At 70.2% G+C, this 110,436-nt stretch carries 109 protein-coding genes and 1 riboswitch (2 of these 110 cut by a window edge); of the genes, 71 read left to right on the forward strand and 38 right to left on the reverse strand.

Annotated features, from left to right (window positions below; all coding sequences use genetic code 11):
* On the reverse strand, positions 1 to 1,074 hold the 5' portion of the coding sequence (locus ACIOTO_RS09390) for a glutamyl-tRNA reductase (RefSeq protein ID WP_400857576.1). The gene continues 228 nt to the left of window position 1, outside the view; only the first 1,074 of its 1,302 coding nucleotides appear in the window; it begins with the start codon at positions 1,072 to 1,074; its stop codon lies beyond the left edge, outside the window.
* An 87-nt stretch (positions 1,075 to 1,161) separates the two neighbouring features.
* Here ACIOTO_RS09390 and hemE point away from each other — a divergent pair, with 87 nt between their 5' ends.
* The 11 genes from hemE (at position 1,162) to ACIOTO_RS09445 (ending at position 10,508) form a co-directional block, all read left to right on the forward strand.
* Positions 1,162 to 2,184, forward strand: coding sequence for a uroporphyrinogen decarboxylase (hemE, locus tag ACIOTO_RS09395; protein WP_400857577.1), 1,023 nt, complete (start codon positions 1,162 to 1,164; stop codon positions 2,182 to 2,184).
* Between the two features lie 38 nt (positions 2,185 to 2,222).
* The gene (locus tag ACIOTO_RS09400) at positions 2,223 to 3,791 is read left to right on the forward strand and encodes a protoporphyrinogen/coproporphyrinogen oxidase (protein WP_400857578.1); all 1,569 of its coding nucleotides are present in this window, start codon (positions 2,223 to 2,225) and stop codon (positions 3,789 to 3,791) included.
* A 150-nt stretch (positions 3,792 to 3,941) separates the two neighbouring features.
* Positions 3,942 to 4,394, forward strand: a complete 453-nt coding sequence (locus ACIOTO_RS09405; protein ID WP_029261237.1) for a hypothetical protein — start codon at positions 3,942 to 3,944, stop codon at positions 4,392 to 4,394.
* A gap of 1 nt (position 4,395) precedes the next feature.
* On the forward strand, positions 4,396 to 4,803 hold the full coding sequence (locus ACIOTO_RS09410) for a phage holin family protein (RefSeq protein ID WP_029261236.1): 408 nt from the start codon (positions 4,396 to 4,398) through the stop codon (positions 4,801 to 4,803).
* On the forward strand, positions 4,790 to 5,062 hold the full coding sequence (locus ACIOTO_RS09415) for a hypothetical protein (RefSeq protein ID WP_029261235.1): 273 nt from the start codon (positions 4,790 to 4,792) through the stop codon (positions 5,060 to 5,062). Before ACIOTO_RS09410 ends, ACIOTO_RS09415 begins: the two co-directional genes overlap by 14 nt.
* Positions 5,063 to 5,142: 80 nt before the next feature.
* Positions 5,143 to 5,823: a hydrogen peroxide-dependent heme synthase gene (gene hemQ / locus ACIOTO_RS09420; protein ID WP_029261234.1), complete on the forward strand. Its 681-nt coding sequence runs from the start codon at positions 5,143 to 5,145 to the stop codon at positions 5,821 to 5,823.
* A gap of 5 nt (positions 5,824 to 5,828) precedes the next feature.
* Positions 5,829 to 6,818: a hydroxymethylbilane synthase gene (gene hemC / locus ACIOTO_RS09425; protein ID WP_400857579.1), complete on the forward strand. Its 990-nt coding sequence runs from the start codon at positions 5,829 to 5,831 to the stop codon at positions 6,816 to 6,818.
* 6 nt (positions 6,819 to 6,824) lie between these two features.
* Entirely contained in the window at positions 6,825 to 7,622 is a 798-nt protein-coding gene (locus tag ACIOTO_RS09430; RefSeq protein WP_029261232.1) for a uroporphyrinogen-III synthase, read from the forward strand.
* Complete coding sequence (gene hemB / locus ACIOTO_RS09435) at positions 7,619 to 8,596, forward strand: porphobilinogen synthase (protein ID WP_029261231.1); 978 nt, start codon at positions 7,619 to 7,621, stop codon at positions 8,594 to 8,596. Before ACIOTO_RS09430 ends, hemB begins: the two co-directional genes overlap by 4 nt.
* Before the next feature lie 18 nt (positions 8,597 to 8,614).
* Positions 8,615 to 9,937: a glutamate-1-semialdehyde 2,1-aminomutase gene (locus ACIOTO_RS09440; RefSeq protein WP_400857581.1), complete on the forward strand. Its 1,323-nt coding sequence runs from the start codon at positions 8,615 to 8,617 to the stop codon at positions 9,935 to 9,937.
* 121 nt (positions 9,938 to 10,058) lie between these two features.
* Positions 10,059 to 10,508, forward strand: a complete 450-nt coding sequence (locus tag ACIOTO_RS09445; RefSeq protein ID WP_400857582.1) for a hypothetical protein — start codon at positions 10,059 to 10,061, stop codon at positions 10,506 to 10,508.
* Between the two features lie 98 nt (positions 10,509 to 10,606).
* On the opposite strand, the gene ACIOTO_RS09450 is transcribed toward ACIOTO_RS09445, so the two are convergent.
* Positions 10,607 to 12,697 carry an ATP-binding cassette domain-containing protein gene (locus tag ACIOTO_RS09450; RefSeq protein ID WP_400857583.1) on the reverse strand — a complete coding sequence of 697 codons (2,091 nt, stop codon included), beginning with the start codon at positions 12,695 to 12,697 and terminating at the stop codon, positions 10,607 to 10,609.
* Between the two features lie 109 nt (positions 12,698 to 12,806).
* On the opposite strand from ACIOTO_RS09450, the gene ACIOTO_RS09455 reads away from it, so the two are divergent.
* Positions 12,807 to 13,868, forward strand: a complete 1,062-nt coding sequence (locus ACIOTO_RS09455) for an enoyl-CoA hydratase/isomerase family protein (RefSeq protein WP_400857585.1) — start codon at positions 12,807 to 12,809, stop codon at positions 13,866 to 13,868.
* 22 nt (positions 13,869 to 13,890) lie between these two features.
* Here ACIOTO_RS09455 and ACIOTO_RS09460 read toward each other — a convergent pair whose 3' ends face one another.
* Positions 13,891 to 14,289 (reverse strand): GntR family transcriptional regulator, encoded by a 399-nt coding sequence (locus ACIOTO_RS09460; RefSeq protein WP_262002100.1) that lies wholly within the window; start codon positions 14,287 to 14,289, stop codon positions 13,891 to 13,893.
* Entirely contained in the window at positions 14,286 to 15,335 is a 1,050-nt protein-coding gene (locus ACIOTO_RS09465; protein WP_400857586.1) for a hypothetical protein, read from the reverse strand. Before ACIOTO_RS09465 ends, ACIOTO_RS09460 begins: the two co-directional genes overlap by 4 nt.
* Before the next feature lie 267 nt (positions 15,336 to 15,602).
* Between ACIOTO_RS09465 and ACIOTO_RS09470 the strand changes: the two genes are divergently transcribed.
* Together ACIOTO_RS09470 and ACIOTO_RS09475 are read left to right on the forward strand one after the other, a co-directional pair.
* Positions 15,603 to 17,330, forward strand: a complete 1,728-nt coding sequence (locus ACIOTO_RS09470; RefSeq protein WP_029261224.1) for an ABC transporter ATP-binding protein — start codon at positions 15,603 to 15,605, stop codon at positions 17,328 to 17,330.
* Positions 17,327 to 19,591, forward strand: a complete 2,265-nt coding sequence (locus ACIOTO_RS09475) for an ABC transporter ATP-binding protein (protein WP_400857587.1) — start codon at positions 17,327 to 17,329, stop codon at positions 19,589 to 19,591. Before ACIOTO_RS09470 ends, ACIOTO_RS09475 begins: the two co-directional genes overlap by 4 nt.
* Before the next feature lie 286 nt (positions 19,592 to 19,877).
* Here the strand turns inward: ACIOTO_RS09475 and ACIOTO_RS09480 are convergent, their stop codons facing one another.
* The gene (locus ACIOTO_RS09480; protein ID WP_400857588.1) at positions 19,878 to 21,743 is read right to left on the reverse strand and encodes a D-alanyl-D-alanine carboxypeptidase; all 1,866 of its coding nucleotides are present in this window, start codon (positions 21,741 to 21,743) and stop codon (positions 19,878 to 19,880) included.
* 82 nt (positions 21,744 to 21,825) lie between these two features.
* A riboswitch (TPP riboswitch) is annotated at positions 21,826 to 21,937 on the forward strand.
* Between ACIOTO_RS09480 and ACIOTO_RS09485 the strand changes: the two genes are divergently transcribed.
* The 3 genes from ACIOTO_RS09485 to ACIOTO_RS09495 all read left to right on the forward strand — a co-directional run bounded on the left by ACIOTO_RS09485 (position 21,928) and on the right by ACIOTO_RS09495 (position 24,817).
* Positions 21,928 to 22,572: an ECF transporter S component gene (locus ACIOTO_RS09485; protein WP_400857589.1), complete on the forward strand. Its 645-nt coding sequence runs from the start codon at positions 21,928 to 21,930 to the stop codon at positions 22,570 to 22,572. Its footprint overlaps the riboswitch before it by 10 nt.
* Positions 22,572 to 24,029: an ABC transporter ATP-binding protein gene (locus ACIOTO_RS09490; RefSeq protein ID WP_400857590.1), complete on the forward strand. Its 1,458-nt coding sequence runs from the start codon at positions 22,572 to 22,574 to the stop codon at positions 24,027 to 24,029. Before ACIOTO_RS09485 ends, ACIOTO_RS09490 begins: the two co-directional genes overlap by 1 nt.
* On the forward strand, positions 24,026 to 24,817 hold the full coding sequence (locus ACIOTO_RS09495; protein ID WP_400857591.1) for an energy-coupling factor transporter transmembrane component T family protein: 792 nt from the start codon (positions 24,026 to 24,028) through the stop codon (positions 24,815 to 24,817). The genes ACIOTO_RS09490 and ACIOTO_RS09495 overlap by 4 nt, the downstream gene beginning before the upstream one ends.
* Before the next feature lie 19 nt (positions 24,818 to 24,836).
* Here ACIOTO_RS09495 and ACIOTO_RS09500 read toward each other — a convergent pair whose 3' ends face one another.
* Entirely contained in the window at positions 24,837 to 25,571 is a 735-nt protein-coding gene (locus tag ACIOTO_RS09500) for a phosphotransferase (RefSeq protein WP_400857592.1), read from the reverse strand.
* A 218-nt stretch (positions 25,572 to 25,789) separates the two neighbouring features.
* On the opposite strand from ACIOTO_RS09500, the gene ACIOTO_RS09505 reads away from it, so the two are divergent.
* Both ACIOTO_RS09505 and ACIOTO_RS09510 read left to right on the forward strand, forming a co-directional pair.
* Positions 25,790 to 26,548, forward strand: a complete 759-nt coding sequence (locus tag ACIOTO_RS09505) for an SDR family NAD(P)-dependent oxidoreductase (RefSeq protein WP_400857593.1) — start codon at positions 25,790 to 25,792, stop codon at positions 26,546 to 26,548.
* 44 nt (positions 26,549 to 26,592) lie between these two features.
* The gene (locus ACIOTO_RS09510) at positions 26,593 to 27,423 is read left to right on the forward strand and encodes an NAD(P)-dependent oxidoreductase (protein WP_029261216.1); all 831 of its coding nucleotides are present in this window, start codon (positions 26,593 to 26,595) and stop codon (positions 27,421 to 27,423) included.
* 381 nt (positions 27,424 to 27,804) lie between these two features.
* Here the strand turns inward: ACIOTO_RS09510 and ACIOTO_RS09515 are convergent, their stop codons facing one another.
* The 5 genes from ACIOTO_RS09515 to ACIOTO_RS09535 all read right to left on the reverse strand — a co-directional run bounded on the left by ACIOTO_RS09515 (position 27,805) and on the right by ACIOTO_RS09535 (position 31,377).
* Positions 27,805 to 28,554, reverse strand: a complete 750-nt coding sequence (locus tag ACIOTO_RS09515; RefSeq protein ID WP_400857594.1) for a sulfite exporter TauE/SafE family protein — start codon at positions 28,552 to 28,554, stop codon at positions 27,805 to 27,807.
* A complete protein-coding gene (locus ACIOTO_RS09520) occupies positions 28,551 to 29,246 on the reverse strand; it encodes an ankyrin repeat domain-containing protein (protein ID WP_400857595.1) in 696 nt (231 codons plus the stop codon). The genes ACIOTO_RS09515 and ACIOTO_RS09520 overlap by 4 nt, the downstream gene beginning before the upstream one ends.
* A gap of 41 nt (positions 29,247 to 29,287) precedes the next feature.
* Entirely contained in the window at positions 29,288 to 29,926 is a 639-nt protein-coding gene (locus ACIOTO_RS09525) for a bifunctional 4-hydroxy-2-oxoglutarate aldolase/2-dehydro-3-deoxy-phosphogluconate aldolase (RefSeq protein ID WP_400857596.1), read from the reverse strand.
* Positions 29,927 to 30,010: 84 nt separating this feature from the next.
* Positions 30,011 to 30,568, reverse strand: coding sequence for a hypothetical protein (locus ACIOTO_RS09530; protein ID WP_400857598.1), 558 nt, complete (start codon positions 30,566 to 30,568; stop codon positions 30,011 to 30,013).
* Between the two features lie 47 nt (positions 30,569 to 30,615).
* Positions 30,616 to 31,377, reverse strand: coding sequence for a GntR family transcriptional regulator (locus tag ACIOTO_RS09535; protein WP_029261211.1), 762 nt, complete (start codon positions 31,375 to 31,377; stop codon positions 30,616 to 30,618).
* A gap of 171 nt (positions 31,378 to 31,548) precedes the next feature.
* On the opposite strand from ACIOTO_RS09535, the gene ACIOTO_RS09540 reads away from it, so the two are divergent.
* From ACIOTO_RS09540 to rlmN, 15 genes are all read left to right on the forward strand, one after another.
* The gene (locus tag ACIOTO_RS09540; protein ID WP_051662376.1) at positions 31,549 to 32,250 is read left to right on the forward strand and encodes an MgtC/SapB family protein; all 702 of its coding nucleotides are present in this window, start codon (positions 31,549 to 31,551) and stop codon (positions 32,248 to 32,250) included.
* Between the two features lie 72 nt (positions 32,251 to 32,322).
* Entirely contained in the window at positions 32,323 to 33,231 is a 909-nt protein-coding gene (locus ACIOTO_RS09545) for a sugar phosphate isomerase/epimerase family protein (protein ID WP_400857599.1), read from the forward strand.
* On the forward strand, positions 33,228 to 34,391 hold the full coding sequence (locus tag ACIOTO_RS09550) for a Gfo/Idh/MocA family protein (protein WP_400857600.1): 1,164 nt from the start codon (positions 33,228 to 33,230) through the stop codon (positions 34,389 to 34,391). Before ACIOTO_RS09545 ends, ACIOTO_RS09550 begins: the two co-directional genes overlap by 4 nt.
* A gap of 62 nt (positions 34,392 to 34,453) precedes the next feature.
* Positions 34,454 to 35,863 (forward strand): extracellular solute-binding protein, encoded by a 1,410-nt coding sequence (locus ACIOTO_RS09555; protein ID WP_400857601.1) that lies wholly within the window; start codon positions 34,454 to 34,456, stop codon positions 35,861 to 35,863.
* 2 nt (positions 35,864 to 35,865) lie between these two features.
* Positions 35,866 to 36,813, forward strand: coding sequence for a carbohydrate ABC transporter permease (locus tag ACIOTO_RS09560; RefSeq protein ID WP_091031549.1), 948 nt, complete (start codon positions 35,866 to 35,868; stop codon positions 36,811 to 36,813).
* Positions 36,810 to 37,664 carry a carbohydrate ABC transporter permease gene (locus ACIOTO_RS09565; RefSeq protein WP_197021025.1) on the forward strand — a complete coding sequence of 285 codons (855 nt, stop codon included), beginning with the start codon at positions 36,810 to 36,812 and terminating at the stop codon, positions 37,662 to 37,664. The genes ACIOTO_RS09560 and ACIOTO_RS09565 overlap by 4 nt, the downstream gene beginning before the upstream one ends.
* Positions 37,664 to 38,737 carry an ABC transporter ATP-binding protein gene (locus tag ACIOTO_RS09570; RefSeq protein ID WP_400857603.1) on the forward strand — a complete coding sequence of 358 codons (1,074 nt, stop codon included), beginning with the start codon at positions 37,664 to 37,666 and terminating at the stop codon, positions 38,735 to 38,737. Before ACIOTO_RS09565 ends, ACIOTO_RS09570 begins: the two co-directional genes overlap by 1 nt.
* Positions 38,737 to 39,993, forward strand: coding sequence for a CehA/McbA family metallohydrolase (locus ACIOTO_RS09575; RefSeq protein ID WP_400857605.1), 1,257 nt, complete (start codon positions 38,737 to 38,739; stop codon positions 39,991 to 39,993). Before ACIOTO_RS09570 ends, ACIOTO_RS09575 begins: the two co-directional genes overlap by 1 nt.
* A gap of 49 nt (positions 39,994 to 40,042) precedes the next feature.
* Positions 40,043 to 42,751 (forward strand): hypothetical protein, encoded by a 2,709-nt coding sequence (locus tag ACIOTO_RS09580; RefSeq protein WP_400857607.1) that lies wholly within the window; start codon positions 40,043 to 40,045, stop codon positions 42,749 to 42,751.
* A 41-nt stretch (positions 42,752 to 42,792) separates the two neighbouring features.
* Entirely contained in the window at positions 42,793 to 43,749 is a 957-nt protein-coding gene (gene iolC, locus ACIOTO_RS09585) for a 5-dehydro-2-deoxygluconokinase (RefSeq protein WP_400857608.1), read from the forward strand.
* 1 nt (position 43,750) lies between these two features.
* On the forward strand, positions 43,751 to 44,650 hold the full coding sequence (locus tag ACIOTO_RS09590; protein ID WP_105711241.1) for a deoxyribose-phosphate aldolase: 900 nt from the start codon (positions 43,751 to 43,753) through the stop codon (positions 44,648 to 44,650).
* 25 nt (positions 44,651 to 44,675) lie between these two features.
* Positions 44,676 to 46,199: a CoA-acylating methylmalonate-semialdehyde dehydrogenase gene (locus ACIOTO_RS09595; RefSeq protein WP_400857609.1), complete on the forward strand. Its 1,524-nt coding sequence runs from the start codon at positions 44,676 to 44,678 to the stop codon at positions 46,197 to 46,199.
* Positions 46,200 to 46,224: 25 nt separating this feature from the next.
* The gene (iolB, locus tag ACIOTO_RS09600) at positions 46,225 to 47,136 is read left to right on the forward strand and encodes a 5-deoxy-glucuronate isomerase (RefSeq protein WP_400857610.1); all 912 of its coding nucleotides are present in this window, start codon (positions 46,225 to 46,227) and stop codon (positions 47,134 to 47,136) included.
* Positions 47,136 to 49,046 carry a 3D-(3,5/4)-trihydroxycyclohexane-1,2-dione acylhydrolase (decyclizing) gene (gene iolD / locus ACIOTO_RS09605; protein ID WP_400857611.1) on the forward strand — a complete coding sequence of 637 codons (1,911 nt, stop codon included), beginning with the start codon at positions 47,136 to 47,138 and terminating at the stop codon, positions 49,044 to 49,046. The genes iolB and iolD overlap by 1 nt, the downstream gene beginning before the upstream one ends.
* 61 nt (positions 49,047 to 49,107) lie before the next feature.
* A complete protein-coding gene (gene rlmN / locus ACIOTO_RS09610; protein WP_400857612.1) occupies positions 49,108 to 50,397 on the forward strand; it encodes a 23S rRNA (adenine(2503)-C(2))-methyltransferase RlmN in 1,290 nt (429 codons plus the stop codon).
* Here the strand turns inward: rlmN and ACIOTO_RS09615 are convergent.
* Positions 50,346 to 50,969, reverse strand: a complete 624-nt coding sequence (locus tag ACIOTO_RS09615; protein ID WP_400857613.1) for an NAD(P)H-dependent oxidoreductase — start codon at positions 50,967 to 50,969, stop codon at positions 50,346 to 50,348. The genes rlmN and ACIOTO_RS09615 overlap by 52 nt on opposite strands.
* A gap of 66 nt (positions 50,970 to 51,035) precedes the next feature.
* Here ACIOTO_RS09615 and ACIOTO_RS09620 point away from each other — a divergent pair, with 66 nt between their 5' ends.
* Both ACIOTO_RS09620 and ACIOTO_RS09625 read left to right on the forward strand, forming a co-directional pair.
* Entirely contained in the window at positions 51,036 to 51,608 is a 573-nt protein-coding gene (locus tag ACIOTO_RS09620; RefSeq protein WP_105711298.1) for a TetR/AcrR family transcriptional regulator, read from the forward strand.
* An 83-nt stretch (positions 51,609 to 51,691) separates the two neighbouring features.
* The gene (locus ACIOTO_RS09625) at positions 51,692 to 53,197 is read left to right on the forward strand and encodes a DUF4407 domain-containing protein (protein WP_400857614.1); all 1,506 of its coding nucleotides are present in this window, start codon (positions 51,692 to 51,694) and stop codon (positions 53,195 to 53,197) included.
* A gap of 31 nt (positions 53,198 to 53,228) precedes the next feature.
* Here ACIOTO_RS09625 and ACIOTO_RS09630 read toward each other — a convergent pair whose 3' ends face one another.
* Positions 53,229 to 53,513, reverse strand: a complete 285-nt coding sequence (locus tag ACIOTO_RS09630; protein ID WP_400857615.1) for a hypothetical protein — start codon at positions 53,511 to 53,513, stop codon at positions 53,229 to 53,231.
* Between the two features lie 19 nt (positions 53,514 to 53,532).
* Between ACIOTO_RS09630 and ACIOTO_RS09635 the strand changes: the two genes are divergently transcribed.
* Together ACIOTO_RS09635 and ACIOTO_RS09640 are read left to right on the forward strand one after the other, a co-directional pair.
* A complete protein-coding gene (locus tag ACIOTO_RS09635) occupies positions 53,533 to 55,065 on the forward strand; it encodes a PLP-dependent aminotransferase family protein (RefSeq protein WP_400857616.1) in 1,533 nt (510 codons plus the stop codon).
* 9 nt (positions 55,066 to 55,074) lie between these two features.
* On the forward strand, positions 55,075 to 56,088 hold the full coding sequence (locus ACIOTO_RS09640) for an aldo/keto reductase family protein (protein WP_400857617.1): 1,014 nt from the start codon (positions 55,075 to 55,077) through the stop codon (positions 56,086 to 56,088).
* Positions 56,089 to 56,166: 78 nt separating this feature from the next.
* On the opposite strand, the gene ACIOTO_RS09645 is transcribed toward ACIOTO_RS09640, so the two are convergent.
* The 4 genes from ACIOTO_RS09645 to ACIOTO_RS09660 all read right to left on the reverse strand — a co-directional run bounded on the left by ACIOTO_RS09645 (position 56,167) and on the right by ACIOTO_RS09660 (position 58,918).
* The gene (locus tag ACIOTO_RS09645) at positions 56,167 to 56,682 is read right to left on the reverse strand and encodes a glycine cleavage system protein R (protein WP_400857618.1); all 516 of its coding nucleotides are present in this window, start codon (positions 56,680 to 56,682) and stop codon (positions 56,167 to 56,169) included.
* Positions 56,683 to 56,705: 23 nt separating this feature from the next.
* Positions 56,706 to 57,764, reverse strand: a complete 1,059-nt coding sequence (locus ACIOTO_RS09650; RefSeq protein ID WP_091032260.1) for a PLP-dependent cysteine synthase family protein — start codon at positions 57,762 to 57,764, stop codon at positions 56,706 to 56,708.
* Between the two features lie 43 nt (positions 57,765 to 57,807).
* Positions 57,808 to 58,164 (reverse strand): cytoplasmic protein, encoded by a 357-nt coding sequence (locus ACIOTO_RS09655; protein ID WP_105711302.1) that lies wholly within the window; start codon positions 58,162 to 58,164, stop codon positions 57,808 to 57,810.
* 76 nt (positions 58,165 to 58,240) lie between these two features.
* Positions 58,241 to 58,918 (reverse strand): FadR/GntR family transcriptional regulator, encoded by a 678-nt coding sequence (locus ACIOTO_RS09660; RefSeq protein WP_400857619.1) that lies wholly within the window; start codon positions 58,916 to 58,918, stop codon positions 58,241 to 58,243.
* A 46-nt stretch (positions 58,919 to 58,964) separates the two neighbouring features.
* Between ACIOTO_RS09660 and ACIOTO_RS09665 the strand changes: the two genes are divergently transcribed.
* Positions 58,965 to 59,939 (forward strand): amidohydrolase, encoded by a 975-nt coding sequence (locus ACIOTO_RS09665; RefSeq protein ID WP_262001663.1) that lies wholly within the window; start codon positions 58,965 to 58,967, stop codon positions 59,937 to 59,939.
* Positions 59,940 to 59,952: 13 nt separating this feature from the next.
* Here ACIOTO_RS09665 and ACIOTO_RS09670 read toward each other — a convergent pair whose 3' ends face one another.
* Together ACIOTO_RS09670 and ACIOTO_RS09675 are read right to left on the reverse strand one after the other, a co-directional pair.
* Positions 59,953 to 60,702: an SDR family NAD(P)-dependent oxidoreductase gene (locus ACIOTO_RS09670; protein ID WP_400857621.1), complete on the reverse strand. Its 750-nt coding sequence runs from the start codon at positions 60,700 to 60,702 to the stop codon at positions 59,953 to 59,955.
* Positions 60,699 to 61,559 carry a fumarylacetoacetate hydrolase family protein gene (locus tag ACIOTO_RS09675; protein ID WP_400857622.1) on the reverse strand — a complete coding sequence of 287 codons (861 nt, stop codon included), beginning with the start codon at positions 61,557 to 61,559 and terminating at the stop codon, positions 60,699 to 60,701. The genes ACIOTO_RS09670 and ACIOTO_RS09675 overlap by 4 nt, the downstream gene beginning before the upstream one ends.
* Before the next feature lie 124 nt (positions 61,560 to 61,683).
* Between ACIOTO_RS09675 and ACIOTO_RS09680 the strand changes: the two genes are divergently transcribed.
* Positions 61,684 to 62,979, forward strand: a complete 1,296-nt coding sequence (locus tag ACIOTO_RS09680; protein WP_400857623.1) for an L-fuconate dehydratase — start codon at positions 61,684 to 61,686, stop codon at positions 62,977 to 62,979.
* 9 nt (positions 62,980 to 62,988) lie between these two features.
* Here ACIOTO_RS09680 and ACIOTO_RS09685 read toward each other — a convergent pair whose 3' ends face one another.
* Positions 62,989 to 63,525 carry a CGNR zinc finger domain-containing protein gene (locus ACIOTO_RS09685; protein WP_400857624.1) on the reverse strand — a complete coding sequence of 179 codons (537 nt, stop codon included), beginning with the start codon at positions 63,523 to 63,525 and terminating at the stop codon, positions 62,989 to 62,991.
* Positions 63,526 to 63,564: 39 nt separating this feature from the next.
* Here ACIOTO_RS09685 and ACIOTO_RS09690 point away from each other — a divergent pair, with 39 nt between their 5' ends.
* From ACIOTO_RS09690 to ACIOTO_RS09715, 6 genes are all read left to right on the forward strand, one after another.
* Positions 63,565 to 64,572 (forward strand): EamA family transporter, encoded by a 1,008-nt coding sequence (locus tag ACIOTO_RS09690; protein ID WP_400857625.1) that lies wholly within the window; start codon positions 63,565 to 63,567, stop codon positions 64,570 to 64,572.
* Positions 64,573 to 64,609: 37 nt separating this feature from the next.
* Positions 64,610 to 65,275 carry a GntR family transcriptional regulator gene (locus ACIOTO_RS09695; RefSeq protein ID WP_105711254.1) on the forward strand — a complete coding sequence of 222 codons (666 nt, stop codon included), beginning with the start codon at positions 64,610 to 64,612 and terminating at the stop codon, positions 65,273 to 65,275.
* 3 nt (positions 65,276 to 65,278) lie between these two features.
* Positions 65,279 to 66,805, forward strand: coding sequence for an MmgE/PrpD family protein (locus ACIOTO_RS09700; protein WP_400857626.1), 1,527 nt, complete (start codon positions 65,279 to 65,281; stop codon positions 66,803 to 66,805).
* Entirely contained in the window at positions 66,805 to 67,707 is a 903-nt protein-coding gene (gene prpB / locus ACIOTO_RS09705) for a methylisocitrate lyase (protein WP_267416117.1), read from the forward strand. Before ACIOTO_RS09700 ends, prpB begins: the two co-directional genes overlap by 1 nt.
* 2 nt (positions 67,708 to 67,709) lie before the next feature.
* A complete protein-coding gene (locus tag ACIOTO_RS09710; protein WP_400857627.1) occupies positions 67,710 to 68,843 on the forward strand; it encodes a bifunctional 2-methylcitrate synthase/citrate synthase in 1,134 nt (377 codons plus the stop codon).
* A 154-nt stretch (positions 68,844 to 68,997) separates the two neighbouring features.
* A complete protein-coding gene (locus tag ACIOTO_RS09715) occupies positions 68,998 to 70,473 on the forward strand; it encodes an MFS transporter (protein WP_372467477.1) in 1,476 nt (491 codons plus the stop codon).
* 13 nt (positions 70,474 to 70,486) lie between these two features.
* On the opposite strand, the gene ACIOTO_RS09720 is transcribed toward ACIOTO_RS09715, so the two are convergent.
* The 3 genes from ACIOTO_RS09720 to ACIOTO_RS09730 form a co-directional block, all read right to left on the reverse strand.
* The gene (locus ACIOTO_RS09720; protein WP_400857628.1) at positions 70,487 to 70,990 is read right to left on the reverse strand and encodes a ClbS/DfsB family four-helix bundle protein; all 504 of its coding nucleotides are present in this window, start codon (positions 70,988 to 70,990) and stop codon (positions 70,487 to 70,489) included.
* A complete protein-coding gene (locus tag ACIOTO_RS09725) occupies positions 70,990 to 71,418 on the reverse strand; it encodes a hypothetical protein (protein ID WP_400857629.1) in 429 nt (142 codons plus the stop codon). The genes ACIOTO_RS09720 and ACIOTO_RS09725 overlap by 1 nt, the downstream gene beginning before the upstream one ends.
* A gap of 96 nt (positions 71,419 to 71,514) precedes the next feature.
* On the reverse strand, positions 71,515 to 72,180 hold the full coding sequence (locus ACIOTO_RS09730) for a type 1 glutamine amidotransferase domain-containing protein (protein ID WP_372467475.1): 666 nt from the start codon (positions 72,178 to 72,180) through the stop codon (positions 71,515 to 71,517).
* A gap of 93 nt (positions 72,181 to 72,273) precedes the next feature.
* Here ACIOTO_RS09730 and ACIOTO_RS09735 point away from each other — a divergent pair, with 93 nt between their 5' ends.
* Positions 72,274 to 73,167, forward strand: coding sequence for a LysR family transcriptional regulator (locus ACIOTO_RS09735; protein WP_400857631.1), 894 nt, complete (start codon positions 72,274 to 72,276; stop codon positions 73,165 to 73,167).
* 22 nt (positions 73,168 to 73,189) lie between these two features.
* Here the strand turns inward: ACIOTO_RS09735 and ACIOTO_RS09740 are convergent, their stop codons facing one another.
* Positions 73,190 to 73,774, reverse strand: a complete 585-nt coding sequence (locus tag ACIOTO_RS09740) for an antibiotic biosynthesis monooxygenase (protein WP_400857632.1) — start codon at positions 73,772 to 73,774, stop codon at positions 73,190 to 73,192.
* A 417-nt stretch (positions 73,775 to 74,191) separates the two neighbouring features.
* Between ACIOTO_RS09740 and ACIOTO_RS09745 the strand changes: the two genes are divergently transcribed.
* The 4 genes from ACIOTO_RS09745 to ACIOTO_RS09760 all read left to right on the forward strand — a co-directional run bounded on the left by ACIOTO_RS09745 (position 74,192) and on the right by ACIOTO_RS09760 (position 78,775).
* Positions 74,192 to 75,694: a CoA-acylating methylmalonate-semialdehyde dehydrogenase gene (locus ACIOTO_RS09745; protein ID WP_400857633.1), complete on the forward strand. Its 1,503-nt coding sequence runs from the start codon at positions 74,192 to 74,194 to the stop codon at positions 75,692 to 75,694.
* A 38-nt stretch (positions 75,695 to 75,732) separates the two neighbouring features.
* The gene (locus ACIOTO_RS09750) at positions 75,733 to 76,914 is read left to right on the forward strand and encodes an acyl-CoA dehydrogenase family protein (RefSeq protein WP_400857634.1); all 1,182 of its coding nucleotides are present in this window, start codon (positions 75,733 to 75,735) and stop codon (positions 76,912 to 76,914) included.
* On the forward strand, positions 76,911 to 77,816 hold the full coding sequence (gene mmsB / locus ACIOTO_RS09755) for a 3-hydroxyisobutyrate dehydrogenase (RefSeq protein WP_029263923.1): 906 nt from the start codon (positions 76,911 to 76,913) through the stop codon (positions 77,814 to 77,816). The genes ACIOTO_RS09750 and mmsB overlap by 4 nt, the downstream gene beginning before the upstream one ends.
* Positions 77,817 to 77,998: 182 nt before the next feature.
* Positions 77,999 to 78,775, forward strand: a complete 777-nt coding sequence (locus tag ACIOTO_RS09760) for an enoyl-CoA hydratase-related protein (protein ID WP_400857635.1) — start codon at positions 77,999 to 78,001, stop codon at positions 78,773 to 78,775.
* Here ACIOTO_RS09760 and ACIOTO_RS09765 read toward each other — a convergent pair.
* Genes ACIOTO_RS09765 through ACIOTO_RS09775 form a run of 3 tightly spaced genes read right to left on the reverse strand, consistent with a single transcriptional unit; the run spans position 78,772 to position 80,220 of the window.
* Positions 78,772 to 79,215, reverse strand: coding sequence for a YdeI/OmpD-associated family protein (locus ACIOTO_RS09765; RefSeq protein WP_400857636.1), 444 nt, complete (start codon positions 79,213 to 79,215; stop codon positions 78,772 to 78,774). The genes ACIOTO_RS09760 and ACIOTO_RS09765 overlap by 4 nt on opposite strands.
* Positions 79,212 to 79,682, reverse strand: coding sequence for an SRPBCC family protein (locus tag ACIOTO_RS09770; RefSeq protein WP_400857637.1), 471 nt, complete (start codon positions 79,680 to 79,682; stop codon positions 79,212 to 79,214). Before ACIOTO_RS09770 ends, ACIOTO_RS09765 begins: the two co-directional genes overlap by 4 nt.
* Position 79,683: 1 nt before the next feature.
* The gene (locus ACIOTO_RS09775; protein ID WP_262001645.1) at positions 79,684 to 80,220 is read right to left on the reverse strand and encodes a MarR family winged helix-turn-helix transcriptional regulator; all 537 of its coding nucleotides are present in this window, start codon (positions 80,218 to 80,220) and stop codon (positions 79,684 to 79,686) included.
* A 173-nt stretch (positions 80,221 to 80,393) separates the two neighbouring features.
* On the opposite strand from ACIOTO_RS09775, the gene ACIOTO_RS09780 reads away from it, so the two are divergent.
* The 4 genes from ACIOTO_RS09780 to ACIOTO_RS09795 are packed head-to-tail and all read left to right on the forward strand — an operon-like array spanning position 80,394 to position 84,354.
* Complete coding sequence (locus ACIOTO_RS09780; protein ID WP_105711268.1) at positions 80,394 to 81,170, forward strand: electron transfer flavoprotein subunit beta/FixA family protein; 777 nt, start codon at positions 80,394 to 80,396, stop codon at positions 81,168 to 81,170.
* Between the two features lies 1 nt (position 81,171).
* Positions 81,172 to 82,143 carry an electron transfer flavoprotein subunit alpha/FixB family protein gene (locus ACIOTO_RS09785; RefSeq protein WP_400857638.1) on the forward strand — a complete coding sequence of 324 codons (972 nt, stop codon included), beginning with the start codon at positions 81,172 to 81,174 and terminating at the stop codon, positions 82,141 to 82,143.
* Positions 82,144 to 82,145: 2 nt separating this feature from the next.
* Positions 82,146 to 83,858: a cytochrome b/b6 domain-containing protein gene (locus ACIOTO_RS09790; protein WP_400857639.1), complete on the forward strand. Its 1,713-nt coding sequence runs from the start codon at positions 82,146 to 82,148 to the stop codon at positions 83,856 to 83,858.
* A gap of 1 nt (position 83,859) precedes the next feature.
* Entirely contained in the window at positions 83,860 to 84,354 is a 495-nt protein-coding gene (locus tag ACIOTO_RS09795; protein ID WP_400857640.1) for an ASCH domain-containing protein, read from the forward strand.
* Here ACIOTO_RS09795 and ACIOTO_RS09800 read toward each other — a convergent pair.
* Positions 84,329 to 84,763, reverse strand: a complete 435-nt coding sequence (locus ACIOTO_RS09800) for a hypothetical protein (protein ID WP_167632595.1) — start codon at positions 84,761 to 84,763, stop codon at positions 84,329 to 84,331. The genes ACIOTO_RS09795 and ACIOTO_RS09800 overlap by 26 nt on opposite strands.
* A gap of 130 nt (positions 84,764 to 84,893) precedes the next feature.
* Here ACIOTO_RS09800 and ACIOTO_RS09805 point away from each other — a divergent pair, with 130 nt between their 5' ends.
* Positions 84,894 to 86,045 (forward strand): acetyl-CoA C-acetyltransferase, encoded by a 1,152-nt coding sequence (locus ACIOTO_RS09805; protein WP_400857641.1) that lies wholly within the window; start codon positions 84,894 to 84,896, stop codon positions 86,043 to 86,045.
* Between the two features lie 75 nt (positions 86,046 to 86,120).
* Here ACIOTO_RS09805 and ACIOTO_RS09810 read toward each other — a convergent pair whose 3' ends face one another.
* A complete protein-coding gene (locus ACIOTO_RS09810; RefSeq protein ID WP_029262118.1) occupies positions 86,121 to 86,630 on the reverse strand; it encodes a GNAT family N-acetyltransferase in 510 nt (169 codons plus the stop codon).
* 131 nt (positions 86,631 to 86,761) lie between these two features.
* Between ACIOTO_RS09810 and ACIOTO_RS09815 the strand changes: the two genes are divergently transcribed.
* Together ACIOTO_RS09815 and ACIOTO_RS09820 are read left to right on the forward strand one after the other, a co-directional pair.
* Positions 86,762 to 87,322 carry an acyl-CoA thioesterase gene (locus ACIOTO_RS09815; protein ID WP_105711304.1) on the forward strand — a complete coding sequence of 187 codons (561 nt, stop codon included), beginning with the start codon at positions 86,762 to 86,764 and terminating at the stop codon, positions 87,320 to 87,322.
* 43 nt (positions 87,323 to 87,365) lie between these two features.
* Positions 87,366 to 88,766 carry a hypothetical protein gene (locus ACIOTO_RS09820; protein WP_400857642.1) on the forward strand — a complete coding sequence of 467 codons (1,401 nt, stop codon included), beginning with the start codon at positions 87,366 to 87,368 and terminating at the stop codon, positions 88,764 to 88,766.
* Here the strand turns inward: ACIOTO_RS09820 and ACIOTO_RS09825 are convergent.
* From ACIOTO_RS09825 to ACIOTO_RS09835, 3 genes are read right to left on the reverse strand one after another with little or no spacing between them, the layout of a single operon-like run.
* Positions 88,721 to 89,320, reverse strand: a complete 600-nt coding sequence (locus ACIOTO_RS09825; protein WP_400857644.1) for a hypothetical protein — start codon at positions 89,318 to 89,320, stop codon at positions 88,721 to 88,723. The genes ACIOTO_RS09820 and ACIOTO_RS09825 overlap by 46 nt on opposite strands.
* Positions 89,317 to 89,877, reverse strand: coding sequence for a hypothetical protein (locus ACIOTO_RS09830; RefSeq protein ID WP_400857646.1), 561 nt, complete (start codon positions 89,875 to 89,877; stop codon positions 89,317 to 89,319). Before ACIOTO_RS09830 ends, ACIOTO_RS09825 begins: the two co-directional genes overlap by 4 nt.
* On the reverse strand, positions 89,874 to 90,578 hold the full coding sequence (locus ACIOTO_RS09835) for a hypothetical protein (protein ID WP_400857647.1): 705 nt from the start codon (positions 90,576 to 90,578) through the stop codon (positions 89,874 to 89,876). The genes ACIOTO_RS09830 and ACIOTO_RS09835 overlap by 4 nt, the downstream gene beginning before the upstream one ends.
* A gap of 101 nt (positions 90,579 to 90,679) precedes the next feature.
* Here ACIOTO_RS09835 and ACIOTO_RS09840 point away from each other — a divergent pair, with 101 nt between their 5' ends.
* The 6 genes from ACIOTO_RS09840 (at position 90,680) to rocD (ending at position 98,362) form a co-directional block, all read left to right on the forward strand.
* Entirely contained in the window at positions 90,680 to 94,348 is a 3,669-nt protein-coding gene (locus ACIOTO_RS09840; RefSeq protein ID WP_400857648.1) for a proline dehydrogenase family protein, read from the forward strand.
* Between the two features lie 78 nt (positions 94,349 to 94,426).
* Entirely contained in the window at positions 94,427 to 94,861 is a 435-nt protein-coding gene (locus tag ACIOTO_RS09845; protein ID WP_400857650.1) for a hypothetical protein, read from the forward strand.
* On the forward strand, positions 94,861 to 95,097 hold the full coding sequence (locus ACIOTO_RS09850) for a helix-turn-helix transcriptional regulator (RefSeq protein ID WP_400857651.1): 237 nt from the start codon (positions 94,861 to 94,863) through the stop codon (positions 95,095 to 95,097). Before ACIOTO_RS09845 ends, ACIOTO_RS09850 begins: the two co-directional genes overlap by 1 nt.
* Positions 95,094 to 96,095: an NAD(P)-dependent alcohol dehydrogenase gene (locus tag ACIOTO_RS09855; protein ID WP_400857652.1), complete on the forward strand. Its 1,002-nt coding sequence runs from the start codon at positions 95,094 to 95,096 to the stop codon at positions 96,093 to 96,095. Before ACIOTO_RS09850 ends, ACIOTO_RS09855 begins: the two co-directional genes overlap by 4 nt.
* A gap of 171 nt (positions 96,096 to 96,266) precedes the next feature.
* Positions 96,267 to 97,145: a dimethylargininase gene (gene ddaH / locus ACIOTO_RS09860; protein ID WP_400857653.1), complete on the forward strand. Its 879-nt coding sequence runs from the start codon at positions 96,267 to 96,269 to the stop codon at positions 97,143 to 97,145.
* The gene (gene rocD / locus ACIOTO_RS09865; RefSeq protein ID WP_400857654.1) at positions 97,142 to 98,362 is read left to right on the forward strand and encodes an ornithine--oxo-acid transaminase; all 1,221 of its coding nucleotides are present in this window, start codon (positions 97,142 to 97,144) and stop codon (positions 98,360 to 98,362) included. Before ddaH ends, rocD begins: the two co-directional genes overlap by 4 nt.
* 96 nt (positions 98,363 to 98,458) lie before the next feature.
* On the opposite strand, the gene ACIOTO_RS09870 is transcribed toward rocD, so the two are convergent.
* The 3 genes from ACIOTO_RS09870 to ACIOTO_RS09880 form a co-directional block, all read right to left on the reverse strand.
* On the reverse strand, positions 98,459 to 98,746 hold the full coding sequence (locus ACIOTO_RS09870) for a hypothetical protein (RefSeq protein WP_029262133.1): 288 nt from the start codon (positions 98,744 to 98,746) through the stop codon (positions 98,459 to 98,461).
* Positions 98,747 to 98,809: 63 nt separating this feature from the next.
* On the reverse strand, positions 98,810 to 100,147 hold the full coding sequence (locus tag ACIOTO_RS09875) for an MFS transporter (protein WP_400857655.1): 1,338 nt from the start codon (positions 100,145 to 100,147) through the stop codon (positions 98,810 to 98,812).
* 5 nt (positions 100,148 to 100,152) lie between these two features.
* Positions 100,153 to 100,593, reverse strand: coding sequence for a MarR family winged helix-turn-helix transcriptional regulator (locus ACIOTO_RS09880; RefSeq protein WP_029262135.1), 441 nt, complete (start codon positions 100,591 to 100,593; stop codon positions 100,153 to 100,155).
* A gap of 59 nt (positions 100,594 to 100,652) precedes the next feature.
* Here ACIOTO_RS09880 and ACIOTO_RS09885 point away from each other — a divergent pair, with 59 nt between their 5' ends.
* The 6 genes from ACIOTO_RS09885 to ACIOTO_RS09910 all read left to right on the forward strand — a co-directional run bounded on the left by ACIOTO_RS09885 (position 100,653) and on the right by ACIOTO_RS09910 (position 106,862).
* Positions 100,653 to 101,390 carry a copper homeostasis protein CutC gene (locus ACIOTO_RS09885; RefSeq protein WP_400857656.1) on the forward strand — a complete coding sequence of 246 codons (738 nt, stop codon included), beginning with the start codon at positions 100,653 to 100,655 and terminating at the stop codon, positions 101,388 to 101,390.
* 33 nt (positions 101,391 to 101,423) lie between these two features.
* Positions 101,424 to 102,281, forward strand: coding sequence for an alpha/beta fold hydrolase (locus ACIOTO_RS09890; RefSeq protein ID WP_029262137.1), 858 nt, complete (start codon positions 101,424 to 101,426; stop codon positions 102,279 to 102,281).
* A gap of 176 nt (positions 102,282 to 102,457) precedes the next feature.
* The gene (locus ACIOTO_RS09895) at positions 102,458 to 103,195 is read left to right on the forward strand and encodes a DUF1684 domain-containing protein (RefSeq protein ID WP_029262138.1); all 738 of its coding nucleotides are present in this window, start codon (positions 102,458 to 102,460) and stop codon (positions 103,193 to 103,195) included.
* Between the two features lie 99 nt (positions 103,196 to 103,294).
* Positions 103,295 to 104,344, forward strand: a complete 1,050-nt coding sequence (locus ACIOTO_RS09900) for a biotin/lipoate A/B protein ligase family protein (protein WP_029262139.1) — start codon at positions 103,295 to 103,297, stop codon at positions 104,342 to 104,344.
* On the forward strand, positions 104,323 to 105,300 hold the full coding sequence (locus ACIOTO_RS09905; RefSeq protein WP_400857657.1) for a DNA-methyltransferase: 978 nt from the start codon (positions 104,323 to 104,325) through the stop codon (positions 105,298 to 105,300). Before ACIOTO_RS09900 ends, ACIOTO_RS09905 begins: the two co-directional genes overlap by 22 nt.
* A 50-nt stretch (positions 105,301 to 105,350) precedes the next feature.
* Positions 105,351 to 106,862, forward strand: coding sequence for a carboxylesterase/lipase family protein (locus ACIOTO_RS09910; protein WP_400857658.1), 1,512 nt, complete (start codon positions 105,351 to 105,353; stop codon positions 106,860 to 106,862).
* 20 nt (positions 106,863 to 106,882) lie between these two features.
* On the opposite strand, the gene ACIOTO_RS09915 is transcribed toward ACIOTO_RS09910, so the two are convergent.
* From ACIOTO_RS09915 to ACIOTO_RS09925, 3 genes are read right to left on the reverse strand one after another with little or no spacing between them, the layout of a single operon-like run.
* Complete coding sequence (locus ACIOTO_RS09915; protein WP_400857659.1) at positions 106,883 to 107,230, reverse strand: cupin domain-containing protein; 348 nt, start codon at positions 107,228 to 107,230, stop codon at positions 106,883 to 106,885.
* The gene (locus tag ACIOTO_RS09920; protein ID WP_400857660.1) at positions 107,227 to 108,630 is read right to left on the reverse strand and encodes an NAD(P)/FAD-dependent oxidoreductase; all 1,404 of its coding nucleotides are present in this window, start codon (positions 108,628 to 108,630) and stop codon (positions 107,227 to 107,229) included. Before ACIOTO_RS09920 ends, ACIOTO_RS09915 begins: the two co-directional genes overlap by 4 nt.
* Positions 108,631 to 108,658: 28 nt before the next feature.
* Positions 108,659 to 109,126 carry an Lrp/AsnC family transcriptional regulator gene (locus ACIOTO_RS09925; protein ID WP_029262144.1) on the reverse strand — a complete coding sequence of 156 codons (468 nt, stop codon included), beginning with the start codon at positions 109,124 to 109,126 and terminating at the stop codon, positions 108,659 to 108,661.
* 100 nt (positions 109,127 to 109,226) lie between these two features.
* On the opposite strand from ACIOTO_RS09925, the gene ACIOTO_RS09930 reads away from it, so the two are divergent.
* Positions 109,227 to 110,436, forward strand: the 5' portion of a protein-coding gene (locus tag ACIOTO_RS09930) for a gamma-aminobutyraldehyde dehydrogenase (RefSeq protein WP_400857661.1). The gene runs 242 nt beyond the window's last position; only the first 1,210 of its 1,452 coding nucleotides appear in the window; its start codon is at positions 109,227 to 109,229; its stop codon lies beyond the right edge, outside the window.

Consider the following 110,436-nt stretch of genomic DNA (forward strand, 5'->3'; position numbering starts at 1 on the left):
CTCGAAGATGTGCGAGCGCAGGGCCACGACCGACGGGGTCACGCTCTGGCGGGAACCCACCACATGGAAGGTCTCCGCGGCTTCACGGACGACGCTGCGTGCGGCATCCGTCGCCTGCAGCTCTTCGAGTGGCGCGTGCAGGCGGATGGTCTCGAGGTCGAGCAGGGCGACACCCTCGAGGGCGGCGACGGCGGGGTCGACGTTGCGCGGCATGCCGAGGTCGACCACGAGCCGACTGTGGGCGCCGACCGGGCAGCCCGCGGCGACGGCGGCGACCGGGAGCTGCAGGTGCTCCGGGCCGAGAACGGGCTCCGTCGCCGTGGTGCAGGTGATCAGCAGGCTCGAGTGCGCGGCGGTGCGGGCGTACTCGTCGGCGGCGACCGGACGGATGCCGTGCTTCGCGGCGAACACCGCGGCGCGGCCGGAGGGGGAGTACACCGAGATGTCGACGGCGCCGCGCTCACGCAGCGTGGCGAGGGTGACCGCCGCGTAGGCGCCGGTGCCGACCAGCAGCACCCGCTCGGCGGACCAATCCGCGATGCGGCTGTCGGCCAACTCCAGTGCGAGGCGCACGAGAGAGCGGCCGGCGCGGCCGAGGGCGGTGACGTTCTTGACCTTGCGCTGCGCCTGGCTGGCGCGCTGGAAGAGGCGCTCGAGCTCGGGCGAGGTGGTGCCGTCCTTGCGGGCGGACTTCAGAGCGCGGCGCACCTGACCGGCGATCTCGCCCTCGCCGGAGACGACGGATTCGAGACCGGAGGCGACCGAGAAGAGGTGCTCGGCGACGCGGCGGCCCGAGTGCACGGTGTAGGCGCCGTCGAGTTCTGCGGCGGGGATGCCGGTGGCGGATTCGACCGCTTCGATGACCGCTTCGACCCCGATGGCGCCGGCCGCGGTGAGCGGTTCGTCCATTTCCACGTACGCCTCGAACCGGTTGCACGTCGCGAGGACCACGGCACCCTGCACGCACGGCGTCATACCCACGATGGTGGGAGCGACGTCGTCGGGGGTGCGGCTCAGGCGTTCGAGCAATTCGAAGGAGGCGGTCTTGTGACTCGCCGTCACACACAGCAGCACAGATCGATTGTACCGGAGAGCGTGGCGACCGGGATTCGACCGGGCGAACTCGGCGGCCGCATAAGGGCGGAATGGGAGGATGGGGGCATGGCCCTCTCCGATGCTCCGCTCCTGCGCGCCCTCGCAGGCTCCCGCCCCGCCCACGCTCCGGTGTGGTTCATGCGGCAGGCCGGCAGGTCGCTCCCGGAGTACCGCGACCTGCGGGTCGGGACGCGGATGCTCGACGCCTGTCTCACCCCCGACCTCGCCGCTGAGATCACGCTGCAGCCGGTACGCCGCCACGGTGTCGACGCGGCCGTCTTCTTCAGTGACATCGTCATCCCGCTGCGCCTCGCCGGGGTCGACGTCGAGATCGAGCCGGGGCGTGGGCCGGTGTTCGCGAACCCGGTGCGCACCGCATCCGACGTCGATCGCATCACGGCCATCGATCCCGACGGCCTCGACGGCACGGCGATCGCGGAGGCCGTGCGCCTCGTCACGGCCGAACTCGGCGACACCCCGCTGATCGGCTTCGCGGGCGCTCCCTTCACTCTCGCGGCCTACCTCGTCGAGGGCGGCCCCTCCAAGGAGCACCTGCGTGCACGGGCGATGATGCACTCCGACCCTGACTCGTGGAACCGTCTCGCGGGATGGCTCGCGAAGGTCTCGCGCCGCTTCCTCGAGACCCAGCGCGATGCCGGGGCATCCGTCGTGCAGCTCTTCGACAGCTGGGCCGGCTCGCTGAGCACGGCGGACTACCGCGCGTTCGTCGCCCCGCACTCCCGCGCGGCACTCGACGGCATCGGCCTGCCGACCATCCACTTCGGCGTCGGCACGGGGCCGTTCCTCGCCGACATGCGCCTCGACGGCATCGCCGACGGCGTCGGGGTCGACTGGCGTCAGCCGCTGGATGAGGCCGCCGCGATCCTCGGCCCGGATGTCACGGTGCAGGGCAACATCGACCCCGCTCTTCTCTCCGCCCCCTGGTCGGTGCTGGAGGCGCACGTGCGCGACGTGATCGCGCGCGGCCGCGCGGCCCGGGCACATATCCTCAACCTCGGCCACGGCGTCCCGCCCGAGACCGACCCCGACCAGCTCACCCGCATCGTCGAGCTCGCGCACACCGTCTGACGCTCAGGCCGAGACGGCCCGATGGGAGAATTGACCGCATGACCTCTGAGCCGTCTTCCGCCGAGCCGTCCGACCTCGCCGCCCGCGCGGCGGAGAAGCACGTCGTCGTCATCGGCGGCGGCATCGGCGGACTCGTCGCCGCGCGCGAGTGCGCCAAGGTCGGCATGCAGGTGACGCTGCTCGAGGCCGGCGACGAACTGGGTGGCGCGATCCGCCGGATCGAGCTCGACGGAGTCGTCGTGGACGCCGGCGCCGAGAGCTACGCGACCAGGGGCGGCCTGGTGCGGGCACTGGTCGAGGAGCTGGGGCTGGCCGACCGTATCGTCGCCCCTCGGCCGGGCGGTGCATGGCTCGCCGGCATCCCGGGTGTGGGTGCGGCGCCGCTGCCGGTCGGCGGCATCCTCGGCATCCCCGCGAACCCCTTTCAGGACGACGTCCGTCGCATCCTCGGCTGGTCCGGTGTCTGGCGCGCCTACCTCGACCGGGTGCGTCCCCCGCTCACGATCGGCCACCAGCTGAGTCTGGGGAAGCTGGTCTCCTCGCGGATGGGGCCGAAGGTGCGGGACCGCCTCGTCGCTCCCGTGACGACCGGCGTCTACTCCGCATCTCCCGACGACGTCGACATCGACATCGCGGCTCCCGGTCTCAACGCCGCGCTCACCCGCGTCGGGTCGCTTTCCGGTGCGGTGCAATCTCTTCGGGACGATGCCGCAGCGAAGGCCGGCGTCGCCGCGGCGGCGAAGACCCCCGGCGGTGCGGTCGAGGGGCTGTCCGGCGGCATGAGCGGGCTCGTCGATGCGCTGGCCGACGACCTGATCCGTCTCGGCGCCGAGGTGAGCACCGGAGTGCGGGTGCGCGGCATCCGGAAGACGGCGAAGGGGTGGGACGTCGAGACCGAGGCCGTGCCGATGGTCGCCCCGGCGGCCGCAGAAGAGGCTGATGCAGTGGTCGCCGAACTGCACGCGGCCGAGGTGGTCGAGGCCGAGCCCGTGATCGAGGAGATCGCCGCCGACGCGGTCATCGTCGCCACGCCCGAGGCCGCCGCCCGCGCGCTCCTCTCCGCTGCGGTGCCGGCGCTGAAGAAGGCCGAGGCCGCCGCGTCGCCCGAGATCGAGATCGTCACGCTCCTGCTCGACGCCCCCGCGCTGGATGCCGCGCCGCGCGGCACCGGCGTGCTCACGGTGCCCGACAGCCACACGGCCAAGGCACTCACGCACTCGACTGCGAAGTGGGCCTGGGTGCGGGAAGCCGCAGGTCGGCGACACCTCGTCCGGGTGTCGTTCGGAGCGCAGGGGGAGCCCGCCGCGACGGCGGCGCTGAGCGACGAGGCCGCCGCCGATCTCGCGCGGACCGAAGCCGCCACGATGCTCGGGGTCGCGCTCGCCCCCGAAGCCGTGATCGCCGCCCACCGCGGTCGGTTCGTGCAGTCGCAGCCCGCGTCGATCATCGGCTCCGGCGAACGGCGCGCAGCGGCACGCGCGGCGGTCCAGGCCGTCCCCGGCATCGCCGCGGTGGGAGCCTGGCTCGCCGGCACGGGCCTCGCACAGGTGATCCCGGATGCGCGCGACGAGGCCGACCGCCTGCGCCGCGCCCTGTTGTGGGAGTGAGTGCGCGCTCTGTGTCAACCCTCTGACCCATAGATGCCGAAATCGGCATACGGGGCTACGCTGGGAGCCTGGTCGCGGGGAGCGGAAGCCTGCGGGCCATCCAAGCCGGGCGAAGCAGGCCGGACAACCGGAACTAGGTGAGGAGACCCCATGAAGGGGAAGATCGGACTCGTCGTCGGACTCGGCGTGGGCTACGTCCTCGGCACCCGTGCCGGACGTGAGCGCTATGAGCAGATCAAGACGCAGTGGCTGAAGGTGTGGGAACTCGATCCCGTGCAGGAGCAGGTCTCCAAGGTCAAGGGCTTCGTCGGTGACAAGGCTGCCGCCGTGCCGGGCGCCCTCTGGACCGGCGTGGTGAAGGTTGCCAAGTCGGTGACGGGCAACGGCACACCCGGACAGCGGCTCGACTCCGCCATCGCCACCGGCCGCGAGGCGGCGGAAGACCTGGCCGAGGCCACCGAGGAGGCCGTCGAGGCCGCGAAGGCGACCGCCAAGACGAGCAAGCCCGCGTCGAAGCCGGCCGCGTCGAAGTCCACTGCCTCCAAGTCCACGGCCTCCAAGTCCACTGCCTCGAAGTCCGCACCCAAGAAGACCGGCGCCTGACATGCCCCGCGGATACCGAGATCGTGCCGACGACAGTCTGCTGACCCTCCTCGGGGATCTTCCGGAACTCGTCACGAATCTGGTCAAGGCCGAGATCGACGCCGCCAAGGCGTGGGTCTCGCGCACCTCGAAGGATGCCGGCATCGGTTCCGTGTGGTTCGTCGTCGCGCTGTTCTTCCTGTTCTGGGCCGTGCCGGTGATCCTCGTGTTCGCGATCGCGGGGCTGTCGTCCTGGTGGCCGGTGTGGCTGTCGGCGATCGTCGTGTTCGGCATCCTGATCCTCGCCGTGCTGCTGTTCGCGCTGCTGGGCATCCTGAAGTTCCGCAAGGTTCTCCGCCGTCAGAACCCGGCGCAGGCCGTGGCCGAAGACATCCGACTCGTGAAGGAGGCCGGCGATGACGAATTCTGAGTCCCTGCCGCGCACCGTCGTCCCCGCAGGCATCGTCGACCCGGTGACCTCCGCTCGAGCCGAGCTGAAGGCGGCGCTGGCCGCCATCGAGGTGAAGGGGAACATCCCCCGCCGTGTCGAGAAGGCATCGACCCGCGCTGCGGCGAAGGCCCGGGTCTTCGCCGACCGCAATCCGCTCGGCGCGATCGCCGCGACCGTCGGCATCGCAGCCGTCGTGGGGGGCGCGGTCTGGGCTATCGCGCGCGCCATTTCACGCTGACGACCGCATTCCAGGATGCCGCTGATTCCCCCGGTCGGGGGGATTAGCGGCTCCTGCGCAAACGAGGCAGACTGGGGAGCATGATGTCCGAAGAGCGCGATGAGAACCCGTCCGGCTTCACCCTCTGGGCCGTCTGGCGACGAAACCCCGACGTTCCCGTGACGGAGACCGAGTCGACCGAGCTCGAGACGATCGTCTCCTACGTCGAGGACTCCGGCGTGACCGTCCGCGGCTTCTACGACGTCTCCGGCCTCAAGGCCGACGCCGATCTCATGGTCTGGCTGCACGGCGAGACCGCCGAGGAGCTGCAGAAGGCGCTGCGTCGCCTGCGCCGCACCGAACTGCTCCGCCCGCTCCTCCCGGTGTGGAACGTCATGGGCGTGCACCGCGACGCCGAGTTCAACCGCGCCCACGTGCCCGGCTTCCTCCGCGGGGTCGAGCCGAAGGACTGGCTGTGCCTCTACCCGTTCGTGCGCACGCCGGAGTGGTACCTGGCCCCCGAGGAGGAGCGTCGCAAGATGCTTGCCGACCATGGCCGCAAGGGCGCTGCGTTCACCGGCGTCCTCGCCAACACGGTCGCCTCGTTCGCGCTCGGCGACTACGAGTGGCTGCTGCCCCTGGAGGCCGACGAGCTCACCGACCTCGTCGACCTGATGCGCGACCTCCGCTACACCGACGCCCGCCTGTACGTGAAGGAGGAGGTGCCCTTCTACACGGGGCGCAGACTCCGGTTCGACGAGATCGCGGACGTTCTGCAGTAAGCGCCATGAGCACCCCCATCCGTCTGGGCACCCGTCGCAGCGCGCTCGCGCAGGCGCAGTCCGGTCATGTCGCCACGGCCCTCGAGAAGCTCTCGGGTCGCCGGGTCGAGCTCGTCCCGATCACCAGCGAGGGTGACACCAACCGCGCCTCGCTCTCCGAGATCGGCGGCCAGGGCATCTTCGCCACGCGACTTCGCGAGGCCCTGCTCGCCGGGGAGTGCGACTTCCTGGTGCACTCCCTGAAGGATCTGCCGACGGCGATCCCCGACGGCCTCGTGATCGCGGCGACCCCGAAGCGGGAGGATCCGCGTGACGTGGTGCTCACCCGTGACGGCATCCCGCTGCACGAGCTGCGCTCCGGGAGCACGGTCGGCACCGGCTCGCCGCGCCGCATCGCCCAGGTGCGCAGGCGGGCGCCGGGCGCCGAAGTCGTCGACATCCGCGGCAACGTCGACTCCCGGCTGGCGCGGGTCTCCACCGGGGAGCTCGACGCGGTGATCCTCGCCGCGGCAGGGCTCTCGAGGCTCGGGGCGGAGTCTCCGCTGCGTCGCGAGGAGCTCGGTCTCGCCGAGTGGCCGACCGCGCCGGGCCAGGGTTCTCTCGCCGTCGAAACACGGGAGGACGCGCCGGAGGAGTTGCGCGCGGCGCTCGCCGGTCTCGACGACCTCGACACCCGACTCGCCATCACGGTGGAGCGCGCGATCCTCGAAGGACTCGACGCGGGATGCCAGGCGCCGATGGCCGCTCACGCCGTGGTCGACGGGTCCTCGATCCGTGTCAGGACCGTCGTCTACGCCGTCGACGGCGGGCGCCGGATCGGCCTCGACGTCACCGAAGACCTGAACGGGGAGTATATTCGTCGGAACGGCAGTGGCAATGGAGCGGATGCTGCCGATGGTGCAGACCCGGTGCACGCAGCGCGCGAGCTCGGGTTCACTGTTGCCCGTCGGCTGCTCGATCAAGGGGCGGCCGGCCTCGTACCCCGAGAGCAATAAACCCTCATGACCACTTCCGAAATCAAGCAGGACCGACCGCTGGACGGCTGGCGCATTCTTGTGCCGCGTGGCGGGCCGTGGGGCGACAGCGTCGCCGCGAGCCTGCGCGCACTGGGCGCGGTGCCCGTCGTCGCGCCGCTCATCAACTTCGCGCCGACCACCGATCAGGCGACGCTCGACACCGCGCTGGCGCAGCTGGCCGCGGGCGAGTTCGACTGGCTGACCGTCACGAGCGCCACGACCGTCGATGTGCTCTTCGCGCATCGAGCGGTCATCCCTCGGTCGACGAAGATCGCTGCCGTGGGCGAGACCACCGCGGCCGCCCTGCAGGCGGTCGGCTACGAGGTCACGCTGGTGCCCGAGCAGGACAACTCGGCCGAGGGCATGGCGCAGCAGCTCATCGCTCTCGAACAGGAGCCGCGCCGCATCCTCGCTCTCCGCAGCGAGATCGCGAAGCCCGTGCTCAGCCTGCTCCTCTCGGAGGCGGGTCACGACGTGCACGGCGTGGTCGCCTACCGCACGGTGGGTGTCCCGGTGACCGAGCGCATCCGCCGCGACGTCGAGAACGGCCGGATCAACGCGATCCTCATCACGAGCGGCTCCGTCGCCGAGCAGGTGCGCGAGCAGTTCCCGGAGATCCCCGACGAGACGCTGCTCGCCGCCATCGGTCCACGGACCGCGAACGATGCGCAGCGTGCGGGCCTCCCGGTGTCGGTGGTCGCCGACCGGCAGACCATCGATGCGCTGATCGATGCGGTCTCGCACTTCACACTTCCGCACGCGGCCGACGAGTTCGCGCCGTGAGCTACCCCGATGTCCGACTGAGACGCCTGCGTCAGTCGCGGGCCGTGCGTGATCTCGTGCGCGAGACCTCGCTGCAGCCCCGACAGCTCGTCCTGCCCCTCTTCGTCCGCGAAGGCATCGCGGAGCCGGTGCAGATCGGTTCGATGCCCGGGGTCGCCCAGCACTCGATCGACTCGCTGCGTGCTGCCGCCGTCGAGGCGGCGGAGGCCGGCGTCGGCGGCGTGATGCTGTTCGGTGTGCCGTCGGTTCGCGACGCTCGCGGGTCCGGAGCAGACGATCCGCGCGGCATCCTGAACGTCGCGACCGAAGCGCTGGCCGCCGAGGTCGGCGACGCGCTCGTCGTGCAGACCGACCTGTGCCTCGACGAATTCACCGATCACGGCCACTGCGGCGTGCTCGCGGCCGACGGTTCCGTGGACAACGACGCGACGCTCGAGCGCTACGCCTCGATGGCTCTCGCCCAGGCCCGTGCCGGATCCCAGCTGCTCGGACTGTCGGGGATGATGGACGGCCAGGTCGCGGTGATCCGCGCGGCGCTCGACGCCGAGGGCTTCACCGACACGCTCCTCCTCGCCTACGCCGCCAAGTACGCGAGCGCCTTCTACGGCCCCTTCCGCGAGGCCGTGGATTCTCAGCTCCAGGGTGACCGTCGCACGTACCAGCTCGATCCGGGCAACCGGCGCGAGGGCGTCCGCGAGGCCGTCGTCGACGAGGCCGAGGGCGCGGACATCGTCATGGTGAAGCCGGCGATGGCCTTCCTCGACGTGCTGCGCGAGGTGCGCGACACCGTGAGCATCCCGGTCTGGGCGTACCAGGTGTCCGGCGAGTACGCGATGATCGAGGCCGCCGGCGCGAACGGCTGGATCGACCGCCGGGCCGCCGTGCTCGAATCCCTGCTCTCCATCCGCCGCGCGGGTGCCGATGCCGTGCTGACCTACTGGGCGACCGAGGCCGCCGGCTGGCTGCGCGACTGATACCTCCGAGGATCTCTCATGACCGACCGCAATGACGACCTGTTCTCCGCTGCCCGCGCGGTGATCCCGGGTGGGGTCAACTCGCCCGTGCGCGCCTACGGCTCGGTGGGAGGCACGCCGCGATTCCTCGCTTCGGCGAAGGGCGCCACCGTGACGGATGCCGCGGGGCGCGAGTATGTCGACCTCGTCGCCTCCTGGGGCCCCGCTCTCCTCGGGCACGCGCACCCGGAGATCGTCGCTGCGGTGCAGGAAGCCGCGGCTCGAGGACTCTCGTTCGGCGCCCCGACCGAGGGTGAGGTCGAGCTCGCGGCGCTCATCGCCGACCGTGTCCGCTTCGGGGAGACCCGTCCGATCGAACGTGTGCGTCTGGTGTCCACCGGCACCGAGGCGACCATGACGGCGATCCGTCTCGCCCGCGGTGCGACCGGTCGCGACCTGCTCGTGAAGTTCGCCGGGCACTACCACGGTCACTCCGACGGGCTTCTCGCGGAGGCGGGTTCCGGTGTCGCGACGCTGGCGCTCCCCGGTTCGGCCGGTGTCCCTGCGCCGATCGCCGCGCAGACCCTGGTGATCGGTTACAACGACCCCGAGGCGCTGGCCGCGGTGTTCGCCGAGCATGGCCCGCGCATCGCCGCGGTGATCGTCGAGGCGTCGGCAGCGAACATGGGAGTCGTCGCCCCCCTGCCCGGCTTCAACCGCCTGATCGCGGAGACCGCGCACGCACATGGTGCCCTCATGATCCTCGACGAGGTGCTCACGGGCTTCCGCGTGCACCCGGCGGGGTTCTGGGGTCTGCAGGCGGCGGCGGGCGAGGACTATCTGCCCGACATCTTCACGTTCGGCAAGGTCGTCGGCGGAGGCATGCCCCTGGCCGCGCTCGGCGGTCGCGCCGAGGTCATGGACCTGCTCGCACCTCTCGGCCCGGTCTACCAGGCGGGAACCCTGTCGGGGAACCCGCTGTCGGTCGCTGCGGGCCTGGCGACGTTGCGACTCGCGACCCCCGAGGTGTACGCCACGGTGGATGCGGCATCCGCCCGGGTGTCGGCCGCCCTCGATGCCGCCCTCACGTCGGCCGGCGTCACGCATGCCGTGGCCCGAGCCGGCAACCTGTTCAGCGCGTCGTTCCGTGCGTCCGAGCCGAGGAACTACGCCGAGGCGCAGGCGCAGGAGTCGTTCCGCTACGCCCCGTTCTTCCACTCCCTGCGGGAGCAGGGCGTCGCTCTACCGCCGAGTGTCTTCGAGGCCTGGTTCCTCACGGCCGCGCACGGCGAGCGGGAGCTCCAGCTCATCGAAGGGGCACTCCCGGCTGCCGCCGATGCCGCGGCTGCTGCGCGCCCCTGACCCGATTCCGGCGAACCGGCCGCGAGAAACCGCGACGGATGGTGGCAATCGACAAGGGATCGTTGCGTTCCTGTGAGCAACTTCCAGACAACTGGCAGGGCCGCGCTGGCAGACTGAGTGCATGGTGACGTTGCTGCTGGACCAGACGCAACTCGAAGTCGTGCTCTCGCCGCTCGAACGGGCCGCCACCTTCCACCGTGAGAACGTCCGCATCGCGCGCGACACCATCACCAAGGTCCAGCTCACGGATGACGCGTGGACGTGGCTGCGGGGCGTCCCGAACCCCGGCACGCACATCCCCGGCATCCTCGCCGCCGGCAGTTGGAAGGCGGCCGGCAGCCTGGACTTCGTGCTGATCCGCAAGCGTCGCCCGAGCGTCGTGATCGACCTCGAGGGCGACGAGCAGTACCGCCGCCTGATCCTGACCACGCGGCACGGGCTCGCGCTCACTCAGGCGTTGCGCCTCGATGTGTCCGCGGAGCCGGCAGACGTCGAGGAGATCGTCGCGACCTCGCCCACCGCCGTCCCGAAGGGCAGCCGTCGGCCGGTCATCCGCCCCCGACCTGCCTGACGGCGTCGACGGCTGCGGTCGCCCCTGACCGAACAGAGGAACGCCCTCCGCGACCATGTGGTCGGGAGGGCGTTCTCGGTTCTCATCGGCGACGAGAGTCAGCCGTGGTGGTTCTCGCCACCTTCGTGCTCATCACCGTCATGATGCTCGTCGCTGCCGGACTGGTCGTCGGCGTCGGCGTCGGCGTCGGACTCGCCATCTGCGGATGCGGCCTCCTCGGCGGGAGTCTCCTCCGGGGCGGACTCGTCGTCGGTCGCCTCATCGGACGCGGCCAGCGGCACCGTGTCGATGACGCCGGTGGACGCGATGCTCCAGTGCGCGCTCTCGGTCGAGGCGTCGTCCGCCGATTCCGGGCTGAGGGGGTAGTCCTTCGGCTCGTCCTCGTAATAGGCGCGAGCGGCTGCGGCCAGCATCGAGCTGACGGCAGCGGAGCGCGGATCCTCGTCGGCGTCCGAGCCATCCGAGTCGTCGTGGTCCGAGTCGTCGCGGTCCGCGGTGTCGTCATCTGCGCCGTCGTGGTCGGCATCGGAAGCGTCAGCGAGATCGGCGAAGATCTCGACACCCGTGTGCTCGACCTCGGACGCATCCTCGTCCAGCGGCGTGCCCTCGTCGTCTGACGGGCTGTCGCCGGTGCTCACGTCGTCGGTGGCTTCGGGTGCACCCGCCGCGCCGTCGGCGGTGGCTTCGACGTCGGCAGGCTGCTGCTCGGAAGCGTCATCAGCGGTGTGCTCGTCGTCGGATGTGTCGAAGATCTCGGCGACGCTGTGACGTGCCTCGTCGGTGGACGTCGGTGCGTCGGCCGCGACCGGAGCGGCCGCCCCGAACAGGATCTCGTCGAAGGACCGTGCCGGGGGCGCGGTGGTCTCGGATTCGGACTCGTCGCCGGTTGCCTCGTCGCCGGTCGCCTCGTCCGCACTCGCTCCGTCGTCGTCGGCGTCGTCGGCGTCGGGCGCGTCGGGCGCGGGCGCGGCGTTCTCCGCGTCGTCGGCGGGAACCTGTTCGGCGGGAGCCTCTTCGGAGAAGGCGGAATCGTCGGTGAGAGGCTCGTCGCCGGCCTCTTCCTCGGAGTCGTCGTCGGCGCGGGCGGTGCCCACCGCCGCGAGATCGTCTGCCACGGCCTCATCGGCGGGAGCGGCGGCGACCTCGGCCGCCCATGCTGCCGCTGCGGCGACGGGGATCGCGACCACGGACTCGTTCGGCGCGAGGGTGGCGTCGGCGGCCAGAGCCTCGGCGGCCACGGGCGGCGCGATCGGTGCCGGTGCCTGTACCTGGGCCGGGTAGGCGGGCGGCGCGTGCCTACCGCCGCGCATCAGGTCGATGAAGACGTCTTCCAGCGTCGGTCCGCGCTGCACGAGCGTGCTCAGCGCGATGCCCGCTTCGGCGGCCACTGCGCCGACCGTGCCGGCGTCGCCGCCGCGGACGGTCAGGCCCGAGCGCAGCACCTCGATGTCGAATCCGGCTGCGGAGAGCGCAGCGCTGAGCGCATCGCGGTCGGCGGCGTCGACGATGACGGAGCCGCCCTTCGGGTCGGCCAGGGTCTCGATGCCACTGGCCAGGACCAGCTCGCCCTTCGACAGCACGAGCACGTTGTCGGCGACCTGCTCCACCTCGCTGAGGACGTGCGACGACACGAGCACCGTGCGCCCTTCGTCCGCGAGGCGGCGCATCAGCAGCCGCATCCAGCGGATCCCCTCGGGATCGAGCCCGTTGGCCGGCTCGTCGAAGACCAGGGCGCCCGGGTCGCCGAGAAGCGCGTGCGCGACGCTGAGCCGCTGGCGCATGCCGAGCGAGAAACCGCCGATCCGCGAGTCGCCCTCGCCATCGAGCCCGACCAGCGAGAGGACCTCGCCCACGCGCGCCAGCGGCACGCCGTTCGCCTTCGCGGCGATCGTCAGCTGTCGCTCGGCGGTGCGGCGCGGGCGGTAGGCGGTCTCTTCCAGCACGGCACCGATCGTGCGCAGCGGCTGGCGGAGTTCGCCGTAAGCCGTGCCGCCGATCGTCGCGGTTCCGGAGGTGGCGCGCACCTGACCGAGCAGGATGCGCAGCGTGGTGGTCTTGCCGGCGCCGTTGGGGCCGAGGAAGGCGGTGACGGCACCCGGCTCGACGCGCGCGGAGAAGTCCGAGACGGCGGTCACCTCATTGAAGCGCTTCGTCACGTGCGTGAACTCCAGCACCTGTCCTTCGGGCATCGTGACCTCTCGTCGCGTGGAACAGTTCCTCCCTATCCTGCCGGAAAAGCCTGTCGGATCCCGCATTTCGCGCGGAATACCGCCCTTCGGGAAAGGTAGCCTGGCACGCGTGACCGATTCTCAGGCTGCCTCCCGTGTCCTCGTCCGTACCGAAGGGGCGCTCGGGCGGCTCACCCTCAACCGTCCGGAGGCGATCAACGCCCTCGACGTGGAGATGATCGGGATCCTCACCGAGACCCTCACCGCATGGCGCGACGACACCGATGTGCAGATCGTGCTGATCGACGGCGCGGGGGAGCGCGGCATGTGCGCCGGCGGCGACGTGCGCGCGCTGCACGCGCAGATCGTGGCAGGGCAGGCCGAGCGGACCGCGGAGTTCTTCCGCGCCGAGTACGCCCTGAACGCGATGATCGCCGAATACCCGAAGCCGGTCGTCGCCTTCGCGGACGGCATCACCATGGGCGGCGGCATCGGGCTCGCCGGCCACGCCGCCATCCGCATCGTCACCGAGCGATCGAAGCTCGCGATGCCCGAGACCCGTATCGGCTTCACCCCCGATGTGGGCGGCACCTGGCTGCTCGGGCGGGCGCCTGGGCGTTTCGGCGAGTACTTCGGGCTCACCGGATCGACGATGAACGGTGCGGATGCCGTGTACCTCGGCTTCGCCGACCACTTCGTGCCGTCGGAGCGGCTGGAGGCCCTGAGCGAGGCGCTCGCCTTCCGCGCGGACCCGACCGGGCCCAGCGAGATCGTGCTGCTCTTCGACGAGACGCCCGAGCCCACGCAGCTTCCGGCATCGCGGGAGTGGATCGACGAGGCGTTCTCCGCGCCGACCGTGACCGAGATCGTCGATCGACTGCGGGGTCAGGGGACCACGGATGCCGTCGCCACGGCCGACCTCCTGGAGGGCCTCGCGCCGACCGGGCTCACCGTGACCCTCGACGCCGTGCGCGAGGCGAGGGAGATGTCGGGTCTGCGCGCGGCGCTCGAGGGTGAGTACCGACGGGTGCTGTGGTTCGTGAACGAGCATCCTGACCTCGTCGAGGGCATCAGGGCACAACTGGTAGACAAGGACCGCAACCCGAAGTGGGATCCGCCGACCCTGGCGGAGCTCGCCCCGGATGCCGGTGCCCCCGCACGGGACTACGTGCCGCAGCCCGCCCTGTTCTGAGGTCGCGTCGCGGGATCCGGCCCTACGCGCCCTCGCCCGCCGCGGACGGATCCGGGGTGCGCGTCTGCCAGATCGTCCGGAGCACGTCGACCACGTCATCCGGATCGGCATCGACGGATGCGGCCTCCTCGACCAGTTCGCGGATGCGCCGGATGACGGATGCCGGAAGCACACCCGCCGTCTCCGCCACCCGTGTGCCCGCTGCGGTGCGCGAGATCACGAGCCCCTCGCTCTCGAGCATCTTGTATGCGCGTGCGGCCGTGCCGGGAGCCACGCCCAGATCGCTCGCGGTCTGGCGCACCGTCGGCAGCCGTTCGCCGGCGCCGAGCTGTCCCGACACGATCAGGCCGCGCAGCTGTCGGTAGATGTCGAGAGCCGGATTCGCCTCGTCGGCCGGCGACAGCTTCGGGCTCGGGCTCACTGTGCGGCCCTCGATTCGGCGGCCTGCTCGGCGGGGGCGGCGGGTCCTGAGCCGTGCGCCAGCTGTGCGGTCACGAGGAACAGGAGCACGAACGCGGTGATCTCGAGCGCCGGGGCCACCCAACCGCCGATGGCGGCGAGCTCGCCGTATCGCCAGAACGCGTCGTAGGAGTCGCTGCCGCTGTCGCCCTGGATGGTGAGCCCGGCGACCGATCCCGCCTCGGCGATGAACCGGAGCGCCCCCGCCAGGGCGAGCAGGGCCGCGGACGCCGCGAGCCGGGCGATCCCGCTCGCGATGTCGCGGCGCTCCCGCTGCTCGGCGACGACCGTCTCCGGACGGAGGAACGCGCGGGCCGCGTTCGCGTGCAGTGCCGCGACGACGACTGCCACGAGGGCGGCGGTGCAGATCAGAACGGGGACGCCGTACGCCCATCCGTAGAACCAGGGGCGGATCGGGTCGATGGTCTCGTTGGGGACGTCGATCTCGAGGTAGACGTACGGGCCGTCGTTGAGGTTCGACGACGCGAGCCCGGCGAGCAGCGTGGTCGTCGCGAGGGCGAGAAGGGCGAGCGCGGTGCCCACCGACCCCACGCGGGAGCTGAAGGTCAGCCAGGTCCGGCGCGCGGCGACGACGGGTCGCTCCGGAGGGGTGCTGCCGTGCGTGACGATCATCGCCAGCAGGATGGCCACGCCGAGGGATGCCGTGAAGACGGGCGTCGCGTACCGCCACCAGCCGACGACGCCGTTGAGGCTCACGCCGAACATCCCCAGGACGTACCCCGTGATCAGGTTCTCGGCGATGAAGATCACGATCACGACGATCGCCGCGATGCCGAGGGCGCGGTGCTCCCGCGTATAGCGGGCGGACACCGCGGTGGATGCCGAGGGCGTGAGCCGGACGCGACCGCGTCGTCGCGCAGCCCCTCGGGGCGAGACGGCGACCCCCACCGCGATGATCGCCGCGAGGATCAGGGAGACCAGCGGCAACGACAGGAGGCCGCCGAGCAGCTGGATCGGGTCGAGCAGGGATGCGATGTGCGGAAGCATGGGAGGTCCGTTCTCGATTGTGTCATATGTCTATCACAAGTTGTATCAACAGGAAAACACAAGAAGCGCTGCGGTCGGGCTCGTCACTTGTTCGCCCGCGTGCAGAAACGAATGATCCCCGGGTGGAGGGGTTCGCTGTCAGCGAAGGTCAGCCTCGAGGGGGATACGAATGTCCACGGTTCGTGGCACTCTGTCTTGTGGCCGGTTGTCGGTCGGCATCCGTCTGCCGAGAAACCCGCCGTTTCATCCTTCCTAGAAAGTCCGCCTGTGCTGGGAAAAATCCTCTTCCGCTATCTCTCTCGATACCGGTGGCTGCTGCTCGGCGTGCTGGTGTTCCAGCTCGCCAGCGCCGCGGCGACCCTCTACCTCCCGCGCCTGAACGCCGACATCATCGACAAGGGTGTCGCCCAGGGTGACACCGCCTACATCTGGGGCACGGGTCTGTTCATGCTCGCGGTGTCGCTGGGGCAGATCATCGCCTCGGTCACGGCGACCTTCTTCGCCGCGCGCGCCGCGATGGGCGCCGGCCGCGACATCCGCGCCGACGTCTTCGGCAAGGTCAGCGGCTTCTCCGAGCGCGAAGTGTCGCAGTTCGGCGCCGGCTCGCTCATCACGCGAAACACCAACGATGTGCAGCAGGTGCAGATGCTCGCGATGATGGGCGCCACCATGCTCGTCACCGCCCCGCTGCTCGCGATCGGCGGCATCTTCTTCGCCATCCAGACCAACGTCGGCCTCAGCTGGCTGATCGCCGTCTCGGTGCCCGCGCTGCTGATCCTGGCCGCGCTCGTGATCGGGCGCATGGTGCCGCTGTTCCGCAGCTACCAGGGCAAGCTCGACAACGTCAACCGCATCATGCGCGAGCAACTCACCGGTGTGCGCGTCGTGCGCGCCTTCGTGCGCGAGCGCATCGAGGAAGAGCGCTTCCGCGGAGCCAACACCGACATCATGGTGGTCGGCCGCAAGGTCGGCTCGCTCTTCGTGCTGCTGTTCCCGCTGTTCATGCTCATCCTGAACGTGACCGTGGTCTCGGTCATCTGGTTCGGCGGCATCGAGGTCAACAACGGCACGGTGCAGGTCGGCACGCTGTTCGCCTTCATGCAGTACATCGGCCAGATCATGGGCGGCGTCATCATGGCCAGCTTCATGGCGATGATGATCCCGCGCGCCGCGGTCTCCGCCGAGCGCATCGGCGAGGTGCTCGACTCGGAGTCCACGCTGGTGCGCCCCGAGAACGGCGTCACCGAGTTCCCGGTTCCCGGAGCCGTCGCGCTCGACGACGTCGAGTTCACCTACCCCGGTGCCGACTCCCCGGTGCTGCGCGGCATCAGCTTCGCGGCCGAGCCCGGAGAGACGGTCGCGATCGTCGGATCCACCGGTTCCGGCAAGACGACGCTCATCTCGCTCATCCCGCGGCTCTTCGACGTCTCGGGCGGATCCGTGCACGTCGGCGGCACGGACGTGCGCGAGGCCGACGTCGAGTCGCTGTGGGACAGCATCGGCCTCGTGCCGCAGCGTCCGTTCCTCTTCACCGGCACCGTCGCATCGAACCTGCGCTACGGACGCGAGGAGGCGACCGACGAGGAGCTCTGGCATGCGCTCGACATCGCGCAGGGACGTGACTTCGTCGAGGAGATGCCCGACGGGCTCGACTCGCGCATCGCCCAGGGCGGCACGAACGTCTCCGGCGGTCAGCGTCAGCGTCTCGCGATCGCGCGTGCGATCGTGCACCAGCCGAAGATCCTCGTGTTCGACGACTCGTTCTCGGCGCTCGACCTCACCACGGATGCCCGGCTGCGCCAGGCGCTGTGGCGGGAACTCCCGCACGTGACGAAGATCGTCGTCGCGCAGCGCGTCTCCACGATCACGGACGCCGACCGCATCGTCGTCCTCGACGGCGGCACCATGGTCGGCGTCGGCACGCATGAGCAGCTGCTCGAGACGAACGACACCTACCGGGAGATCGTCGAGTCGCAGCTGGGGGTGGACGCATGAGCGAACTGAACGACGAACAGGGCAAGGCCAAGCGCGGCCGCAGCCGCGGCAAGGCGACGACGGCCGTGGCCGAGGTCGAACTGTCGGCCGAAGAGCAGTACGAGGCCGAGCTCGCCGAGCAGGCTCGTCAGAACTCCGGCGACTGGGACAGCGTCGCACCGGGCAAGGCCGACAACTTCGGTCCGAGCTTCGCGCGCATGATCGGGCTGCTGAAGCCCTCCGCGATCTGGTTCGTCTTCGTGTCGATCCTCGGCGCCATCGGCGTCGTGCTCACGGTCGCGGCGCCCAAGGTGCTCGCCGAGGCGACGAACCTCGTCTACAAGGGCTTCATCTCCATCCAGCTCGGGCAGCCGAACGGCGACTTCCCCGGCTTCCCGGCCGGCACACCGCAAGACGTGGTGATCGATGCGCTGCGTGGTTCCGGTCAGGACGACTTCGCGAACCAGGTCGGGGCGCTGGGCGACTTCACCGTCGGCCAGGGTGTCGACTTCGAGGCGCTGCGTCTGGTGATCGCCGCGGTGCTCGCGATCTACGTGGCTGCGGCATTCCTCACCTGGATCCAGGGTTACGTCATCAACGTGATCATGGTGCGCACCATGTGGCGCCTGCGCGAGTCCGTCGAGGCGAAGATCAACCGTCTGCCGCTGGCGTACTTCGACAAGGTGCAGCGCGGTGAACTGATCTCGCGCGTCACGAACGACATCGACAACATCACGCAGACGATGCAGCAGTCGCTCTCCGGTGCACTCACCTCGGTGCTCACCGTGATCGGCGTGCTCGTCATGATGTTCTCGATCTCGTGGCAGCTCGCGCTCGTCGCACTCATCACACTGCCTCTCATGGGCGTGATCTTCGGCATCATCGGACCGCGTTCGCAGAAGGCCTTCGGCACGCAGTGGCGCAAGGTGGGTCGACTGAACGCCCGCGTCGAGGAGGCATTCTCCGGCCACGCGCTGGTGAAGGTCTTCGGACGCGAGAAGGATGCGCTCGACAAGTTCCAGGTCGAGAACGAAGAGCTGTTCCAGGCGAGCTTCAAGGCGCAGTTCCTCTCCGGCATCATCATGCCGGCGATGATGTTCGTCGGAAACCTCAGCTACGTGGGCATCGCGGTGCTCGGTGGCCTGATGGTCGCGAACGGCCAGCTGCGTCTCGGTGACGTGCAGGCGTTCATCCAGTACTCGCAGCAGTTCACGCAGCCGCTGTCCGAGTTGGGTGGCATGGCTGCGGTGGTCCAGTCGGGCACGGCATCCGCCGAGCGGGTGTTCGAGCTGCTCGACGCCGACGAGCAGGAGGCGGACGACGCCGATGCTCCCGAGCTCGTGGAGGGCAAGGGTGTCATCGAGTTCGAGAACGTCGCGTTCTCGTACACGCCCGAGCGTCCCCTCATCCGGGACCTGTCGTTCCGGGTGGAGCCGGGCCAGACGGTCGCGATCGTCGGCCCGACGGGCGCCGGCAAGACGACGTTGGTCAACCTGATCATGCGCTTCTACGAGCTCAGCGGCGGACGCATCACGCTCGACGGTCAGGACATCGCCGAGGTGACCCGCGACGAACTGCGCTCACGCACTGGCATGGTGCTGCAGGACCCGTGGCTGTTCGCCGGCAGCATCCGCGAGAACATCCGATACGGTCGCTCCACGGCGACCGACGAAGAGGTTCTCGCCGCTGCCAGGGCGACCTACGTCGACCGCTTCGTGCACGCCCTCCCCGAGGGTTATGACACGGTGCTCGACGAGGATGCCGCGAACGTCTCGGCGGGCGAGCGCCAGCTCATCACGATCGCCAGGGCATTCGTCGCACAGCCGTCGATCCTCATCCTCGATGAGGCCACGTCGGCGGTCGACACCCGCACCGAGCTGCTGCTGCAGCACGCGATGGCCGCGCTCCGCGAAGGGCGCACGTCGTTCGTGATCGCGCACCGTCTGTCGACCATCCGCGACGCCGACCTCATCCTCGTGATGGAGCACGGCGACATCGTGGAGAAGGGCACGCACGACGAGCTCATCTCCGCGCAGGGCGCCTACTGGCGGCTGTACCAGTCGCAGTTCGAGCAGGCGGCGACCGACATCGACGCCGAAGACGCCCTCACCGGCTCGACGCCCGTCGTCGTCACCGGAGAGGCCGGCGACGACGAGAGCGCGAAGGAAGAAGCCGCTGCCGTGGCCGGAGCCTCGGTCGGGGCCCAGGCGCCCGCGGCCGAGGTCGCCGCCGCGCAGGCTCTCCTCGAGGACGGGGCCGACGGCTCCGCCCCTCGCGGCTGATCCGCGTCCGGCGCAGCGACGCTCACAGAACAGCGCCCCATCCCGCACTCGCGGGGCGGGGCGCTGTTCTGCGTGCGCTGTTCTGCGTGCGCTGTTCTGCGTGCGCTGTTCTGTGTGCGCTGTTCTGCTCGACCGGCATCCTGCCGCGCAGAGCGACATACTCAGCAGGTGAGGAGCCAAAAAACGACGCCTCCGAAGGGCTGGAGGCGGCGTTTTTTGACTCCTCGGAGTGAGAGGGTCAGCCGGGGGCGGTTCGGCGACGATCGGCGCGATCTCGGCGCGACGGTCAGCGCGGGTCGGTGGTGATGCCCAGGAGCTCGAGCGGGTGGGTCAGACGCCACCAGGGGCTCGGTCCCTCGACATCTTCGGCCAGGACCAGGGGAACCGTCACACTGTCGAGCGGGCCGGCAGCGGTCATCGTCCCCACCGTGCCGTTCTCGTCGCGCTCGTCCGCGAGGTCGAAGGTCGGGGTGGCCGTGGCGAGGGCACCGTTCCACAGCACCACATCGGCGTCGGACTCGGTGACGACCTCGACGTCTTCGCCCCACAGGGTCGTGACGCGTCCCACGACCGTACCCGCAGCGACCGCCGGGCTCTGCGCGTTCAACGCGGCCTCCGTCTCGGCGAACAGCGAGCGGGTCAGGGCGAGCCGCTCGTCATCGCCCGCCTGGTTCAACGCGGCGGCGTACAACTTCACCGTCGTGTCGCCGACGGTCACATCCTTCGCGGTGAGCAGGTTCCAACCGACCAGCGTGCCGGTCTTGATGCCGACGACACCCGGATCGGCGAGCATCCCGTTCGTGTTGACGACCGTGCCCGCGCCGGGGAGGTCCACCGACTTCGTGCCCACGATCTCCGCGAACACCGGATTCTGCATCGCCAGCTCGCCCAGTGCGATGAGCGAGTCGGGCGTCGAGACGTTGCGTTCGTCGAAGCCCGACGGGGTCACGACCGTGATGCCGGTGAGGTTGCGCTCCCTCAGCCAGGTCTCCGCGGCGGACGCGAACTCCCGCTCGGAGCCCCAGATCTCGGACGCGAGCCGGTCGATGTAGTTGTTCGCCGACCCCAGGAGCGTGCCCTGCAGCAGCTGGTATTCGGTCAGCACACCGTCGACCGGCACATCCAGCGCGGACTGATCACTGCGCCGGTAGTCCCAGTACTCCACGCTGTCGCGGTAGCTGAAGCGGAACTCGGGGCCCTGCTCGCCGAGCGCCAGCGGCATCCGGTCGAGCACCATCAGGCTGCTCACGACCTTGGTGATGCTCGCGATGCTCACGGCACCGGGATTCGAGGCCACCGTGCTCAGCCCGCCGATGCCGACAGCCGCGCTGCCCTCGCCGGGCCAGGTGATCGCAGCCGCGGCGGCGGGAGTGGTCTCGAATTCGACGGACTGCACCGTCGGAGGGACTTCGTGCAGTGGCCACAGCATCGTCGTACCGGCGTAGGCGGCGACGATCGCGACGAGCGTCGCCAACGGCACCAGGACCCCCGGGCGGGCGATCGCCGGTCGCAGGTGGGCCCCGCGCATCAGCCCGCCTGACTGCTCGGCCTCGGCCGGCTCATCGAGGGTCGCGAGAGGCGGGTGCGCGGCGACCGTCGCGGCATCGACCCAGGTGAGGGCCGTCGCCCCGGTCGTGTCATCCGCCCACTGCGGTGCGCTCGCGTCGAGGAGAGCATTCGTGTCGTCCGCCGGCTCTTCACCGGCTGTCCGCTCGGCCGGGACGAACGGCGGTTTGGTCAGCGGGGGTGTCGGTGGCGTCGCATCGACAGGCTCGATGGGCTCGACGGGCTCGACGGGCTCGACGGGCTCGATGGGCTCTACGAGGCCGGCGGCCTCGACGGGCTCCGCTGCGGGTTCGGAGAGGGTGTCGGGTTCCTGATCGACGCCGCCGCCCGGGGAGCTCGGTGTCGTGAAGAGCGCGCCGATCGCCGCGGAGTCGACTGGGATGGCCGGCGATACGGCGGCAGCCGGGGGTCGCACATCGCCCGCGAACAGCCGGTCGGCGGCGAACGCGGAGGTGTCGGCGGAGTCTGCGGGGGCAGCATCCACCGCGACCGGCAGGTCGTCGACCGGTCCGGAGGGGACGGCGTCCGGCGAGCCGTCGCCATCGACGACGCCCGTCGCCTCGTCGGCGGGATCTGAAGCGGTCACTCGTTTACGGTACCCAATCCCGGGCGCGTTGCGCGGCGCGCAGCCTCGTCGCCCGCGGGGTGTCGCGAGCCGGTAGGCTCTTCAGCACAACCACGGGAGTCCGGCGAGCCGGGCTGAGAGGGAGCGAATCGCGCTTCGACCGTCGAACCTGATCTGGGTCATGCCAGCGCAGGGAGGAGTTCAGATGAGCACGTCCACGTCCACATCGGCGTCCACCAAGCCCCCGGCCACGCCCCCGGCCAGGAGCTTCCTGCGCTGGCGCATCGTCGACATCGTCGTCGCCAGCGTCATCGGCGTCGCCGCAGGCCTGATCTTCCTGGCGTGGAACGTCGGGTACCTCGGCCCGAAGGCCCTGCTCGAGCCGCTGCTCCCCGGCGTCCAGGGGCTTCTCGACGGCCCGTGGCTCTTCGCCGGCGTCCTCGGCGGGCTGATCATCCGCAAGGCGGGCGCGGCGATCTACGTCGAGCTGCTCGCGGCGGTCGTCTCGGCCCTCATCGGCAACCAGTGGGGCGGATTCCTCACTCTCGAAGCCGGACTCGTGCAGGGTCTCGGCGCCGAACTGGTCTTCCTCCTTTTCTTCTACCGCCGCTGGTCATTGCCGGTCGCGATCCTCGCGGGTGCCGGTGCTGCCCTCGCCGGCGGGATCAACAACCTCGTGCTCTGGTACGCCGGTTCCGGCCCCGCCTTCACGACGATCTACCTGATCAGCACCGTCATCTCCGGTGCCGTCATCGCGGGGGCGCTGTCGTGGGTGCTGGCGCGAGGCATCGCCGCGACCGGAGCGCTCGACCGATTCGGCTCCGGGCGCGAGGCACGCGTCCGCGTCTGATGGCGGCGGATCACACCGTCCCCGCCGCCGTCGAGGCGCGCGGCTGGGGGTGGCGCCACGCGAGTCGCCTCGCCTGGGCGCTGAGCGACGTCTCGTTCCGCATCGACCCCGGTGAGCGCGTTCTGGTGCTCGGGGCTTCCGGGGCGGGCAAGTCCACGCTGCTCCACGGTCTCGCGGGCGTGCTCGGCGGCGAGGAGGAGGGCGAGAGCACGGGCGAACTGCTCGTCGACGGCGCTCCCGCCGTCGCCACCCGGGGGCGCGCCGGCCTCGTGCTGCAGGACCCGGACTCGCAGGTGATCCTGGCGCGAGCCGGCGACGATGTCGCGTTCGGCTGCGAGAACCTCGGCGTGCCACGGGCGCAGATCTGGCCCCGGGTGGAAGCGGCGCTGGATGCCGTCGGCCTCGATGTGCCGCTGGACCACCCGACCAAGGCGCTCTCCGGCGGGCAGAAGCAGCGGCTCGCGCTCGCCGGCATGCTCGCGATGCGTCCGGGGCTCGTGCTGCTCGACGAGCCGACCGCGAACCTCGACCCGGCCGGTGTCGTCGAGGTGCGTGACGCGGTGGAGCGGATGCTGCAGTCGCAGCCGGCGACACTCATCGTCGTCGAGCACCGCCTCGAGGTGTGGCTGCCGCTCATCACACGGGTGATCGTGATCGGCGCCGGGGGAGTGGTGGCAGACGGAGCGCCCGCTGAGGTGCTCGGTGACCAGGGTGCACGACTCGCGGCCGACGGCGTGTGGGTGCCGGGGCACGCTCCCGCCGCCCCGCCGCCACCGCGCGGGACACCGGGCGAGACTCTGCTCTCGGCGCGCGGACTCGCCGTCGCCCGCGTCAAGGGACGCCCGGTCGCCACCGGCATCGACCTCGATGTGCGCGCCGGTCAGGTGCTGGCGATCACCGGCCCGAACGGCGCCGGCAAGTCCACGCTCGGACTGACCCTCGCAGGGCTCCTGCCGCCTGCTGCGGGTGACCTGACGGCATCCCCCGTGCTCGCCGCCGGGGCGGACCCCTCGCCGATCCGCTGGGCCTCGCGGGATCTGCTGACCCGCATCGGCATGGTGTTCCAGGAGCCCGAGCATCAGCTGCTCGCGAAGACCGTGCGCGACGAGCTGGCCGTCGGACCGCGCGCGCTCGGGATGGACGAAGACGAGATCGCCGTGCGCAGCGACGAGCTGCTCGCGCGACTGCGCCTGACGCACCTCGCCGCCGCCAACCCGTACACGCTCTCGGGCGGCGAGAAGCGTCGCCTCACGGTCGCCGCGGCCATCGCGACCCGGCCGCGGGTGCTCGTGCTCGACGAGCCCACCTTCGGGCAGGACGCCCGCACCTGGGCGGAACTCGTCGCCATGCTCGCGGCGCTCCGCGACGAGGGGTCGGCGATCGTCACGATCACCCACGACCTCGATGTCGCGCGCGCGCTGCACGCCGAGCGGTTCGAACTCGGGGGCGTGTCGTGACCCTGCTCGACACGCAGGCGCGCACCGGAGCCCTCGCCGCCGTCAACCCGGTGGCCAAGCTCGGCGTCAGCGCGCTGATCGCGGTGCCGCTGATCCTGACGCTCGATCCGGTGTCGGCATCCGTCGCGCTCGTGCTGGAGTTCGTGCTCTTCCTGTTCGCCGGAATCGGCTGGCGCGAGTTCTGGATGCGCACCTGGCCGGTCTGGCTCGCCGCACCCCTGACCGGCCTCACCATCGCGCTCTACGGCGAGACGAGCGGCACCGTCTACGTCGACTGGTTCGTGCTGCGGATCAGCGAGGGATCGCTCGCGCTCGCGCTCGCCACGATGCTGCGGGTGCTCGCGATCGCGCTGCCCTCGGTGGTCCTGTTCATCACGGTCGACCCGACCGACCTCGCCGACGGCCTCGGCCAGATCGTGCGACTTCCTGCCCGGTTCGTGCTCGGGGCGCTCGCCGGGCTGCGGATGGTGGGTCTGTTCCTCGACGACTGGCGCGCGCTCGAGCTCGCCCGCCGAGCGAGGGGCGTGGCCGATCGCGGTCGCATCCGCCGGTTCCTCGGGATGGCGTTCGCGCTGCTCGTGCTGTCGATCCGGCGCGGGGCGAAGCTCGCCACCGCCATGGAGGCGCGGGGATTCGGAGCGCCGGGGCGGCGCACCTGGGCGCGTGAGTCACGGTTCGGCGCGGCCGAGTGGATGCTGCTCGCCGTGGGGGCTGCGATCTCCGGCATCGCGATCGCCGCCGCCGTCGCCACCGGGGCGTGGAACTTCATCCTCGGCCCCGGCGCCTGAGCGCGGGGTCAGCGCGGGGTCAGGCGGCGTTCCAGAGCTCGCGGTAGTAGGCGAGGCGCGTGCGGTCGGGCTCGACTCCGTAGGCCTCGATGAGTGCGTCCTCCCAGCCGGGGCCGTAGTTCCACTCGGTGCTCATGGCGGCGACGGCGATGTCGGCCCAGCGGTCGGCCACGCCGAGCAGAGCCAGGTCGACGTGCGCGAGCCACCGGCCGTCGTCGCCGACCAGTGTGTTCGGGCAGCAGGCGTCGCCGTGGCTGACGACGAGGAGGTCGATCTCGGGCGCGGTCCGGAGCTCGTCCGGCACGACGATCCCGCGCCGTTCGGCGTTCTCGATGCGCGATGACACGCTCCAGTCCCAGGGGCAGTCCGCGACGGGAAGGGCGTCGTGCATGGCGCGGAGTGCCTCGCCGACGGCACGAACGGCGACCGCGGGTTCGGCGACCCACCGCGGGTCCACGGCGCTCAGCCCGTCGAGCGCGGCCGTGACCATCCACTCGTGCGTCTCGTCGCCGCCGCTCTCGAGCACGGTCGGCACCGTGATCCACTGCGACGCCCACTGCATCCGCTCCGCCTCGTCGCTCAGGGTGAACTCGAGGTTGCGCGGCCCCCATTTGATGAAGAACGGATCGCCCTGGCCGGTGGCACGGAACGTCAGCCCGCCGTAGTCGTTCCGCCATACGCACTCGAGGTCGGCGCCGCGGGCGAGGAGCCGGACGCGATCGGGCACGACGACGTCGTCGGTGGGGATGGTCATGCTCCCATCCTGCCCCAGGCTTCGGACGGGGGACCGATATCTGCGGGAGGCTTCGGACGACGGGACCGTTCTTCGTGGAGGCGGTGTCGTAGGCTCGCTCTGAACGCGCTTCCTGCGGGCGGGCGCCACCCGTTTCGTGGTGGAACCAAGAACCACGTAGGCTGAGACCGCGTTCCAGTGAAGCGTGTCGCGCAACGACGTTCGAAGGAGAACCTCAGATGCAGATCAGCGGTCAGGGTGCACTCATCACCGGAGGGGCCTCGGGCCTCGGGCTCGCCACCGCGCGCCGGCTCGTCGCCGCGGGAGCCCACGTCACGATCATCGACCTCCCCTCGTCGAAGGGGGCGGAGATCGCGGACGAGCTCGGCGGACTCTTCGTCGCGGCCGACGTCACGAGCGCCGATGAGGTGCAGGCAGCCGCGGCCGCCGCGCAGTCCGCGGCCCCCCTGCGCGTCGTCGTGAACTGCGCCGGCATCGCGCCGCCCGCCAAGGTGCTCGACCGTGAGGGCAATCCCGCGGTGCTCGCCGACTTCGAGCGCGTGATCCGCATCAACCTCGTCGGCACGTTCAACGTCATCTCCCAGGCATCGGCCGTGATGGCCCGGAACGAGCTGCACGACGAGGAGCGCGGCGTCATCGTCAACACCGCGAGCGTCGCGGCTTTCGACGGTCAGATCGGCCAGCCCGCCTACTCCGCGTCCAAGGGTGGGGTGCACGCGATGACCCTCCCCGTGGCACGCGAACTCGCCCGCCACGGCATCCGCGTGTGCACGATCGCCCCCGGCATCATGGAGACCCCGATGCTGATGGGCCTCCCGCAGGCAGCTCAGGACTCCCTCGGCCAGCAGGTCCCCTTCCCGTCGCGCCTCGGTCGCCCCGACGAGTACGCCGCCCTCGTGCAGCAGATCGTCGAGAACGGCTACCTCAACGGCGAGACCATCCGTCTCGACGGCGCCATCCGCATGGCCCCGAGATGACCGCAGCCCCCACTTCCCGTCGCGATCAGAACCCAGGAGAAACCATGTCCCTTGCCGGAAAGACCATCCTGATGTCGGGCGGCAGCCGCGGAATCGGACTCGCCATCGCGCTGCGGGCGGCCGCCGACGGGGCGAACATCGCCATGCTCGCGAAGACCGACACCCCGCATCCGAAGCTCGAAGGCACCATCCACACCGCCGCCGAGCAGATCCGGGCAGCCGGCGGCAACGCACTCCCGATCGTCGGCGACGTGCGCGACGACGACGACATCACCGAAGCAGTCATGAAGACGCAGGGCGAGTTCGGCGGCATCGACATCGTCATCAACAACGCCAGCGTCATCGACCTCTCCCGCTCGCTCGACCTGGGTGCCAAGAAGTACGACCTGATGCAGGACGTCAACGTGCGCGGCACCTTCATGCTGTCCCGCGCGGCCGTGCCGATCCTGAAGGATGCCGAGAATCCCCACATCCTCTCCCTCTCGCCGCCCCTGAACCCGAGCCCGAAGTGGCTCGGCGCGCACACGGGATACACCTTGGCGAAGTTCGGCATGACGCTGGCGACGCTCGGCCTCGCGGCGGAGTTCGCGCGCGACGGGATCGCCGCCAACACGCTGTGGCCCCGCACCACGATCGCGACCGCGGCGGTGCAGAACCTGCTCGGAGGCGACAAGGTCATGGCCGCGAGCCGCACACCCGAGATCTATGCCGATGCCGCGTACGCCGTGCTGCTCAAGCCCGCGGCGTCGTACACGGGGCAGTCGCTCATCGTGGAAGACGTGCTCGAGGCCGACGGCGTGACCGACTTCTCGGGCTACGCCGCGATCCCCGGTACACCCGACAGCGCGCTGTTCCCGGACATCTTCCTCGACTGAGACGCTCCCCTCCGCGACCTCGCGCGACCGGTCCCCGGTCGTGGCTCTCATTCGCTGAGGGGTCATATTCGCTGAGGGGTCACAACACGCCTTATCGCGTAAGCAGCGTGCGGCGTGTATTGACCCCTCAGCGCAGGGTGCGTGCGCGCGCTCGGCCCTGCGTCGTCCTCGCGCGGCCGCGTGCCCGCATCCGCGTCCGCACCCTTATCCGCACGCCCCCTTATCCGCACGCACCTTTATCCGCACGCCCCCTTATCCGCACGCACCCGGGTCTTCTTCACCCGCTGAGGGGTCACGACACGCCCTATCGCGTAAGTAGTTTGCGGCGTGTATTGACTCCTCGACGAAAGGTGCGGACAAAGGGAGAGGCGCGGGTGGGGGTCAGATCAGCAGGTACACCGCGCCGAGGACCGTCAGCACGATCACGATGCGGTCGAACACGCGCTGGTTCATGCGCCGCGCGACCCGCAGGCCGAGCAGGGCGCCGATCACCACGAGCGGGGCGAGCACGGCATCCATCAGCAGCACCGGCGCGTGGAAGAGCCCGAGGCCGGCGAGGAACGGCACCTTGATCACGTTGATGATCGCGAAGAACCACGCCGAGGTGCCGAGGAACACCTGCACGGGCGTGCGGGTGGCCAGGAAGTACATCGACATGACCGGTCCGCCCGCGTTGGCGACCATGGTCGTGAAACCACCGAGCGTGCCGTAGGCGCCCGCGAGCACGATGCCGCCCGACGGCGGGGCCGCCGCGTCGGCCTTGCTCTGCCGCCACCGGCGCCAGAGGGTCACCGCGATCATCAGGAGCAGGATCACGCCGATGGCCCGGCGGACCACCCCGTCACCGGCGAGGGCGAGGAACGCGAACCCGACGAGGAGCCCCGCGATGACAGCGGGGGCGAGGCGCAGCAGCGTCGGCCAGTGGGCGTGCCGGCGGTAGGCGAACAGCGCGAACAGGTCACCCACCATGAGCAGCAGCAGGGTCGCGGCTGTCGAAGTGCGGGCGGGCAGCACCGCGGCGAACAGGGCGATGGCCAGGATGCTGCCGCCGGGCAGCGCGGTCTTCGAGATGCCGATCGTGACCGCGGCCACGGCGAGGGCGACCCATGCCCACGGGTCGAGGGCGATCACCGTTCGAGCTCGGCGACGATCGCGTCGTAGCCGCGGCTCCTCGCGAGGTCGACCGGCAGCACGCCGTCGCCGTCGGGGATGCCGATGTCCGCCCCGCCGTCGAGGAGCGCGCGCACGACCTCGACGTAGCGGGAGGAGCCGTCGCCGAGCACGATCGCCTCGTGCAGCGCCGTCCAGTTCAGATTGTTGACGTGGTTCGGGTCGACGCCCGCCTCGAGCAGGATCTCGACCGTCGACAGCAGTCCGCGTTCGGAGGCCGGGATCAGGGCGGTGCCCCCGAAGCGGTTCGTGCTCGTCAGGTCGGCGCCGCTCTCGAGCGTCAGACGCAGGATCTCGTCGTGCCCGCGGGCGCCGGCGTACAGGTAGGCGGAATCCTGGATGTCGTCCTTCGCGTTCACGTCGGCGCCGGCCTCGATGAGCACTCGTGCCGTGTCGACCTGATTCCCCTTGGTCGCCGCGACCAGGGCGGTCATGCCGCCGTCGCCCCGCGCCTCGATCGCCGCTCCCGCATCGAGGGCCGCGCGCACGGCATCCGCGTCTCCGCTGGCGGCGGCGACGAGCAGGTCCTGAGTGGCGTCGGACATGGAGACCTCCGGTGTCGGTGCGGGCGGGGCGGGGTTCGCGGTGCAGGCCGTCGCGGTCAGCAGGACGGCGACGAGTGCACTGAGGAAGAGAGTCGGTCGCGCACGCATGCGTCTGGTATACCAAACGAGGCTGAACGCCGCCGGGTCGATCAGCCGCGAGTGGCGGTGAGCGCTGCCGTGAACCGGGCGGCGCGCTGCTCGATGTCCGCCCAGTCGGATGCCGCGATCGATGCGCCGTTGGCCAGGTCGCCGCCGGCGCCGACCGCGACGGCACCCGCCGCGAACCACGCAGCCAGGTTGTCGGGGCTCACGCCGCCGGTCGGCATGAGCGGGGCGTCGGGGAACGGTCCACGCAGCGCGCCGAGGTACGACGGACCGCCCAGTGACGCCGGGAAGATCTTCACCACGTCGACGCCGAGTTCGAGTGCGCTCATGACCTCGGTGGGCGTCATGGCCCCGGTCATCACGACGCGATCGGTGTCGAGCATCGTGCGGGTCAGGTGGGGGAGCGTGCCGGGGCTGACGAGGAACTCCGCCCCCGCATCCGCGGCCGCCGCTGCCTGCGCGGCGGTCGTCACGGTTCCGGCGCCGATGTACGCGGCGTCACCGTGGCGGGTGATGAGCTCGCGGATCACGGCGGGCGCGTCGGGCGTCGAGAAGGTCACCTCGATACCGGTGACCCCACCGCGGATGATCGCCTCGGACGCCTCCAGGGCCAGCTCGGGGGACGAGGCGCGGAGCACGGCGAGGATGCCTGTGCGGCGGGCGCGGTCGAGACGGTCGGTCATGAGGCTCCTTGCGGTCGGGGACCGTTCCATTCTCCCTCGCCGGGGAGACCGCTTCTGCGCGCCGCGGGTGCCGGGCCGTCGCGCTCAGCCGCGGTGCGGAACCCAGGCGTCGATCAGGAGCTTCGACTCCTTGAGCCCGAGGCCCGTCTGCTCCCGGAGCAGCTTGATCGCGCCGATCTGGGAATCGCGGGCGATGAGCGCATCGATCTCGGATGCCACGGATGCCGGCAGCGAGGCGCGCACGGTCGACGGCGTCAGCGCACTCGGGGTGATGGCGGAGTGCACGGCGCTGGCGTTCGACACGGCGGCGAGGTGCGGAGCGGTCGTGCTGGCCGACCAGTGCTCCACGCGATCCTTCGCCTCTTTCAGGCCCACGCCGGTGCGGTCGCGGTAGAGCTTGATGGCGTGGATCTTGTGCCCTGCTCCGACGAGCCGGTCGATCTCGGCGACGACGTCGGGCGTGAGTCCGGAGGTGGGTGCCGATGCCGAGGAGGCGGGCGCGGAGCGCGGCGTCGCGGCCGTCGGCGTGAAGACCTGCGGCTCCGGCAGCTTCGGCCGCATTCCGCGCAGCGCGACGGCCAGGATCGCGACGACGACGATCAGGCCGACGACGATCCCGATGATCCACAGCGCGTCATCCATGGGGTCAGTCTACGGAGGCGACATCCGCCGCCCCAGGGGCTTGCAGACTACTTGGCGACGAGCGTGGTCTCGAAGCGGTAGAGGTCGGGCCGGTAGCAGTGGTGTCCGAACTCGATCGCCGCGCCGGACTGGTCGAACGAGATGCGCTCCATCGTCAGCAGCGGCCCGCCGGCTTCGATCTCCAGCAGCTCGGGCTCGTCCGCCTCCGCCCGCCGCGCTCCGATCTTCTGCTTGGCGACGCGGATGGCGACGCCGCGCGCACGCAGCACCTGGTAGAGACCGCGCGATTCGAGCTGCTCCGACGAGATGTTCGCGAACTCGCCCGGCAGGTAGTTCTCCAGCACGGCGACGGGGACGCCGTCGGTGCTGCGTCGTCGGCGCAGGTGCAGCACCTCGGTGCCGGGGGCGAGTGCCAGCGCGGCCGCGACCTCGTCGGATGCCGCGATGACCTCGTGGGTGAGCACCTGCGTCCCCGGTTCGTGATGGGCGCTCTGCAGGTCTTCGAACAGGCTGGTGAGCTCGACCTGGCGCGTGACGGATCCCTGCACGACCTGGGTGCCGATGCCGCGGCGTCGCACGAGCAGACCCTTGTCGACGAGTTCCTGGATGGCGCGTCGGATGGTGGGTCGCGACAGGCCGAGCTGCTCGGCGATCGAGACCTCGTTCTCGAGGCGGGCGCCGGCGGGGATGGCGCCGGATTGGATCGCGCTCTGGAGGCGCGTCGACACCTGGAAGTAGAGCGGGACGGGTCCCGTGCGGTCGATGTCGGCGAACAGATCGTTCGGCCACGGAGTGACGAGATCGGCCATGGTGCTCCGCTTTCTGTGAGGGAGTCATATTGTAGCGACAATCATACGATCGCCTATGTCGCCTCTTTTTCGGCGGATCCGGGCGGTGAGGCGCGCGGAGACATCGGTTCCGAGGGTGACCTGGCCCGTGAAATGCATAAAGTGCTATTGTTCGGACATGGTGGAGTTCTCGTGAGCATAGTGGGGGATCCGCACCTGCTCGTGGAGCTCGGACTCCTCGCCCTGGCGTTCGTCCTCTCGCTCGCCGTCGGGGTCGAGAGGTCGCGCAAGCTCAAGAGCGCGGGCCTGCGGACGCATGTGCTGGTGGGGATCGGCTCGGCGATCTTCACGCTGATCTCGGCGTACGGATTCGAGGGAGTGCTCGGCCCGGACGTGGCCGTCGATCCCTCTCGCATCGCGGCGCAGGTGGTCTCCGGCATCGGCTTCCTCGGCGCCGGCGTCATCTTCGTGCGCAACAACGCCGTCTCCGGGCTGACCTCCGCCGCGACCATCTGGGTCGTGGCGGCGATCGGCATGGCGTGCGGGGCCAACATGCCGCTGCTGGCGATCGCCGGCACGGGGCTGCACCTGCTGACGGTCGGACCCCTGTCCCGCGTACGCGACCGCGTGCGCCCCGAGCCGGAGCGGCTGCGGGTCACGCTGCAGTACGAGTCCGAGCGCGGCGCCATCCGCGAGGTGCTCGCCGCCGCCGAGCGCCGCGGTCTTCCCGCCACCCTCCTCGGTGCCGCGCGGATCCACGGGGACTCCGACATGCGCGCGACGCTCGAGTTCGCGGAGGCTTCGCCCGAGATGCGGTCGGAGCTGATCGACGCGATCGCGCGACTCGACGGGGTGCGATCCGTCGTCGTCCAGGGCTTCTCGGACGACGATTGATGCATATGTAATTACCTGCTAACATTTTCACCGGGCCTCGGGTCCGACCGTTCAATGGAGAAAGGAAATCGAGTGATCCGTATCGCGAATGCGCCGGTGAGCTACGGAGTCTTCGAGCTGGCTCGGCCGGATCTCGTCGCTCTCCCCGAAGGGGAGGAACTCGCGCGCTGGATCAGCGAAGCCGGCTACCAGGGCATCGACCTCGGCCCGGTCGGCCTCCTCGGTCGCGGGGCGGATCTCACGGATCGCCTGCAGAGGTACGGCCTCGAGCTCGCCGGCGGATGGATCGATCTGCCCTTCGCGGGCACCGATGACGAATTCGAGCGCGCGCTCGCCGACCTCGACGGCATCCTCGACGTCTTCGTCGCCGCCGCCGAGACCGGCCCCGTCCTCGCCCCGCTCCCGACCCTCGCCGACTCCGGCAGTGCCGAGCGCAAGGCGCGCCCCGGTGGTGCTCCCGAGCTCACGCTCCGCGGCGACGACTGGGCCCGGTTCGCCGATCGCGTGAACATCACGACCGCCCGGGTGCGCGACCGCGGCCTCGAGCCCACGTTCCACCACCACGCCTGCACCTACGTGGAGACACCGGAAGAAGTCGACGCCCTGCTCGAGACGACCGATGTCGGACTCACCTTCGACTCCGGTCACCTCCTCATCGGCGGAGGCGACCCGCTGCCCGACTACCGTCGTTGGCGCGACCGCATCAACCACCTGCACCTGAAGGACGCGCGCACGCAGATCCTGCGTGAGGCGCTGCGGACCGACGACCCGATGCGGTCGGTGTGGGAGAAGCGCGTCTTCGTGCCCCTGGGCGAAGGCGACCTGGCCGTCACCGAGCTCGTCGACGAGATCATCGACAGCGGATACGACGGATGGCTGATCGTGGAGCAGGACGTGGTTCCCCGCTCCGCCGCCGAGGTCGAGCAGGCCAAGGCCGAGCAGATCGCCAATCGCGACGCCCTCCGGAAGTGGTTCGCATGAGCATCACGCGCGTCGCCGTCATCGGTCTGGGAGCGATCAGCCAGAGCGTCCACCTGCCGCTGCTGCGCCGGAACGCCGAGAGCTTCGAGATCGCCGCCCTCGTCGACCTCTCCGCCGAGCGCACCGCCGACATGGCCGCCCGCTACGGGGTCGCCGACGACCGTCGGTTCTCCTCCGTCGACGCACTGATCGCCGCGAAGGACGAGGGCGCGCTCGTGATCGACGCCGCCATCCTCGCCACCACGGGCTCTCACGCCGGCGACACGCTGCGCCTGGTGCGAGCCGGCATCCGGGTGCTCGCCGAGAAGCCCCTCGCCTACTCGCTCGCCGAGCTCGACGCGCTCGCCGCCCACGCCGCCGAGACGGGGATCGATCTGCGCGACTGGGTGCGCGTCGGCTACATGAAGGAGTACGACCTCGCATCGCTCCGAGCGAAGGAACTCCTCGCCGATGTCGACCTGCGGGCGGTGAGCGTGCAGGTGATGCACCCGCTGGACGGTTCCCAGCTCGCGTACGCCCGCCTCGCGGCGCCCACCGGCGACGTCTCCCGTGACACCCTCGCGCCGCTGATCGACGCCACGTCGGCGATCGTCGACTCGGCCGTCGGCTCCGACCTCCCCGTCGACCTGCGCACGCTCTACACGAACGTCGTGCTCGGCTCGATCGTCCACGACGTCGGACTGCTGCGCATGCTCGTCGGGGGTCTGGGCGACGTGGACTTCGCGCAGCACTGGGGGCGGAAGATGCCCGGTTCGGTCCACCTGCGCGGTGCGCTCGCCCGTGACGAGACACCGTGGACGCTCGACTGGCACTACATCGACGCCTACCCCGACTACCAGGAGACCGTCACCTTCCACCACGAGACCGGCTCGATCGAGCTCGTCTTCGGGGTGCCGTATGTGACCAACCTCCCCACGATCCTCCGTGTGACCGAGAACCACCCGGAGCTGGGTATCCGCGTGAGCGAATCGCGCTGGATGCAGCAAGAGGCTTTCGAGAACGAGCTGTTCGCGCTGGCGGCACTGGTCCGCGGCGAGCGCCCCGACGGGGCGAGCGTCGAGGAGTCGATCGCCGATGTGCGCGTCGGGCAGCGGATGATCCGCGCGCTCGCGCTCTCGAAGGGCTTCGCACTCGACCCGAGCGCCGAAGCCGCGCAGTAGTCACCCCCACCCGAGACCGAGCGGCATCCGCTCGGCGATCAGCGACACAGAAAGGTCCAGAAATGGTCACGAATGGAAAGCGCCGCCTTCTTGCGGCGTTCGCCCTCACCACTGTCGGTGCGGTCGTCCTCGCCGGCTGCTCCGGAGGATCAGAGCCGGAGGCCGAGGAGGAATCCGGACCGGTCACCCTCACCCTCACGACCAACTCCATCACCGGCGGCAAGAACGCCGCCGAGGCGGATTGGATCGCGGACTGGGTCATCCCCGAGTTCGAGAAGGCCATGAAGGCGGAGGACAAGGACGTCACCGTCGAGTTCCAGCCCCAGGGCGTCGACGACGAGGACTACAAGACCAAGATCGCCCTCGACCTGCAGTCGGGCAAGGGCGCCGACATCATCGGCATGGACGGCATCTGGGTCGGCGAGTTCGCCGAGGCCGGGTACATCAAGCCGCTCGCCGATGTCGGCGGAGACGCGGTCGACGACTGGGACGGCTGGGCGCAGATCCCGGATGCCGTGCAGAACGCCCTCTCGTTCGACGGCGACCGCTACGGGGTGCCGCAGGGCGCCGACGGCCGCGTGCTCTACTACAACAAGGATCTCTTCGCGCAGGCGGGGCTCGACGAGGACTGGGCTCCCGAGAGCTGGGACGACATCCTCGACGCGTCGCGCGACCTCAAGAAGCTCGACGGCGTCACCCCGATCCAGCTCAACGCCGGCACGGCGATGGGCGAGGCGACCACCATGCAGGGGCTGCTGCCCATGCTGGTCGGCACCGGCGAGCAGGTCTACGAGGACGGCAAGTGGATCGGCGCCACCGACGGCATGGAGAAGGCGCTCGACCTCTACGAGACCATCTACGTCGACGAGGGCCTCGGCGACCCGGTCCTCCAGCAGGAGGCCTCGGGACGCGACACCTCGTTCCAGCTCTTCGCCGAGGGCAAGATCGGCATCCTGCTCGAGGGCGACTACTTCTGGCGCTCCGTGATCAACCCCGAGGAGGGCGTGGGAACCGCCCCCATGGCCGACCGTGACAGCGCCGTCGGCTACGCCAAGATCCCGGCGGTCGAGCCCAGCGAGGGCATCGACGGTCAGGACTTCGTCTCGATGTCCGGGGGAACCGGTCGTGTGCTCAACCCCAACTCGAAGCACGCCGAACTCGCGTGGGAGTTGCTCGCCTTCATGAACTCTCCCGAGGCGTATGAGGCGCGTGCCGCCGGCACCCTGGCCATCTCGCCCCGCAACGACGTGAACGAGAAGCTGCTCTCCTCCGACCCGATGCTCACCTTCGTCAGCGAAGAGGTGCTGCCGATCACGGCCTACCGTCCGGGACTCGCGGCCTACCCGCAGGTGTCGGTGCTGCTGCAGCAGGCCACGCTCGACGTCGCCACCGGAACCTCGGTCGACGATGCACTGAAGACCTACGTCCGTGGTCTCGAAGGCGTCGTGGGTCCGGACGCGATCTCCGAGTGACCATGACGCAAGCAACGATGCCGGCGGGGAGCGTCACCACTCCCCGCCGGCGCCGCGCAGAGGATGTCGCGGGTCTCGGTCGGGCCAGGGCCACGCTCTTCGCGGCGCCCGGTCTGCTCCTGATCGGCCTGTTCCTCCTCTTCCCGGCGATCTGGACCGTCTACCTCGGCATGACCAACTACCGGTTGACCGGCTTCGCCGCCGCCAACCCGGAGTTCATCGGCCTGGACAACTTCTCCACGGCTCTCAACGATCCGCGCTTCTGGAACTCGCTGTGGCTCACGCTCGTCTTCGTGCTCGTCTCGGGCATCATCGGGCAGACGATCCTCGGCTTCGCGCTGGCCTGGATGCTGCGCAACGTGCGTGCGGGGGTGAAGACCTTCATCGAGACGCTCGTGCTCGCCGCCTGGGTCATCCCCGCCTCGGTCGCCTCGTTCCTCTGGCTCGCGCTCCTGGATCGGCGCACCGGCACCCTGAACTCCCTCCTCGGCACCGAGGGGGCGGCGTGGCTGATCGAGCACCCGATGGAGTGCATCATCATCTTCAACATCTGGGTCGGGACCGCGTTCTCGATGCAGCTGTTCTCCTCGGCGATCAGCGCCGTGCCGCCGTCGCAGCTCGAGAGCGCGCGCATGGTCGGTGCCAACACGTGGCAGCAGCTGCGCGACGTGATCCTGCCCAACATCAAGGGCCACCTGCTGACCAACACCCTGCTGATCACGCTGTGGACGTTCAACACCTTCACGCCCTACCTGCTCACCGCGGGCGGGCCGAACGGTCAGACCGACATCCTGTCGGTGTACATCTACCAGACCGCCATCCCCGGCGGGCAGCTGGGTCTCGGTGCAGCGATCTCGCTCATCATGCTCCTCATCAACCTCGTGATCGCGCTGATGTACACGCGCGTCTCGCGGGGTAAGAGCACCAAGAAGAAGAAGGTGACCTCATGATGACCACCATCAAGACGGTCGTGCGCGACCGCTCGGTGACCCACTTCGTCTCGCGGATCCTGTTCACGGTCGTGCTCGTCATCGTGTCGCTGTTCTTCGCGCTGCCGATGGTGTGGCTGATCCTGGCCCCGTTCGACGCGACCCCGTCGCTGACGGTGTCGTGGCCGGACTGGACGCTCGACAACTTCGCGCGGCTGGTCGAGAACCCGTACGCGATGAAGTCGATCCTCAACTCGCTGATCCTCGGCGTCGGCACCATGGCGCTCGTGATCGTCCTCGGCGCCCTGGCGTCATATGCGATGAGCCGGATCAGCATCCCCGGCCGCGACGGCATCCTCTACGGTCTGCTGCTGCTCTCGTCGATCGTGACGGGGACGGCGGCCATGGTGCCGACGTTCCAACTCATCAACCAGCTCCAGCTGATCAACACGCACGTCGGCGTCATCCTGGTGCTGGCGGGCGGGATCCTGCCGACGGTGATCTTCATCCTCAAGGACTTCATGGACTCGATCCCGAAGTCGTACGAGGAGTCGGCGCGGCTGTACGGCGCCGGCCCGTTCCGCATCCTCAAGGACATCGTGGTGCCGATCGCCCGCCCGGGTCTCGCGTTCATCGCGATCTGGACGATCGTGCAGGTCTGGGGCAACTTCCTCGTTCCGTTCCTGCTGCTGCGCACGCCCGACATGCAGCCGGCCGCCGTGCTCATGTACACCTTCTACACCGAGAGCGGCCAGGCCGACCTCCGTCTGATCTCGGCGTTCTCGCTGGTGTTCTCGGTGCCTGTCCTGCTCATCTACTTCTTTGTGAACCGTCGCTACGGTTTCCGCTTCCACGGAGGGATCAAGTCCTGATGGCCGCCATCATTACAACCGAACTCGTCAAGGAGTACCCCGGCGGGGTGCGCGGCGTCGACAGTGTCGACGTCGAGATCGCGGACGGCGAGTTCTTCGCGCTCCTCGGCCCCTCCGGCTGCGGGAAGACCACGCTGCTGCGGTCGATCGCGGGTCTGGAGAGCATCACCTCCGGAAAGCTCACGATCGGCGAGAAAGACGTCACGAATGCGGAGCCGGGCGAGCGCGGCGTCGCGATGGTCTTCCAGGACTACGCGCTGTTCCCGCACATGGACGTGGGCGACAACATCGCCTACCCGCTGCGGATCCGCCGCGTGGGGAAGACCGAGCGCCGCACCACGGCCGAGTCGGTCGCGAACGGACTGTCACTGAACGGACTCATCGAGCGCCGCCCCGGCCAGCTCTCCGGTGGTCAGCAGCAGCGCGTGGCTCTCGCCCGCGCCGTCGCGACCCGGCCCGACGTGCTGCTGCTCGACGAGCCGCTGTCGAACCTCGACGCCCGGCTGCGCCTCGAGGCGCGCACGTTCCTCAAGGAGCTGCAGCGCGACCTGGGCGTCACCACCGTGTTCGTGACGCACGACCAGGCCGAGGCGCTCGCGCTCGCCGACCGGATCGCGGTCATGAAGTCCGGCAAGCTCCAGCAGATCGGCTCGCCGCGCGAGATCTTCCACCGCCCGAACAACACCTTCGTCGCGGGGTTCATCGGCTCGGTGCCGATGAACCTGCTCGAGACCGCGGTCTCGGGCGCAACCGTGCGGATCGGTGAGTCCGACGTGGCGGTGCCCACCGAAGCCGCCGCCGCCGCGCGCGACGGCCAGACCGTGATCTGGGGCATCCGTCCCGAGTACCTGCGCTGGTCGACCGAGCCCGTCGAGGGCGGTATCGCCGCCGAGGTCGTCGTGACCGAGACCCTCGGTGCGACGAGCCTGGTGCTCGTGAGCGCGGGGGAGCACAAGCTGCAGGTCGTCGTGCCCGAGGAGCAGGAGCCGGCGCCGGGCGACCGTGGCTGGATCGTCCCGCAGCTCCACCGTGTCCTGCTGTTCGACGCCGAGAGCACCGAGCGGATCGGCTGATGAGCACCATCCGCACCACCCTCCACCTCACCCACGAGATCCAGAACGCCGACCGCTACGTGCGGGTGCCGTTCGACGTGCCCGCGGGCACCGACTCGCTCGAGGTGCGCATCTCCTACGACAGCGAGGCGGCGGTGATCGACCTCGGCTGCGAGGGCGCCGCAGGGTGGCGCGGATGGTCGGGCGGAGCGCGGACCGCGTACGTGATCCGCACCGACGACGCCACGCCCGGGTACCTGCCGGGGCGTCCCGAGGAGGGCGAGTGGAATGTGATCCTCGGCGTGCACCGGCTGAGTGCCGGCGGCGCCGACATCACCGTCGAGATCTCGCTCCCCGCGGAGTCGACGATCGATCACGGACCGGATGCGGCCCCCGTGACCGGGGTCCCGCGGGGGAGTTCGAGAAACCTCCCGGCGCCCGCCGGCCTGCGCTGGTTCGCCGGGGACTTCCACGCCCACACCCTCCACTCCGACGGCCGCGAGAGCATCTCGGGGCTCGCCGCACTGGGCGCGAGGGCCGGGCTCGACTTCCTCGCCGTCACCGACCACAACACCACGAGCCACCACGCTCACCTCCCGGGTGTCGGGATGCAGCACGCCATCACGCTGCTCCCCGGGCAGGAGGTGACCACGCACCGCGGTCACGCGAACGCCTTCGGGGACATCGGCTGGATCGACTTCCGCCGCCCCGCGCAGGAGTGGGTCGACGAGGTCGAGCGCCGCGGTGGCGTGCTCAGCGTGAACCACCCGATCTCGGGCGACTGCTCGTGGCTGCATCCGCTGGAGCGCACCCCGCGGGCGATCGAGCTGTGGCACTCGACCTGGTATCGGGAGCTCATCGCGACCTCGCCGCTCGCCTTCCACGAGCGGTGGGACAAGGATGCCGTGCTCCTCGGCGGCGCCGACTTCCACATGCAGAGCCAGGGCGTCGGCCCGGGCACCCCGACGACCTGGGTCGCGGCGGAGGATGCCTCGCCCGAGGCGATCCTCGCCGGAGTCGCCGCCGGGCGCACCGCCATCATGGGCGGGGTGACCGTGCGCGACGGGCTCACCGCGCCGGACCTCTTCACCGCCCCCGTGCTCCTGCGCATCGAGGACGAACTGCTCGCCATCGACGCCGACGGCCTGATCCTCGTCGACGGCGCCGGCGAGCGCCGCTCGGTGCACGGTGATCGCGTCGCGTTCCCGGCCGAGCGCTCCGCCGGCCCCCACTACCTGCTGCACCCCGACCGCAGCATCGCCGCCCTGTGCGCCTGACCGGCCGCACGCCCCACACCTTTCCCCAGAGAATCAGGAGTCCCCGCCCGTGACCAGTGAGATCGTCGTCGTCCCCCACACCCACTGGGACCGCGAGTGGTACGAGCCGCACGATGTGTTCCGTCTGCGCCTGGTGCACATGCTCGACCGGCTGATCGGCATCCTCGAGGCGGAGCCGGAGTACCGGTTCACGCTCGACGGACAGGCTGCGGCGATCGAGGACTACCTCGAGATGCGCCCGGACATGCGCGACCGGGTCGTGGCGCTGGTCGAGCGGGAGCAGCTCAGCGTCGGCCCGTTCCTCATCCTCCTCGACGAGTTCGGCTGCGACGGCGAGACGATCATCCGCAACCTCGAGCTCGGCCGCGCCGCGAGTGCGCGTCTCGGACGCACGATGCCCGTCGGCTACCTCCCCGACATGTTCGGCCACGCGGCCCAGATGCCGCAGATCCTGTCGGGCTTCGGCATCCGGCACAGCGCCCTCTGGCGCGGCGTCCCCGCCGACATCGCCGAGCACGCCTTCTCGTGGGTCGCCCCCAACGGCGACGCCGTGCGGTGCGAGTACCTCTTCGACGGCTACGGCAACGGACTCGACATGTTCGCCCTGCCGGGGCAGCTGCCCGAACTCGCCCCCGACTACGCCGCCCGCACCGCATCCTGGTACGGCGACGACCCGGTGCTCGCGATGCTGGGCACCGACCACTCGGCACCGCCCGAGGACCTCGCCGAGGTCATCCGCGACTACGACGCGGGCGGGCGCGAACCGCACCTGTCGATCGCGACGCTCGACGGCCACCTCGCCCGCTACGCGACGGATGCCGCCACCCTCGCCGCCCTCCCGCAGGTGCACGGTGAGATGCGCTCGCACGCCCGCGGCAACCTCCTGCCCGGCGTCTTCTCGATCCGCACGAACCTCAAGCGCGAGATGGCCCGCTCCGAGCAGGCGCTCACCGCCGCGGAGCGCCTCGACCTGATGTACGGCACCCGCGACCACCGCTCCTTCTTCGACACGGCCTGGTACCGGATCGTGGAGAGCACCGCGCACGACTCCGTGACCGGATGCGGCGTCGACGCGACGGCCGAGCAGGTGGGCACGCGCATCCACACCGCCGGCCACATCGCCCGCGGCGTGATCGACACCGTGCTCCGCGACGTCTCGACGGCCGTCTCGCCCGCGCTGCACCTCGTGTTCAACCCCTCGGGCTTCGCGCGGCGCGCGCAGGTCGAGGTCACGCTGCACGGGGTCGACGCGGGCTCGCTCTCCGCGGGCGTCCAGCTGCTCGACCCGCTGACCACCGTCCTCGGCGACGAGCGGATGCGCACGGCCGACCTGCCGAAGATCCTCCGCCGCATCCACGGCCGCGAGCTCTTCGGCCAGCAGATCAACGGCTACGAGTGGGGCGAGCGGTCGCTGCGCTTCCAGGTCGCCGAGAGCCCGCAGGGCGTATGGGACCTGGCGACGTTCACCGTGGAGCTCGAGGAGCGCGTCGCCGCGGATGCCGCGGGTGACGACGTCTGGCACGTCGAGACCATCGCCGACCCTCGGCACCGCGCACTCCTGGCCGTCGACGTCGACGGGCTCGCGCTCGCCGCGGTCGGCGAGACCACGGCGCCGGCATCGGCTGACGCGGTCACCGTGACGTCCGGATCGCTCTCGAACGGGGCCCTCACCGCGACCGTGAACCCCGACGGCACCGTCCGCATCGACGGCGCGGACGGCTCGTCGATCGACGGCGCGCTCGCTCTCGTCGACGACGGCGACTGCGGCGACTCGTACAACTACGGCCCGGTCGATGCGGCATCCGCCGTCTCGGCGCCCTCGTCGGTCGAGGTGACCGTGCTCGAGGAGGGTCCGCTGCGCGGCCGCATCCGCATCCGCCGGGTCTACGACCTGCCGGAGCGCCTGGACGCGGACCGCCGGCGCTCGACCTCGACGGTGCCGCTCGTGACCGAGACCACGATCGAACTGCGCGAGGGTGAGGGCTTCCTGCGCGTCGGCATCGACTACGTGAACACCGCCTCCGACCACCGGCTCCGGGTGCTGGTGCCCGTCGACGGCGCCGGGCTCGACTCCTCCCGCAGTGCCGGGCAGTACGGCACGACCGTGCGCGGACGCGAGGCCGAGGGGGGCTGGGGCGAGTTCCCGCTGCCGACCTATCCGGCGTACCGCTTCGCCGCGGCGGGCTCGACCGCGGTGCTGGTGCAGAAGCTGTCGGAGTACGAGCTGGTGTCGACGGCCGACGCGCCGGATGCTCTCGCGGTCACGCTGTCGCGCTCGGTCGGGATGATGAGCGTGAACGTGCATCCGCTGCGCGACGAGCCGGCCGGATCCGAGATCCCCGTGCCGGGCGCCCAGTACCTCGGAGTCGCCGTGCACACCGATCTGGCGATCCTGGTCGGCGCCGACGATGCCACCGCGGTGCGCGCCGCCGATCTCTTCCGGCACGACCCGCTCGTCGTCCGCGGTTCGGGTGCGGCCGACGGCCCGCTGCCCGAGGCGGCGTTCCCCGTGCGGCTGTCGGGTGATGTCGTGCTCGAGTCGGCGCGACGCGTCGGTACCGAGGCCGAGCTCCGGTTCGTGAACTACCTGACCGAGGAGCGCGAGGTGGCGTTCACGTCACCCGGCGACTGGGCGCGGGTCGACCTGGCCGGTGAGGTGCAGGACGGCGCCTTCGACGCGGCGGCTGCTCGTGCCGTCGGCGGCGGGATGCTCAGCATCCGCCGGGCGATCGACGGATCTCGGCAAGTGAGCGACTAAGTGCTAATGTTAAGACAAATGAGCGAGAGGGAGGAGGCGCGATGACCGAGCACTCACCGGCCCCGGAGATCCTGGCCATCGGGCGTCTGGGCGTCGACCTGTATCCGCTGCAGGACGGCGTCGGCCTCGGCGAGGTCACCAGCTTCGGCAAGTACCTCGGCGGCAGCGCCGCCAACGTCTCGGTCGCTGCTGCGCGGTACGGCCACGACACCGCCCTGCTCTCCCGCGTCGGGGACGACCCGTTCGGGCGATACCTGCGCACCGAGCTCGAGCGCCTCGGGGTGCACAGCCGGTACGTCGCGACCGACCCGACGTACAAGACCCCGATCACGTTCTGCGAGATCTTCCCGCCCGACGACTTCCCGCTGTACTTCTATCGCGAACCGACCGCCCCCGACCTGCAGATCCGGCCGGGAGACGTCGACGAGGCCGCGGTGCCGCAGGCCGCGCTCGTCTGGTTCACCGCGACCGGCCTGAGCGAGGAGCCGAGCCGGCAGACGCACCTCGACCTTCTCCGGGCGCGCGGGCGCCGAGCGCACACGGTGTTCGATCTGGACTACCGCCCCATGTTCTGGGAGACAGCCGACGACGCCCGCGTGCAGATCCAGCGGGCGCTGGAGTTCGCCACGGTCGCCGTGGGAAACCGCGAGGAGTGCGAGGTCGCGGTCGGCGAGACCGACCCGCAGCGTGCGGCGGATGCGCTCCTCGAGCGCGGCGTCGAGCTGGCGATCGTGAAGCAGGGACCCCGCGGCGTGCTCGCCAAGACGCGGTCGAGGCAGGTCGAGATCCCCGCGACCGCGGTCGAGGTCGTGAACGGACTCGGTGCCGGCGACGCGTTCGGCGGTGCGCTCTGCCACGGACTGCTCGCCGAGTGGGAGCTGGAGAAGACATTGACCTATGCGAATGCGGCGGGCGGCATCGTCGCCGGCCGCAGAGAATGCTCGACGGCGATGCCGACCGAACGCGAGGTCGCCGAGGTCGTGAACGGAGATGCGTGAGATGACAGCCCTGACCGAAGAGGACTTCCACCGGCTCCGGACGGTGCGCGCGGAGTCGCCGCACGCGATCCGCGAGACGTTGGCCGGACGTCGCCGCCGCGACATCATCCGTGGGGACGGACGGCTGTTCATCATCGCCGCCGATCACCCCGCACGCGGTGCGCTCGCGGTCGGCGGGTCGCCGTTCGCCATGGCCGACCGCTACGAGCTGCTCGATCGGCTCGCGATCGCCCTGCGGCATCCGGGGGTGGACGGTGTGCTCGGCACCCCCGACATCATCGACGACCTGGCGATGCTGGGCCTGCTCGACGACAAGATCGTCGTCGGGTCGATGAACCGCGGCGGGCTCCGCGGAGCGACCTTCGAGATGGACGACCGCTACACCGGGTACGACGTGCCGGCGATGGTGGACTCCGGCATCGACTTCGCCAAGGCCCTGCTGCGCGTGAACCTCGACGACGACGGGACGGCCCCCACGCTGGCCTCGACGGCCGACGCGGTGACCGCGGCCGCACGGGCCGACCTGCCGATCATGCTCGAGCCGTTCCTGAGCCGCCGGGTCGACGGCCGGGTCGTCAACGACCTGAGCCCGGATGCCGTGATGCTGTCGATCGCGATCGCCAGCGGTCTGGGTGCGAGCAGCGCCAGCACGTGGCTGAAGCTGCCGGTCGTCGACGACATGGAACGCGTGCTCGCGGCGACGACGCTGCCCGTGCTGCTGCTCGGCGGCGACGCGGGCGCAGACCCCGACGACACGTTCTCGTCCTGGGAGGACGCCCTGTCGCTCCCCGGCGTGCGCGGCCTGACCGTCGGCCGCACTCTCCTCTATTCGTCGGACATCGACGTGGCATCCGCCATCGACGTCGCGGCCTCCCTCGTCCACCCCGGGCTGACCGCCTGATCGCCCTCTCCGCAGAAGGACACGCATGACCTCCGCTTCCGACGTCCCCGTCATCGGCCACTGGATCGACGGCGCCGCCCGCGCCTCCGCGAGCGGTCGCACGGCTCCCGTCCACAACCCCGCGACGGGGGCGGTGACCGGGCAGGTCGCCCTGGCCGACGACTCCGAGATCGCGGACGCCATCGCGTCCGCGCAGCGCGGATTCCAGGTGTGGAGCGCCTACTCGATCGCGCGGCGCCAGGCGGTGATGTTCGCGTTCCGTGAGCTGCTGAACGCGCGCAAGGGGGAGCTGGCGGCGATCATCACGGCCGAGCACGGCAAGGTCCGCTCCGATGCGATGGGCGAGATCCTGCGCGGACAGGAGGTCGTGGAACTCGCGACCGGCTTCCCGCACCTGATCAAGGGCGCGTACTCGGAGAACGTCTCGACCGGCATCGACGTGTACTCCCTCAAGCAGCCGCTCGGCGTCGTCGGCATCATCTCCCCGTTCAACTTCCCCGCGATGGTGCCGATGTGGTTCTTCCCGGTCGCGATCGCCGCGGGCAACGCCGTGGTGCTCAAGCCCAGCGAGAAGGACCCGTCCGCCGCGCTCTGGCTCGCCGCCCTCTGGGCCGAGGCCGGGCTGCCCGATGGCGTGTTCACCGTGCTGCAGGGCGACAAGCAGGCGGTGGACGGGCTGCTGGAGAGCCCGGACGTCGCTTCGATCTCGTTCGTCGGCTCGACGCCCATCGCGCAGTACATCTACGAGACCGCGTCCCGCCACGGCAAGCGCGTGCAGGCGCTCGGCGGCGCGAAGAACCACATGCTCGTCCTGCCGGATGCCGACCTCGACCTCGTCGCCGACCAGGCCGTGAACGCGGGATTCGGCGCGGCGGGGGAGCGGTGCATGGCCGTCTCGGTCCTGCTCGCGGTCGAGCCGGTGGCGGACGAGCTGATCGAGCGCATCTCGCAGCGCATCGCGGGGCTGCGCATCGGCGACGGTGCGGGCGGTGCCGACGGCGAGCCCGACATGGGTCCGCTGATCACGGCGGAGCACCGCGCGAAGGTGTCGGGCTACGTCGACATCGCCGAGGCCGACGGGGCGCGCATCGTGGTCGACGGCAGAGGGTTGACGGTCGACGGGAACGAGGACGGCTTCTGGTTCGGGCCGACGCTCATCGACGAGATCCCGACCTCCTCGCGGGCGTACCAGGAGGAGATCTTCGGGCCGGTGCTGTCGGTGGTGCGGGTGCAGACCTTCCAAGAGGGGGTCGACCTGATCAACTCCGGCCGGTTCGGCAACGGGACCGCGATCTTCACCAACGACGGTGGGGCGGCCCGCCGCTTCCAGCACGAGGTCCAGGTCGGGATGATCGGCATCAACGTGCCCATCCCGGTTCCCGTCGCGTACCACTCGTTCGGCGGGTGGAAGGCATCGCTGTTCGGCGACGCGAAGGCGTACGGTGTCCATGGCTTCGACTTCTTCACCCGCGAGAAGGCGATCACCAGTCGCTGGCTCGACCCCGCCCTCCACGGCGGCATCGACCTCGGCTTCCCCCAGAACAGCTGAGCAGCGGATGCGGGCAGGAGAGGCCATGACCGAGGACGGGAACTGGTTCCACCGCCGGGGCGCGATCGGCCGCGACGGCTGGGAGAGCGTGGTCGACGACGCGACGCCCGGCTGGGCGCACACCGGCATCCGCATCGGCGAGCTCGGCGCGGGGGAGAGCCTCGCGCTCGGCGACACCGGGGTGGAGCGGATCGTCGTGCCGCTCTCCGGGTCGTTCTCCGTGGCGCACACCGAGGAGGGATCGACCGCCGAGACGCTGCTCGCCGGTCGCCGCTCCGTGTTCGACGGTCCGAGCGACGTGCTCTACCTCTCGGCGGCGGCCACGGCGGTCATCACGGGCTCCGGTCGGGTGGCCGTGGCTTCATCGCCCACCTCCGTCGTGCACCCCACTCGGCACATCCTCGCGGCCGAGACCCCGGTCGAGCTCCGTGGCGCCGGCGCCTCCAGCCGACAGGTGCACAACTTCGGCACGCCGGAGACGCTCGACGCCGAGCGCCTCATCGTGTGCGAGGTCATCACCCCCGCCGAGAACTGGTCGTCGTACCCGCCGCACAAGCACGACGAGCACGTGCCGGGGAGAGAATCCCGACTCGAGGAGATCTACTACTTCGAGGCGGCGCCCACGCGCTCCGGCGGAGACGCCGCCGCCGACGACGCGGCCTTCGGGATGTTCGCGACGTACTCCTCGGGTGCCGGCGAGATCGACATCGCCGAGCGGGTGCGCACCGGCGACATCGCGCTGGTGCCGTTCGGGTTCCACGGTCCCGCCGTGGCTGCCCCCGGCTACGACCTCTACTACCTGAACGTCATGGCCGGCCCGGACCGGGAGCGGTCCTGGCTCATCACCGACGACCCCGCGCACGCGTGGGTGCGCGACAGCTGGAGCGGGCAGGTCATCGATCCGCGGCTGCCCTACCGAGCAGAGGGAGAACTCTGATGCAGACCAGACGGATGACGGTCGGCCAGGCGCTGGTCGAGTTCCTCTCGCGGCAGTGGACGGTCGACGGCGACATCCGCGAGCGCACCGTGCCCGGCATGTTCGGCATCTTCGGCCACGGGAACGTCGCCGGTCTCGGGCAGGCGCTGCAGCAGTACAACCTCGAGCAGCCCGACCTGATGCCCTACCACCAGGCCCGCAACGAGCAGGCGATGGTGCATCAGGCGGTGGGGTTCGCCCGGATGCATCGGCGCAGGGCGACGTTCGCGAGCACGGCCTCGGTCGGTCCCGGCGCCACGAACATGCTCACCGGTGCGGCGCTCGCGACCACCAACCGGTTGCCGGCGCTGGTGCTGCCGAGCGACACCTTCGCCACCCGGGTCGCCGACCCCGTGCTGCAGCAGTTGGAGCGCCCGCACGACATCGGTCTCACCGTGAACGACGCGTTCCGCCCGCTCTCGGTCTTCTTCGACCGGGTGCAGCGCCCGGAGCAGCTGTTCTCTATCGCGCTCGCCGCGATGCGCGTCCTCACCGATCCCGCCGAGACCGGTGCGGTGACCATCGCCCTGCCCGAAGACGTGCAGGCCGAAGCGCTGGACGTGCCCCTCGAGTTCCTCCAGGACCGAGAGTGGCACATCCGCCGACCACTGCCGGAGCGCGGACCGCTGGCGCGGGCGGTCGCGGCGATCCGTGGCGCGAAGCAGCCGCTCCTCGTCGCGGGCGGTGGCGTCATCTACTCCGAGGCGGAGCAGGCGCTGCGGGCGTTGGTCGAGGCCACCGGCATTCCGGTCGGCACGACGCAGGCGGGTGGCGGCGCGCTGCCGTGGGACCACCCCCAGTACCTGGGCGGAATCGGCGCGACCGGCACCACCGCGGCGAACCGCATCGCGGCGGAGGCCGACGTCATCATCGGCGTCGGCACCCGGTACAGCGACTTCACGACGGCGTCCCGCACGGCCTTCCAGAACCCCGATGCGGTGTTCGTCAACATCAACGTCGCGGCCTTCGACGCCTACAAGCACGGCTCGCAGCTGCCCGTCGTCGCGGATGCCAGGGAGACCCTGGTCGCGCTGCGCGACGAGCTCGACGGATACCGCGTCGCACCGGGCCTGAGCGCGCGGATCGCCGACGAGAAGCGCGAGTGGGATGCGGTGGTCGACCGGGCCCTCGCTCCCACGGGCCGCGAGCTGCCGGGTCAGCCCGAGATCATCGGCGCCGTGCGCGGGGCCGTGGCCGACGAAGACGTGATCGTGCAGGCGGCCGGCTCGCTCCCGGGCGACCTGCACAAGCTGTGGCGCGTGAGCGACCCGCTGGGCTATCACGTCGAATACGCGTACTCCTGCATGGGCTACGAGATCGCGGGAGGCCTCGGCGTCAAGCGCGGGCTCACGGCAACCGGCGACGAGCGCGACGTCGTCGTCATGGTCGGCGACGGCTCGTACCTGATGCTGAGCTCCGAGCTCGCGACGGCCGTGGCCGAGGGGATCAAGATCATCGTCGTGCTCATTCAGAACCAGGGCTATGCCTCGATCGGGCACCTCTCGGAGACGGTCGGCTCGGAGCGCTTCGGTACCGAGTACCGCCGCTACGACGGCGAGGCGCGCAACTTCCAGCGCGGCGACGTGCTGCCGGTCGACCTCGCCATGAACGCGCGCAGCTACGGCGTCGACGTCATCGAGATCGCGAAGGGGTCCGCGGCGGTCGACGACCTGCGCGCCGCGGTCGCCGCTGCGAAGGCCTCCGAGCGGACGACGCTCATCCATGTCGAGAGCGATCCGACGGTCTACGGCCCCGACGGCGAGGGCTGGTGGGATGTGCCGGTGGCCGAGGTCTCGAGCACCGAGACCGCGCGACGGGCGCGCGCGGAGTACGAGGGTCAGCGCGCCGCACAGCGCCCGCTGCTGGGGTGAGTCGGGTCGGGCCGCCTGCGCTCCAGGCACTTCCCACCCGGTACCGCGTACCCTGGAAGGTATGACTGAGACTCCCCGCACGCGCGAGACGCGCCCACAGGCAGCGCCCGCGTCGTCCCGTTCGGGGGCGGTCCGCGAGACCAAGAAGCCACAGGTGCGCCCGGCGACCGAGGGGTGGACCCAGCAGAAGGATGCCGAGGGGCGTCCGCTCCTGCAGTTCGCGAGCCCCAAGCGCGGCAAGCCGCCGGTGCACCTGGCCGACCTCACACCGGCGGAACGCATCGAGAAGGTCAAGGAGCTCGGGCTGCCCGGCTTCCGCGCGAAGCAGCTGTCGACGCACTACTTCCGCCACTACACGTCCGACCCCGAGCAGATGACCGACCTCCCGGCCGACACCCGGGAGCAGCTGGTCGCCGGGATGCTGCCGCCGCTGCTCACCGAGGTGCGCCGCCTCGAGACCGACAAGGGCGACACGATCAAGTTCCTGTGGCGTCTGCACGACGGCGCCCTGGTCGAGTCGGTGCTCATGCGCTACCCCGGCCGCATCACGCTGTGCGTGTCGAGCCAGGCCGGCTGCGGCATGAACTGCCCGTTCTGTGCGACCGGCCAGGCGGGTCTGACCCGCAACATGTCGACCGCCGAGATCATCGAGCAGATCGTCCGCGCCAACCGGCTCATCGCCGAGGGCGGGCTCGGCGGCAAGAAGTCCGACGACCACAGCATGGAGCGCGTCTCGAACATCGTCTTCATGGGGATGGGCGAGCCGCTGGCCAACTACAAGCGCGTGATGGATGCCGTGCGGTCGATGGTCGCCCCACAGCCCGACGGCCTCGGCATGAGCGCCCGTGGCATCACCGTGTCGACCGTCGGCCTGGTGCCGGCGATCAAGAAGCTCGCCGACGAGGGCATCCCGGTCACGTTCGCGCTGTCGCTGCACGCACCGGACGACCACCTGCGCGACGAGCTCATCCCGGTCAACTCCCGCTGGAAGGTCGATGAGGCACTGGATGCCGCCTACGACTACTACGCCAAGACCGGCCGCCGTGTCTCGATCGAGTACGCGCTCATCAAGGACATGAACGACCACGGCTGGCGCGCCGACCTGCTGGCCGAGAAGCTCAACCAGCGCGGACGCGGGTGGGTGCACGTGAACCCGATCCCGCTGAACCCGACGCCCGGCTCGATCTGGACGGCATCCGAGAAAGACGTCACCAACGAGTTCGTGCGCCGCTTGAACGACGCCGGCATCCCGACCACCCTCCGCGACACCCGCGGCAAGGAGATCGACGGCGCCTGCGGTCAGCTCGTCGCCACCACCGAAGACGAGGCCGCCTCCGCCGCGATGGCCTGAGTCCCGCCCGCGCGGCGGGCGTCGATGGTGCCGAGCTGCTCGGCGCGGTCGAGCCAGCGGGTGATGGTCGCCGCCTTGGCGTCTTTCACACCGAGCATGCGGTGCGTGCGTACCGAGCGGATGCCGCAGAACTTCATGGTGTTGCGCACGATCTGCGTCTGTGCCGGGAGGCCGGTGAACGGCAGGAAGAACCAGGGCGTGTCGGCGAGCAGGAGCAGACGTCCACGGCGCGCGGGGATCAGGCCCTCGGGGAGGCCGAGCTTCGAGTAGCGGTACTCCTGCTGCGGCAGCAGCGCCCGATCGAAGAAGCCCTTGAGGAGGGCCGGCGGTGCGCCCCACCACACCGGTGTCGCGACGACGATCGTGTCGGCATCGTGCAGAGCCTGCTTCGCCTCGACGAGGTCGGGCTCGAGCGTCATGCGCTCGCGGTAGCCGAAGCGCAGGTTCGGGTCGAAGTCGAGGTCGCGCAGAGCGAGCACGCGGGCATCGCCGTGCCCCGCGGCGTACCGCTGGGCGAGCGAGGCGGTCAAGGAGCGGGCGTCGGGGTGGCCGTCGATCACGAGAGCGGTCATGGCGTGGTTCCTATCTGGACAGTGTCAAGCTGGTGGACAGTGTCAAGATAGGAGATGATGTTGCTCATGTCAAGTTCGAAGGACGGCTACCACCACGGCGATCTCGCCCGTGCCCTGGAAGACGCCGCGATGCAGCTGCTGGAACGGATGCCCGCGGCGGAGATCAGCCTGCGCGAGGTCGCACGGGCGGCGAACGTCAGCCACAACGCGCCGTACCACCACTTCTCCGACCGGCTCGGACTGCTCAAGGCGATCGCCGAGCGCAGCATGGCCGACCTCCTCGACCAGGTCCGCGCCGCCGCCGAGAAGGCCGCGACGCCGCGCGCGGCGCTCATCGACGGGGGATCGGCGTACATCCGCTTCGCGATCGAGCATCCGCATGCGTTCGACGCCGTCTACGACCCGACCGTCTGCATCCCGGGATCGCCGACCGCGACGATGGCGCCGCTGATCGATGGGCTCGAGGCCGTGCTCGCCGAGGGCGCAGCCGCGGTGGGGCTCGACCGACCGACCGATGTCGTCGCGCTGTGGGGCCTGATCCACGGGCTCGGCACCCTCGCCGCCGCCGGACACTTCACCCTCGACGACGGCCTGTCCGCCTACGCCGCTGCTCTCGATCGGCTGCTCCCGGCATCCTGAATCCGTCGGACGGCACGGAACCTGTGAGGCACTCCAAGGACTTTTCCACGGTATCCACAGGCGATACTTCGTAGATTGTTCGGATGCCCTATTCCGCCCATCGACCGGGTCGCTACGACTCGCAGGGTCGGATCATCATCGACGGCGAATCCGACGCCGTCACCGATGACCTCGACTTCCTGCGCGAATTCGAGCCGACCGGCGCCGACGACGCCACCCGCGAGGTTCCCGTCGCAGGCCCCGCCGAGGCGACCCCGATCGCCGATGCGGTCGCCGCCGACGAGTCCGCGCCCGTGAAGCCCCCGCGCGAGCCCCGCGTCCGCAAGCCCCGCAAGAAGCGTGCCCCGCGCACTCCCGGCTCCCGTGCCCGGACACTCGCGATCCTCGGTGGCGCGGAGGGCGAGATCCTCGACCGCGTCCCCGGCGAGACACCGCGCTTCGTGCAGATGTTCTTCGTGCTCGCCGGCACCGCGCTGGTCTCCGCCATCTCGATGCTCTTCGCGCTCACCACCGGTGTGCAGGCCGCGATCTGGCTGGCCGTGCCGCTCGCGCTCGTGTGGGCGCTCATCATCTTCAACCTCGATCGCTTCCTCACCTCGACCATGAGCTCGACGCGGAACGTGTGGCGGCTCATCGGCCTCGCGATCCCGCGTGTGATCATGGCCGCGATCATCGGCTTCGTCGTCGCCGAACCGCTCGTGCTGCAGATCTTCCACAACGACATCGCTCGCGAGGTCGCGTCGACCAACATCACGCAGTCGCAGTCCGATCAGGAGGCGCTCGAGACCGGTCCGGAGAAGATCGCGCTGGACTCCGCCACCGCCAAGGTCGCCGAGCTCGAGAACCAGGCCGCGACCGGCATCGTCGCGGGCACCGAATCCTCTTCGGCGACCGAGTCGGCCGCCCAGGCCACGGTCGACGACGTGACCGCCAAGATGACCGAGCAGCAGAAGGTCATCGACCAGGCACGCGTGCTCTACCAGTGCGAGCTGACCGGTGAGGGCGCGGGCACCGTTCCCGGCTGCACCGGCGTGAACGGCGAGGGCGCGAGCTCGGACGCCGCCAAAGCTCAACTCGCCGAGGCGCAGCAGACGTACGACGCGCTCGCCGCCCAGCTGCGCACCGCGAACGAGGAGCTCGCCGCCGCCGGCACCGCCGCCAAGGAGAACACCTCGACGTCGGAGTCGACGAACCGCGAGCAGGCGAAGTCCCAGCTGCCGGCCGCCCGCGACACCTACGACCAGGCGCTCGCCGCGTACAACGCGCGCGCGGATGCCGTGGCCCAGGGCAACGCCGGAGCCGTCGGTCTGCTCAGCCAGATCAGCGGATTGAACCGCCTGAGCGAGAAGGAGCCCACGATCCTGTGGGCGCACATCCTCATCGCGGCGCTGTTCTTCATGATCGAGCTGCTGCCCGTGCTGGTGAAGGTGCTCACGAGCTACGGCGACCCGAGCCTGTATGAGAAGGCCGCGGCCATCCGCAAGCAGGTCGCCCTGGACCGGGTGACGGCGGAGGGCTTCCGCGACCGCGCCGAGATCGTGACGACTCCGGCGCCATCGCCTCCGTCAGCCTCCGCTCAGGCCACCTGACCTGGCCCGCGCTCCCGGGACACCGTCGCGCCTAGGCGACGAGCGTGAGGCTTCGCGACGGGAGCAGGACGTCGGCGATCACGGATGACCCGTGCGGCGGCGCGGCGAGGGTCAGCGAGCGGATCAGGGCGACGGTCGACGGCGGCCGCGACCACTGCTCGCCGGTCAGCGCCGCCTCGATCAGGGACAGCGGATGCTGAAGCGCGGGGTCGTGCTGGCGGGAGTCGTCGCTCAGCCATTCGATGAGCTGACCGATGGTCCAATCGGGCCTGATTGGACCGAGATCTGCCGGAGGAGTGGTCGTGAAGGTGCTCATTGGTCCAGAATCAGGTCTCATGAGCGTCGATGACAGGGCCAATACCCGGCCGGTGGACCATGGATCGGCCATTCCTGCGCCATCCGCAGGTTCATCGCCGACTCTCGTCCGTGCGGGCGAGGTCGCCTCGGAGGCGCTCTCCGCCCGGTTGGGCCGATGGACCCACGGAGACGGCACGCTCGCGGCGCGGCTGTCCCGCGGCATCGAGGCTCTGATCGCGGGCGGCGAGCTGCGCCCCGGCGACCGTCTGCCGGCGGAGCGCGCCCTCGCCGCGGCGAGCTCCGTGTCGCGCGGCACGGTCGTCGCCGCGTACGCCGATCTCGCCGAGCGCGGCCTGGTCGACCGGCGGCAGGGGAGCGGCACGCGCGTCGCCGGTGCGGCGGCATCCATCGCCCCCGTGCAGCGGCAGGGACGAGGTGAGGCGCTGTTCTCGGCCCTGCCCAATGCGATCGACCTGCTGCGGACCGTGCCGCAGATCTCCGAGCTGGGCGTGCAGTTGATCAGCGAGCATAAGCCGCGGCTCGAGCTGGCGCTGCTGCCCGAGACCGACCCGGCGGGCCTCCCCGCACTCCGCACCCTCATCGCCGACATGTACGCCGCCGAGGGCACGCCGACGACACCCGAGCAGATCCTCGTCACGCACGGCGCGCAGCAGGCCATCAGCCTCGTCGTCAACGCGCTCGTGGGCCCCGGCGACATCGTGCTCGCCGAGGAGATCACCTGGCCGGGCGTCACCGACTCGGTCGGGCTGCGCGGTGGCACGGTGCACGGCGTCCCGATGGGGCCGGACGGACTCGATGTCGACGCACTCGAGCAGGCGCTCGCCCGGCTGCGGCCCGTGCTCGTGGCCCTCAACCCGCACCACCAGAACCCCACGGGGTCTCGCCTCCCCGCCGCCGCGCGGCATCGCGTCGCCGAACTCGCCGCCCAGTACGGTGTGCCGGTGATCGAGGACCGGGTCGTGGCCGGCATCTCCTTCGACGGCGTGGTGCCGCCGACCCTCGCGGCCGAGCGGGCCGACGCCCCGATCATCGTCGTGGAGTCGGTCTCGAAGTGGGTGTGGGCGGGGCTGCGGATCGGATGGCTGCGCGCCGACCCCGTGCTCGTGCGCCGCCTGCGCGGGGCCCGGCAGCTCGCCGACCAGTCCACGAGCGTGCCGGGGCAGCTGCTCGCGCTCGATCTCATCGCCCGCGCCGACGACCTCCGTCGGGCGAACAGCCGCATCCAACAGGAGCGCCTGCGGCTGCTGCAGGAACTCATGGCCGAGCACCTGCCCGACTGGAGGGTCGAGCCGCCGCGCGGCGGGCTGTCGCTGTGGGTCCGGGTCCCTGCCGGCTCCGCCGCCGCGCTCGCCCGGGTGGCCGCGACGCACGGCGTCTCGATCGCGGGGAGCGCGGCGTTCGCGGTGTCGGTGTCTCCGGACGACCACATCCGCATCCCGTTCACCGCACCGGACGATGTGCTCGCCGAGGGCATCCGTCGGCTCGGAGCGGCCTGGCGCGAGTATCGGGAGACTCTCGCATCCAGCCCCGTCATCACACGCAGCCAGTAGCGTTGTTCCATGGTCAACTATCGCTATCTCGGCAACAGCGGTCTCAAGGTCTCGGAGATCACCTACGGCAACTGGGTCACCCACGCCTCGCAGGTCGGTGACGACGCCGCCGTCAAGACCGTGCACGCCGCACTGGATGCCGGAATCACCACGTTCGACACCGCTGACACCTACGCCAACACGGCGGCGGAGGTCGTGCTCGGCAAGGCTCTGGAGGGGCAGCGCCGCGAGGGGCTGGAGATCTTCACGAAGGTCTACTTCCCGACCGGCCCCAAGGGCCCGAACGACACCGGCCTGAGCCGCAAGCACATCTTCGAATCGATCAACGGCTCGCTGCAGCGCCTCGGCACCGACTACGTCGACCTGTACCAGGCGCACCGCTTCGACTACGAGACCCCGCTCGAGGAGACGTTCCAGGCGTTCGCCGACGTCGTCCGTCAGGGCAAGGCGCTCTACATCGGCGTCTCCGAGTGGACGGCCGAACAGCTGCGCGAGGGGCACGCTCTCGCCACGCAGCTCGGCATCCAGCTCATCTCGAACCAGCCGCAGTACTCCATGCTGTGGCGCGTGATCGAGGGCAAGGTCGTGCCGGCCTCCGAAGAGCTCGGGATCTCGCAGATCGTCTGGTCGCCGATGGCGCAGGGCGTGCTCAGCGGCAAGTACCTGCCCGGCCAGCCGGTGCCCGAGGGCTCGCGCGCGACCGACCCGCACAGCGGCGCCGACTTCATCAAGAGCTTCCTGCAGGACGACATCCTCACCGCCGTCCAGCGGCTGAAGCCGATCGCCGAGCAGGCGGGTCTCTCGATGCCGCAGCTCGCGATCGCCTGGGTGCTGCAGAACCCGAACGTCGCGGCCGCGCTGGTCGGGGCCTCGCGTCCGGAGCAGCTCGCCGAGACGGTCAAGGCCTCGGGCGTGAAGCTCGACGCCGACACCCTGGCCGCGATCGACACGGCCCTGGGCGACGCAGTCAATCGCGACGCCGAGCACACGTACTCGGTGTCGCCGAAGGCGCGCCTGACCTGAGGCCAGACACGCAGAAGGCCGCCGTTCCTCGGAACGGCGGCCTTCTCGTTGTCCGGGGGTAGCTCGGTCGGGTCCCGGTCAGCCGAGGGTGATGTCGACCTGGATCTCGGCGGCGAGGCGCTCGAGGTCGTCGCGCAGCGCATCCAGATCGACGGATGCCGGCACCTTCGCCACCACCGATGCCTCGAACAGGCGGCCACCGGCCATCGCGGCATCCCGGGTCTCGGTCGCGAGCTCCTCGATGCTCAGCGCGTGGGCGCTCAGCACGGCCGACACCTCGCGCACGATGCCGGGCCGGTCGTTGCCGAGCACCTGGATCTGGAGCAGTCGATCGTCGGCGGAATCCGCATCCGGTGTCCCGGTGAGCACGGCCAGGGTCAGCAGCCCCTGTCCCTGGAGCCCGCGCAGCGCGGAACTCAGCTCCGGTGCCCGGTCTTCGGCGACGGACACCTCGATAACGCCCGCGAACGTGCCGGCGAGCTCCGCCAGCGAGCTGTTCTCCCAGTTGCCGCCGTGCGCGTCCACGACATCGGCGACGGCGGCCACGAGGCCAGGACGGTCTGCACCCGCGACGGTGAGGATCAGAGTTGTCATGCGGCCAGCGTAGCCCGACGCCGTCACTCGCCCCAGACGCCCGATTCCAGGAACCGATCCAGCCGCGCGCGGTGCGGGGCGAGGTCCCAGCCCTGGGCCGCGACCCACTCATCGGAGTAGTACGTGCCCGCGTAGCGGACGCCGCTGTCGCAGATCAGGGTGACGACGCTGCCGGTCTCGCCCGCGGCCCGCATCCGGGCGATGAGCTGGAACGCGCCGTACAGGTTCGTGCCGGTCGAGCCGCCGGCCCAGTGCAGGGTGCGCTCGCGCAGCATCCGGATCGCGGCGATCGACCCGGCATCCGGCACCCGGATCATCTCGTCGATCACGGTGGGCACGAACGAGGCCTCGACCTGCGGCCGGCCGATGCCCTCGATGCGGCTCGGGCGTCCGGCGGGCGGATCGACCGTGCCGGCCCAGCCGTCATAGAACGCCGAGCCCTCCGGGTCGACCACGGCGATGCGCGTCTCGTGGCGGCGGTACTTCACATACCGCCCGAACGTCGCGCTCGTGCCGCCGGTGCCGGCGCCGGTCACGATCCAGGTGGGGATCGGATGCCGCTCCTGCGCGAGCTGACTGAACACGCTCTCCGCGATGTTGTTGTTGCCCCGCCAGTCGGTCGCGCGCTCGGCGAACGTGAACTGGTCGAGGTAGTGGCCGGTGCAGTCGGACGCGAGGCGCTGCGCCTCGGGCGACATGTCCTCGGCGCGGTCGACGAAGTGGCAGGTGCCGCCGTAGAACTCGATGAGGTCGATCTTCTCCTGCACGGTCGAGCGCGGCACCACCGTGATGAACGGCAGCCCCAGCATGCGGGCGAAGTACGCCTCGGAGACGGCGGTCGATCCGCTCGACGACTCCACGAGCGTGGTGTCCTCCCGGATGCGGCCGTTGACCAGTCCGTAGAGGAGGAGCGAGCGCGCCAGACGGTGCTTGAGTGACCCGGTCGGGTGGACGGACTCATCCTTGAGGTACAGGTCGATGCCCCACTCGGGCGGCAGCGGGAAGAGGTGCAGGTGCGTGTCGGCACTGCGGTTCGCGTCGGCTTCCAGCAGGGCGATCGCGGTGCTGGTCCAGTCGCTCATACCCTCGAGACTATCGGCCGCCTCGTCGATCATCCGGGTGCGCTCACCCCTCGGCGGGATGTTCCGGCCCGAGTGTCGATGCCATCGGTTCGCCCGCCGCATCGCCCTTGAGTTCGACGAGGATGGTGTGCGTCGGCGTCGTCCCGGTGTTCTCGCCGGAGTGACGCTGCGCCGGTATCCAGACCGCCTGCCCGGAGGTGAGGGCCGTGTCGAACGTCCGCTCCCCGGCGCTGAGGCGACGAGAGAAATCGCTGAGGGTGATCATCACACTGTTCGGATGATCGTGCGGCGTCGTCTTGTCGCCGGGGACGTCGGTGTATTCGAGCACGCGGACGTGCTCGTTCTCCCAGAGGGTGCGGTAGTGGTCGGGGTTGGTCAAGGTGGGATCGTCGGTGATCATGCGGTGACGGTACACCCCTCGCGGCGGCGCCGTCAGACCCACTTCCGCGTCCGGGTGCCGGGGCGCCCGGAACCGCTCAGGGCGCCGTCGCGTGGCGCAGCCAGCGCTCGATGCCGGCGATGTGCGCGGTCGTCAGCGAGGTCGCCAGTGCGGGGTCGCGCTGTGCGACCGCGTCGGCGATCGCCCGGTGCTCCGACAGGGTGCGCTCGACGGCGCCGCTCTCGGTGAGGCCCCGCCAGGCGCGGGCACGCACGGTCTGGCTGCTCAGGTGCTCGATCAGGCTCGCGAGGTACGCATTGCCCGCCATCGCCACGATCGCGCGGTGGAATCGGATGTCGTGGTCGACGAGCTCCTCGATGCTCACGGAGGCATCCACGCCCTCGACCTCGCGCTGCAGCTCGGCGATCTGCTCGTCGGTGCCCAGCGTGGCGGCGAGGCCGGATGCCTGCGACTCCAGCATCCGGCGCACGGCGAAGATCTCGAGCATCGAGTCGTCGTCGTGCATGTCGACGACGAACGAGATCGCCTCCAGCAGCAGGTGGGGCTCGAGACTCGTCACATAGGTGCCGTCGCCGCGCCGCACGTCGAGCACGCGGATGACCTCGAGCGCCTTGACCGCCTCGCGCATCGAGCTGCGGGAGAGACCGAGCCGCTCGGAGAGCTCCTTCTCCGGAGGCAGGCGATCACCGGGGGTCAGCTCGCCCGACACGATCATCGCCTTGATCTTCGCGATCGCGTCGTCCGTCACAGCCATGGCGTCATCCTAGCGATTGCTCCGATGTCTGCGGCAGGATGAGGGGATGCGAGTTCTCGATGCACATCTGCACCTGTGGGATCCGGAGGCGCTGACCTACACGTGGCTCGAAGGCCCGATGGCGTACCGTTTCGCCGACCTGGAACTCGAGCACGCCCGCCTGGAGCGTGCCGAGACCGAGAAGTGCGTGTTCGTGCAGGCCGGGACGGTCGACGACGACTTCCTCGATGAGGTGCTCTGGGTCGCAGGGCTTGCGCCCGCGCTCGGAGTGGTCGGCATCGTCGCCGGCATCCGCCTCGACCGGGGGACCGACACGGTCGCGCACCTCGAAGGTCTCGCGGCCGAGCCGCTCGTCGTCGGCGTGCGGCACAACCTGCAGGGCGAGCCCGACGGACTGGCGGTGTCGGCGGCCTTCGTGACCGGTGCGCGCGAGGTCGCCGCGCGTGGTCTGACCTTCGACGCGTGCGTGCGCGCCGCGCAGCTGCCGGATGTCGCCCGCCTCGCCGGAGCCATCCCGGAGCTGCGACTCGTGCTCGATCATCTGGGGAAGCCCGCCGTGGGCACGGCCGCGGCTCCGCTGGCGCCGACCCCGGAATGGGCCCGCGACCTGACCGAGCTGGCGCGGCATCCGAACACCTTCTGCAAGCTCTCGGGGTTGCCCGGCGAGGCCGGCGGGGACTGGGACGCGGCGCAGTTGATCCCGTTCCTCGATGTGGCAGCCGATGCGTTCGGGATCGAGCGGCTGATGTGGGGGAGCGACTGGCCCGTCTCGGTCATCGGACCGGCCGAGGACGACGACCCGCACGCACCGGAGGACGGCTCGCCGACCTACCAGCCCACGGCCCGCACGCGCTGGGCCGACACGGTGATCGCCTGGGCGGATGCGCGGGGGCATGACCTCGACGCGATCTTCTGGACCACCGCCGAGCAGTTCTATCGCACGGATGCCCGGCCGCAGGCGCCGACCGCGGAGCCTCCGCGTCACGGCATCCGGGGCTGGTTCCGCGGCAGCCGCGGCTGACGTCGCGCGGAACTCACTCCGCGCGAAGCCGCAACCGCGCCATGCCGCCGTCGACCTCGATGGACGTGCCGGTCGTCGAACCGGCCCCGGGGCTCACGAGGTAGGCGACCGCGGCAGCGACCTCATCGGGGTCGACGAGCCGTCCGTGCGGCTGGCGGGCCTCGAGCGCGGCGCGCTCGGCCGCGGGGTCGACGGCCGAATCCAGCAGGCGCCCGACCCAGGGGGTGTCGGCCGTGCCGGGGTTGACCGCGTTCACCCGGATACCCTCGCGCAGGTGGTCGGCCGCCATCGCGCGGGTCAGCGCCGAGACGGCCCCCTTCGACGCGCTGTACAGCGCCCGCTGCGGGAGTCCGGTGGTGGAGGCGATGGATGCCGTGTTGCAGACCGCCGCCGCAGGCGACTTCCGCAGCCAGGGCAATGCCGCCGCCGTCACGCGGGCGATGCCGGTCACGTTGATCGAGAGCACGCGCGCCCACTCGTCGTCGTCGTTCGCCGCGACGTCGCCCTGCGCGCCGATCCCGGCGTTGTTCACGACGATGTCGATGCGCCCGAACCTCTCGGCCACGGCCGCGACGGCCGCGTCGACGCTTGCACGATCCGAGACGTCGGCGGTGAAGGCCGTGAACGCGGGGTCGGCCGCGGCGGTGTCGCGGTCGAGGATCGCGATGGTCGCCCCGTCGGCGCGCAGGCGCTGTGCGATCGCCGCACCGATCCCGGATGCTCCGCCGGTGACGATCGCCACCAGTCCGTCGAGTGCGCTCATCTCTGTGCCTCCCATGCCACGAACTCCTGCCGCTGCCGGCCGAGGCCGTCGATCTCGATCTCGACCACGTCGCCGGGTGTGAGGTAGGGGTACTTGCCCGAGAGGGCCACGCCCTGCGGGGTGCCGGTGAGGATCAGGTCGCCCGGCTCGAGCGTCACGTACTGCGACAGGTGGTGCACGATGTGCTCGACCGTGAAGATCATGTCGCTCGTGTTCGAGTCCTGCCGCGGCTCGCCGTTGACGAAGCTGCGCAGTCCGAGCGCGTGGTGGTCGACCTCGTCGGGAGTGACGAGCCACGGGCCGGTGGGGTTGAATCCCGGGGCGATCTTGCCCTTGGACCACTGCCCGCCCGACACCTCGATCTGGAACGCCCGCTCCGAGACGTCGTTCGCGGCGACGAAGCCGGCCACGTGGGCGAGCGACTCCTCGGGGGAGTCGAGGTAGGCCGCGCGAGCGCCGATCACGATGCCGAGCTCGACCTCCCAGTCGGTCTTCTCGCTGCCGCGGGGGATCGTCACCGCGTCGTCGGGTCCGACCACCGTGTTGGGCGTCTTCAGGAAGAGGATGGGGATGGTCGGCGGCTCCGAACCCGACTCGGCCGCGTGGGCGGCGTAGTTCATGCCGATGCAGATCACGGCGCTCGGACGGGCGATCGGTGCGCCGATGCGCATCGCCGCGGCATCCGCGAGTTCCGGAAGCTCCCCGGCATCGCGGGCCGCCGCGACCCTGGCGACGAAGTCGCTCTCGAGGAAGTCGCCGTTCACATCGGATGTCAGCGAGCGGAGGTCGAGGTAGTGGTCACCCTCCACGAGGACGGGGATCTCCGTGCCGGGGGTGCCGAGCCGCGCGAACTTCATGATTCTCCTGATCGGTGGGGAGGCCACGACGCTGCGGCCCATCTCGTTGACAGTATAGACATCGGATGTTTACACTCCAAGGTATCCGCACGGAAGAGATCCGCCGTGCACGGAGAGGACCCCCGTGACCCGTATCGTCGCCCTCGACACCACCGACATCCGCTTCCCGACGTCGTTGAGCCTGGATGGTTCGGACGCGATGAACCCCGACCCCGACTACTCCGCCGCCTACGTGATCGTGCGCACGGACGCCGAGGACGGCATCGAGGGCCACGCGTTCGTCTTCACGATCGGGCGGGGCAACGACGTGCAGGTCGCCGGGATCGACGCGCTCGCCGGGCACCTCGTCGGCCGCGAGCTCGAGCCCCTGCTCGACGACATGGGCGGCACCTTCCGGGCGATCATCGGCGACTCGCAGCTGCGGTGGCTCGGCCCCGAGAAGGGCGTCATGCACATGGCCATCGGCGCCGTCATCAACGCACTGTGGGACATCAAGGCCAAGCGCGCGGGGCTGCCCCTCTGGCAGCTGCTCGCCCGCATGACCCCGGAAGAACTCGTCGACCTCGTCGACTTCCGCTACCTCGCGAACGCCCTCACCCGCGAGGACGCCCTCGACATCCTGCGCGCCGCGGAACCGGGCCGCGCCGAGCGGGAGCAGCAGCTGCTCGCCACCGGGTACCCGGGGTACACCACGAGTCCCGGCTGGCTCGGATACTCCGACGAGAAGCTCGAACGGCTCGCCCGCGAGGCCATGGCCGACGGCTTCACGCAGATCAAGCTCAAGGTCGGCGCCGACCTGCAGGACGATATCCGTCGCTTCCGCAAGGCGCGTGAGGTGTGTGGACCGGACTTCCCCATCGCGATCGACGCGAACCAGCGCTGGGAGGTGTCGGAGGCGATCGAATGGGTGAACGCGCTCGCCGAGTTCCACCCCGCGTGGATCGAGGAGCCGACCAGCCCCGACGATGTGCTCGGGCACGCCGAGATCGCCCGCGGCGTGGCGCCGATCCGCGTCGCCACCGGCGAGCACGCCCAGAACCGCGTCATCTTCAAGCAGCTGCTGCAGGCGGATGCCATCTCCGTCATGCAGATCGATGCCGTGCGCGTCGGCGGCGTCAACGAGAACATCGCCAACCTGCTGCTCGCCGCCAAGTTCGGCGTTCCGGTGTGCCCGCACGCGGGTGGGGTGGGTCTGTGCGAAGCGGTGCAGCACCTGTCGATGTTCGACTTCGTCGCGGTCACCGGCACCCGTGAGGGCCGCATGATCGAGTTCGTCGACCACCTGCACGAGCACTTCGTCGTGCCGACCGACATCCGCGGTGGCTCCTACAGGGCGCCCACTGCTCCCGGGAACGGCATGGAGATGAAGGCCGACACCATCGCGGCGTACACCTGGCGGGGCGCGTACATCGGCGCCTGAGTCCGTGCGTCAGTCCGCGGCCCGGCGCGCGCGATATGCGGCGACGGCGTTGCGGTTCGCGCAGGTCGTCGAGCAGTAGCGCTTCGAGCGGTTGCGGGAGAGATCCAGGGCGATCGCCAGGCAGGTGTCATCCGCACACACGGAGAGGCGCGAGCCCTCCTCGGCGCGGATGACGTCGATCAGCGCCATCGCGGTCTCGATCAGCACGCGCTCCGCCAGCGGATGCTCGTCGGCCACGGCGTGGAGGTGCCAATCGACCCCGTCGTGGCGGAGCAGTCGCGGGGTGAGGCGGGACTCGGCGAGGGCGGCGTTGACGAGTTCGGCCATCTCGTCGCGCGGCGCCAGCAGCATGGATCGCAGACGCGGGCGCAGGCGGCGCAGGGAGGCGAGCTCGTCTTCATCGCGGTCGAGTCGTCCGGTGTAGGGGAACTCGCGGAGGAAGGCGCGCTCGTCTTCGAGGTCGACCAGCGTGTCCGGATCCTCGGCCGAGTTCACGAGCCACACGGCGGCGCGGAGACCCTCTTGGGTGTCATCGGTGAAGATCACGTTGACATCTTACAGCGTGCGCGAGTAGCGTCATCGATCATGGGCAGGGTGAGTGATGACAGCGTGGCGGTCGCGTCCGCACGCGGTGTGCGCCTGGGGCTGCCGCTCGCCATCGCGGCCGCGCTGTCGTTCGGCATGTCCGGCGCGTGGGCGCGCGGGCTCATCGACGCGGGGTGGACGCCGGGAGCCGCCGTCACCGCACGCATCTGGGTGGCGGCCCTCGTGCTGCTCATCCCCACGATCCTGTCGCTGCGCGGGCGGTGGGGTCTCCTTCGCCGCAACGCCGGCATGATCCTCGCCTACGGACTGCTCGCCGTCACCGCGACCCAGCTCTTCTACTTCCAGGCCGTCGCCGTCATGGATGTGGGGCTGGCGCTGCTCATCGAGTACACGGCACCGGTCGCGGTGCTGCTGTGGCTGTGGCTGCGACGGGGGGAGCGGCCGACGCGCCGCAGCATCATCGGGGCGGCCATCGCCATCGTCGGGCTGGTGCTCATGCTCGACATCCTCACGGGGGCCGATGTGAACGTGGCCGGCATCCTGTGGGCGCTCGGAGCCATGGTCGGGGCGGCGACCTACTTCGTGCTCTCGGCCAGAGTCGACACGGGGCTGCCGCCGCTCGCACTCGCCGGCAGCGGGCTGCTGATCGGTGCACTCGGTCTCACGGCGGCCGGGGCGATCGGCGTCCTGCCGATCGCGTGGACGACCGACGACATCGCCTACCGTTTCGGCAGTGTGCCCTGGTTCGTCCCCGTGCTGGCGATCGGTGTCGTGGCGACGGCCCTCGCGTACCTGCTCGGCATCGCCTCGACACGGATGCTGGGTTCGCGGCTCGCCTCCTTCGTCGCGCTCGCCGAGGTGGTCGCCGCGCTCCTGTTCGGCTGGCTGCTGCTCGGCCAGCTTCCCGATCTGCTGCAGGGGCTCGGCGGAGTGCTCGTTCTCGTGGGGGTCGTCGTGGTCAAGCTGGGGGAGCCCGTCGCTCCGGAGTTCGTGGAGCCGGTGCCCGCCCCCGGGAATGTATACGGGAAGCCCGTAGAAAAAGACTGAGAGGCCCCTCCCGCTCCTTTATGTATACACTGAGGGCATGCCCCCTGTTGTCGAGCGCTTCTCCGCGAGTGATCGCGCGTACACGGCCCTGCTCGACGACATCCAGTCGGGTGCTCTTCCGGCCGGCTTCGTTCTCGGGGAGGTCGAGCAGGCTGAGCGTCTCGGTGTGAGTCGCACTCCGATGCGGGAGGCGCTGCGCCGACTGGCCGGCGACGGTCTCGTCGTCCAGCAGTCGCCGCGCGTGACCGTGGTCGCCGACCTGGATGCCGACGACATCCGCTCGCTGTTCGAGATCCGCCGCGCGCTGGAGGAGAGCTCCGCCCGGCTCGCCGCCGTGCGGGGGGACGCCGGTCTGTTCGCCGAGCTCGCCGCGGAGTTCGCGCACGTCGACCTCACCGCTCCCGCAGGCCGTGACGCCTACTACGCGCTGATCGCCCGGTTCGACGGTGCCCTCGATGCGGCCGTCGCGAACGACTACATCGCCTCGGCCCTGCGCACCGTGCGCACGCACCTCGTGCGCGTGCGCCGGATGGCCCGCGACAAGCCCGCCCGACTCGCGGCATCCGCCGCCGAGCACCGCACGATCGCCGAGGCGCTCGCCGCCCGCGACGGCGACCTCGCCGCCCATGCCACCCACGTGCACCTGCACAACGCCCTCACCGGCATCCTCGACTCTCTCGACTCCAGCAACAGCGAAGGATAAGAAATGACCGTCACCCATCACGTCCGTGTGCACCGCAGCGACGAGAACCTCGCGCGCGAAGACCAGCTCGCCTGGAAGATCGCCGAGGTCGCCGCCGACCGGGTCGAGGTCGAGCAGGACGTCGTCGACATGATCATCAACCGCATCATCGACAACGCCTCGGTGGCCGCGGCATCCCTCACCCGCGCGCCGATCAACGCCGCCCGCGCGCAGGCGTTCAGCCACCCCGTCTCCACCGGCGGAGTCGGAGCGAACCTGTTCGGTGCGGCGCTCGACCACCGCACCAGCCCCGAGTGGGCGGCCTGGGCGAACGGCGTGGCCGTGCGCGAACTCGACTACCACGACACGTTCCTCGCGGCGGAGTACTCGCACCCCGGCGATAACATCCCGCCGATCCTCGCGGTCGCCCAGCACACCGGCAAGGACGGTCGGGCGCTCGTGCGCGGCATCGCGACCGGCTACGAGATCCAGATGGACCTCGTGCGCGCGATCTGCCTGCACAAGCACAAGATCGACCACGTCGCCCACCTCGGCCCGTCGGCGGCCGCCGGCATCGGCACCCTGCTCGGGCTCGACGTCGAGACGATCTACCAGGCTGTGGGCCAGGGTCTGCACACGACGACCGCCACTCGGCAGAGCCGCAAGGGCGAGATCTCCACCTGGAAGGCGCACGCCCCGGCCTTCGCGGGCAAGATGGCCGTCGAGGCGGTCGACCGGGCCATGCGCGGGCAGACCAGCCCCGCGCCGATCTACGAGGGCGAAGACGGTGTGATCGCGTGGATGCTCGACGGCAAGGACGCGTCCTACGACGTGCCGCTGCCCGCCGCGGGCGAGCCCAAGCGCGCGATCCTCGACTCGTACACGAAGGAGCACTCGGCCGAGTATCAGGCGCAGGCGCTCATCGACCTCGCCCGCAAGCTCGGGATCGAGAACCCGGCGCTGCGTGACCCCGAGAACATCGACTCGATCGTCATCCACACCAGCCACCACACGCACAACGTGATCGGCTCCGGCGCGAACGACCCGCAGAAGTACGACCCGACCGCATCGCGCGAGACCCTCGACCACTCGGTGCCCTACATCTTCGCGGTCGCGCTGCAGGACGGCGGCTGGCACCACGTCGACTCCTACGCCCCCGAGCGTGCGGGCCGCGCCGACACGGTCGCGCTGTGGCACAAGATCACCACGGCGGAGGACGACGAGTGGACCCGCCGCTACCACTCCGAGGACCCGGCCGAGAAGGCCTTCGGCGGTCGCGTCGAGATCCGCCTGACCGACGGCTCGACCGTGGTCGACGAGATCGCCGTGGCCGACGCGCATCCGCTGGGCGCCCGTCCGTTCGCGCGCGAGAACTACATCGCCAAGTTCCGTCTGCTCGCCGAGCCCGTGTTGGAGCCGGCTGAGATCGAGCGGTTCCTCTCCCTCGTGCAGCGCCTGCCCGAGCTCACGGCCGCCGAGGTCGGCGAGCTGTCGATCGTCGCGAAGCCCGGCCTGCTCGAGGCAGCGCCGGCGCCTGCGGGACTCTTCTGATGCTGTACTCAACCGTCACGCCCGCCGAGAAGCGGCGGCTGTTCCGGGAGCGGCTGGCGAGCGGCGAACTGCTGCGCTTCCCGGGAGCCTTCAACCCGCTGAGTGCCCGGCTGATCGAGCAGAAGGGCTTCGACGGGGTCTACATCTCCGGCGCCGTGCTCTCCGCCGACCTGGGGCTGCCCGACATCGGCCTCACGACGCTGACCGAGGTGGCCGGCCGTGCGAAGCAGATCGCCCGCATGACCGACCTGCCCGCGATCGTCGACGCCGACACCGGCTTCGGCGAGCCGATGAACGTCGCCCGCACGATCCAGGAGCTCGAAGACGCGGGCCTCGCCGGCACGCACATCGAGGACCAGATCAATCCGAAGCGCTGCGGCCACCTCGACGGCAAGGCCGTCGTCGACGAGAACACCGCGATCAAGCGCATCCGGGCTGCCGCCGACGCCCGCCGCGACGAGAACTTCCTCATCATGGCGCGCACCGACATCCGCGCGATCGAGGGGCTGGATGCCGCGATCGATCGGGCCAAGGCGCTGGTGGATGCCGGTGCCGACGCGATCTTCCCCGAGGCGATGCGCACGCTCGCCGAGTTCGAGGCGATGGCCGAGGCGCTCGACGTGCCGATCCTCGCGAACATGACCGAGTTCGGCAAGAGCGAGCTGTTCTCCACGGACCAGCTGCGTGATGCCGGCGTCAACCTGGTCATCTGGCCGGTGTCGCTGCTGCGCATCTCGATGGGGGCCGCAGGCCGTGCTCTCGATACGCTGAACGACGAGGGGCACCTGACCTCGAAGCTCGGCGAGATGCAGCACCGCGCCGATCTCTACGATCTGATCGACTACGAGTCGTACAACCATTTCGACTCCGGCGTCTTCAACTTCACCATCACGAAGGAGTGACCATGACCGAGCCGGACATCAAGAAGGGCCTCGCGGGGGTCGTCGTCGACACGACCGCGATCTCGAAGGTCAACCCCGAGACGAACAGCCTGCTGTACCGCGGATATCCCGTGCAGGAGCTGGCCGACACGCAGCCGTTCGAGGCCGTCGCCTACCTCCTGTGGAACGGCGAGCTGCCGACGCCCGAAGAGCTCGCCGCGTTCCGTCTCGAAGAGCGGAAGCACCGCGCGCTCGCCGACAACGTCAAGGCCGCGATCGACCTCGTGCCGCTCGACGCCCACCCGATGGACGAGGTCCGCACCGCGGTCAGCCTGATCGGCGCCTCCGACCCCGGTGCGGGCGGTTCGGTGCTCGACGCCGGTGGCAGCCCGGAGCAGAACCTCGAGCGCAGCATCCGCCTGTTCGCGGCACTGCCGGCGATCGTCGCCTACGGTCAGCGTCGCCGTCGCGGGCAGGAGATCATCGCCCCGCGTGACGACCTCGACTACTCCGCGAACTTCCTCTGGATGACGTTCGGCGAGGAGGCGGACGGCGTCGTGGTCGACGCGTTCAACCGCTCGATGATCCTGTACGCCGAGCACTCCTTCAACGCCTCGACGTTCACCGCGCGCGTCATCACCTCGACCCTGAGCGACATCTACTCGGCGGTGGTCGGCGCGATCGGCGCCCTCAAGGGACCGCTGCACGGTGGGGCCAACGAGGCCGTGCTGCACATCTTCGACGACATCGGCACGGCCGAGAACGTCGTGCCGTGGCTCGACAAGGCCCTCGCCGAGAAGCGCAAGATCATGGGCTTCGGACACCGCGTGTACAAGAAGGGCGACTCCCGGGTGCCGACCATGAAGGCGGCGCTCGACACTCTGGTGGAGCACTACGACCGCCCCGATGTGGCCGCCCTCTACGATGCTCTCGAGTCGGAGTTCGTCGCGCGCAAGGGCATCTACCCGAACCTCGACTACCCTTCGGGTCCGGCGTACAACCTGATCGGCTTCGACACCCTGACCTTCACGCCGCTGTTCGTGGCGGCGCGGGTCACCGGCTGGACCGCCCATGTGATCGAGCAGGCCGGATCGAACGCGCTGATCCGTCCGCTGTCGTACTACGACGGCCCCGACGAGCGACACGTCGAGAGCTGAACCCGATCGACCGAAGGCCCCGATGTGTGACCGCATCGGGGCCTTTCGCCGTGCCTAGCGCGGGGGGATCCCTGCGGTCAAGGCCGTGCAGCGAATTCTCGCCCGGAGTAAGACAGATGCCGGGGCGATTTCGCCCGCGTACGAAGGAGGCTCCATGTCCGCATCCGACGTGACCGTCAAAGAGGTCCGGTCGCTCGTCCCCGCACGGATGGACCGGCTGCCGTGGTCTCGGTTCCATTGGATGATCGTCGTCGGACTCGGATTCTCCTGGATCCTCGACGGCCTCGAGGTGCAGATCGTCGCCGCGAACGGATACGCCGCGACTCTGGGCATGGGCCCCGCTGAAGTCGGCCTCGCGGGAACCTGCTACCTGTTGGGCCAGGTGTTCGGTGCGCTGGTGTTCGGGCGTCTCGCCGACCGACTCGGCCGCAAGAACCTCTTCCTCGTGTCGCTCGCGGTGTATCTGATCGGCTCCGCCATCGCCGGGCTGTCCTTCGCGCCCTGGTTCTTCTACATCTGGCGGTTCGTCGCGGGCGCGGGCATCGGCGGCGAGTACGCCGCCATCAACTCGGCGATCGACGAGATCATCCCCGCGAAGTACCGCGGCCGCGTCGACATCGCGATCAACGGCACCTACTGGGGTGGCGCAGCACTCGGTGCGGTGGCGAACATGTTCTTCCTCAACACCGACATCCTCCCCGCCGACCTCGGCTGGCGGCTCAGCTTCTTCGTCGGCCCGGTGCTCGGCATCCTCATCATCTGGCTGCGGCGGCACATCCCGGAGAGCCCGCGCTGGCAGATGACCCACGGGCGCGAGGAAGAGGCGGAGCGCAACGTCGACGAGATCGAGGAGCGCATCCGCAAGGAGGGCAAGACGATCGACCCGGTCGACGAGAGCAAGGCGATCACGGTCAAGGAGTACGGCAGCGTCCCGCTCCTCGTGATCGCGAAGGTGCTGTTCAAGAAGTACCCGCGGCGCACCCTGGTCGGCATCACGATGATGGTGACCCAATCGTTCCTCTACAACGCGATCTTCTTCACCTACGCGCTCGTGCTCGAGAACTTCTACGACACCCCGCCGGCGTCCGCGTCGCAGTACTTCATCGTGTTCGCGGTCGGCAACCTCGCCGGCGCACTCATTCTCGGGCACTTCTTCGACACGTGGGGTCGGCGGCGGATGCTGTTCTCGACCTACGTGCTCGCGGGCCTGATCCTCCTCGTCAGCGCGTTCCTCTTCAACGCAGGGGTGCTGAACGCGGCCACGCACACGGCGTTCTGGTGCGCGTCGTTCTTCTTCGCCTCGGCGGGGGCGTCGGCGGCGTACCTGACGGTGAGCGAGATCTTCCCGCTCGAACTGCGCAGCCAGGTGATCTCCTACGTCTTCTCGATCGGCCAGCTCGTCGGGGCCATCGCGCCGGTGCTCTACGGGTCGCTGATCGGTGCGAGTGCCGAGACGGGTGACCGCGGTCCGCTGTTCTGGGGGTACGTGCTCGGCGCGGCGATCATGATGTTCGGCGGCGTCGTCTGCGGCATCTTCGGGGTGAGCGCTGCGGGCAAGTCGCTGGAGGACATCGCGGATCCGCTCTCGCTCGTCGAGCCTGCGAAGAAGGGGGTCTCACCGGGGAGATGACCGGACTGCGTGCTCAGAGCGTCCGAAGCCAGCGGCGGATGCGGCCGCGGGCGTTCCGGTACGGCGATGCGGTGTTGAGCGAGATCATGCGACCCATGGTCCAGGTGCGGTACCACGGGGTGCCGTATAGCTCTTCCTCCGAGCGACTCAGAACGAGGGCTTCGATCCGCTGCTCAGCCTGGTCGAGTCGTGCCCGCAGCGCCGCCCAGGGCTCGCCCTCGTGGTCGCGGTAGAAGCGCTGAGCCAAGGCGCCGAGGTCACTCCAGCCGAAGTCGGCGGCCGGTAGCTCGTCGGGGAGCCCGGCGGCGCGACGGTCATGCCAGGTGAGGACCTGCTCGTTCCAGTCGATCAGGTACGCGAGAAGGTCGGCCGGGCTCATCATCGTGCCCTTGACGTGACCGGGCAGCGCGAGATCGCGGGCGGAGTCCGGCGGCACCCGATCGAGGTCGGCGCGCAGGCGGGCATACTCCGTCCGGATCGCGGTGAGCAGCTCGTCCTTCGACGCGGGTACCGCCATCAGTGGTCCCTGATGTCGCGCGCGAACAACGGTCGAGGCCGAGCGCCCAGTGCCAGCACGGCGAGCACGGTCTGGACGAGGCTGGTCGCGAAGAAGATGCCGTGCAGCGGCGACCACTCGAGGAGCACCGCGATCTCCACGAAGATCCAGATCATCATGGTGAGGCCGGCGGCGGCGTGCAGCCCCCACGCGAGAGCGAATCGTCCGAACTGCGCGACGAGAGCCAGTGCCTGCATTCCGCCGACGACGATACCCAGGATGATCCCCGGCCAGACGTAGGAGTGGAAGACGCTGCCCTCGAGCCACTCCGGCGGCAGCCCCATTCCTCCGCCGACCGTCAGCCCGACCATTCCGATCAGTGCGGACACGAGGTTGATCGCCGCGACTGCGGCGAGAGCGACGCGGAGGGCGCGGGGGGTCGATCGCATGCGCTCACCGTACCGGCAGGCCTCGCCGTGTGCGGGAGGAGCGGGCGTGGAAAACGGTCGGAACCGGCGCCGCGCAGGTCGCGGCGCCGGTTTCGATCAGGCGAGTGCGGCGACGAGCGCCAGAGCCGCGGATGCCGAGGACTGCGGGTTCTGGCCGGTGATGAGGAGCCCGTCGACCACGGTGTGATCGCTCCACGGCGAGGCGATGTCGACCTCGGCGCCGCGGGCGCGCAGCTCGCTCTCGAGCAGGAAGGGCGCACGGTCGGCGAGGCCACCGAGGCGCTCCTCCTCGTCGGTGAACCCGGTGATGCGGCGTCCGGCGACGACCGATTCCCCTGCCGCGGTACGCGCCGGGAGCAGAGCCGCGAGACCGTGGCAGACGGCTGCGAGCGGGCGTCCGGCGGCGAGCGTCGCGGTGATCAGCGCGGCGGAGTCCTCGTCGATCGCGAGGTCCTGCATCGGACCGTGGCCGCCGGGGTAGTAGACGGCGTCGTAGGCGGAGGGATCGATGTCGGCCAGCACCAGAGGGGTGGCGAGCCCGTCGATCGCGGCGATCGACTCGGCGTCGCCTTCGGTGAGGCTCCCGGCGTCGGCGACCGGAGCGACGCCACCGGGGGTTGCGAACGAGACGGAGTGGCCCGCATCGCGAAGTGCGCGGTAGGGGGTGAGCAGTTCCTCGGCCCAGTAGCCGGTCGGGTGCTCGGTGCCGTCCGTGAGGGTCCAGGTGCGGGCGCCGGTGACGACGAAGAGAACTGAGGACATGCGTGCTCCAGAGGGTCGGACGGCGGATGCCGTGGGATGCGGATACGGGGGACAACCGCCCCTCATCGTCACCGATTCCGATACATTCTCGATATGACCGATCGGAATGACGATGGCTTGCGCGATCTCGCGCTCTGGCGGACGTTCCTCGCCGCACACCGGTCCGGGTCGGTTTCTGCGGCAGCCCGGACGCTGGGGCTCGCGCAGTCATCCGTCACGACTCAGTTGCAGGCGCTGGAGCGCAGCGTGGGTGCACCGCTGTTCGTCCGGCACGCCAGGGGCATCCGTTCCACGCCGCGAGCGGATGACCTGGCCGCGCGCCTCTCGGGCCCCCTCGACGCGCTCGCGCTGGCGCTCGGGAACCCGCCACCCGCAGAGGCGCCGCCGGTGCGCATCGGCGGGGCGGCGGAGTTCATCGAACGCGTGGGGATGCGGGCGCTGGCATCGATGGTCGCCGACGGTCGGCGGATCGCGGTGACGACGGGGCTGGCGGACGAGCTGCTCGAGCACCTGCGCACCGGCAGCCTCGACCTCATGGTCTCCGCCGTCCGCCCGAAGGGGCGCGCACTTCCGGCTGCCGCTCTCGTCGATGAGGAGTTCGTCCTCGTCGCCGCGCCGTCCCTCGGGCTCGCGCCCCGGGCCGCGATCGCGCCGAGCGACCTCGAGTCCGTCCCGCTTCTCGCCTACGCGCACGATGTACCGATCCTGCGGCGGTACTGGCGGCACGTGTTCGGCGTGCGGCTCGACCGAGAACCGGCGCTGATCGTTCCCGACCTGCGGGCGCTCGCCGCGGCAGCCGTCGCTGGCGCGGGGGCGACCGTGCTGCCGACCTACCTGATCAGCGAGGAGCTCGCCGACGGGCGGCTGGTCGTGCTGCGAGAGACCGACGATCCGCCGATCAACACGCTCTATGTGGTGCGCCGACCCGGTCCCCTCACCGATGCCGCCGCCGAGATCGATCGGGCGCTTCGAGCCGCCGTCGCCTGATTGCCGGGCGCCAGGGAGGGCTTCAGCGGGTGAGCCAGCTCCGCAGCGATCGGGTGACGAACGGGAGCACCCAGTACGCCATGATCGGCGTGAGTACGAGAGTGGTGACGAGCACGCGCAGCCAGATCGGCAGCTCGTTCCATCCGGGAACGGGGCTCATCGCGTAGGTGAACGCGAGGTTCACCGGGAAGAACCCGAGCCAGATCGAGGTCGCCTGCTTCCATCGCGGCGGAGCGGGGGCGACGGTGACCGTCTCGGTGGTGCCGTCGGCTGTGGGGAGCGTGATGGTCCCGGTGGTCGGCTCGTCGAACCAGCCTTCGATCCCGGTGCGCCGCTTGGAGCGCTCGCTGCGCACGAAGCCCTCGCCCATCGAGAGCCACCAGGCCCGCTCGGCCGACTGCTCCCACGCGGTGAGCGAGTCCTCGCTCGCGAAGCGGTACAGCATGTGCCACACCTGCGAATCCTCGCCGGCACGCACCCAGCCCGATCCGAGGAAGCCCGGATACTTCGTCGCGAGGTTCACGCCCGTCTGCACCCAGGCGGTCGCCTCGACGATGCGCTCGGGGTCGACTTCACGGCGGATGGACACGGTGAGGGGTTCGGACATGGTGCGGTCCTCGGGGGAACGGGCGGCCGGGGTCGGGACGCCGAAGCGGATGCGCCAGGGGTGGCAGCGCATCGTCGATTCTAATTCGGATGCGGAGGGCTGCAGGCCGCTTCCGGCCCGGACGGAGAGGACCCCCGCCGACCCGATTCGGCGGGGGTCTCGCGGCGTGGGCGCCGCGACGGGAGCGAGAGTGCTCACCGTGTGCGCGGTAGACGTGACACCCGATCCGGTCTGAGTCTCTGTCCGCGCACTTGCAGTTGTACCCGGGCGAGATGACGCGGCGGTGAACGGGGCGCGAACAACCACGATCCGGGGCATTCTCGGATCGGCGGAAAATACAAGGGTGTCCTAGTAAATATCCGGCCCTCCGAGTAAACTCCCCAATGTGCCAACGACGGCACGAAGGGACGTCACACAATGACTCGTACTATCCCGCACTTCGTGGGCGGATCGCATCTCACCCCCGACTCCGGTCGCTTCGCCGATGTGTTCGATCCGAGCACCGGGGCCGTGCAGGCCCGCGTGCCGCTCGCCTCGGCCGATGAGGTGCGCCGCGTGATCGCGAACGCCGAAGAGGCGCAGGTCGCCTGGGCCGCGACCAACCCCCAGAAGAGGGCCCGCGTGCTGCTGCGCTTCCTCGAGCTGGTGCAGCGCGAGATGACCTCGCTGGCCGAACTGCTGGCGAGCGAGCACGGCAAGACCGTCGACGACGCGAAGGGCGACATCCAGCGCGGACTCGAGGTCATCGAGTTCTCTGCCGGAGCCCCGCATCTGCTGAAGGGCGAGTACTCGACGGGTGCAGGTACCGGCATCGACGTCTACTCGATGCGGCAGCCGCTCGGGGTGGTCGCCGCGATCACGCCCTTCAACTTCCCCGCGATGATCCCGCTGTGGAAGGCCGGCCCCGCGCTCGCCGCGGGCAACGCGGTCGTGCTCAAGCCCAGTGAGCGCGACCCCTCCGTGCCGGTGCGCATCGCCGAGCTGTTCCTCGAGGCCGGGCTGCCGGCAGGAGTGCTCAACGTCGTGCACGGCGACAAGGAGGCCGTCGACACACTGCTCACCGACGACCGCATCCGCGCCGTCGGGTTCGTCGGCTCCACGCCCATCGCCGAGTACATCTATGCGACCGCGACGGCGCACGGCAAGCGGGCTCAGTGCTTCGGCGGCGCGAAGAACCACATGATCGTGATGCCGGATGCCGACCTCGACCAGGCCGTCGACGCGCTGATCGGTTCCGGCTACGGCTCAGCGGGCGAGCGGTGCATGGCGATCTCGGTCGCGGTCCCGGTCGGGCAGGAGACGGCTGACGCGCTCGCCGCCAAGCTCACCGAGCGCGTGGCGCAACTGCGTATCGGACCCTCGCTCGCGACCGATGTCGACTACGGACCTCTGGTCACGCGGGCGGCCGTCGAGCGGGTCGAGGGCTACATCCAGCAGGGCATCGACGAGGGAGCGACGCTGCTCGCCGACGGCCGCGGGTTCGTCGTCGAAGGGCACGAGGAGGGCTTCTACCTCGGACCGACCCTGTTCGACCACGTCACCACCGACATGGCGATCTACCGCGAGGAGATCTTCGGACCGGTGCTGGTGATCGCCCGTGCCGCCGACTACGAAGAGGCGCTGCGGATGGCGTCCGAGCACGAGTACGGCAACGGCGTCGCGATCTTCACCCGTGACGGCGATGCCGCCCGCGACTTCGCGGCACGCGTCGAGGTCGGGATGGTCGGCGTGAACGTCCCGATCCCCGTCCCGATCGCCTACTACACGTTCGGCGGCTGGAAGCGCAGTGGCTTCGGCGACCTCAACCAGCACGGCACCGACGCCTTCCGCTTCTACACGAAGACCAAGACGGTGACGAGTCGTTGGCCCGCGGCGGGCATCCGCGACGGAGCCAGCTTCGTCATCCCCACCATGCACTGACCCCCACGTTCCGGCACGAGATCCCACAAGGACAAGCGATGACCATGACCACCGTCACTACCACCGCCGAGGAGCGCGAGGCGATCCTCAGCGCCGTCCGCGAGTTCGCCGAGGCCGAGCTCGCCCCCTTCGCCGCCGAGCGCGACGAGAAGCACCTCTTCCCGCGCGAGTCGCTGAATCGCGGCGGAGAGCTGGGGCTCGGCGGCATCTATGTGCGCGAGGACTTCGGCGGTGCCGGCCTCAGTCGCAGCGACACCGTCGCGATCTTCGAGGAACTCGCCAAGGGCGACCCGGCGGTCGCCGCCTACATCTCGATCCACAACATGGTCGTGTGGATGATCGACACCTACGGCGACGACACGCAGCGCGAGACCTGGCTGCCGCCGCTCACCGCGATGCAGGAGTTCGGCGGCTACTGCCTCACCGAGCCGGGCGTCGGTTCCGATGCCGCCAACGTCGCGACCAGTGCGGTCCGCGAGGGCGACGACTACGTGCTCACCGGGATGAAGCAGTTCATCTCCGGTGCCGGCGAGGCCGCCGTGTACGTCGTGATGGCCCGCACGGGGGAGCCCGGCGCCCGCGGCATCAGCGCATTCCTGGTTCCCGGCGACGCCGAGGGGCTGAGCTTCGGCCCGCTCGAGAAGAAGATGGGCTGGCATGCGCAGCCGACCCGCCAGGTGATCTTCGACGGCGTCCGTGTCCCGGCATCCGCGATGCTCGGCGACGAGGGGCGGGGGTTCGCGATCGCGATGTCGGCGCTCAACGGCGGACGCCTCAACATCGCCGCCTGCTCGCTCGGCGGCGCGGAGTGGGCACTCGACAAGGCGGTGCGGTACGTGCACGAGCGGGTCGCGTTCGGCGAGCCGCTCGCCGAGAAGCAGGCGATCCTGTTCGCGATCGCCGACATGCGCACCGAACTGCACGCGGCCCGGCTGATGGTGCGCGACGGTGCCCAGGCCGTCGACGAGCAGGCGCCCGACGCGACCATGCGCTGCGCGATGGCCAAGCGCTTCGCCACCGACGCCGGCTTCGACGTCGCCAACCGGGCGCTGCAGCTGCACGGCGGCTACGGGTATCTGCAGGACTACGGGATCGAGCGGGTCGTCCGCGACCTGCGGGTGCACCAGATCCTGGAGGGGACGAACGAGATCATGCGACTGATCGTCGGACGCGAGATGCTGCGACCCGCGGGTTCGAGCTCGATGCGGAGCGCATCATGACCGTGTCGTCCTCGAAAGCGGTCGTCGCTTTTCTCGGCCTCGGACACATGGGCCTGCCGATGGCGAAGAACCTCGTCGCCGCCGGCCACGAGGTGCACGGCTTCGATCTCGTGCCCGCGGCCATCGAGGCCGCGCAGGCTGCCGGCATCCCCGTGGCAGCGAGTGGGGCGGATGCCGTGGCGCATGCGGATGTCGTCATCACGATGTTCCCCGCGGGGAAGCACGTGATCGAGGCGTATCGCACGGAGCTGCTCGCGGCCGCGCGACCGGACACCCTCTTCATCGAGTCGTCCACCATCGCGGTCGACGAGGCCCGCGCGGCCCACGCACTGGCGCTCGCCGCGGGACACCGCAACGTCGACGCCCCGGTCTCGGGCGGAGTCGTGGGGGCCGAGAACGGCACCCTCGCGTTCATGGTGGGTGGATCCGACGACGACTTCGCCGCGGCGCTCCCGCTGCTGGAGGTCATGGGCGCGCGCATCGTGCACTGCGGTGGCCCCGGGCTCGGCCAGGCGGCGAAGGTCTGCAACAACATGGTGCTCGCGGTCTCGCAGATCGCCGTCGCCGAGGCCTTCGTGCTGGGGGAGCGGCTCGGGCTCGAGCACCAGGCGCTGTTCGACGTCGTCTCGCAGGCATCCGGACAGTGCTGGTCGATCACCACGAACTGTCCCGTGCCCGGTCCCGTGCCCACGAGCCCGGCCAACCGCGACTATCAGCCCGGCTTCGCGGGGGCGCTGATGGCGAAGGACCTCGGCCTCGCGCTGCAGGCCATCGAGCAGACCTCGACGGATGCCCGCATGGGCCGGCTCGCGCAGGAACTGTACGCCGCCTTCGCCGCCGGCGACGGTGCGTCCCGTGACTTCTCCGGCATCATCACCGACATCCGCGACGGCGTCGTGTGAGCCCCGTGCCAGCGCGGCCGTGAGGGGTCACAAAACGCCGCGCCCCCCGTGCGGTATGCGGCGTGTCCTGACCTCTCAGTGCGGCGGGTGCGGGTGCGGGGCGGCTCGAGAGGCGAAGGACGATACTGGACAGCGACACGACACGACACGACACGACACGACCCGACACGAAGGCAGGCGATATGACCGAGTACGAGACGATCCTGGTCGAGCAGCGCGGACGGGTCGGGTGGATCACCCTGAACCGTCCCGAGGCGCTGAACGCGTTGAACAGCCGGCTTGCCGAGGAGGTCACCGCCGCGGCCGTCGCCTTCGATGCCGACGAGGGCGTGGGAGCCATCGTCGTGACCGGATCCGAGAAGGCCTTCGCCGCCGGTGCTGACATCAAGGAGATGGAGGGCATGTCCGCCGCGGACATGCTCGAGACCGACCACTTCGGCGTCTGGCACGAGTTCGCCGCCTTGCGCACTCCGGTGATCGCGGCCGTCTCCGGTTTCGCCCTCGGCGGCGGGTGCGAGTTGGCGATGATGTGCGACATCATCCTGGCCGCCGACAACGCGAAGTTCGGTCAGCCCGAGATCAACCTCGGCGTCATCCCCGGAATGGGCGGCACGCAGCGCCTGATCCGCGCGGTCGGCTATTACAAGGCGGCGGAACTCGTGCTGTCCGGGCGCTTCATGGGAGCGGAGGAGGCGGAACGCGCCGGGCTCGTGTCCCGGGTCGTGCCGGCATCCGATCTCCTCGCCGAGGCGACGAAGCTGTCCGACACGATCGCCTCGAAGTCGCTCCCGTCGGTGTACGCCGCGAAGGCCGCACTCGACGCCGCGATGGAGACGACTCTGGCCGAAGGTCTCGCCCACGAGAAGCAGGCTTTCGCCGCGCTGTTCGACACCGCAGACCAGAAGGAGGGCATGTCGGCCTTCCGGGAGAAGCGGTCGCCCGACTTCCGGAACCGCTAGCCGCGGAGCGCGTCGACGATCTTCGCGATGCGGCGCTCGCGGGTCGCGTCCTGCTTCGCGTCGGAGACCGAGCGGGCGTGCTCCTTGCGGACGGAGTACGACAGCGCGTCGAAGGCGGCGCGCACCGCGGGGTCGGCGTCGAGGGCGGTGGCGAGTTCGGCAGGCACGTCGACGGTGCGCTCGGCGGAATCCACGCGGATCACGGCATCGATCTCTTGGCCGATCTCGAGTCCGAGGTCGGCGCGCACGGCCTTGCTGAAGCCGATCATGTTCTCGCTGCCCATCCGGGCCACACGAAGACGCGCCGTGCGTCCGCCGATCGTCACGGCGACCGGGAACGCCTTGCCGGCGCTGAGCGACGCGACCTGCTCATCGCTGAGCAGGATCGCCGCAGCCGGGCCACGGCCGGTGAGGACGGTGTGCAAGCGCAGTTCGCTCATGCCGAAAGCGTACGCCCGGGGCCCTCGAACTCGGCGGCCAGGATCGCGTTGCGCTCCAGGATCAGCCGACGCATGTACGTGCGCAGGAACATCGCGTCGACCAGGCGGCCGAGCGGGCCCAGCGGCGAATGGAAAGTCACGGTGTCGTGCATCAGCGTGCCGGCCGGATGCTCCTCGAAGCGGTGGTGGTGCAGGAAGTCGCGGAACGGGCCGGCGGTCTGGCGGTCTGAGAAACCGCACGGGGGATCGACGTCGAACACGATCGACCGCAAGCGGAAGGGGATGCCGAAGTGACGCGCCCGCCACGTGGCCGTCGATCCCTCGGTGAAGGCCCCGCCCGACGGGGCCTCGATCATCGTCTCGCCGTACCGGGCCATGCTCTTCACGTGGAGTTCCGGGTCGAGCGAAGCGGCGAACACTTCGGCAGGAGCGGCCGGGATGACCGTCTCGAGCGTGAACCGTGCCATGTCAGAGGGCGTCGGGCTGCGGACGCGGATCGGCGAAGTCTCCGGCGTCTTTGCGCAGCCGCGCGACGATCGCGACGAGCTCGGCAGCGTCGTCGCGGCTCATTCCGGGGTCGGCGAAGACCTCGGAGTTCAGCGCCCGGGTGGCGCGTTCGACCAGCTCTCGACCGGCGTCCGTGAGGGCGAGGAGCGCCGCACGCCCGTCGTGCGGATGCGGCTCCCTGGCGATGAGCCCGTCGCGGACCAGGCGTTCGGCCGTACTGGTCACCGTGGTCGGGTGCACCTGGAGGCGGGCGACCACGCTCGAGAGGGGGAGGCGGCCGGCGCGGCTGAACGCCAGCAGGCGCAGCACCTCGAACCGGGCGAAGCTGAGGGCGAACGGCTTGAGCGCCGCATCGACCCGGGCGAGCAGCAGCTGCTGGGCCCGCATGACCGAGGTGACGACGGCCATGCCGTCGGCGGCATCCGTCCATCCGTGAGCGAGCCACTGCCGCTTGGCTTCGGCGAGCGGGTCCACGGGAAGAGGGCGGGGTCGGGTCACGTCTCTACGGTACCGGCGGGGGAGGACGGGGGGACCGCGGCGCGCACGGCCGCCGCAGTGTGGAGTATGTATACATTGTCGGCGGAAACTGCGGCTCCGAACCGTGATTACCTCCGTTTTTGGCTACATAGAGCCCGATGCGGATAGACTCGGGCTGTCGTGAGGAGCATTCGATGAAGATCTTCGTCCTGGTCAAAGAGGTGCCGGACACCTATGGCGATCGCAAGCTGAATCTCGAGACCGGACTCGCCGATCGTGCGGCCGGCGATGTCGTCCTCGACGAGATCACCGAGCGGGCGCTCGAGGTCGCGCTCAGCTACGCCGACAAGAACGAGGGCACGGAGGTCGTCGCCTTGTCGATGGCTCCCGCCGGCTCGACCGCCTCGGTGCGCCGGGCGCTCGCGATCGGCGCCGCATCGGCCGTGCACATCGCCGACGAACAGCTCGCCGGCGCCGATCTCGGCCTCACCGCCGAAGTGCTGGCCGCGGCCATCCGCCGCGGTGCGCCGGATCTCGTCATCACCGGCAACCTGTCGACAGACGGCTCCGGCGGCGTCATCCCGGCGATGCTCGCCGAGCACCTCGGATTCGCCCAGGCCACCGCGCTCAGCTCCGTGGAGATCACCGACTCCGAGGTCTCCGGCACCCGCGCCGCCGACGCCGGCGGGCAGCCGGTCTCGGCCCCGCTGCCCGCGGTGATCTCGATCACCGAGGCGCTCCCCGATGCGCGCTTCCCCAACTTCAAGGGCATCATGGCGGCGAAGAAGAAGCCCCTCGAGGTGCTCTCACTCGCCGACCTCGACGTCTCGGCAGATCCGTCCGCCGCTCCGCGGACGATCATGACCGCCGTGTCGGAGAAGCCCCCGCGGGCCGCCGGCGTGAAGATCACCGATGAAGGCGACGCGGCCGACAAGCTCGTCGAGTACCTCGTGCAGAACAGGCTGGTGTGAGATGACCTCGTCCGAGAACCCGATCCTCGTCCTCATCGACGTCGACCCGTCCGGCTATGTCGCGAGCAGCACGGCGGCACTCATCGGCGCGGCCTCGACGATCGGCTCGCCCGTGGCGCTCATCGTCGGTGGCAGCCCGGCCGCGGTTGATCAGGCCGCTGCGGCAGGAGCATCGGTCGTGCTCACCGCCGACGGCGACCCGTCCGTGCTCGCCGTGCCGATCGTGGATGCCCTGCAGGCCGCGGCCGCACAGGTGCGCCCCGACGCCGTGCTGATCTCGAACTCGATCTCCGGCCGCGATGTCGCCGGGCGCTTCGCGGCGCGCACGAAGAGCGCCCTCTCGGTGGATGCCGTGGGCGTCTCCCGTGACGACGAGGGCGTCGTCGCCCACCATTCCGTCTACGGCGGGGCATACCTCGTCGACTCGGCCGCGACCTTCGGCACTCCGGTGATCACGGTGCGTCAGGGCGCGGTGGATGCGCGCGCCGAGGCCGTGCCGTCGCACTCGGTCGAGGTGCTCGACGTCACCCCGTCCGGCGCGGTCGCCGCGACGGCCGGTCCGGTCGAGGCTGTCGAGGTCGCCTCCTCCCGCCCCGAGCTGCGCGGAGCCACGCGAGTCGTCTCCGGTGGACGCGGCCTCGCGTCGAAGGAGAAGTTCGTGCTCGTCGAAGAGCTCGCCGATGCGCTCGGCGCTGCCGTCGGTGCGTCCAGAGCCGCCGTCGACGCGGGATACATCCCGCAGTCGCACCAGGTCGGTCAGACCGGCGTCTCGGTGTCTCCGCAGCTGTATGTCGCTCTCGGCATCTCGGGTGCGATCCAGCACCGCGCGGGCATGCAGACCTCCAAGAACATCGTCGCGATCAACAAGGACCCGGAGGCACCGATCTTCGACGTCGCCGACTTCGGCATCGTCGGGGACGTGTTCGCGGTGGTCCCGAAGGTGATCGCCGCCCTCGAGGCGCGGAAGAAGTAGTCATGGCGACGCGGATGCTGCGACGCGGTCTGCCGCGTGTGCCGGGCGGGGAGCCGTGGCCCCCGGCCGATGCCGTGGTGTCGGATGCGGTGGTGTCGGATGCGGTGGCGGAATCGTCGGTCGCACCGGTCGCACCGGTCGCCGACGTCGGTGCCGAGCCGGTCCCCGTGGCGGCGACGACGGATGCTGTCGCCGAGGCGGAAGGGGCAGGTGCCCCGGTCGCAGCTGCGTCTCCGGTTGTCGACGCCGCGGTGAGCGGTGGATCGCGTATCCGTCGCGGGCTGCCGCGCGTGCCGGGTGGCGAACCGTGGCCTCCAGTCGATGGGGCTCCCGCGACCGCAACGGGCACGGCTGCCCCGCAGGTGGCGCCCGTCGTCCCCGCGCCGGCCGCGACCAGCGCCGCGGCGACGACCACCGCGAGCGCAGCGGCTGCGACCACCGCGACTTCTGCTGCCGGCGCCGAACCTGCTGCTGCGCCCGGCCCACAGGGGACTCCGGTTGCAGGCATGGAGGCGGTTTCCGCCAGCCACGTCCGTCGCGGTCTGCCGCGTGTCGTCGGCGGAGATCCGTGGCCGCCCGCAGACACCGTGCCGGCCCTGTCCGGCGTCGCGGCGGCTGCCGTCGCGTCCGTCGCGGACGAAGGTGCGGAGGCGGCCACGGTCGTCGAGGCCGTCGCCGCCTCGGAGCCCGCCGCCCCGGCCGCCGGTTCCGCCCTGGTCGTCCCGGTCCTCGCCGACCTCGACACCCCGCTGCCGTGGACTCGGACCGTCTGGAGAGGTCGCGCTCCGCGCCACGTCGCCGAGACTCCGTCGTCGGGTCGCCCGCGTCCGACCTGGCCGCAGGCGATCGCGGTCCTGTTCGGCGCCGCGGCACTCGGGGTGCTGGCGGGCGCCGCCATCGCCTTCGTGCGGGCGCTCCTGAGCTTCCCGTTCATGCAGGACTTCCTCGCGGCGTTCCCCGGCGAGTACGAGCCGGCGATCGCGGTCGAGCCGGGCTTCGCGCCGTGGGTCAACTGGGCGCACTTCTTCAACATGTTCCTGATCGTGCTGATCATCCGCTCGGGGCTGCAGGTGCGCACCGAGAAGCGGCCGACGGTGTTCTGGACGCCGCGCGGAAACGCGAAGGGCAAGATCAGCCTGAATCTCTGGTTCCACCAGGCGCTCGACATCCTGTGGCTCGTCAACGGCGTGATCTTCGTCGTGCTGCTGTTCGTCACCGGGCACTGGGTGCGGATCGTGCCGACGAGCTGGGAGGTCTTCCCGAACGCACTGTCGGCGGCCCTGCAGTACGTCTCGTTCGACTGGCCGCACGAGAACGGCTGGAACAACTACAACAGCCTGCAGCAGCTCGCGTACTTCGTGACCGTGTTCATCGCGGCGCCGCTGGCGGCGATCACCGGGTTCCGCATGTCGGGGCTGCGGCCGAAGAAGGCCGAGAAACTCTCCAAGGCGTACCCGGTGGAGTGGGCGCGTGCGCTGCACTTCCCGATCATGCTGTACTTCGTGGCGTTCATCATCGCCCACGTCGCGCTCGTGATGCTCACCGGATTCCTGCGCAACCTGAACCACATGTTCGCGTCGCAGGATGCGGTCACCTGGACCGGGTTCTGGGTGTTCATCCTCTCGCTCGTGGTGATCGCGCTCGCCTGGGTGGCCGCCCGCCCGCTGGTGCTCGCGCCGATCGCGAAGGTCTTCGGCAAGGTCTCGGGGCGCTGACATGGTGGACCAGACCACACGTATCAAGGACTACTGGCGCGACGCGCGAAGAGCGATGCCGGAGTTGCCGGAGACGCCGCCGGAGGCCTGGGGTTTCGGCGCCACTCCGGAGCACGCCGATGAGCTTCTGGCGCTGGTGCTCGCCGAGATCAAAGTGGGCACCGCCTCGTCGCTGTGGGACTACGACGAGAGCGGAGACCCGCTGCCGGTCGTCGGCGAACTGAGCATCATCCTCGACGGATCGGGCGCGCCGCGGGCGGTGATCGAGACCACCGCGATCGACATCGTGCCCTTCGACGAGGTCGACGAGGCGCACGCATACGCCGAAGGAGAAGACGATCGCACCCTCGCACAGTGGCGTGAGGTGCATGAGCGGTACTGGCGTCAGCACTCCGAGAATCCGCGCGGCTACGCGCCGGACATGCCGGTGATCTGCGAGCGCTTCCGCCTGCTGCTCCCGGCTGGCCCGACTACATCTCCCGGGCCCGGAAGCTGATCTCGTCAGTCTGCGAGCCGCCGTCATGGATCAGGGTCAGGAGCAGCTTCGTCTCCCAGGCGGCCGCCACGTAGTATCCGGTCACGCCGGCCGCCACGGTCGCGGAGCTCTGCGGCGGGATGGTGATGGTGCCGGTGAGCGGGCCGCTGAGCGAGTCGAGCGTCGGCGTCACCTCGATCGACCAGGTCAGCGTCAGCGGGGTCGTCCCGTTGTTCGCGATCAGCGCCCCCGGCCAGGTGAACGTCGCGCCGTCGACGCTCGCCGGTGCCATCTCGACGGCGAACTCCGCCCGGCGCGATGCGGCGGCGAGCGGAGTGGCCACCGCCACCGCGACCACCGGTACGGACCATGCGGCGGCGCGTATCAGCGCCCGCCGGGTGACTTCGGTCGACGTGCTCGACTGCCCCATGAAACTCCCCATCCTCCATCTACGACTTTTGGCCATAGATCCCAGGACTTAAGGCTAGTCGATGACTTGTCCGTGCGATGATCGGCTCACGCATCGAGACGGCGGCGGCGCACTCCACGAAAGGAAGAACATGGCAGAGGCATACATCGTCGACGCGGTGCGCTCGCCCGTCGGCAGACGCGGCGGCTCGCTTTCCGGCATCCATCCGGCCGACCTCGGCGCGCACAGTCTCACCGCACTCGTCGAGCGCACGGGCATCGATCCCGGCGCCGTCGACGACGTCGTCTTCGGGGCGATCGACGCGATCGGCGGGCAGGCGGGAAACGTGGCCCGCACCGCGCTGCTCGTGGCCGGCTTTCCCGAGCACGTGCCCGGAGTCACGATCGACCGACAGTGCGGGTCGAGCCAGCAGGCCGTGCACTTCGCCGCGCAGGCCGTGATGAGCGGCACGAGCGATCTGGTCATCGCAGGCGGGCTGCAGAACATGTCGCAGATCCCGCTCACGGCGGCGGCGACGGTGGGGGAGGCGTACGGCTTCACGACCCCGTACGCGGAATCACCCGGTTGGCGTGCGCGCTACGGCGACCAGGAGATCTCGCAGTTCCGCGGTGCCGAGCTGATCGCCGAGAAGTGGGACATCACCCGCGAGGCGATGGAGCAGTTCGCCCTGGAGAGCCACCGGCGTGCGGCACACGCACAGGACGAGGGACGCTTCACGAACGAGATCGCGCCGCTGAACGGTCTGGATCACGACGAGGGTGTGCGCCGCGACACGTCGCTCGAGCGGATGGCCGGGCTGCAGCCGCTCGCTCCGAACGGCAGGATCACGGCGGCGGTCGCCTCGCAGATCAGCGACGCGTCCAGTGCTGTGCTGATCGCGAGCGCACGTGCGGTGAAGGAGCACGGGCTCACCCCGCGCGCCCGCATCCATCATCTCTCCGTGCGCGGCGACGACCCCGTGCTCATGCTCGCCGCGCCCATCCCCGCGACGCGGCACGCTCTGGAGCGCTCGGGCCTGCGCCCGGAGGACATCGACCTGTTCGAGGTGAACGAGGCCTTCGCCTCGGTCGTGCTCGCCTGGATGCAGGAGACCGGGGTGCCGCACGAGAAGGTCAACGTCAACGGCGGCGGGATCGCGCTCGGACACCCGATCGGCGCCACCGGCACACGCATCCTCTCGACGCTGCTCAATGAGCTGGAGCGTACGGGTGGGCGCTACGGCCTGCAGACCATGTGCGAGGGCGGCGGCGTTGCGAACGTGACGATCATCGAGCGCCTCTGACCGATCCGCCCGCCCGCCCCACGAGAACGGGCCGCCTCCCCGAAGGGAAGCGGCCCGTCTCCGGTGAAGACTGGATCAGGGACGGACGAAGCGGACCTCGGTCAGCGTCTCGCCCAGGAACGGCTCGGTGTGCGTCGCGCCGTCGAGCGTGAACCCGTTGCGCGTGTAGAAGCGGTGCGCGCGGGGGTTGTCCTCGGCGACCCACAGGTACAGGGGCTCGTCGGTCTCGACCGCGGCGTCGAACAGCTTCTGGCCGATGCCGGTGCCGTGCAGCGCGTCGAGCAGGTAGATGAAGTACAGCTCGCGGAACGCCGGAGCATCCTTGTCGCGGGCGGGGCCGGAGCCGACGAACCCGACGATCTCGCCGTCGACGAGCGCGGCGTTCATCTTGAACTCGGGACCCTGCGAGGCCCAGTGCGTCCACAGCTCGGCCATGCGGCGGGGCGAGACCTTCTCGAGCGCAGCCTTGCTGATCAGGTGGTCGTAGGTCTCATGCCAGCACTGGGCGTGCACGCGACCGAGGGCTTCCGCATCCACATCACGGACCGGGCGGACGATGACTTCAGGCTGGGCTTCGGCGCTCATGATCGTGACTCTACGCGCGGCATCCGCGAAGGAGAAATCGAGTGGATGTTCGATGACGCTCGGCGTGCCGGCCTGGAGGGTTCGTACAACGATGTTCGCGAATCGTGCACGCCTGGCTACGATCGATCCTCGTGAACGTGATCTGGCGGACCCTCCTGGTGATCCTCGGCGCCCGACGCCGCGTGCGGCGGGGGAAGACCCTCGACCCGACGGCGGTGGGCAGCATCACCATCACCACTCTGCCGACCGACCTCGACATCCTGCGGCACATGAACAACGGTCGCTACCTGTCGCTGTTCGACCTCGGACGCTGGGACCAGCTCATCCGCACCGGACTGTTCGATGCCATGAAGGCTCAGGGGTGGTACGCGGTCGTCTCGAGCGAGACGATCACGTTCCGCAAGTCGCTGCAGCTGTGGCAGCGGTTCGAGGTGCAGTCGCGGTTCATCGGCCACGACGAGAAGGCGCTGTTCCTCGAGCACCGCGCCGTGGTCGACGGCGAGGTCTACGCCCGGGCGATCGTGCGGGCGCGGATGCTGCGTCGCACCGGCGGCACGGTCAGCAACGAGGAGCTGTTCGCCGCGGTCGGCAAGCCCGAGGGCGTGCCGGAGATCGACGCGTGGGTGCACGACTGGGCCGCGGCATCCGCCCTCCCGCCCGTGCGGGTGAAGGCGCCGAGCGTCTGGGGCTGACCCCGTCCGCAGCTCCCGTCGGCGGCAACGATATATTGACCGTGTGCTGGCGATCCTGAAGACCACCGGGCGCGTGCTGTGGCGACACTGGCCCGCGCTCATGGCCTGGTATCTGGCCGGCGTGCTGGTGCACTACGTGATCACCGAGGTCGCCGGGTTCATCGGCGCGTACTCCGCCACCCTCGGGTTCCTCGTCCTTCCGATCGGGATCCTCGCGCGGTTGATCAGCCTGGTCGCGATGTTCCTGGTCCTGCGCGACGGGCTGCGCAACCTGCAGGAGGTCGCGCCGCTGCCCGAGGCGGCGGCGGACCGCCGCCGCACCTTCCTCTCGGCGCTGCTGGCCGGCATCCTCCCCTTCTTCGCGGTCTACTGGGCGCAGGGGCTGCTGGGCGAAGACGTGCGGGCATACTCGCTGCGCGCTCTCGAGGTGCGCAACGGCGTCATCTGGACGGCGGCTGCCAACGGCGAAGGTCCGGTGAGCTCGGTCGACACCGTGCTGAACCTGCCGATCAACGTGTGGACCATCTCGATCATCGTGCTCGCCTTCGCCGGCCGTTGGGCGTGGTCGAAGTGGTCGGCGAAGCTCGCGAAGTGGCTGTCGCCGGTCGCGGTCTACTTCGAGGTCGTCTGGGTCTTCTTCTCGGTCATGGTGCTCGGCGACATCTTCGACACGATCAAGGCGTGGGTCGACAGCCGCGCGGCCATGGCCTTCCTCGAGACGGTCAGAGAGCAGATCCTGGATGCCGTCGCCCCGCTGCGCTGGCTCTGGGAGGGGATCGGCTGGCTGCTCTCCGAGGCGGGGCCGGTGCTGCTCGCTCCGCTCGCGTGGCTGACCATCGCCGGTGTGGTGTTCGGCCAGGCGATCGTCGCCGAGAAGCTGCGTGTGGAGAGCGAGCTGATCGCCCGCGTGCGCGAACACGCGGCCGTCATCCCGAACCCGCTCGTGCGCCGGCTCAAGGATCTCGGCGAAGAGCTCGGTGCCCGCTTCCGCCCGATCGGGCGAGCACTGCTGCTCATGTGGCGCGCAGGACCACTCCTCGTCGGCTCCTACGCGCTGCTCTACGTCATCGTGAAGGCGCTCGAGTCATACCTCGGCTTCGGGATCACCCGCCTGGTCGGCCCGCAGGAGTACGTGTTCTGGGCGATCGCCGCGCCGCTCGTCTCGCTCGTGCCGCTGCTGCTCATGGAGCCGGTGCGCATCGCGGTCATCAGCGGGGCGTACGACGCCACCCTCGCGCGGCTGCGCAAGCGGCAGCAGGACCGCACCGACACGGTGGGCGTCTCGGAGGCGGAGGGAGAGATGCGTGCCGTCGCCGATGCCGCCGGACTCCTGCCGTCATCGGTGGATGCCGTCGCCGCCGCGATGGTCACCGCCCCCGCCAGGGACAGCGTCGAGGGTCAGGGCTCGAACTCGAACCTCACGAAGGACCCGCCGGCGTCGTAGGGGCGCACGTCGACCCAGAAAGGGCCCTCGACATCTTCCGGCACCACGAACGGCACGATCAGCTCGTAGGCGCCGGCCTGCTCGCTGAGGCAGGTCTCCGGTTCGTCCGCGCTCCAGTCCAGCCCGATCTCCGCGCGGACGGGACCCCACTCCCGCCCCGTGGACTGCTCCACGAGGGTCGGCGTCTCGCACCCGATCCCCTCGGCATCAGGATCCACAGGCACCCCGACGGCGATCAGGCGTGTGTTCGGAGGGACGTCGAGACCCGCGAGATCTTCGATCTCCCCACCGCGCACCGGCCCCCAGGTCGCGCCGGCGAGATCGGTCGTCTCGTCCTCGACGACCACCACCGGTGTGACCGCACGGGCCCCGAATCCGAAGAACTGGTACCACTCCTGCCACCCGACCGCGATGGCGGTCGCCGGCAGCAGCACGACGAGTGCGACCAGAGCCAGAGTGTTCCGGCGCCACCAGGAGGGCGGCTTCGCCGGGGCGGCGGCGGCCTCCGCGTCTTCCCGAGGCGCGGGCGGTACCGGAGGGAGGGGGATGATCATCGGGCCCAGCCGTTCTCGTCCAGGAGCACCTCGGCCTCGACGGGCAGCGCGGCGAGGTCGATCGACAGCTCGATCACGGTGTCGCGCACCACCTCTCCGAGGCCGGACCCCGGCATACCCAGGCGGAGCGTCGCGCGGTCGCCGGTCACGTCGTCGGGGAGCTCGAACGCGAGGCTCCCGGAGCGGGGGACGCCGGTGACCAGCCGCTGATCGACGAAGCTGGTGCCGCGATCCGTCGCGCTGAACGTACGGTCGCCGATCGTGAGCTCCGCAAGCCGGGACGAGCTCTGATCCTGCGTCACGCCGGTGGCGGCCTCGAGATCGACGACGAGCCAGGTGCCGTCGGCCGACCAGCCCTCCGCATCCGTGACCCGGTCAGCGAGGTGCACGTCGGTCACGGTGGCGACCAGGTTGCGCGTGGAGGCCTGTTCGCCGATCTGCGCGACCGAGGCGAACGCGGCATTCGGGGCGTCGTCGGGAAGCGTCGCCTTCGAGACACCCCAGGCGCAGACGAGCAACGCCACGGTGGCGACCCAGATCAGGATGTGCTTCTTCACGGGAGCGGCACCTCGTCGATGGTCGCCGTCAGGGTCGCTCCGACGCGGACGTCCACCCAGTAGTCGCCGCGCATCACGCTCTGCCCGACGTAGTGGTCCGACTCGGGGAGGGTGAGAGTGATCTCGTCGCCGTCGTGGAAGTCGTCCGGCCCGACGGTCCAGGTGAGCAGCATGCGGGCGGGGACGTCAGGCTGCAACCGGGGCGCGCGCTCGCCATCGTCGGCACGGAAGACGTCGCCCTTCTCATCGAGACCCTCGATGCGGATGCCGTCGAGCACCGGGGATTGCGGGGGGTTCGCCGTCGACGGTCGCGGCTTGTCGAACGTGTTGACGACGTCGACCGTGACGACCAGGACTCGCCCGCCCTTCTCCTCGTCCGGGAAGACCAGGGTTCGACCGCTCTCCGCGCTCAGCTCGTCGCGCAGCTCGACCCCGAGCACCGTCATCTCCAGGTCGGAGCCCGCGAAGGTCTCGCCGACCTCGACGACCGGCGTGGGATCGACGGCCGCGGCCTCGAGTCCGCCGAAGACGGCGGTGGTCGCGAGCAGCACGGCTCCGGCGCCGGTGATGAGCCAGGACGTCGGGATCAGGTCGATGCTGCGTCGCGCCCAGCCGAGGACCTTCGCCCTCGCGCTCGCGTTCGCCGCGGTGACGGCCGGATCCTGCCCCTGGGCGGGGCTCTCCGGCGGCGTCATGGTCACGGCAACAGCATAGAACCGCTCGCGCAGACAGTGCGGCTCGCACATTCCATCCGGGGTGCGGGCTCCCGGCCTGCGGGGTGATGCAGACCTAGGGTGGACACATGGCAGAGTCGTCGTCATCTCCGGCGGATGCCGTGGCATCCGCACCCCTCGCAGACCGTGCCGTCGAGCTTGCTCGGCGGTGGGCGATCGAGGCCGCCGCGATCGAACCCGACCCCGCTGCCGCCCGTCTCGCCGGAGTGCTGCAGGATGCGAACGGGCTGCCGTTCACGCTCGGCTTCGTCGACGGCGTCATGCGCCCCGAGAGCCTGAGCGCCGCTGCCTCGCAGCTGCACCGCATCGCGCCGATCGTGCCCGAGTTCCTGCCCTGGTACCTGCGCTCGGTGGTGCGGCTCGGCGGGGGCGTCGCGCCGATCCTGCCGTCGCCGGTCGTGCCGATCGCGCGGAAGGTGCTGCGCGACATGGTCGGGCATCTCATCGTCGATGCGCGGCCCGCCAAGCTCGAAGCGGCCATCGAACGCATCACGGCCACGGGCTCGCGCCTGAACCTCAACCTGCTCGGCGAGGCCGTGCTCGGCGAAGCGGAGGCGAAGCGCCGCCTCGACGGCATCCACGACCTGATCCGACGAGCCGATGTCGACTACGTCTCGGTCAAGGTCTCGGCCATCGTCAGCCACCTGTCGATGTGGGCGTTCGACGAGATCGTCGACGAGGTGGTGGAGCGGCTGCTCCCGCTGTACCTCACGGCGGCCGCGGACGGCACCTTCATCAACCTCGACATGGAGGAGTACCGCGACCTCGACCTGACGATCGCGGTGTTCACGCGCATCCTGGAAGACCCTCGGCTCGCCGGGCTCGAGGCCGGGATCGTGCTGCAGGCGTACCTGCCCGATGCCCTGCCCGCCCTGCAGGAGCTGACCGCCTGGTCGCAGGACCGCGTCGCGCACGGCGGCGCCCGCATCAAGGTGCGCCTCGTCAAGGGCGCCAACCTCGCGATGGAGCAGGTCGAGGCGCGGATGCACGGCTGGACCCCCGCGACCTACGACACCAAGCTCGACACCGACGCGAACTACCTGCGCTGCCTGGACTGGGCCCTGCGCCCCGAGCATGCCTCCGCCGTGAAGATCGGCGTCGCGGGACACAACTTGTTCGGGATCGCCTACGCGTGGCTGCTCGCCGGCGAGCGGGATGTGCGCGAGGCCGTCGAGTTCGAGATGCTGCTCGGCATGGCGCAGGGGCAGGTGCAGGCCGTCTCGCGTGAGGTCGGGCCCGTGCTGCTGTACGTGCCGGTGGTGGCGCCGGCCGAGTTCGACGTCGCGATCAGCTACCTGGTGCGCCGGCTCGAGGAGAACGCGTCGCCCGACAACTTCCTCTCCGCCGCGTTCCGGCTCGGCGAGGACGAGGCCCTGTTCGTGCGGGAGCAGGATCGGTTCCTCGACGCGCTCGACCGGTCGGACGATCCCACGCTGCGGACCGGTCCGCGTCGGACGCAGGATCGGAGCGCGCCCGTGCACGAAGCACTGCGCCCCTCACCCGTGGCTCCGCTGCCGGAGACCGACCTCACCCAGGCCGTGCTCGGCATCTCGCGCGGCTCCGACGACGACGGCGGCGGTCGCGAGGCCTTCCTCGAGACCGCGGTGTACTCCGCCCGCGAAATCGAACAGGACGCCGGGGGAGCACCGGGGTTCTCGAACACCGTCGACAGCGACCCCGCCCTGCCGGTGAACCGGGACTGGGCGCGCGAGGTGCGGGAGCGCATCGGCTCGTCCGACCTCGGTGACGCGACGGTCGCGGCCGCATGGATCGACGATGCGGAGTCCCTCGAGCGGATCATGCAGGGGGTCCGTGGCGCGGCTCCGGCGTGGGGTGCTCGTCCCGCCGCAGAACGCGCCGAGGTGCTGCTGCGGGCGGCCGCCGCGCTGGAAGCCCGACGCGGCGACCTGATCGAGGTCGCCGCCTCCGAGACCGGCAAGATCTTCGCCGAGGCCGACATCGAGGTGAGCGAGGCCGTCGACTTCGCCCGGTACTACGCGGCCACCGCGCGCGAGCTCGACGCGATCGCGGGGGCCGTGTTCGTCCCGGCATCCGTCACGGTCGTCGCGCCGCCGTGGAACTTCCCGCTCGCGATCCCGGCCGGCGGAGTGCTCGCCGCGCTCGCCGCCGGTTCGGGCGTCGTCTTCAAACCGGCACCGCAGGCCCGCCGCTGTGCCGCCGTGATCGCGGAGACGCTGTGGCAGGCGGGCATCCCCCGTGATCTGCTCGCGCTGGTCGACATCGAGGAGGGAGAGCTCGGCCGCGAGCTCATCACCCACGACGCGGTCGACCGCGTGATCCTCACCGGCGCGTGGGACACCGCCGCCCTGTTCCGCTCCTGGCGCCCCGACCTGCCGCTGCTCGCCGAGACCAGCGGCAAGAACGCGATGATCATCACCCCCTCGGCCGACCTCGACCTGGCCGTCGCCGACCTGGTGAAGAGCGCGTTCGGGCACGCGGGTCAGAAGTGCTCGGCCGCCTCCCTCGCGATCCTCGTCGGCCCCGTCGGCCGTTCCCCGCGGTTCAAGCGGCAGCTCGCGGATGCCGTGCGCTCGCTGCACGTGGGCCCGCCCACCGATCCGCTCGCCGAGGTCGGCCCGGTGATCGAGCCGCCGCAGGGCAAGCTCGCCTGGGCGCTGAGCGAGCTCGAGGGTGAGGAGCAGTGGCTGATCGAGCCCGCGCTCGCGGCCGACGACGACGGCAGCGGGCGGCTGTGGCGCCCCGGCATCCGCGTCGGCGTGCAGTCGGGGTCGCGCTTCCACACCGAGGAGTTCTTCGGGCCGGTGCTCGGCATCATGCACGCGCCGACCCTCGAGAAGGCCGTCGAGCTGCAGAACGCCGTCGCCTATGGGCTCACCGCCGGGCTGCACACGCAGGATCCGGGCGACCTCGCCTTCTGGCTCGACCGCGTGCAGGCGGGCAACCTCTACGTGAATCGCGGCATCACCGGGGCGATCGTGCAGCGGCAGCCGTTCGGCGGCTGGAAGCGGTCGGCCGTCGGACCGGGCGCCAAGGCGGGTGGCCCGAACTACCTGATCGGCCTCGGATCCTGGCGCTCGCAGCCGGGCGGACCGGCATCCAGCACCCTGCATCTGCGCGGGCTCGACTCCCGCATCACGGCGCTCATCGAGTCGGCGCAGTCGTCGCTGGAATACGAGAAGTTCGAATGGCTACGGCGCTCGGCGCTCTCGGATGCCCTGGCGTGGGACCGCGAGTTCGGTCAGGTGCGCGACGTGTCGCACCTCGGCGTGGAGCGGAACCTGTTCCGGTACCGCCCGGTGCCGGTCGAGATCCGGGCGACGGAGGATGCAGCCCTGCAGGATCTGCTGCGCGTGGTGATCGCGGGCGTACGTTCGGGCGCCGCCTTCGTGCTCTCGACGCCGGTCGGTCTGCCCGGCGACGTGCGCCGCGCGCTCGGCGACCTCGATGCCTCGGTCTTCCTCGAGACCGACGAGGAGTGGATGCAGCGGATGCTCCGTGACGAGGATGCCGTGGAGGGCGTCGTCGCGCTGCCCGTGAGCGACCGGGTGCGTCTGGTCGGCGGTCGTGCCGCGGTCGCCGCGCTGCACACGGCCCTGGCGACGGAATCGGGGGGCGATCCTGACCTCGCGGTGTACAACGGCGAGGTCACAGCGGCCGCCCGGATCGAGCTGCTGCCGTTCGTGCACGAGCAGTCGATTTCGATCACCGCGCACCGCTACGGCAACCTCGACCCCTGGAGCAGCGACGTGATCTGACTTGATGTAAAGAATTCTTGACACGGTCGCATAGGCGGCGTAGCGTGAGTGTCAATAATCTTTTACATCGGAGGCATCATGGTCTACGAGGAACGCAACGCCTGGGCGGGACTCATCGTCAGCCCGATCGCGCTGGTCGTCTACGTCGTGCTGGTGCTGCAGCAGGCCGGGGGAGGGCCGCTCACCGCCGTCGACTGGTTCCCGCTCATGCTGTGGACGATCGGCGGAGGCATCGTCGCGACGATCGTGATCAGCATCGTCTGGGGCATCCTCGCCGGCATGAAGGACCCGGACGGCGCCGGTCGCTCCGACATCCGCGACCGTGACATCAGTCGCATGGGCGGCCGGGTCGAGCAGGCCTTCGTCGTGATCGCCGGGCTCGGGGTCATCGCGCTGTGCGCGGTCGGCGCCGATGTGTTCTGGATCGCGAACACCATGTACCTCGGCTTCGCGGTGTCCGCGCTCGTCGGGGGCATCGCCCGCGTGATCGCCTACCGGCGGGGGCTCGTCTGATGGTGAAGCCGACCCTCGTCTCCAACAGCATCCGCGCCCATCGCGAACAGGCCGGGCTCACCCAGGCCGAGCTCGCCCGCACCGTCGGCGTGACGCGGCAGACGCTCATCGCCATCGAGCAGCAGAAGTACTCGCCCACGCTGGAGCTGGCGTTCCAGATCGCGCGGGCGTTCGGGGTCGGGCTCGACGACCTGTTCGCCTACCCCGCCCCAGCCGCATCCGGAGGAGCATCATGACCGAGACGATGAACGCCTGGCGACGCGAGACCTACGGCCCGTCATCCGGGGTGGGCCTCGAGAAGATCCCCGTGCCGGTGCCGCACCGCGGCGAAGTGCTCCTGAACGTGCGGGCCACTTCCCTGAACGCGGGCGACGTGCGGTTGCTGCTCGGCGATCCGTTCCTCGTGCGCCCGGTCTTCGGCCTCACCCGTCCGAAGCATCCGGTGCGCGGCATGGAGGTCGCCGGCACCGTCGTCGCGGTCGGGCCCGACGTGGTGAGCGCTGAGATCGGCGAGGAGGTCGTGGGCGAGCTGGTCGGCGGCGGAGGGCTCGCCGAGTACGTGCGGGTTCCCGCGTCGCGGCTCGTGCCGATCCCGCCCGACATCACGCCCGAGGCGGCGTCGTCCCTCCCCATCGCCGCCGGCACCGCGTGGCAGGCCCTCGATCTCGCGGGCGTCGGCTTGCGCGGAGGCGAGGCTCCCCGGGTGCTGATCATCGGCGCATCCGGAGGTGTCGGCACGTTCGCGGTGCAGCTCGCCGCCCTCCGCGGGGCCGAGGTCTGGGCGACCTGCAGCGTTCGCAACGCACCGCTGGTCGAGCGCCTCGGCGCCGTGCGCACCTTCGACCACCGGGTGTCGCCGCTGAGCGAGATCCCGGCCGGGCGTTTCGACGCGATCGTCGACATCGCCGGAGGGATGCCGCTGCGCGAGCTGCAGCGACTCGTGGGGCACGGTGGTCGGGTCGTGCTGGTCACGGGCGACGGCGGGCACGTGCTGGGGCCCATCCCGCGGATGCTGCGCGCCGCGGTCCTGTCAGTCGGCTCCCGGAGCATCCGTCCCCTCGCCGCGACGCCGCGACCGGAGGTGCTGGCCAAACTCCTCGAACTCGTCGCCGACGGCCGCATCGTGCCCGTGATCGAGCGCGAGTATCCGTTCGCGGAAGCATCCGCCGCCCTCGCCCACCTCGAGGCCGGGCACACCGCGGGGAAGGTCGTGGTCCGCGGCTCGGGGGTCTGAGCGCCTCGGATGAAGCGCGGCTCTGGCGGCGTACAGGGGGCGGGTGACACAATGGACTCCGGCGTGCCCGAGTCGCATCTTCCCCGTCGCCGGCTCTGAACGAGCAGCGGGTCGAAGGACCGCCGGGCCCCAGGACAGCGTCCGCCGCGCCCGTCCATTCGAGGAGCCCCCATGTCGACGACTGAAACCGCCGTCCGCACCGCACCCGCCCGCACCGCGCACCGCCGCCACTACCTGATGTGCAAGCCCGAGCACTTCACCGTGAACTACTCCATCAACCCGTGGATGGAGCCGTCGCGGCCGACCGACACCGCCAACGCCGTCGCGCAGTGGCAGAAGCTGCACGACCTGTACCTCGAGCTCGGCCACACGGTCGAACTCATCGAGCCGCTCGCGGGCTACCCCGACATGGTCTACACGGCCAACGGCGGATTCCTGATCGACGGCCGCGCGTACGTGCCCGAGTTCCGCTTCGTCGAGCGTCAGGGTGAGGCGCCGGCGTTCGCCGACTGGTTCCGCGCCGCCGGCTACGACACCGTGATGCCGAAGGAGGTCAACGAGGGCGAGGGCGACTTCCTGCTCGTCGGCGACGTGATCCTGGCCGGTACCGGCTTCCGCTCCACCGGAGACAGCCACCGCGAGGTCGGCGAGGTCTTCGGCCGTGAGGTCGTCTCGCTGAACCTCGTCGACCCGCGCTTCTACCACCTCGACACCGCGATCGCCGTGCTCGACCCGGTGCAGGGCGCCGAGAACGGCGGCCCGGAGCGTGCGAACATCGCGTACCTCCCCGGCGCCTTCGACGATGCCAGCCGTGCCGAACTCGAGAAGCGCTTCCCCGACGCGATCCTCGTGTCGGACGAGGACGGTTCGGTGTTCGGGCTCAACTCGGCGAGCGACGGCTACAACGTGATCATCTCGCCGCGAGCCAAGGGCTTCGAGAAGCAGCTGCGCGAGCGCGGATACAACCCGATCACCGTCGACCTCTCCGAGCTGCTGCTCGGCGGCGGCGGCATCAAGTGCTGCACGCTCGAGCTGCGGGGTGCCAAGTGACCGCGGTCGACATCGCGAACGAGGGCGAGGCCACGGTGACGAACACCGAGCCGCACGTCGCGCACAACTACCACCCGCTGCCGGTGAACATCGCCCGCGGTGAGGGCGCCTGGGTGACGGATGTCGAGGGCAAGCGCTACCTCGACCTGCTCGCCGCGTACTCGGCCGTGAACTTCGGGCACCGGCATCCGGCGCTCGTGGCCGCGCTCACCGAGCAGCTCGGCCGGGTCACGCTCGTCAGCCGCGCGTTCCAGAGCGACCGGCTCGAGCCGTTCGCCGCGGCGCTCGCGGAGCTTGCCGGCAAAGACCTCGTGTTGCCGATGAACACCGGCGCCGAGGCGGTCGAGACCGGCATCAAGGTCGCCCGCGCCTGGGGGTACCGGGTCAAGGGGATCGCTGCGGGCAAGGCGCGCATCATCGTCGCGGCCGGCAACTTCCACGGCCGCACGACCACGATCGTCAGCTTCAGCGACGATGAGCAGGCTCGTGATGACTTCGGTCCGTACACCCCGGGCTTCGACGTCGTCCCGTACGGCGACGCGGAGGCCATCGCCGCGGCCATCACCGACGACACGGCCGCCGTGCTCGTCGAGCCCATCCAGGGTGAGGCCGGCGTCGTGATCCCGCCGGAGGGATACCTGCGCCGCATCCGAGAGATCTGCGATGAGAAGAACGTGCTGTTCATCGCCGACGAGATCCAGGCGGGGCTCGGCCGCGTCGGCGAGACGTTCGCGTGCGACCGCGAGGGCGTCGTGCCGGACCTGTATCTGCTGGGCAAGGCTCTCGGCGGCGGCATCCTCCCCGTCTCAGCCGTGGTCGGGAACACCGATGTGCTCGGTGTGATCCGTCCGGGCGAGCACGGTTCGACCTTCGGTGGCAACCCGCTGGCCGCGGCCGTGGGGCTGCGCGTGGTCGAGATGCTGCAGACCGGCGAGTTCCAGGAGCGCGCGCGGGCACTCGGCGCGCACCTGGAGCAGGCGCTGCAGCCGCTGATCGGGCACGGCGTGACCGCGGTGCGCATCGCGGGCCTGTGGGCCGGAGTCGACATCGATCCCGCCCGGGGCACAGGCCGCGAGATCGCCGAGAAGCTGCTCGATCGGGGCGTGCTCGTCAAGGACACGCACGGTCAGACGGTGCGCATCGCGCCGCCCCTCGTGATCCGCGCGACCGAGCTCGACTGGGCGGTGGAGCAGCTCAAGCTCGTTCTCGGCGCGTAGTACTCTGCGTCAGGCCGGTGTGACGGGCAGCGCCACCGCAGGGGGGAGGCCGTCTCTGGGGGAGACGGCTGCGGTGACGCTGCCCTCTCGGAGCGCTCAGGCCGGCGGGGAATCCGGGTCGAGCGTCTTCAACGTGTCTTCCTCGGCCGCGTTGTCGGCGTCGAGTTGGTCTTCGGTCCCCTCGTCGCCCCCGAGGGCAGAGCGATGGCCCTGGCCGGCATCGCCCTGGATGGCGCCGCCGGTCGATTCGCCGCGCGAGCTGTCGCCCTGGATCGCGCCGCCGGTGCCGTCGCCCTGACCGGCATCCTCATCGGGGACGCCGACGCCGGGAGCGCCCTCGGCCGGGTCCTGCGGGTGGGGTGTGCGTTCCGTGTTGTCGTCCATGCCCCGACGGTACGTACGTCGGGTGCACTCCGTAGAGGGCGTTGACAAACCGCGGAAAGAGGCTCAGCCCTCGAGGTCGCTCCTCTTCGCCGTGCGGATGGGCGTGGTGACGGCTGCTTCGTCGCTGAACTCGATCGGGTCGAGCCGCTCGACCACACTCAGTGGCCGGGTCTCGTCGAGGGTGAGCAGGAAGCGGCGGTTCTCGGCGCGGCGCAGGCGGCCCGAGGTCGCCACCCAGATCACCCCGATCGCGCAGGCGACGAATCCGGCCGTGCCGCCGAGCATGATGGCCGCGCGCGGGCCGAAGGAGTCGGCGACCCACCCGGCGATGGGAGCACCCACGGGCGTCGAGCCCATGATCACGGCCATGTACAGCGCGAGCACGCGCCCGCGCAGCGCCGGCTCGGTGGTGATCTGCACGTACCCGTTGGCCGTGGTGAGCAGCGTCACGATCATGAAGCCGGTGAAGGTCAGGGTGACGGCATACGAGGCATACGTCGGCATGGCGGACGACACGAACGCGGCGATGCCGAATCCGCCGGCGGCCATGATCACGACGCGCACCCGCGCGCGATCCCGGCGTGCCGCGAGCAGGGCGCCGATCAGCGAGCCGATCGCGAGCACCGAGCTGAGCACGCCGTAGCCGTCGGCGCCCGCGCCGAACTCGAGCGCCATGGTCGAGGCGAAGATCGGGAAGTTCATGCCGAACGCGCCGATCAGGAACACCGTGACGAACACGACCCGCAGGTCGCTGCGCCCCCAGACATACCGGAACCCGGCCGCGAGCCCGCCGCGACTGCGGTTCTTCAGCCGTGGCGCGAGCAGGCCGGTGCGCAGCATCGACAGCGCGAGGATCATCGCGAGGAAGGTCGCGGCGTTCACGATGAAGACCCAGCCGGAGCCGATCGCCACGATCAGCAGACCGCCGACCGCCGGGCCGACCATGCGGGCGAGGTTGAAGGATGCCGAGTTCAGGGCGACCGCGTTCGACGTGTCGCCCGTCGACACCATGTCCGAGACGAATGCCTGCCGGGCCGGAGCATCGAATGCGTTCACGACACCGAAACCGAGGGCGAAGGCGAACATCATCGGCAGGGTCATCACATCGTTCAGCAGCAGCACGCCCACCGCGATCGCGAGGGCCAGGAGCGCCGACTGGGTGGCGAACAGGATGTGGCGTCGGTCGAAGCGGTCGGCCACCCAGCCGGTGAGGCTCACCAGCACGAGCGGCGGACCGAACTGCAGCGCCATGGTGACGCCCATCGCGGTGGCGTCGTTGTCGGTCAGCTCGGTGAGCACGACCCAGTCCTGGGCAGTGGCCTGCATCCAGCCGCCGACGTTCGAGACGAGGGCGCCGGCGAACCAGATCCGGTAGTTGATGTTCGCGAAGGAACGGAACATCGCGCTCATCGCTCCACCACCCGTCGCATCAGGGCGCTCGCTTCTCGGAGCGTCGTGAGCTCGGCCTCGGTGTATTCGACCTCGCGCAGCATGTCGGCCAGCAGCTCGTCGCGGCGGCGGATCGTCTCGACGACGAGCTCGATGCCGGCGTCGGTGATGTCGACCTGCACGCGGCGGCGATCTTCCTCGTCGGGAGTGCGGACGACGAAGCCCTGCTCCTCGAGTCCGTTGATGGTGCTGGTCATCGACGGTGCGGTCACGCGCTCGCGCACGGCGAGGGTCGAGATCGTGCGGCGGCCGTTCATGCGCAGGTCGGCGAGCACCGCCAGCTGGGCATCGCTCATCGAGTCGGCCGCGCGGGCGCAGCGGAGGCGACGGGCCAGGCGGAACGTGGCCATGCGCAGGTCTGTGGCGGTGAGGGCGAGGGATTCATCGGACGCAGACATTACTTAGATAGCCTATCTAATTTTTCTGACACTGTCTCGGCGCCGGGCACAATGGAGGAGTGACCCGAACACTCGCCTTGGAAATCGCCGTGCAGGACCCCGCCGGAGTGCGCATCGCCGCTGAGATCGGCGCCGACCGCGTCGAGCTCGCCACGGCCCTCGCCCTCGGCGGACTGACCCCGTCTCCCGCGACGCTCGAGCTGGCGGTCGAGGCAGCCGGAGCAGACGGGCCCGAGGTGCACGTGCTCGTCCGGCCGCGCGGCGGCGGCTTCCACTACACCGACGACGAGCTGGCGGTCACCGAGCGCGACGTGCGTCGCGCGATCGCTGCGGGTGCGACCGGCGTCGTCATCGGCGCGCTCGACGCGGAGGGGCACCTCGACCTGTTCGCCATGGCCCGGCTCCGCGATGCCGCGGGCGGAGCGCCCGTCACCCTGCATCGCGCCATCGACGTGACGGCCGACCCCGTGGCGACGCTGCGCAGCGCCAGGGAACTCGGCCTGCGCCGCGTGCTGACCTCGGGTGGGGCATCCGCCGCGATCGACGGCATCGACACCCTGCGCGCGCTCGTCGCTGCGGCCGAGGGTGAGATCGAGATCATGGCCGGCAGCGGAGTCGACGTCGCGAGTGCCCCGGTGCTCGCCGCGGCGGGGGTGGACGCGATCCACTTCTCCGCCAAGCGCTCGGTGATCGAGGAGGGCGGCGTGCGGATGGGCTCGGCCTCCGACGGCGTCGGCGGCTACGAGGTCACCGACCGCGACATCGCCTTCGCGATCCGGGATGCCGTCGCGCGGTAGGCGGTGCGGGTGCGCGGTCGCTAGGCTCGCAGCGTGACGGATACGCGCGAGTTCACCGACGCCCATGGCGTGGCCATCGTCTATGACGTGCATCCGGCTGCGGGGACTCCCCGCGGAGTCGTGCAGCTCCTGCACGGCGTCGGCGAGCATGCCGGACGATACGGCGCTCTGATCGGCGCCCTCACCGAGGCCGGCTTCCACGTCTACGCCGACGACCACCGGGGCCACGGCCGCACCGGCATCCGTCAGCACGGCGGACCCGAGAAGCTGGGGCGACTCGGCGTCGGCGGACTCCGCGCTGCCGAGGATGCCGTCTGGCAGCTGACCGGAATCATCCGCGACGAGAACCCCGACCTGCCGCTCGTGCTGCTGGGCCACTCGTGGGGTTCGTTCCTGGCGCAGATGCTCGTCAACCACCACCCGGAGGCATGGGATGCCGTGATCCTCTCGGGCTCCGCGCTGCGCACCCCCGGGTTCCTCAACGCGGCACCCCTGAACGCGCGGTGGGCGAAGGACGAAGGCGCCACCGGGCTCGAATGGCTCAGCCGCGATCCCGCCGTGTGGGCCGCGTTCGCCGACGATCCGCTCACGACCGACGTCCCGCTGCTCAAGCTCTTCGGTCCGATCGAGGCCGCGCGGCTCTACGGGCGTCCGGCCAAGGACCTGGGTCGCGACATCCCGATGCTGCTCCTCGTCGGTCGCGACGACCCGGTGGGCGGACCCCGCAGCGTGCACAAGCTCGCCGACGAGTACCGCAGCCGGTCCGGGCTCACCGACATCACGACCCTCGTGTACCCGGATGCGCGCCACGAGATCTTCGCCGAGTTGCAGCAGGAAGAGGTGCGCGCCGACGTGCTCGCCTGGCTCGACGCACACATCCCCGCGCGCTGAGCAGCGCGCCTCGCATTCCCGCTTCCGTGCGGTGTGACGCGACGTTACGCCCGGTGAAGGCGTGTGACGGACCCGTTCTCCGGGCTCGGAGACGACCGTAGATTCGGGTCAGTATTCCGCGCAGGAGCGAGGAGCGCGCCGTTGTGGGCTGCCCTCGCACGGGAGGGACCGCACCGATGAGCTTCGTGAAGGACTGGCAGGACTGGCACGCGTCGCGCGAGCGCTACGCAGGGTCGGAGTATGGTCCGTCGGCGCTCGAGTCGACGAACTGGCTCATCACGGAGGCGGCAGCGGTCGACGGCATCCCCGGGCTCTGGGCGCTGACCGGCGACGGCGGCATCCGGGGGAGCGAGCTCGGTCAGGCGGGATCGACCGTGGTCCTGCGCGGTACGGAGAGTGTCCGCCTCGGCAGGCGTGAGCTGCGGGTGTTCGATCGCCACGGTGCGCTGGCACTGCGCGTGCTGAATCCGGCACGGCCGCAGCGCGAGTGGTTCACCGCGATCGACGCCTACGCGCCCGACGAGCGTTGGCGACTCCCGGCGGTGTTCGAGGAGACGCCGGATGAGCAGATCCTGATCACATCGGTCGACGGTGAGGCGCGGGAGACGCCGGTCGCCGGGCGGCTGCGGTTCGAACTGGCGGGGGCAGCCCAGACGCTCACCGTCACCCGGAACGGACAGGGCGCGCTGAGCGCGGTCTTCGCCGACGGCACCAACGGGCTGGAGACGTACCGGTTCCGGTTCCTGCCGGTCGACGAGCCCGCCGCCGACGGCACGGCCGTGATCGACTTCAACCGCGCCTATCTGCCGCCGTGCGCGTTCTCGGACCAGTACGTCTGCCCGCTGCCGCCCGCCGGCAACCGGTACTCGACACCGATCCGCGCCGGGGAACGCGTGGTGGTGCTCGGCGGCTGATGTGCTCGACGGTTGATCGGCCGGTGGTTCATCCTGCCCGTGGTTGATCCGTCATCGCTGACCCGCCGTATCCGAGGCCCTGCGCCTTAAGCTGGAACCGTGCACGGTGAATACAAGGTCCCAGGTGGAAAGCTCGTCGTCGTCGACCTCGAGATCGAGGACGACCGGATCGCCCGCTTCCGCCTCGCCGGCGACTTCTTCCTCGAGCCGGACTCGGCGCTGGACGACATCAACGCCGCGGTCAACGGGCTGCCCGCCGAGACGGACTCGACGGCCATCGCCGCGGCCGTCCGCAGCGCCCTTCCGGATGGCGCTCAGCTGCTCGGCTTCTCGCCCGAAGCCGTCGGCACCGCGGTGCGTCGCGCGCTCGTGACGGCCCCGGGGTGGCGCGACTTCGACTGGGAGATCGTGCACGACAAGGCGGTCTCGCCGCGCATGAACCTCGCCCTCGACGAGGTGCTCACCGCCCGCGTCGGCGAGGGGCGCCGTCGTCCCACCCTGCGCATCTGGGAGTGGAACGAGTCGGCCGTCGTGATCGGGTCGTTCCAGTCGTACCGCAACGAGGTCGACCCCGAAGGCGCCGCACGGCACGGGTTCGACGTGGTCCGCCGCATCTCCGGCGGCGGGGCGATGCTCATGGCCGCGGGGCAGATCATCACGTACTCGCTGTATGTGCCGGCATCGCTCGTCGCGGGCATGACCTTCGCCGACTCGTACGCCTTCCTCGACGACTGGGTGCTGCAGGCGCTGCGGTCGCTCGGCATCGATGCGGTCTATCAGCCGCTCAACGACATCGCGAGCCCGACCGGCAAGATCGGCGGTGCCGCGCAGAAGCGCCTCGCCAACGGGGGAGTGCTGCACCACGCGACCCTGTCGTACGACATCGACGGCCAGGTCATGACCGAGGTGCTGCGCATCGGCCGCGAGAAGCTCAGCGACAAGGGCACCACCTCGGCCGCCAAGCGCGTCGATCCGCTGCGCAGCCAGACCGGGCTCGAGCGCGCCGAGATCATCGAGCGGTTCAAGGACACCTTCCGCTCACTGACCGACGCCGAGACCGGTGCGATCACGGCGGACGAGTATGCCGACGCGGAGGCTCTCGTCGAGTCGAAGTTCGCCACCGAGGCGTGGCTGCATCGGGTGCCGTGACCGCGGGCGCGGTCACCATCATCGAGGGTGACAACCTCGCCGTCGCGGCGACCCTGCCCACGGGTTCCTTCACGCTCGTGTACCTCGACCCGCCGTTCAACACCGGCCGGACGCAGGGGCGGCAGGTGGTCACCGCTCGGCGAACGTTCACAACTCAGGAAGAATCCGCAGATTCGGGCGCGGAGCCCGTCGAATCGAGCGATGCGGCACCGGTCTTCCTGAGTTCTGAACCGCCCGCAGCCGAGCCCGAGCCTGCGGCCGAGCCCGCGACCGAGGTGCGGCACGGGTTCCACGGCCACGCGTACGAGCGGGTGCGCGGGATGCTGCGCGCGTACGACGACCGTTTCGACGACTACGGCTCCTTCCTGATGCCGCGGCTCGAGGAGGCGTGGCGGCTGCTCGCCGACGACGGCACGCTGTATCTGCACCTCGACTACCGTGAGGCGCACTACGCGAAGGTGATGCTCGACGCCGTGTTCGGGCGGGACTGCTTCCTCAACGAACTCATCTGGGCGTACGACTACGGCGCGAAGTCGCGCAGCCGCTGGCCCACGAAGCACGACACGATCCTGGTGTACGTGAAGAACCCGCGGGAGTACGTCTTCAACTCCGACGAGGTCGACCGCGAGCCCTACATGGCACCCGGACTGGTCACGGCCGAGAAGGCTGCGCGCGGCAAGCTGCCGACCGACGTGTGGTGGCACACGATCGTGCCGACGACCGGGCGCGAGAAGACCGGTTATCCCACGCAGAAGCCGGAGGGGATCCTGCGCCGCATCGTGACCGCGTCGAGTCGACCCGGCGACCGGGTGCTCGACCTCTTCGCCGGCAGCGGCACGACCGGGGCCGTGGCCTCGGCGCTCGGTCGCGATGCCGTGCTGGTCGATGACAACCCCGAGGCGATCGGGATCATGAAGACGCGGATGCCGCACGCCGAGGTGATCACGCCCGGCTGAGGGCGTTCGCGGTGTCGCCGCTCGCCGTCCACAGACGGGAGAATGCTGTGATGACGGATACCGACTTCGAGACGACCGCCGACCTCGTCGAGGTGACGACCACCGCAGGACGCGTGCGCGGCCGCTGGCGTCCGACCACCGGTGGTCGAGGCAATCCGCGGTCGGCGGCGTTCCTGGGCATCCCGTTCGCGGAGGCCCCGGTCGGTGAGCTGCGCTTCCAGGCGCCCGTGCCGAAGGCACCGTGGGAGGGCGTGCGCGACGCGCTCGAGTTCGCCGCCACCGCGCAGCGCGGCGATCCCGGCGTCACGCTCATCCCCGAGCCGAGCGTCGAGGGCGAGTCGACGCTCAACGTCAACGTGTTCACGCCGAGCCCGGCCCGCGCCGAGCAGGGAACCGGGCTCCCGGTGCTCGTCTGGATCCACGGCGGCGGGTACTTCGCCGGCTCGCCCGCGAGCGTCTGGTACGACGGCCGCAACTTCAACCGCGACGATGTCGTGACCGTGTCGATCTCGTACCGCCTCGGCTTCGACGGCTTCGGCTGGATCGAGGATGCTCCGTCGAACCGTGGTGTGCGCGACTGGCTGCTCGCGCTGGAGTGGGTGCAGCAGAACATCGCCGTGTTCGGCGGCGACCCGTCGCGCGTGACGATCGCCGGCCAGTCCGCGGGCGGCGGTGCCGTGCTGACCCTGCTCGGCATGGAGAAGGCGCAGCACCTGTTCCACGGTGTCTACTCGATCTCCGGCGCGCTCGCCGATGTCGCCGCCACCCGTGCCGAGACGTTCGGTCGCGGGCTCGCCACCGCCGGCGGGGTCGAGCCGACCGTCGCCGGCTTCTCGTCGCTCTCCGAGGAGCGCATCCTCGAGCTGCAGAAGAAGGCGACCGCGCTCGGGCCGTCGTCGGTCGGCACCATGATCGAGGAGGGGCTGCCGCTCGGACCGCGCATCGACGGCGATCTGCTGCCACGGTCGACGCGCGAGGCGCTCGCCGCGGGTGTCGGCGCCGACAAGCCGCTCGTGCTCGGAGCGACCGACGACGAGTTCACGATGGTGTTCTCGGATGCGGCGAAGAAGCTGCGCTGGGTGCCCCGGTCGCTCCTGCTGGGAAAGCTCGGGCTGCCGAAGGCCGCGCGCCGTGCGTACCTCGCCGCCAACGCCGACGTCACGGGACTCGGCAATGCGCGCGTCGCCGGGCGACTGCTGACCGACCGGATGTTCCGCTCGGCGCTGCTGAAGGTCGTCGCCGACCGCGGGGCCGCGCCGACCTGGGTGTACCGGTTCTCGTGGCCGTCGGGGCGCTTCGGTTTCGCGGAGCACTGCCTCGATGTGCCGTTCTTCTTCGACTGCCTCGACGGGCCCGCGATCGAGCCGCTCGCCGGCCCGAACCCGCCGCAGCGGCTGGCCGATGAGGTGCACGGCGCGGCGGTCGCGTTCGTCACCGACGGGGATCCGGGTTGGCCGCGGCACGAGGGGGGTGCGGGCATCGTCCGGGTCTACGACGTGCCGACACGCGACGTCCGCGATGCCTACGCCTCCGTGCGTCCGCTCCTGGGCGAGTCGTCCTGACGATCTGAACCGACCTGCCGTCAGGCCACGTACACCTTGCGGAGCGTCTCGGTCACGGTCCAGGTCGTGCGCATGCCCTCGGCGAGACGTACGACCGAGCCGGGGCCGACCTCGAGGTCGGGCAGCCCCGACGAGCTGAACGAGATCGTGGCGCGGCCACTCAGCACGACGAACACCTCGTCGGCCTCGGTATCGGTCGCGGTGCCCGGCGTCATCTCCCACACTCCGACCTCGACCCCGCCGATCGTCGCCAGCCCGTGCACGGCGGTCGTCGGGGCGCCGGCGAGCACCTCCTCAGCGGGCAACGGCTCGTGCGTGAGTGCGAGACCACGAGCATCCACCCCCGTCCCCGCCGCGAGAGCGTTCACGAGTCGAAGCCCATGCCGACGGCGTCGAGCGTCTTGAGGAACAGGTTGCGCTTGCCCTCGTTGTGGTCCGCCCGGTCCATGGCCGCGCGCACCAGGTTCACGCCGATCGACGCGGCGGGCTCCGGCGGGAACGGGATCGGCTTCTCGCGCACCATCCGCAGCTCGGTGCGTTCGGTCTCTGCGCCCGACAGCGTGTCGAGCATGACGTCGGCCGCGAAGCGCGCAGCACCGACGCCCAGTCCGGTGAAGCCGGTCGCATAGGTGACGCGGCCCTTTCGGGCGGTGCCGAAGAACGCGCAGAAACGGCTCGACGAGTCGATCGCCCCGGCCCAGCGGTGGGTGAAGCGCAGGCCCTCCAATTGCGGGAAGGTCGTGAAGAAGTGCGAGGCGAGCTTGCGGTGGCTCTCGATGCGGTCCTCGTACTCGGGGCGCACCTTGCCGCCGTAGTGGTAGACCGCGTCGTAGCCGCCGAACAGGATGCGGTCGTCGGCGGTGAGCCGGTAGTAGTGGAACTGGTTCGCGCTGTCGGCGAGGCCCTGGCGGTTCGACCAGCCGATCGACGCGAGCTGTTCGGCGGAGAGCGGCTCGGTCATCAGCACGTAGTCGTAGACCGGCACGGTCATCAGGCGGTTGCGCTTGAGGAGCGAGGGGAACACGTTGGTGGCGAGGGCCACGGCATCCGCCACGACCCGACCGTTCGGCGTGACCAGCGTGATCGGACCCGAGCCGTCGCCTTCGATGGCGCGCACGATGCTGTGCTCGTAGATCTCGACGCCGAGGTCTGCGGCGACGCGTGCCAGCTCGACGCCCAGCTTGGCCGGGTGCACCATCGCCGAGCCCTCGCGGTCCCAGGCTCCGGCGAGGAACGTCTCGGAGTGCACCTCCGCCTGCACGGCTTCGCGGTCGAGGAAGCCCGGTTCGTCCCGGAGCCACTCGACCTGGTGCGGCTCGACCGCCACGGCCAGCTGACCGGTGCGCTCGAACTCCGCGTCCATGCCGTAGCGTGCGACGGTCTGCTCGATGCCGTCGAGGTTCTCGTGGCCCAGCTCCTCGAGCCGGTCGATCTCCTCGGGCCAGCGGGTGACCCCGTTCTCGTGACCGTGGGTGAGGCTCGACTCGCAGAAGCCGCCGTTGCGACCGGATGCCGCCCACGCGATGCGCGACGCCTCCAGGAGGACGACGCGGCGCTCGGGGTCGCGCTCTTTGGCGCGCACGGCCGTCCACAGTCCGGCGTAGCCGCCGCCGACGATCGCGAGGTCGGCGCGGACCGTGCCGTTCAGGCGCGGATGCGTCGGTCGATCGACATCGTCGAGCCAGAACACGCGCAGAGCGGTGTCGCGCAGGGAGTCGTCGACGACCCGCTGCGGCGGCCGACGGCGTTCGAAGACGGTGGTTCCCATGATCACTCCGATGCGTCAGGGGTGCGCCTCAGCGCGTTCCCCAGTTGTAGAGGTCTTTGTACAGGCCCGCGTAGAGCAGGCTCTCGGTGTGGACGATGCCCGGGATGGTGCGGATGCGGGTGGCGATGAGGGTGATCAGGTGCTCGTCGTCCTCGCATACGGCCTCGACGAGGATGTCGAACGTCCCGAGTGTGACGACGACGTAGGCCAGCTCGGGGATCGTGGTGAGCTCTTCGGCGATCGCGCGGGGGTCGCCGGAGACGCGGATGCCGATCATCGACATGCGGTGGAAGCCCAGCTGCATCGGGTCGGTGACCGCGACGATCTGGATGATGCCGGCCTCGGTCATCCGCTGCACACGCTGGCGAGCAGCCGCCTCGCTGAGCCCGACCTCGCGCGCGATCTCGGCGTAGGGGCGGCGTCCGTCCTCCTGCAGGAGTTCGACGATGCGCTTCGAGATGTCGTCCAGTGCAGGCTGGGCAGGCTTGGGGCTCATCTATCGATATTGACAGTCAACACCTGATTCTGCAACTGATTCAGTCGCTGTGCGCGGGCGATATCTTCCGATTCCGCAGGCTGCGCGCTACCATGACGGCATGTCCCGCACCCTTCTGGAGAACTCCGCGCCGTTGCAGAACTTCATCGGTGGTCGCTACGTGCCCGCGAGCGGGGCGGAACGGATGCCGCTCCTCGATCCTGTCACCGAAGCCACGTACGGCGAACTGCCGATCTCCGACGGTGCCGACGTCGACGCTGCCTATGCCGCGGCATCCGCGGCCTTCCCGCTCTGGCGTGACACGACCCCCGCCGATCGGCAGCTGGCGCTGTTCCGCATCGCCGATGAGATGGAGTCGCGGGCCGAGGAGTTCGCCGACCTGGAATCGCAGGACACCGGCAAGCCGCGCGCGAGCCTCGTCGCCGACGAGATCATGCAGTCGGTCGATCAGCTGCGTTTCTTCGCCGGTGCCGCCCGCAGTCTCGAAGGCCGGGCCGCCGGGGAGTACCTCGCCGGGCATACCTCCTTCGTGCGTCGGGAGCCGATCGGCGTGATCGGTCAGGTGACGCCGTGGAACTATCCGCTGAACATGGCCGTCTGGAAGATCGCGCCTGCGCTCGCCGCCGGGAACACGGTCGTGCTCAAGCCCGCGGAGTCGACGCCGTTGACCACGCTTCTGCTCGCCGAGATCGTCGCGCTGCATACCCCGGTCGGCACTCTGAACGTCGTGCTGGGCGATCGCGACACGGGTGTGGCGCTGGTCGAGCATCCGATCCCGCAGATGGTCGCGATCACCGGTTCGGTGCGTGCGGGCATGGCGGTGGCGCGCTCGGCGGCGAACGACGTGAAGCGCGTGCACCTGGAACTCGGCGGCAAGGCGCCGGCGATCGTGTTCGCGGATGCCGTGCTCGAGAAGGCGGTCGACGGGATCATCACCGGGGCCTTCTTCAACGGCGGCCAGGACTGCACGGCGGCCACTCGGGTGCTGGTGCACGAGTCGCAGCACGACGAGCTCATCGCCGCGCTGGTGGCGAGGGCGAAGACGCACGCGCGCACCGGAGGACCGCACGAGGAGGGGGTGCTCTACGGCCCGCTGAGCAGCGCGGCGCAGCTCGCTCAGGTGCAGGGCTTCATCGACCGCCTGCCGGCGTATGCGACCGTCGAGACCGGCGGACGCCGCCAGGGAGGCCGGGGCTACTTCTGGGAGGCCACGATCGTGTCGGGCGTGCGGCAGGACGACGAGGTCGTGCAGGGCGAGATCTTCGGTCCGGTGCTGACCGTGCAGGCGTTCGGATCCGACGACGAGGCGC

This window comes from Microbacterium sp. NPDC087592, assembly GCF_044743585.1.
Taxonomy (GTDB): domain Bacteria; phylum Actinomycetota; class Actinomycetes; order Actinomycetales; family Microbacteriaceae; genus Microbacterium.

What these genes read in the sequence shown, in the direction of transcription:
- hemE (WP_400857577.1), top strand. Translation starts at nt 1,162, where the DNA reads ATGGCCCTCTCCGATGCTCCGCTCCTGCGCGCCCTCGCAGGCTCCCGC.
- ACIOTO_RS09400 (WP_400857578.1), top strand. Translation starts at nt 2,223, where the DNA reads ATGACCTCTGAGCCGTCTTCCGCCGAGCCGTCCGACCTCGCCGCCCGC.
- ACIOTO_RS09405 (WP_029261237.1), top strand. Translation starts at nt 3,942, where the DNA reads ATGAAGGGGAAGATCGGACTCGTCGTCGGACTCGGCGTGGGCTACGTC.
- ACIOTO_RS09410 (WP_029261236.1), top strand. Translation starts at nt 4,396, where the DNA reads ATGCCCCGCGGATACCGAGATCGTGCCGACGACAGTCTGCTGACCCTC.
- ACIOTO_RS09415 (WP_029261235.1), top strand. Translation starts at nt 4,790, where the DNA reads ATGACGAATTCTGAGTCCCTGCCGCGCACCGTCGTCCCCGCAGGCATC.
- hemQ (WP_029261234.1), top strand. Translation starts at nt 5,143, where the DNA reads ATGATGTCCGAAGAGCGCGATGAGAACCCGTCCGGCTTCACCCTCTGG.
- hemC (WP_400857579.1), top strand. Translation starts at nt 5,829, where the DNA reads ATGAGCACCCCCATCCGTCTGGGCACCCGTCGCAGCGCGCTCGCGCAG.
- ACIOTO_RS09430 (WP_029261232.1), top strand. Translation starts at nt 6,825, where the DNA reads ATGACCACTTCCGAAATCAAGCAGGACCGACCGCTGGACGGCTGGCGC.
- ACIOTO_RS09440 (WP_400857581.1), top strand. Translation starts at nt 8,615, where the DNA reads ATGACCGACCGCAATGACGACCTGTTCTCCGCTGCCCGCGCGGTGATC.
- ACIOTO_RS09445 (WP_400857582.1), top strand. Translation starts at nt 10,059, where the DNA reads ATGGTGACGTTGCTGCTGGACCAGACGCAACTCGAAGTCGTGCTCTCG.
- ACIOTO_RS09450 (WP_400857583.1), bottom strand. Translation starts at nt 12,697, where the DNA reads ATGCCCGAAGGACAGGTGCTGGAGTTCACGCACGTGACGAAGCGCTTC.
- ACIOTO_RS09465 (WP_400857586.1), bottom strand. Translation starts at nt 15,335, where the DNA reads ATGCTTCCGCACATCGCATCCCTGCTCGACCCGATCCAGCTGCTCGGC.
- ACIOTO_RS09475 (WP_400857587.1), top strand. Translation starts at nt 17,327, where the DNA reads ATGAGCGAACTGAACGACGAACAGGGCAAGGCCAAGCGCGGCCGCAGC.
- ACIOTO_RS09485 (WP_400857589.1), top strand. Translation starts at nt 21,928, where the DNA reads ATGAGCACGTCCACGTCCACATCGGCGTCCACCAAGCCCCCGGCCACG.
- ACIOTO_RS09490 (WP_400857590.1), top strand. Translation starts at nt 22,572, where the DNA reads ATGGCGGCGGATCACACCGTCCCCGCCGCCGTCGAGGCGCGCGGCTGG.
- ACIOTO_RS09500 (WP_400857592.1), bottom strand. Translation starts at nt 25,571, where the DNA reads ATGACCATCCCCACCGACGACGTCGTCGTGCCCGATCGCGTCCGGCTC.
- ACIOTO_RS09505 (WP_400857593.1), top strand. Translation starts at nt 25,790, where the DNA reads ATGCAGATCAGCGGTCAGGGTGCACTCATCACCGGAGGGGCCTCGGGC.
- ACIOTO_RS09510 (WP_029261216.1), top strand. Translation starts at nt 26,593, where the DNA reads ATGTCCCTTGCCGGAAAGACCATCCTGATGTCGGGCGGCAGCCGCGGA.
- ACIOTO_RS09520 (WP_400857595.1), bottom strand. Translation starts at nt 29,246, where the DNA reads ATGCGTGCGCGACCGACTCTCTTCCTCAGTGCACTCGTCGCCGTCCTG.
- ACIOTO_RS09525 (WP_400857596.1), bottom strand. Translation starts at nt 29,926, where the DNA reads ATGACCGACCGTCTCGACCGCGCCCGCCGCACAGGCATCCTCGCCGTG.
- ACIOTO_RS09530 (WP_400857598.1), bottom strand. Translation starts at nt 30,568, where the DNA reads ATGGATGACGCGCTGTGGATCATCGGGATCGTCGTCGGCCTGATCGTC.
- ACIOTO_RS09535 (WP_029261211.1), bottom strand. Translation starts at nt 31,377, where the DNA reads ATGGCCGATCTCGTCACTCCGTGGCCGAACGATCTGTTCGCCGACATC.
- ACIOTO_RS09550 (WP_400857600.1), top strand. Translation starts at nt 33,228, where the DNA reads ATGAGCATCACGCGCGTCGCCGTCATCGGTCTGGGAGCGATCAGCCAG.
- ACIOTO_RS09555 (WP_400857601.1), top strand. Translation starts at nt 34,454, where the DNA reads ATGGTCACGAATGGAAAGCGCCGCCTTCTTGCGGCGTTCGCCCTCACC.
- ACIOTO_RS09560 (WP_091031549.1), top strand. Translation starts at nt 35,866, where the DNA reads ATGACGCAAGCAACGATGCCGGCGGGGAGCGTCACCACTCCCCGCCGG.
- ACIOTO_RS09565 (WP_197021025.1), top strand. Translation starts at nt 36,810, where the DNA reads ATGATGACCACCATCAAGACGGTCGTGCGCGACCGCTCGGTGACCCAC.
- ACIOTO_RS09570 (WP_400857603.1), top strand. Translation starts at nt 37,664, where the DNA reads ATGGCCGCCATCATTACAACCGAACTCGTCAAGGAGTACCCCGGCGGG.
- ACIOTO_RS09575 (WP_400857605.1), top strand. Translation starts at nt 38,737, where the DNA reads ATGAGCACCATCCGCACCACCCTCCACCTCACCCACGAGATCCAGAAC.
- iolC (WP_400857608.1), top strand. Translation starts at nt 42,793, where the DNA reads ATGACCGAGCACTCACCGGCCCCGGAGATCCTGGCCATCGGGCGTCTG.
- ACIOTO_RS09590 (WP_105711241.1), top strand. Translation starts at nt 43,751, where the DNA reads ATGACAGCCCTGACCGAAGAGGACTTCCACCGGCTCCGGACGGTGCGC.
- ACIOTO_RS09595 (WP_400857609.1), top strand. Translation starts at nt 44,676, where the DNA reads ATGACCTCCGCTTCCGACGTCCCCGTCATCGGCCACTGGATCGACGGC.
- iolB (WP_400857610.1), top strand. Translation starts at nt 46,225, where the DNA reads ATGACCGAGGACGGGAACTGGTTCCACCGCCGGGGCGCGATCGGCCGC.
- iolD (WP_400857611.1), top strand. Translation starts at nt 47,136, where the DNA reads ATGCAGACCAGACGGATGACGGTCGGCCAGGCGCTGGTCGAGTTCCTC.
- rlmN (WP_400857612.1), top strand. Translation starts at nt 49,108, where the DNA reads ATGACTGAGACTCCCCGCACGCGCGAGACGCGCCCACAGGCAGCGCCC.
- ACIOTO_RS09615 (WP_400857613.1), bottom strand. Translation starts at nt 50,969, where the DNA reads ATGACCGCTCTCGTGATCGACGGCCACCCCGACGCCCGCTCCTTGACC.
- ACIOTO_RS09620 (WP_105711298.1), top strand. Translation starts at nt 51,036, where the DNA reads ATGTCAAGTTCGAAGGACGGCTACCACCACGGCGATCTCGCCCGTGCC.
- ACIOTO_RS09625 (WP_400857614.1), top strand. Translation starts at nt 51,692, where the DNA reads ATGCCCTATTCCGCCCATCGACCGGGTCGCTACGACTCGCAGGGTCGG.
- ACIOTO_RS09630 (WP_400857615.1), bottom strand. Translation starts at nt 53,513, where the DNA reads ATGAGCACCTTCACGACCACTCCTCCGGCAGATCTCGGTCCAATCAGG.
- ACIOTO_RS09635 (WP_400857616.1), top strand. Translation starts at nt 53,533, where the DNA reads ATGAGCGTCGATGACAGGGCCAATACCCGGCCGGTGGACCATGGATCG.
- ACIOTO_RS09640 (WP_400857617.1), top strand. Translation starts at nt 55,075, where the DNA reads ATGGTCAACTATCGCTATCTCGGCAACAGCGGTCTCAAGGTCTCGGAG.
- ACIOTO_RS09645 (WP_400857618.1), bottom strand. Translation starts at nt 56,682, where the DNA reads ATGACAACTCTGATCCTCACCGTCGCGGGTGCAGACCGTCCTGGCCTC.
- ACIOTO_RS09650 (WP_091032260.1), bottom strand. Translation starts at nt 57,764, where the DNA reads ATGAGCGACTGGACCAGCACCGCGATCGCCCTGCTGGAAGCCGACGCG.
- ACIOTO_RS09655 (WP_105711302.1), bottom strand. Translation starts at nt 58,164, where the DNA reads ATGATCACCGACGATCCCACCTTGACCAACCCCGACCACTACCGCACC.
- ACIOTO_RS09660 (WP_400857619.1), bottom strand. Translation starts at nt 58,918, where the DNA reads ATGGCTGTGACGGACGACGCGATCGCGAAGATCAAGGCGATGATCGTG.
- ACIOTO_RS09665 (WP_262001663.1), top strand. Translation starts at nt 58,965, where the DNA reads ATGCGAGTTCTCGATGCACATCTGCACCTGTGGGATCCGGAGGCGCTG.
- ACIOTO_RS09670 (WP_400857621.1), bottom strand. Translation starts at nt 60,702, where the DNA reads ATGAGCGCACTCGACGGACTGGTGGCGATCGTCACCGGCGGAGCATCC.
- ACIOTO_RS09675 (WP_400857622.1), bottom strand. Translation starts at nt 61,559, where the DNA reads ATGAAGTTCGCGCGGCTCGGCACCCCCGGCACGGAGATCCCCGTCCTC.
- ACIOTO_RS09690 (WP_400857625.1), top strand. Translation starts at nt 63,565, where the DNA reads ATGGGCAGGGTGAGTGATGACAGCGTGGCGGTCGCGTCCGCACGCGGT.
- ACIOTO_RS09695 (WP_105711254.1), top strand. Translation starts at nt 64,610, where the DNA reads ATGCCCCCTGTTGTCGAGCGCTTCTCCGCGAGTGATCGCGCGTACACG.
- ACIOTO_RS09700 (WP_400857626.1), top strand. Translation starts at nt 65,279, where the DNA reads ATGACCGTCACCCATCACGTCCGTGTGCACCGCAGCGACGAGAACCTC.
- prpB (WP_267416117.1), top strand. Translation starts at nt 66,805, where the DNA reads ATGCTGTACTCAACCGTCACGCCCGCCGAGAAGCGGCGGCTGTTCCGG.
- ACIOTO_RS09710 (WP_400857627.1), top strand. Translation starts at nt 67,710, where the DNA reads ATGACCGAGCCGGACATCAAGAAGGGCCTCGCGGGGGTCGTCGTCGAC.
- ACIOTO_RS09715 (WP_372467477.1), top strand. Translation starts at nt 68,998, where the DNA reads ATGTCCGCATCCGACGTGACCGTCAAAGAGGTCCGGTCGCTCGTCCCC.
- ACIOTO_RS09720 (WP_400857628.1), bottom strand. Translation starts at nt 70,990, where the DNA reads ATGGCGGTACCCGCGTCGAAGGACGAGCTGCTCACCGCGATCCGGACG.
- ACIOTO_RS09725 (WP_400857629.1), bottom strand. Translation starts at nt 71,418, where the DNA reads ATGCGATCGACCCCCCGCGCCCTCCGCGTCGCTCTCGCCGCAGTCGCG.
- ACIOTO_RS09730 (WP_372467475.1), bottom strand. Translation starts at nt 72,180, where the DNA reads ATGTCCTCAGTTCTCTTCGTCGTCACCGGCGCCCGCACCTGGACCCTC.
- ACIOTO_RS09735 (WP_400857631.1), top strand. Translation starts at nt 72,274, where the DNA reads ATGACCGATCGGAATGACGATGGCTTGCGCGATCTCGCGCTCTGGCGG.
- ACIOTO_RS09740 (WP_400857632.1), bottom strand. Translation starts at nt 73,774, where the DNA reads ATGTCCGAACCCCTCACCGTGTCCATCCGCCGTGAAGTCGACCCCGAG.
- ACIOTO_RS09745 (WP_400857633.1), top strand. Translation starts at nt 74,192, where the DNA reads ATGACTCGTACTATCCCGCACTTCGTGGGCGGATCGCATCTCACCCCC.
- ACIOTO_RS09750 (WP_400857634.1), top strand. Translation starts at nt 75,733, where the DNA reads ATGACCATGACCACCGTCACTACCACCGCCGAGGAGCGCGAGGCGATC.
- mmsB (WP_029263923.1), top strand. Translation starts at nt 76,911, where the DNA reads ATGACCGTGTCGTCCTCGAAAGCGGTCGTCGCTTTTCTCGGCCTCGGA.
- ACIOTO_RS09760 (WP_400857635.1), top strand. Translation starts at nt 77,999, where the DNA reads ATGACCGAGTACGAGACGATCCTGGTCGAGCAGCGCGGACGGGTCGGG.
- ACIOTO_RS09765 (WP_400857636.1), bottom strand. Translation starts at nt 79,215, where the DNA reads ATGAGCGAACTGCGCTTGCACACCGTCCTCACCGGCCGTGGCCCGGCT.
- ACIOTO_RS09770 (WP_400857637.1), bottom strand. Translation starts at nt 79,682, where the DNA reads ATGGCACGGTTCACGCTCGAGACGGTCATCCCGGCCGCTCCTGCCGAA.
- ACIOTO_RS09780 (WP_105711268.1), top strand. Translation starts at nt 80,394, where the DNA reads ATGAAGATCTTCGTCCTGGTCAAAGAGGTGCCGGACACCTATGGCGAT.
- ACIOTO_RS09785 (WP_400857638.1), top strand. Translation starts at nt 81,172, where the DNA reads ATGACCTCGTCCGAGAACCCGATCCTCGTCCTCATCGACGTCGACCCG.
- ACIOTO_RS09790 (WP_400857639.1), top strand. Translation starts at nt 82,146, where the DNA reads ATGGCGACGCGGATGCTGCGACGCGGTCTGCCGCGTGTGCCGGGCGGG.
- ACIOTO_RS09795 (WP_400857640.1), top strand. Translation starts at nt 83,860, where the DNA reads ATGGTGGACCAGACCACACGTATCAAGGACTACTGGCGCGACGCGCGA.
- ACIOTO_RS09800 (WP_167632595.1), bottom strand. Translation starts at nt 84,763, where the DNA reads ATGGGGCAGTCGAGCACGTCGACCGAAGTCACCCGGCGGGCGCTGATA.
- ACIOTO_RS09805 (WP_400857641.1), top strand. Translation starts at nt 84,894, where the DNA reads ATGGCAGAGGCATACATCGTCGACGCGGTGCGCTCGCCCGTCGGCAGA.
- ACIOTO_RS09810 (WP_029262118.1), bottom strand. Translation starts at nt 86,630, where the DNA reads ATGAGCGCCGAAGCCCAGCCTGAAGTCATCGTCCGCCCGGTCCGTGAT.
- ACIOTO_RS09825 (WP_400857644.1), bottom strand. Translation starts at nt 89,320, where the DNA reads ATGATCATCCCCCTCCCTCCGGTACCGCCCGCGCCTCGGGAAGACGCG.
- ACIOTO_RS09840 (WP_400857648.1), top strand. Translation starts at nt 90,680, where the DNA reads ATGGCAGAGTCGTCGTCATCTCCGGCGGATGCCGTGGCATCCGCACCC.
- ACIOTO_RS09845 (WP_400857650.1), top strand. Translation starts at nt 94,427, where the DNA reads ATGGTCTACGAGGAACGCAACGCCTGGGCGGGACTCATCGTCAGCCCG.
- ACIOTO_RS09850 (WP_400857651.1), top strand. Translation starts at nt 94,861, where the DNA reads ATGGTGAAGCCGACCCTCGTCTCCAACAGCATCCGCGCCCATCGCGAA.
- ACIOTO_RS09855 (WP_400857652.1), top strand. Translation starts at nt 95,094, where the DNA reads ATGACCGAGACGATGAACGCCTGGCGACGCGAGACCTACGGCCCGTCA.
- ddaH (WP_400857653.1), top strand. Translation starts at nt 96,267, where the DNA reads ATGTCGACGACTGAAACCGCCGTCCGCACCGCACCCGCCCGCACCGCG.
- ACIOTO_RS09870 (WP_029262133.1), bottom strand. Translation starts at nt 98,746, where the DNA reads ATGGACGACAACACGGAACGCACACCCCACCCGCAGGACCCGGCCGAG.
- ACIOTO_RS09875 (WP_400857655.1), bottom strand. Translation starts at nt 100,147, where the DNA reads ATGTTCCGTTCCTTCGCGAACATCAACTACCGGATCTGGTTCGCCGGC.
- ACIOTO_RS09880 (WP_029262135.1), bottom strand. Translation starts at nt 100,593, where the DNA reads ATGTCTGCGTCCGATGAATCCCTCGCCCTCACCGCCACAGACCTGCGC.
- ACIOTO_RS09895 (WP_029262138.1), top strand. Translation starts at nt 102,458, where the DNA reads ATGAGCTTCGTGAAGGACTGGCAGGACTGGCACGCGTCGCGCGAGCGC.
- ACIOTO_RS09910 (WP_400857658.1), top strand. Translation starts at nt 105,351, where the DNA reads ATGACGGATACCGACTTCGAGACGACCGCCGACCTCGTCGAGGTGACG.
- ACIOTO_RS09920 (WP_400857660.1), bottom strand. Translation starts at nt 108,630, where the DNA reads ATGGGAACCACCGTCTTCGAACGCCGTCGGCCGCCGCAGCGGGTCGTC.
- ACIOTO_RS09925 (WP_029262144.1), bottom strand. Translation starts at nt 109,126, where the DNA reads ATGAGCCCCAAGCCTGCCCAGCCTGCACTGGACGACATCTCGAAGCGC.